This is a genomic window from Acinetobacter sp. A1-4-2, from assembly GCF_040233925.1.
Taxonomy (GTDB): Bacteria; Pseudomonadota; Gammaproteobacteria; order Pseudomonadales; family Moraxellaceae; genus Acinetobacter.
Map to the genome: position 1 here is coordinate 2,360,265 of NZ_CP157981.1, position 115,343 is coordinate 2,475,607.

Annotated in this window: 103 protein-coding genes, 2 tRNA genes, 3 rRNA genes and 1 pseudogene (2 of these 109 cut by a window edge); 46 read left to right on the top strand and 63 right to left on the bottom strand. The window is 42.8% G+C overall.

Translation table 11 applies throughout. From position 1 onward, the window contains the following. The 3 genes from minD to ABJ384_RS11485 form a co-directional block, all read left to right on the top strand. Positions 1-669 carry the 3' portion of a septum site-determining protein MinD gene (gene minD, locus ABJ384_RS11475; protein WP_086196430.1) on the top strand. The gene continues 144 nt to the left of window position 1, outside the view, so only the last 669 of its 813 coding nucleotides appear in the window; its start codon lies off the left edge, out of view; the stop codon is at positions 667-669. 3 nt (positions 670-672) lie between these two features. After that, positions 673-945, top strand: a complete 273-nt coding sequence (gene minE, locus ABJ384_RS11480) for a cell division topological specificity factor MinE (RefSeq protein WP_086196431.1) — start codon at positions 673-675, stop codon at positions 943-945. A gap of 242 nt (positions 946-1,187) precedes the next feature. Further along, positions 1,188-1,475, top strand: a complete 288-nt coding sequence (locus ABJ384_RS11485) for a PA4642 family protein (protein WP_086196432.1) — start codon at positions 1,188-1,190, stop codon at positions 1,473-1,475. A gap of 79 nt (positions 1,476-1,554) precedes the next feature. On the opposite strand, the gene ABJ384_RS11490 is transcribed toward ABJ384_RS11485, so the two are convergent. Further along, a complete protein-coding gene (locus ABJ384_RS11490) occupies positions 1,555-2,457 on the bottom strand; it encodes an AEC family transporter (RefSeq protein WP_349927438.1) in 903 nt (300 codons plus the stop codon). A 153-nt stretch (positions 2,458-2,610) separates the two neighbouring features. Then, positions 2,611-5,700 carry a DNA translocase FtsK 4TM domain-containing protein gene (locus ABJ384_RS11495; protein WP_349929746.1) on the bottom strand — a complete coding sequence of 1,030 codons (3,090 nt, stop codon included), beginning with the start codon at positions 5,698-5,700 and terminating at the stop codon, positions 2,611-2,613. Between the two features lie 285 nt (positions 5,701-5,985). Between ABJ384_RS11495 and trxB the strand changes: the two genes are divergently transcribed. From trxB to ABJ384_RS11510, 3 genes are all read left to right on the top strand, one after another. Beyond that, positions 5,986-6,942, top strand: a complete 957-nt coding sequence (gene trxB / locus ABJ384_RS11500; RefSeq protein ID WP_180081831.1) for a thioredoxin-disulfide reductase — start codon at positions 5,986-5,988, stop codon at positions 6,940-6,942. Between the two features lie 114 nt (positions 6,943-7,056). Continuing rightward, positions 7,057-7,788 carry a leucyl/phenylalanyl-tRNA--protein transferase gene (gene aat / locus ABJ384_RS11505; RefSeq protein ID WP_166171128.1) on the top strand — a complete coding sequence of 244 codons (732 nt, stop codon included), beginning with the start codon at positions 7,057-7,059 and terminating at the stop codon, positions 7,786-7,788. Positions 7,789-7,807: 19 nt separating this feature from the next. Then, a complete protein-coding gene (locus tag ABJ384_RS11510) occupies positions 7,808-8,623 on the top strand; it encodes an arginyltransferase (protein WP_166171126.1) in 816 nt (271 codons plus the stop codon). Positions 8,624-8,634: 11 nt separating this feature from the next. Here ABJ384_RS11510 and rimI read toward each other — a convergent pair whose 3' ends face one another. The 7 genes from rimI to ABJ384_RS11545 all read right to left on the bottom strand — a co-directional run bounded on the left by rimI (position 8,635) and on the right by ABJ384_RS11545 (position 16,655). Next, on the bottom strand, positions 8,635-9,093 hold the full coding sequence (gene rimI / locus ABJ384_RS11515) for a ribosomal protein S18-alanine N-acetyltransferase (RefSeq protein WP_349927441.1): 459 nt from the start codon (positions 9,091-9,093) through the stop codon (positions 8,635-8,637). Between the two features lie 102 nt (positions 9,094-9,195). Next, positions 9,196-10,077, bottom strand: coding sequence for a metal-dependent hydrolase (locus ABJ384_RS11520; protein ID WP_349927443.1), 882 nt, complete (start codon positions 10,075-10,077; stop codon positions 9,196-9,198). A gap of 396 nt (positions 10,078-10,473) precedes the next feature. Then, positions 10,474-11,664, bottom strand: a complete 1,191-nt coding sequence (tuf, locus tag ABJ384_RS11525) for an elongation factor Tu (protein WP_200223815.1) — start codon at positions 11,662-11,664, stop codon at positions 10,474-10,476. A 96-nt stretch (positions 11,665-11,760) separates the two neighbouring features. Next, complete coding sequence (gene fusA / locus ABJ384_RS11530) at positions 11,761-13,896, bottom strand: elongation factor G (RefSeq protein ID WP_086197644.1); 2,136 nt, start codon at positions 13,894-13,896, stop codon at positions 11,761-11,763. A 132-nt stretch (positions 13,897-14,028) separates the two neighbouring features. Next, positions 14,029-14,499: a 30S ribosomal protein S7 gene (rpsG, locus tag ABJ384_RS11535; RefSeq protein ID WP_004648014.1), complete on the bottom strand. Its 471-nt coding sequence runs from the start codon at positions 14,497-14,499 to the stop codon at positions 14,029-14,031. A gap of 178 nt (positions 14,500-14,677) precedes the next feature. Then, positions 14,678-15,052: a 30S ribosomal protein S12 gene (gene rpsL, locus ABJ384_RS11540; protein ID WP_004648013.1), complete on the bottom strand. Its 375-nt coding sequence runs from the start codon at positions 15,050-15,052 to the stop codon at positions 14,678-14,680. Between the two features lie 178 nt (positions 15,053-15,230). Next, positions 15,231-16,655 carry an EcsC family protein gene (locus ABJ384_RS11545; RefSeq protein ID WP_349927447.1) on the bottom strand — a complete coding sequence of 475 codons (1,425 nt, stop codon included), beginning with the start codon at positions 16,653-16,655 and terminating at the stop codon, positions 15,231-15,233. 282 nt (positions 16,656-16,937) lie between these two features. On the opposite strand from ABJ384_RS11545, the gene ABJ384_RS11550 reads away from it, so the two are divergent. Beyond that, complete coding sequence (locus ABJ384_RS11550) at positions 16,938-18,167, top strand: beta-ketoacyl synthase N-terminal-like domain-containing protein (RefSeq protein ID WP_166170798.1); 1,230 nt, start codon at positions 16,938-16,940, stop codon at positions 18,165-18,167. A 71-nt stretch (positions 18,168-18,238) separates the two neighbouring features. Continuing rightward, the gene (gene hemJ / locus ABJ384_RS11555; RefSeq protein WP_180043014.1) at positions 18,239-18,691 is read left to right on the top strand and encodes a protoporphyrinogen oxidase HemJ; all 453 of its coding nucleotides are present in this window, start codon (positions 18,239-18,241) and stop codon (positions 18,689-18,691) included. A 366-nt stretch (positions 18,692-19,057) separates the two neighbouring features. Here the strand turns inward: hemJ and ABJ384_RS11560 are convergent, their stop codons facing one another. The 4 genes from ABJ384_RS11560 to ABJ384_RS11575 form a co-directional block, all read right to left on the bottom strand. Continuing rightward, complete coding sequence (locus tag ABJ384_RS11560; protein WP_349927450.1) at positions 19,058-20,518, bottom strand: amino acid permease; 1,461 nt, start codon at positions 20,516-20,518, stop codon at positions 19,058-19,060. A gap of 139 nt (positions 20,519-20,657) precedes the next feature. After that, a complete protein-coding gene (locus ABJ384_RS11565) occupies positions 20,658-21,017 on the bottom strand; it encodes a RidA family protein (protein ID WP_213033059.1) in 360 nt (119 codons plus the stop codon). 51 nt (positions 21,018-21,068) lie between these two features. Next, complete coding sequence (gene alr, locus ABJ384_RS11570; protein WP_349927452.1) at positions 21,069-22,166, bottom strand: alanine racemase; 1,098 nt, start codon at positions 22,164-22,166, stop codon at positions 21,069-21,071. A 36-nt stretch (positions 22,167-22,202) separates the two neighbouring features. Further along, the gene (locus tag ABJ384_RS11575; RefSeq protein WP_349927454.1) at positions 22,203-23,462 is read right to left on the bottom strand and encodes a D-amino acid dehydrogenase; all 1,260 of its coding nucleotides are present in this window, start codon (positions 23,460-23,462) and stop codon (positions 22,203-22,205) included. Positions 23,463-23,599: 137 nt separating this feature from the next. Here ABJ384_RS11575 and ABJ384_RS11580 point away from each other — a divergent pair, with 137 nt between their 5' ends. After that, entirely contained in the window at positions 23,600-24,064 is a 465-nt protein-coding gene (locus ABJ384_RS11580; RefSeq protein ID WP_086197651.1) for an Lrp/AsnC ligand binding domain-containing protein, read from the top strand. Between the two features lie 60 nt (positions 24,065-24,124). Here ABJ384_RS11580 and ABJ384_RS11585 read toward each other — a convergent pair whose 3' ends face one another. Next, the gene (locus ABJ384_RS11585) at positions 24,125-24,769 is read right to left on the bottom strand and encodes an HAD-IA family hydrolase (protein WP_349927456.1); all 645 of its coding nucleotides are present in this window, start codon (positions 24,767-24,769) and stop codon (positions 24,125-24,127) included. Between the two features lie 101 nt (positions 24,770-24,870). Between ABJ384_RS11585 and ABJ384_RS11590 the strand changes: the two genes are divergently transcribed. Beyond that, complete coding sequence (locus ABJ384_RS11590; RefSeq protein ID WP_349927458.1) at positions 24,871-25,638, top strand: hydroxymethylpyrimidine/phosphomethylpyrimidine kinase; 768 nt, start codon at positions 24,871-24,873, stop codon at positions 25,636-25,638. Positions 25,639-25,787: 149 nt separating this feature from the next. Here ABJ384_RS11590 and ABJ384_RS11595 read toward each other — a convergent pair whose 3' ends face one another. The 19 genes from ABJ384_RS11595 to acnD form a co-directional block, all read right to left on the bottom strand. After that, positions 25,788-26,123, bottom strand: a complete 336-nt coding sequence (locus tag ABJ384_RS11595) for a YegP family protein (RefSeq protein WP_166170813.1) — start codon at positions 26,121-26,123, stop codon at positions 25,788-25,790. Positions 26,124-26,419: 296 nt separating this feature from the next. After that, entirely contained in the window at positions 26,420-26,779 is a 360-nt protein-coding gene (locus tag ABJ384_RS11600; RefSeq protein WP_349927461.1) for a 5-carboxymethyl-2-hydroxymuconate Delta-isomerase, read from the bottom strand. Between the two features lie 190 nt (positions 26,780-26,969). Further along, positions 26,970-27,311 carry a zinc ribbon domain-containing protein YjdM gene (locus ABJ384_RS11605; protein ID WP_200223803.1) on the bottom strand — a complete coding sequence of 114 codons (342 nt, stop codon included), beginning with the start codon at positions 27,309-27,311 and terminating at the stop codon, positions 26,970-26,972. Positions 27,312-27,406: 95 nt separating this feature from the next. Continuing rightward, entirely contained in the window at positions 27,407-27,754 is a 348-nt protein-coding gene (locus ABJ384_RS11610) for a DUF488 domain-containing protein (RefSeq protein WP_349927462.1), read from the bottom strand. Between the two features lie 9 nt (positions 27,755-27,763). Beyond that, positions 27,764-28,216 carry an SRPBCC family protein gene (locus ABJ384_RS11615; protein ID WP_349927464.1) on the bottom strand — a complete coding sequence of 151 codons (453 nt, stop codon included), beginning with the start codon at positions 28,214-28,216 and terminating at the stop codon, positions 27,764-27,766. A gap of 216 nt (positions 28,217-28,432) precedes the next feature. Beyond that, positions 28,433-29,533: a catalase family protein gene (locus tag ABJ384_RS11620; protein WP_349927466.1), complete on the bottom strand. Its 1,101-nt coding sequence runs from the start codon at positions 29,531-29,533 to the stop codon at positions 28,433-28,435. A 417-nt stretch (positions 29,534-29,950) separates the two neighbouring features. Beyond that, positions 29,951-30,331, bottom strand: coding sequence for a ribonuclease E inhibitor RraB (locus tag ABJ384_RS11625; protein ID WP_086197659.1), 381 nt, complete (start codon positions 30,329-30,331; stop codon positions 29,951-29,953). A gap of 156 nt (positions 30,332-30,487) precedes the next feature. After that, positions 30,488-31,357 (bottom strand): DUF4041 domain-containing protein, encoded by an 870-nt coding sequence (locus tag ABJ384_RS11630; RefSeq protein WP_349927468.1) that lies wholly within the window; start codon positions 31,355-31,357, stop codon positions 30,488-30,490. A 336-nt stretch (positions 31,358-31,693) separates the two neighbouring features. Further along, positions 31,694-32,359: an RluA family pseudouridine synthase gene (locus ABJ384_RS11635; RefSeq protein ID WP_349927470.1), complete on the bottom strand. Its 666-nt coding sequence runs from the start codon at positions 32,357-32,359 to the stop codon at positions 31,694-31,696. Positions 32,360-32,446: 87 nt separating this feature from the next. Continuing rightward, positions 32,447-32,899 (bottom strand): hypothetical protein, encoded by a 453-nt coding sequence (locus tag ABJ384_RS11640; protein ID WP_349927472.1) that lies wholly within the window; start codon positions 32,897-32,899, stop codon positions 32,447-32,449. Positions 32,900-33,386: 487 nt separating this feature from the next. After that, positions 33,387-34,100 (bottom strand): SIMPL domain-containing protein, encoded by a 714-nt coding sequence (locus ABJ384_RS11645; RefSeq protein WP_349927475.1) that lies wholly within the window; start codon positions 34,098-34,100, stop codon positions 33,387-33,389. 117 nt (positions 34,101-34,217) lie between these two features. Continuing rightward, positions 34,218-34,466 (bottom strand): DUF6868 family protein, encoded by a 249-nt coding sequence (locus tag ABJ384_RS11650; RefSeq protein ID WP_349927477.1) that lies wholly within the window; start codon positions 34,464-34,466, stop codon positions 34,218-34,220. A gap of 537 nt (positions 34,467-35,003) precedes the next feature. After that, on the bottom strand, positions 35,004-35,705 hold the full coding sequence (locus ABJ384_RS11655; protein ID WP_349927479.1) for a DUF1003 domain-containing protein: 702 nt from the start codon (positions 35,703-35,705) through the stop codon (positions 35,004-35,006). Between the two features lie 277 nt (positions 35,706-35,982). After that, a complete protein-coding gene (locus tag ABJ384_RS11660) occupies positions 35,983-36,204 on the bottom strand; it encodes a hypothetical protein (protein WP_349927481.1) in 222 nt (73 codons plus the stop codon). Positions 36,205-36,456: 252 nt separating this feature from the next. Continuing rightward, a complete protein-coding gene (locus ABJ384_RS11665) occupies positions 36,457-36,663 on the bottom strand; it encodes a hypothetical protein (RefSeq protein WP_086197666.1) in 207 nt (68 codons plus the stop codon). Positions 36,664-37,121: 458 nt separating this feature from the next. Next, the gene (locus ABJ384_RS11670) at positions 37,122-37,721 is read right to left on the bottom strand and encodes a hypothetical protein (protein WP_349927483.1); all 600 of its coding nucleotides are present in this window, start codon (positions 37,719-37,721) and stop codon (positions 37,122-37,124) included. A 150-nt stretch (positions 37,722-37,871) separates the two neighbouring features. Continuing rightward, positions 37,872-38,015 (bottom strand): hypothetical protein, encoded by a 144-nt coding sequence (locus tag ABJ384_RS11675; protein ID WP_086197667.1) that lies wholly within the window; start codon positions 38,013-38,015, stop codon positions 37,872-37,874. Positions 38,016-38,332: 317 nt separating this feature from the next. Next, positions 38,333-39,832 (bottom strand): hypothetical protein, encoded by a 1,500-nt coding sequence (locus tag ABJ384_RS11680; protein WP_349927486.1) that lies wholly within the window; start codon positions 39,830-39,832, stop codon positions 38,333-38,335. Positions 39,833-40,060: 228 nt separating this feature from the next. Beyond that, on the bottom strand, positions 40,061-42,679 hold the full coding sequence (gene acnD, locus ABJ384_RS11685) for a Fe/S-dependent 2-methylisocitrate dehydratase AcnD (RefSeq protein ID WP_349927487.1): 2,619 nt from the start codon (positions 42,677-42,679) through the stop codon (positions 40,061-40,063). A 728-nt stretch (positions 42,680-43,407) separates the two neighbouring features. Here acnD and ABJ384_RS11690 point away from each other — a divergent pair. Further along, a complete protein-coding gene (locus ABJ384_RS11690) occupies positions 43,408-44,133 on the top strand; it encodes a folate-binding Fe/S cluster repair protein (protein WP_349927489.1) in 726 nt (241 codons plus the stop codon). A 109-nt stretch (positions 44,134-44,242) separates the two neighbouring features. On the opposite strand, the gene ABJ384_RS11695 is transcribed toward ABJ384_RS11690, so the two are convergent. Beyond that, positions 44,243-44,488, bottom strand: coding sequence for a hypothetical protein (locus tag ABJ384_RS11695; RefSeq protein ID WP_086197672.1), 246 nt, complete (start codon positions 44,486-44,488; stop codon positions 44,243-44,245). Between the two features lie 354 nt (positions 44,489-44,842). Here ABJ384_RS11695 and ABJ384_RS11700 point away from each other — a divergent pair, with 354 nt between their 5' ends. Beyond that, positions 44,843-45,655 (top strand): tetratricopeptide repeat protein, encoded by an 813-nt coding sequence (locus tag ABJ384_RS11700; RefSeq protein WP_349927491.1) that lies wholly within the window; start codon positions 44,843-44,845, stop codon positions 45,653-45,655. Positions 45,656-45,741: 86 nt separating this feature from the next. Here ABJ384_RS11700 and ABJ384_RS11705 read toward each other — a convergent pair whose 3' ends face one another. The 3 genes from ABJ384_RS11705 to ABJ384_RS11715 all read right to left on the bottom strand — a co-directional run bounded on the left by ABJ384_RS11705 (position 45,742) and on the right by ABJ384_RS11715 (position 49,999). After that, positions 45,742-46,668, bottom strand: coding sequence for an AEC family transporter (locus ABJ384_RS11705; protein ID WP_349927493.1), 927 nt, complete (start codon positions 46,666-46,668; stop codon positions 45,742-45,744). A gap of 102 nt (positions 46,669-46,770) precedes the next feature. Then, positions 46,771-47,880, bottom strand: coding sequence for an NADH:flavin oxidoreductase/NADH oxidase (locus ABJ384_RS11710; protein WP_349927495.1), 1,110 nt, complete (start codon positions 47,878-47,880; stop codon positions 46,771-46,773). A 13-nt stretch (positions 47,881-47,893) separates the two neighbouring features. Continuing rightward, a complete protein-coding gene (locus ABJ384_RS11715; RefSeq protein ID WP_349927497.1) occupies positions 47,894-49,999 on the bottom strand; it encodes a TonB-dependent receptor in 2,106 nt (701 codons plus the stop codon). Between the two features lie 275 nt (positions 50,000-50,274). Between ABJ384_RS11715 and mutM the strand changes: the two genes are divergently transcribed. Together mutM and ABJ384_RS11725 are read left to right on the top strand one after the other, a co-directional pair. Next, complete coding sequence (gene mutM, locus ABJ384_RS11720) at positions 50,275-51,129, top strand: bifunctional DNA-formamidopyrimidine glycosylase/DNA-(apurinic or apyrimidinic site) lyase (RefSeq protein WP_349927499.1); 855 nt, start codon at positions 50,275-50,277, stop codon at positions 51,127-51,129. Next, the gene (locus tag ABJ384_RS11725; RefSeq protein WP_349927501.1) at positions 51,126-51,407 is read left to right on the top strand and encodes a peptidylprolyl isomerase; all 282 of its coding nucleotides are present in this window, start codon (positions 51,126-51,128) and stop codon (positions 51,405-51,407) included. The genes mutM and ABJ384_RS11725 overlap by 4 nt, the downstream gene beginning before the upstream one ends. 144 nt (positions 51,408-51,551) lie before the next feature. Here ABJ384_RS11725 and mscL read toward each other — a convergent pair whose 3' ends face one another. Continuing rightward, positions 51,552-51,992, bottom strand: a complete 441-nt coding sequence (mscL, locus tag ABJ384_RS11730) for a large conductance mechanosensitive channel protein MscL (RefSeq protein ID WP_349927503.1) — start codon at positions 51,990-51,992, stop codon at positions 51,552-51,554. Between the two features lie 169 nt (positions 51,993-52,161). Next, positions 52,162-53,997, bottom strand: coding sequence for a translational GTPase TypA (typA, locus tag ABJ384_RS11735; RefSeq protein WP_166170857.1), 1,836 nt, complete (start codon positions 53,995-53,997; stop codon positions 52,162-52,164). Positions 53,998-54,170: 173 nt separating this feature from the next. Between typA and ABJ384_RS11740 the strand changes: the two genes are divergently transcribed. From ABJ384_RS11740 to ABJ384_RS11750, 3 genes are all read left to right on the top strand, one after another. Further along, entirely contained in the window at positions 54,171-55,541 is a 1,371-nt protein-coding gene (locus ABJ384_RS11740) for a uracil-xanthine permease family protein (RefSeq protein WP_349927506.1), read from the top strand. Positions 55,542-55,606: 65 nt separating this feature from the next. Next, positions 55,607-56,632 carry a class I SAM-dependent methyltransferase gene (locus ABJ384_RS11745; protein WP_349927508.1) on the top strand — a complete coding sequence of 342 codons (1,026 nt, stop codon included), beginning with the start codon at positions 55,607-55,609 and terminating at the stop codon, positions 56,630-56,632. Between the two features lie 9 nt (positions 56,633-56,641). Next, positions 56,642-58,102 (top strand): amino acid permease, encoded by a 1,461-nt coding sequence (locus ABJ384_RS11750; RefSeq protein WP_349927509.1) that lies wholly within the window; start codon positions 56,642-56,644, stop codon positions 58,100-58,102. Between the two features lie 54 nt (positions 58,103-58,156). Here the strand turns inward: ABJ384_RS11750 and ABJ384_RS11755 are convergent, their stop codons facing one another. Both ABJ384_RS11755 and omp38 read right to left on the bottom strand, forming a co-directional pair. After that, positions 58,157-58,915: an alpha/beta hydrolase gene (locus ABJ384_RS11755; protein WP_349927511.1), complete on the bottom strand. Its 759-nt coding sequence runs from the start codon at positions 58,913-58,915 to the stop codon at positions 58,157-58,159. 214 nt (positions 58,916-59,129) lie between these two features. Beyond that, positions 59,130-60,212, bottom strand: coding sequence for an outer membrane protein Omp38 (omp38, locus tag ABJ384_RS11760; RefSeq protein WP_180081697.1), 1,083 nt, complete (start codon positions 60,210-60,212; stop codon positions 59,130-59,132). Between the two features lie 375 nt (positions 60,213-60,587). On the opposite strand from omp38, the gene ABJ384_RS11765 reads away from it, so the two are divergent. The 3 genes from ABJ384_RS11765 (at position 60,588) to ABJ384_RS11775 (ending at position 63,045) form a co-directional block, all read left to right on the top strand. Continuing rightward, positions 60,588-61,109 (top strand): GspH/FimT family pseudopilin, encoded by a 522-nt coding sequence (locus ABJ384_RS11765; RefSeq protein WP_349927513.1) that lies wholly within the window; start codon positions 60,588-60,590, stop codon positions 61,107-61,109. Positions 61,110-61,225: 116 nt separating this feature from the next. Beyond that, positions 61,226-62,401 (top strand): thiolase family protein, encoded by a 1,176-nt coding sequence (locus ABJ384_RS11770; RefSeq protein ID WP_349927515.1) that lies wholly within the window; start codon positions 61,226-61,228, stop codon positions 62,399-62,401. Between the two features lie 194 nt (positions 62,402-62,595). Then, positions 62,596-63,045, top strand: coding sequence for a VOC family protein (locus tag ABJ384_RS11775; RefSeq protein ID WP_349927517.1), 450 nt, complete (start codon positions 62,596-62,598; stop codon positions 63,043-63,045). Between the two features lie 72 nt (positions 63,046-63,117). On the opposite strand, the gene ABJ384_RS11780 is transcribed toward ABJ384_RS11775, so the two are convergent. From ABJ384_RS11780 to ABJ384_RS11800, 5 genes and pseudogenes are all read right to left on the bottom strand, one after another. Then, positions 63,118-63,603 (bottom strand): DUF934 domain-containing protein, encoded by a 486-nt coding sequence (locus tag ABJ384_RS11780; protein ID WP_349927519.1) that lies wholly within the window; start codon positions 63,601-63,603, stop codon positions 63,118-63,120. Beyond that, the gene (locus ABJ384_RS11785) at positions 63,596-65,239 is read right to left on the bottom strand and encodes a nitrite/sulfite reductase (RefSeq protein WP_349927521.1); all 1,644 of its coding nucleotides are present in this window, start codon (positions 65,237-65,239) and stop codon (positions 63,596-63,598) included. Before ABJ384_RS11785 ends, ABJ384_RS11780 begins: the two co-directional genes overlap by 8 nt. A gap of 254 nt (positions 65,240-65,493) precedes the next feature. Further along, positions 65,494-67,895, bottom strand: a pseudogene (locus tag ABJ384_RS11790) (glucose/quinate/shikimate family membrane-bound PQQ-dependent dehydrogenase). 163 nt (positions 67,896-68,058) lie between these two features. Next, positions 68,059-69,306 carry a carbohydrate porin gene (locus ABJ384_RS11795; protein WP_349929747.1) on the bottom strand — a complete coding sequence of 416 codons (1,248 nt, stop codon included), beginning with the start codon at positions 69,304-69,306 and terminating at the stop codon, positions 68,059-68,061. A gap of 154 nt (positions 69,307-69,460) precedes the next feature. Next, on the bottom strand, positions 69,461-70,579 hold the full coding sequence (locus ABJ384_RS11800) for a CaiB/BaiF CoA-transferase family protein (RefSeq protein WP_349927523.1): 1,119 nt from the start codon (positions 70,577-70,579) through the stop codon (positions 69,461-69,463). 217 nt (positions 70,580-70,796) lie between these two features. Here ABJ384_RS11800 and ABJ384_RS11805 point away from each other — a divergent pair, with 217 nt between their 5' ends. The 4 genes from ABJ384_RS11805 to ABJ384_RS11820 all read left to right on the top strand — a co-directional run bounded on the left by ABJ384_RS11805 (position 70,797) and on the right by ABJ384_RS11820 (position 75,765). After that, positions 70,797-71,807 carry an AraC family transcriptional regulator gene (locus ABJ384_RS11805; RefSeq protein ID WP_086195699.1) on the top strand — a complete coding sequence of 337 codons (1,011 nt, stop codon included), beginning with the start codon at positions 70,797-70,799 and terminating at the stop codon, positions 71,805-71,807. A 166-nt stretch (positions 71,808-71,973) separates the two neighbouring features. Continuing rightward, positions 71,974-73,179, top strand: coding sequence for an acetyl-CoA C-acetyltransferase (locus ABJ384_RS11810; RefSeq protein ID WP_349927525.1), 1,206 nt, complete (start codon positions 71,974-71,976; stop codon positions 73,177-73,179). Positions 73,180-73,190: 11 nt separating this feature from the next. Beyond that, positions 73,191-75,323 carry a 3-hydroxyacyl-CoA dehydrogenase NAD-binding domain-containing protein gene (locus tag ABJ384_RS11815; RefSeq protein WP_349927527.1) on the top strand — a complete coding sequence of 711 codons (2,133 nt, stop codon included), beginning with the start codon at positions 73,191-73,193 and terminating at the stop codon, positions 75,321-75,323. A 172-nt stretch (positions 75,324-75,495) separates the two neighbouring features. After that, positions 75,496-75,765: a DUF4199 domain-containing protein gene (locus ABJ384_RS11820; RefSeq protein WP_086195702.1), complete on the top strand. Its 270-nt coding sequence runs from the start codon at positions 75,496-75,498 to the stop codon at positions 75,763-75,765. Between the two features lie 66 nt (positions 75,766-75,831). On the opposite strand, the gene ABJ384_RS11825 is transcribed toward ABJ384_RS11820, so the two are convergent. Beyond that, entirely contained in the window at positions 75,832-76,257 is a 426-nt protein-coding gene (locus ABJ384_RS11825) for a GNAT family N-acetyltransferase (protein WP_086195703.1), read from the bottom strand. Between the two features lie 57 nt (positions 76,258-76,314). Beyond that, positions 76,315-77,538, bottom strand: a complete 1,224-nt coding sequence (locus tag ABJ384_RS11830) for an SAM-dependent methyltransferase (protein ID WP_086195704.1) — start codon at positions 77,536-77,538, stop codon at positions 76,315-76,317. A 102-nt stretch (positions 77,539-77,640) separates the two neighbouring features. On the opposite strand from ABJ384_RS11830, the gene ABJ384_RS11835 reads away from it, so the two are divergent. Both ABJ384_RS11835 and ABJ384_RS11840 read left to right on the top strand, forming a co-directional pair. Next, positions 77,641-78,282 (top strand): hemolysin III family protein, encoded by a 642-nt coding sequence (locus ABJ384_RS11835; RefSeq protein ID WP_086195705.1) that lies wholly within the window; start codon positions 77,641-77,643, stop codon positions 78,280-78,282. A 144-nt stretch (positions 78,283-78,426) separates the two neighbouring features. After that, positions 78,427-79,743, top strand: a complete 1,317-nt coding sequence (locus tag ABJ384_RS11840) for an MFS transporter (RefSeq protein WP_086195706.1) — start codon at positions 78,427-78,429, stop codon at positions 79,741-79,743. A gap of 53 nt (positions 79,744-79,796) precedes the next feature. Here ABJ384_RS11840 and ABJ384_RS11845 read toward each other — a convergent pair whose 3' ends face one another. Next, on the bottom strand, positions 79,797-80,141 hold the full coding sequence (locus tag ABJ384_RS11845) for a hypothetical protein (protein ID WP_200223752.1): 345 nt from the start codon (positions 80,139-80,141) through the stop codon (positions 79,797-79,799). Positions 80,142-80,228: 87 nt separating this feature from the next. Beyond that, positions 80,229-81,239, bottom strand: coding sequence for a metallophosphoesterase (locus ABJ384_RS11850; RefSeq protein WP_349927531.1), 1,011 nt, complete (start codon positions 81,237-81,239; stop codon positions 80,229-80,231). Positions 81,240-81,350: 111 nt separating this feature from the next. Between ABJ384_RS11850 and ABJ384_RS11855 the strand changes: the two genes are divergently transcribed. Beyond that, positions 81,351-82,985 carry a phospholipase D family protein gene (locus ABJ384_RS11855; RefSeq protein WP_180044088.1) on the top strand — a complete coding sequence of 545 codons (1,635 nt, stop codon included), beginning with the start codon at positions 81,351-81,353 and terminating at the stop codon, positions 82,983-82,985. Positions 82,986-83,001: 16 nt separating this feature from the next. On the opposite strand, the gene ABJ384_RS11860 is transcribed toward ABJ384_RS11855, so the two are convergent. Beyond that, entirely contained in the window at positions 83,002-83,826 is an 825-nt protein-coding gene (locus tag ABJ384_RS11860) for a lysophospholipid acyltransferase family protein (RefSeq protein ID WP_200223748.1), read from the bottom strand. A gap of 357 nt (positions 83,827-84,183) precedes the next feature. Between ABJ384_RS11860 and hflX the strand changes: the two genes are divergently transcribed. From hflX to ABJ384_RS11895, 7 genes are all read left to right on the top strand, one after another. Further along, positions 84,184-85,515, top strand: coding sequence for a ribosome rescue GTPase HflX (hflX, locus tag ABJ384_RS11865; protein WP_349927534.1), 1,332 nt, complete (start codon positions 84,184-84,186; stop codon positions 85,513-85,515). A gap of 43 nt (positions 85,516-85,558) precedes the next feature. Then, positions 85,559-85,930, top strand: coding sequence for a hypothetical protein (locus ABJ384_RS11870; protein WP_349927537.1), 372 nt, complete (start codon positions 85,559-85,561; stop codon positions 85,928-85,930). A 9-nt stretch (positions 85,931-85,939) separates the two neighbouring features. Further along, entirely contained in the window at positions 85,940-86,614 is a 675-nt protein-coding gene (locus tag ABJ384_RS11875) for an LrgB family protein (protein ID WP_166170899.1), read from the top strand. Positions 86,615-86,706: 92 nt separating this feature from the next. Then, positions 86,707-87,153, top strand: coding sequence for a DUF2147 domain-containing protein (locus ABJ384_RS11880; RefSeq protein WP_086195714.1), 447 nt, complete (start codon positions 86,707-86,709; stop codon positions 87,151-87,153). Between the two features lie 161 nt (positions 87,154-87,314). Next, on the top strand, positions 87,315-87,761 hold the full coding sequence (locus ABJ384_RS11885) for a DUF2147 domain-containing protein (RefSeq protein WP_349927539.1): 447 nt from the start codon (positions 87,315-87,317) through the stop codon (positions 87,759-87,761). A 312-nt stretch (positions 87,762-88,073) separates the two neighbouring features. Continuing rightward, positions 88,074-88,523, top strand: coding sequence for a DUF2147 domain-containing protein (locus tag ABJ384_RS11890; protein WP_349927541.1), 450 nt, complete (start codon positions 88,074-88,076; stop codon positions 88,521-88,523). A gap of 158 nt (positions 88,524-88,681) precedes the next feature. Beyond that, positions 88,682-89,131 (top strand): DUF2147 domain-containing protein, encoded by a 450-nt coding sequence (locus tag ABJ384_RS11895; protein WP_349927543.1) that lies wholly within the window; start codon positions 88,682-88,684, stop codon positions 89,129-89,131. 48 nt (positions 89,132-89,179) lie between these two features. Here ABJ384_RS11895 and ABJ384_RS11900 read toward each other — a convergent pair whose 3' ends face one another. The 3 genes from ABJ384_RS11900 to pdxA are packed head-to-tail and all read right to left on the bottom strand — an operon-like array spanning position 89,180 to position 91,852. Then, the gene (locus ABJ384_RS11900; RefSeq protein ID WP_349927545.1) at positions 89,180-90,040 is read right to left on the bottom strand and encodes a symmetrical bis(5'-nucleosyl)-tetraphosphatase; all 861 of its coding nucleotides are present in this window, start codon (positions 90,038-90,040) and stop codon (positions 89,180-89,182) included. After that, positions 90,041-90,853, bottom strand: a complete 813-nt coding sequence (gene rsmA / locus ABJ384_RS11905) for a 16S rRNA (adenine(1518)-N(6)/adenine(1519)-N(6))-dimethyltransferase RsmA (protein ID WP_086195719.1) — start codon at positions 90,851-90,853, stop codon at positions 90,041-90,043. It abuts the gene before it with no gap. Positions 90,854-90,883: 30 nt separating this feature from the next. After that, positions 90,884-91,852: a 4-hydroxythreonine-4-phosphate dehydrogenase PdxA gene (pdxA, locus tag ABJ384_RS11910; RefSeq protein ID WP_349927547.1), complete on the bottom strand. Its 969-nt coding sequence runs from the start codon at positions 91,850-91,852 to the stop codon at positions 90,884-90,886. 489 nt (positions 91,853-92,341) lie between these two features. Between pdxA and rplM the strand changes: the two genes are divergently transcribed. The 5 genes from rplM to ABJ384_RS11935 all read left to right on the top strand — a co-directional run bounded on the left by rplM (position 92,342) and on the right by ABJ384_RS11935 (position 95,263). Continuing rightward, the gene (gene rplM / locus ABJ384_RS11915; protein WP_004811299.1) at positions 92,342-92,770 is read left to right on the top strand and encodes a 50S ribosomal protein L13; all 429 of its coding nucleotides are present in this window, start codon (positions 92,342-92,344) and stop codon (positions 92,768-92,770) included. Between the two features lie 12 nt (positions 92,771-92,782). Then, complete coding sequence (gene rpsI / locus ABJ384_RS11920) at positions 92,783-93,169, top strand: 30S ribosomal protein S9 (protein ID WP_068974925.1); 387 nt, start codon at positions 92,783-92,785, stop codon at positions 93,167-93,169. Positions 93,170-93,501: 332 nt separating this feature from the next. Further along, positions 93,502-94,152 carry a glutathione S-transferase N-terminal domain-containing protein gene (locus ABJ384_RS11925; protein ID WP_349927550.1) on the top strand — a complete coding sequence of 217 codons (651 nt, stop codon included), beginning with the start codon at positions 93,502-93,504 and terminating at the stop codon, positions 94,150-94,152. 12 nt (positions 94,153-94,164) lie between these two features. Next, on the top strand, positions 94,165-94,596 hold the full coding sequence (locus ABJ384_RS11930; RefSeq protein ID WP_349927551.1) for a ClpXP protease specificity-enhancing factor: 432 nt from the start codon (positions 94,165-94,167) through the stop codon (positions 94,594-94,596). Between the two features lie 19 nt (positions 94,597-94,615). Then, complete coding sequence (locus ABJ384_RS11935; protein WP_349927553.1) at positions 94,616-95,263, top strand: hypothetical protein; 648 nt, start codon at positions 94,616-94,618, stop codon at positions 95,261-95,263. A gap of 109 nt (positions 95,264-95,372) precedes the next feature. Here the strand turns inward: ABJ384_RS11935 and rrf are convergent. The 5 genes from rrf to ABJ384_RS11960 all read right to left on the bottom strand — a co-directional run bounded on the left by rrf (position 95,373) and on the right by ABJ384_RS11960 (position 100,756). Beyond that, positions 95,373-95,487: ribosomal RNA gene (rrf, locus tag ABJ384_RS11940) — 5S ribosomal RNA — on the bottom strand. Between the two features lie 177 nt (positions 95,488-95,664). After that, positions 95,665-98,557: ribosomal RNA gene (locus tag ABJ384_RS11945) — 23S ribosomal RNA — on the bottom strand. A gap of 399 nt (positions 98,558-98,956) precedes the next feature. After that, positions 98,957-99,032 (bottom strand) — tRNA-Ala (locus tag ABJ384_RS11950). A gap of 48 nt (positions 99,033-99,080) precedes the next feature. Further along, positions 99,081-99,157: transfer RNA gene (locus ABJ384_RS11955), tRNA-Ile, on the bottom strand. 61 nt (positions 99,158-99,218) lie between these two features. After that, positions 99,219-100,756 (bottom strand): 16S ribosomal RNA (locus ABJ384_RS11960). The 16S, 23S and 5S rRNA genes sit together here with 2 tRNA genes alongside, the layout of an rRNA operon. Positions 100,757-101,295: 539 nt before the next feature. Between ABJ384_RS11960 and ABJ384_RS11965 the strand changes: the two genes are divergently transcribed. The 4 genes from ABJ384_RS11965 to ABJ384_RS11980 all read left to right on the top strand — a co-directional run bounded on the left by ABJ384_RS11965 (position 101,296) and on the right by ABJ384_RS11980 (position 104,818). Next, positions 101,296-102,255, top strand: coding sequence for a VacJ family lipoprotein (locus ABJ384_RS11965; protein WP_349927554.1), 960 nt, complete (start codon positions 101,296-101,298; stop codon positions 102,253-102,255). 113 nt (positions 102,256-102,368) lie between these two features. Then, entirely contained in the window at positions 102,369-103,337 is a 969-nt protein-coding gene (gene gigA, locus ABJ384_RS11970; protein ID WP_349927555.1) for an RsbU family protein phosphatase GigA, read from the top strand. A 113-nt stretch (positions 103,338-103,450) separates the two neighbouring features. Further along, complete coding sequence (gene gigB, locus ABJ384_RS11975) at positions 103,451-103,969, top strand: anti-anti-sigma factor GigB (protein ID WP_180176181.1); 519 nt, start codon at positions 103,451-103,453, stop codon at positions 103,967-103,969. A 24-nt stretch (positions 103,970-103,993) separates the two neighbouring features. Continuing rightward, a complete protein-coding gene (locus ABJ384_RS11980; RefSeq protein WP_349927557.1) occupies positions 103,994-104,818 on the top strand; it encodes a carbon-nitrogen hydrolase family protein in 825 nt (274 codons plus the stop codon). A gap of 128 nt (positions 104,819-104,946) precedes the next feature. Here the strand turns inward: ABJ384_RS11980 and gspE are convergent, their stop codons facing one another. Continuing rightward, positions 104,947-106,434 carry a type II secretion system ATPase GspE gene (gspE, locus tag ABJ384_RS11985; protein WP_300046304.1) on the bottom strand — a complete coding sequence of 496 codons (1,488 nt, stop codon included), beginning with the start codon at positions 106,432-106,434 and terminating at the stop codon, positions 104,947-104,949. Between the two features lie 93 nt (positions 106,435-106,527). Between gspE and ABJ384_RS11990 the strand changes: the two genes are divergently transcribed. Beyond that, on the top strand, positions 106,528-107,358 hold the full coding sequence (locus ABJ384_RS11990) for a hypothetical protein (RefSeq protein WP_086197453.1): 831 nt from the start codon (positions 106,528-106,530) through the stop codon (positions 107,356-107,358). Between the two features lie 9 nt (positions 107,359-107,367). After that, entirely contained in the window at positions 107,368-108,294 is a 927-nt protein-coding gene (locus tag ABJ384_RS11995) for a mechanosensitive ion channel family protein (RefSeq protein ID WP_180080922.1), read from the top strand. Between the two features lie 408 nt (positions 108,295-108,702). Here the strand turns inward: ABJ384_RS11995 and ABJ384_RS12000 are convergent, their stop codons facing one another. Then, positions 108,703-111,408, bottom strand: a complete 2,706-nt coding sequence (locus ABJ384_RS12000; protein WP_349927560.1) for a DUF2339 domain-containing protein — start codon at positions 111,406-111,408, stop codon at positions 108,703-108,705. A gap of 163 nt (positions 111,409-111,571) precedes the next feature. Between ABJ384_RS12000 and polA the strand changes: the two genes are divergently transcribed. Continuing rightward, entirely contained in the window at positions 111,572-114,337 is a 2,766-nt protein-coding gene (gene polA / locus ABJ384_RS12005) for a DNA polymerase I (RefSeq protein ID WP_349927562.1), read from the top strand. Positions 114,338-114,652: 315 nt separating this feature from the next. On the opposite strand, the gene ABJ384_RS12010 is transcribed toward polA, so the two are convergent. Beyond that, positions 114,653-115,222 carry a YggT family protein gene (locus ABJ384_RS12010; protein ID WP_086197458.1) on the bottom strand — a complete coding sequence of 190 codons (570 nt, stop codon included), beginning with the start codon at positions 115,220-115,222 and terminating at the stop codon, positions 114,653-114,655. Between the two features lie 27 nt (positions 115,223-115,249). Next, positions 115,250-115,343 carry the end of a pyrroline-5-carboxylate reductase gene (gene proC / locus ABJ384_RS12015; protein ID WP_180174721.1) on the bottom strand. Its footprint extends 737 nt past the window's final position, so 94 of the gene's 831 nt are visible here — the last part of the coding sequence; the start codon falls outside the window, past its right edge — the gene reads right to left on this strand; it ends in the stop codon at positions 115,250-115,252.

Here is a 115,343-nt window from a genome sequence, read left to right on the forward strand (position 1 = left end):
ATTATGGGTTGTGAACGTCGCGTTGTTTATGATTTTGTGAATGTATTGAATAACGAAGCGCGTCTTCAACAAGCACTTATTCGTGACAAAGATATTGAAAATTTATATATTTTGCCTGCATCACAGACCCGTGACAAAGATGCCTTGACCGATGAAGGTGTTGCACGCGTTATGGATGAACTTTCTCAAGAATTTGATTACATTATTTGTGATTCGCCTGCAGGGATTGAACGTGGTGCCATCATGGCCATGTATCATGCAGATGAAGCGATCATTGTGACTAACCCGGAAATTTCTTCTGTACGTGACTCTGACCGCATTATTGGTATGCTGGACAGCAAAACCAAAAAGGTAGAACAGAACGAAGGTCGCATCCGTAAGCATCTTTGTATTACACGTTTCAACCCTGAACGTGCCGATAAACAAGAAATGTTAACCATTGACGATATTTCTAAAGATATCTTACGTGTCCCTACACTAGGTGTGATTCCTGAATGTAAGAGCGTACTGCAAGCGTCTAATGAAGGTAAACCGGTTATTCTGTTTACTGAAGAAGCTGCAGGTCAGGCTTATGATGACCTTGTAGCGCGCTTTTTGGGTGAAGAACGTCCTTACCGTCATATTGAAGTCAAACCTAAAGGCTGGTTAGCAAGACTATTTGGAGCGTAAGAAATGGCAGGATTCTGGAGTAAACTTTTTAGTAGTGAGGATAAACCATCAAGTGCACAGACTGCTAAAGATCGCTTAAAAGTCATTGTCGCCTCTGAACAAGGTCTAGGCAAACGCTTAAGTCAGGAAAAGATTGACCTCATGAAGAAAGAAATCATGCAGGTGGTCAACCGCTATGTCCGTGGTGTAGATGAACAACACATTCAAATGTCGGTTCGTTCTGAAGCCAATATTGAAATGTTAGAAATGAATATCAATTTGCCTGAAGAGCGATAATCTGATTTTTGATTAGTCAAGCAAATTGAATCAAGGCAAAATATGAGCCTGAACAAAGCACTGCTTTGTTCAGGCGCAAGATGAGAAGCTTTGCTTCGAAGTTACCTGAACGATTTAGGTACTGCTTTAGTCAGCCGCAAGACGAGAAGCTGTGCTTCAAGTTGGCAGGGTCGAGCAAAACCGCTTTGTCTAGCCTCATATTTTGCCTTTTTTATTTTAATCAGTATACCAAGGAGATTGCGATGGCATTATCTCAGCCAGCAACGTTCAATGAAGAATGGTCAGATGAGCGTGTATTTGCCTACTTAACCCAGCTACCTCCTGCAGGCGTTAATGCTGATTTTCATGTGCTTTATCATGCATTCAAGCACATGCGTCCAAATGATTATGAGCGTTTACTGACTCAATTCGTTGCCGATGGCCGTGATGTCAATGCCACCAATCCTGAAGGTCAACGCATTCATGATGTGATTGCACAGTACCCGCGTCAAAGCGAAGGCTTTCTGGAAGTGCTTGCCAAGTTTGCTTAAGTAAAACATAAAAAGCCTGGCTGTTTGCATAGAACAGCCAGGCTTTTTTATCAAAATAATTTTCTTTTAAACCTTTATTTTAAGGCAGCAATAGCATCAATGCCGGAAAAGTCACCGCAAAACAGAGTGTCTGCAAACTAATTACAACCGCCATTAATCGATGATCACCCTGATATACCCGGGTCAGAATATAAGAAGCTGAAGCTGTCGGCAAACTAAAGAATACCACTAAAATCATGCGTTCTAAATGACTTAAATCAAAAGCCTGACATACTGCAAATGCCAAAATAGGCATGATGAGCAAACGCCCAAACACATTCATCAATAAACGATAGATATTGGTTTTAAACTGATCAAATTGCAATGCTGCACCAACTGACAGCAAACCTAAAGGCAAGCTCATTGCAGCAAGTAATTTCACAAGTTGCCCTATCCCATCAATTAAGGGCAGATTCAGCAGATTGAAACCAACGCCAACAATACAGCCGAGAATTAATGGATTTTTACTAATCGAAATAATTGTTTTTCCCAGGGTGTGCCAGTTTAAGCTCGATAATGCCAGTACCGACAAGATATTGACCAAAGGAATCGCGATAGCGATCAGCATGGCAAACATTTGCATGCCTTTCGGCCCAAATAAAGATGCCATGAGCGACAGGCCGATATAAGTATTAAAACGTACCTGGCTTTGCATATACACGCCGAAACGCTGTACCGGAATGTTATAGATTTTTTTAACCAGAAAAAGAGCCATAGCTGCCAGCAAAATTACCAGAATCAAGATTCCCAGCATGCTCGATACAGTAGCCATCTCCAGCTCGACATGAGATAAATTCAAAAAGAGCAAGCTAGGAAACAAGATAAAATAATTGAGCTTTTCCGAGTTTCCCCAAAATTCATCTGTGACAAAACGCGTCTGTTTAAGTAGATATCCCATTGCAATCAAAATGATCAATGGAAATAGCGCCATGACTATATTCATGCTCTACCTATATCCTTAATGAAGTATTTCAGTTTTTTCCTGAGCTGAACGATACTTTTGTTTTTCATGAATATTCACTTAATTTACCTTATATCGTCCAATTGTGCTCAAGAAAAAGGCCTGCATTTGCAGGCCTTTTATTGATATCTACACTTAAATTAAAATATCACGTTTACCGTTGGCACCCATACCGCTAACAATGCCATTTTCTTCCATCTGGTCAATGATACGTGCAGCACGGTTATAACCTAGGCTAAACTTGCGCTGTAGCGAAGACGTGGATGCCTTACGGGTTTCCAGCACAAAAGATACACATTGATCATAAAGCGCATCACGGTCGGAACCACCTTCTCCGCCATCTTCAAAACCACGGCTACTTGGCTCTTCATCAAATGGCGTTAAGATTTCATCGACATAGTTTGGTGCGCCACGTTCACGCCATGCATCACAAATGCGGTTCACCTCATCATCGGCAATAAAGGCACCGTGCACACGTTCCGGTTCAATCTTGCCTGGGCCAAGGAACAACATATCACCATGACCTAACAAGTCTTCTGCACCACCGGCATCCAGGATGGTACGCGAGTCAATTTTCGAGTTCACACGCAATGCTACACGGGTTGGAATATTGGCTTTAATCAAACCGGTGATCACATCCACTGATGGACGCTGTGTCGCAAGTAACAGGTGAATACCGGCAGCACGAGATTTCTGCGCCAAACGGGTAATCATTTCTTCGGCTTTTTTACCCACCTGCATGATCATATCGGCGAATTCATCCGCCACAATGACAATCGATGGCAATGGAGTCAGACGCGGTGCACGTTCGCCAACAACCGATTCGCTGGCTTTCCAAGTCGGGTCAAACAGTTCTTCACCATTTGCAATCGCTTCTTCAAGCTTACGGTTATAGTCGCTCAGCTTACGGATTTTCAGGAAAGACATCAGCTTATAGCGACGTTCCATTTCATTGACACACCAGTTCAAGGCGCTGACCGCATCTTTCATGTCGGTCACGACTGGCGTGAGCAAATGAGGAATATCGTTATAGTTGGCCAGTTCCAGCTGTTTTGGGTCAATCAGGATCAGACGTAGCTGATCAGGGGTGTACTTCAGCAACATCGATAGAATCATCGAGTTCACCGCAACCGATTTACCAGAACCTGTTGTACCGGCAACCAGCATATGCGGTGCCTTACCCAGTTCGGTAATCACGGGATTACCCGAAATATCTTTACCCATGGCCATGGAAAGAATGCCATCCGGATCATTGAATTTTGGAATCTGTACCAGCTCAATCAAGCGAACCATTTCACGGCTACTGTTCGGTACTTCAATCCCGATATAAGGTTTACCCGGAATGACCTCGACTACACGTACCGATGCCATCGACATCGAACGCGCCAAGTCACGTGAAATATTGGTCACTTTAGAGGCTTTTACCCCCGGTGCCAAATCCAGCTCAAAACGTGTCACCACAGGGCCAGGCTGTGCTTCTATCACTTTGGCTTTCACATTAAACTCTTGCAGTTTAATTTCAAGTAACTCGGATAATCGTGCCAATTGCTCGGCAGTGAAATTCACCTTCTTGTTAGGGTCAACCTCATCCAGCAGCTCCAGACCGGGCAACGGCGGCAAATCACGACGTTTTTGCGCCACCTGCATGGCACGGGACATCGGACGACCCATGGCATCGGTTAAAGGGGCATCCAGATCAAAATCATCTTCATCCAATTCAAGCTCGTCGACAGGTTTTCCAGCCGTTTCCTGCCAAACTTCACGGAAGGCATCTTTATTGGCAGCAATCAAGGCCTTTTCATCTTCAGAAATGGTGGATTGCGGCTGCAATTGAGTATTGATTTCTGCACGCACAAAGGCTGAGGATTGAGCATAACTACTCGTAGTACGTGCCACAGGCGCTGCTGGCTCCAAGTGATCCACCGGTAAATTATCTATTGGTAAATCATCTACCAGCAAATCATCCAGCTCATCAAACTCGTCATCCAATACGCTATTTTTAGGCGCACTATGATTCAGCGATGGCGATACCGTCATACTTGCAGATGCTGTCAGAATTTTTTCTTCAGGGATAATTGCTGCTGGTTCTGAGTTCACAGGATTAAATGGCGTATGTACATCTGTTGCCGTTTTTCCACCCGGCACAGCTGCAAGCAATTCATCAAAAATTTCGTCATCATCCCAATCCAGATTTTGCTTCGAGGTCTGCGGAGTCGTTGCTGCAGGTTGCTCATCAACAAATGCCTGAAAATGGTCATGTGGTGTATGGGGTCCAGATTCTTCAGCCGCTTTTAACAAGGCATCAATATCTTGGTTATGATTTTGATTTTCATCTGCATGTAATGCACGCCACACTTCACCTGTCGCCACGACACGTTGTGTATTCTGTTCCAGACGATGGGCTTTTTCTAAAATTTGTTCAAATTCCGCCTCATCTTCCTCATCCACCAGTTGTTGCTGCGCAGACTGCTCTTTTTCAACCATGTCATCGAACAGGCGCTCTGCAGCCGGATCACGAACGACTGGTGACAACTCTACTTCCTTATGTTCGGCTACTACTGCTACTTTTTCTGTGGCTGTTTTTTGTTTATTATTTACCAATGATTTTTTGACTTCAGGATTTGTCCGGTCAAATGCAGATTCAGCTTCAGGCACATTTTTATAAAATAAGTCTTGTAAATAAGCAGGTGTCGCCTTAAGCGTAACCCAGGTTTTGTTCCACTTCACCCCAAATGCAAAGGTGAATAAAACCAGCCAAAACAGCAGCAGAAAAGTGGTTGCACCATAAATAGTTAAAATCTGGGTAAGACTTTGCCCCAACTCATAGCCAATGATACCGCCCGACGAATTATCCAGCGTATCTGCAGGCACTTGCCAATACAGATACAACAGACTTGCTGTCGCCAGTAAAATAAAGAACTGTGCAGCATAGCGAAAAGGTTTATTCAAAAAGCTATACGGCCACCAGACCTGAACTGCCTCAACGAAGAGAAAAATTGGAATGAGCAAACTTGCCCAGCCTAAAAAACCGAACAGTAAATCTGCAATCCACGCCCCGGCAACTCCGCTGGCATTCGATACATGCTGGGTATCACTGGAAATGTGCATCCAGCCGGGATCAAAAGGCGTATAGGTCACTGTTGCAAGGAATAAATAAATTCCAAATGAAACTAAAAATAATGTCTTTATTAAGCGCTGTGCATAAACACTCGACACCGCAGTCATATACTGTCCTGTAACCAATTTTTCATTCATGTTTTTTGTAAGAAACTAAGACAAAATAGTTTCACAATAAACGCGTATTATGCACCTGTTCCACAAAAAAAGATGCAATATTATGTAGTGGCTGCTGCTTAGAAATATACCAGATTGAGTATCTAGCACAGCACTGTTGTTCTATATAGCTCAAATCGATTTGCATGATCAATAATATCGACTTTAATCGCACACCACTGTTATACAGTTTCACGTATAATTCCACAAATTTCTAAATAAAAAAGGATGCAGCTGATGAGCGCACGTCACTCAAGACTGATTATTTTAGGTTCGGGTCCTGCTGGCTATAGCGCAGCGGTCTATGCAGCACGTGCAAACTTGAAGCCAACCCTGATTGCAGGCTTGCAACTGGGTGGACAACTCACCACAACCACTGAAGTAGATAACTGGCCGGGCGATCCTGAAGGCCTGACCGGTCCTGCGCTAATGGAACGCATGCAGGCACATGCGGAACGTTTTGGCACCGACATTGTCTATGACCATATCAATGAAGTTGATTTAAGCGTTCGCCCATTTGTGCTTAAAGGTGATATGGAAGAATTCACCTGTGATGCGTTAATCATTGCAACCGGTGCGACAGCGCAGTATTTAGGTCTTGAGTCTGAAGCTGCATTTATGGGTCAAGGGGTAAGTGCATGTGCAACCTGTGATGGTTTCTTCTATAAAAACCAGAAAGTGATGGTGGTCGGTGGTGGTAACACTGCTGTAGAAGAAGCACTTTATCTTTCTAATATTGCTTCGCATGTGACTCTGGTTCATCGCCGTGATTTCTTGCGCTCTGAAAAAATCCTTCAAGATCATATTTTTGCTAAAGAAAAAGAAGGCAAAATCAGTATTATCTGGAATCATCAGGTCGAAGAAGTTCTGGGCGATGCAAAATCTGGCGTAACTTCTGTTCGTTTAAAATCAACCCAAGACGACTCAACACAAGACGTTGAAGTGACCGGGATGTTTGTTGCCATCGGTCACAAACCAAACAGTGCAATGTTCGAAGGTCAGCTGAACTTGCGTGACGGTTATATCCAGGTCCAAAGTGGTACGGCGGGTAATGCAACTGCGACTTCTGTTGCGGGTGTCTTCGCTGCTGGCGACATTGCTGATAGCGTTTACCGCCAGGCCATTACTTCAGCAGGTTCAGGCTGTATGGCTGCGTTAGATGCCGAGAAATATCTAGATGCTTTGGCTGACTGATTTAAATAAATCAATTCAACTCAAAAAAACCGTCCTCTTTGGACGGTTTTTTTTTGTATGATAAAAATCATAAATGTTTATTGCCAGTTACTCTTCTCGTTCAGGCTGAATCCCATGCATCCATTAGCTCCCTCAGAATTCATTTTTCCCGACCCCATCGAGGCTGATCCCGATGGCCAGGGACTAATCTGCATCGGTGCTGACCTCTCCCCTTCTACACTTTTTGAAGCCTACACCCATGGCTTATTCCCCTGGTTTTCTGAAGGTGAACCGATCTGCTGGTGGAGTCCGGAACCACGTTGCATTATCCGTCCGCAGGATTATCATCCAAGTAAGTCATTAATTCGAAACATGAAAAAGTTTGATTATCAAATCACGGTCAATCAGGCTTTTGAACGGGTTATCCGCTCTTGTGCCCTGCCGCGCAGCTATGCCGATGACACCTGGATTTCGGAAGATATTATTGAGGGATATTGTCAGCTATTTGAAGCCGGCTATGGCTACAGTATTGAGGTATGGGATGAAGGCAAAGTCGTTGGTGGATTGTATGGCGTGACCATTGGACACGGCTGTTTTGGTGAGTCGATGTTTAGCACGCAAACCGATGTCTCAAAAATGGCTTTTTATACTTTAATGCTGATTGGACAGGAAAATAATTTGCCCTGGATTGACTGTCAATTGGTCAATGATCATCTACTCAGCCTGGGAGCCTGTACACTTTCTCGCCAAGCATATCTTAATTCGTTACAAGATGTTGTAAAACAGTCCGCTATCGATTGGAAAAAATATCAAGAGGGTGTATTTTCAAGTAAAACAATAGCGCAAAAAGCGCGTTTAATGGAATGAAAATAAAAGAGGGATTGCCATGAATTCATATCACCCAAAGTCCCTACTTAACGATTTACAGTATTACATTACGCCACCGCATAACTGTAGTTATCTGGAACAAAAATCGGCACGGATGGTCTTTTTAGATCCTGCCCATCGTATTGACGTGGTCAGCCTGTCTGAACTTTCACGTCTGGGATTTCGTCGTAGTGGCGATTTTGTCTATCGTCCTGAATGCCATCTCTGCCGTCAATGTTTATCTTGCCGCGTACCTGTCTCCGAATTTGAAATGAACAATACGCAAAAGAAGGCATGGAAACGTAATCAGGATCTGACGGTCAAAATTACCCGCACAGCCGATGCTTCCAACATTCATTATCAGCTCTATGAACGCTACATCAATGAACGTCATGCCGATGGTGATATGTTCCCACCAAGTCTGGACCAATTCGAAAAATTTTTAGTACATAGCTGTACGGACAGTTTCTTTATCGAATTCTGGAAAGATGACAAACTGCTGGCTGTTTCTAGCTGCGATCCGCTAGATGATGGAATTTCTGCGGTCTATACCTTCTTTGATCCTGATGAAAGTCGCCGTTCACTAGGGGTTTTTGCCGTACTCAAACAGATTGAACATGTCAGAGCTTTAAGTTTGCCTTATGTCTATCTCGGTTATTGGGTTCCGCATTCCGATAAAATGAACTATAAATCGCAATATGTACCTTTGGAACTGTTGATTGATGGGCAATGGCGACGCTTAAACCGCTTGCTGAACCCTGAAGAAATTCAGCAATTGGGCAACTCCCTGATGACGACATTACCTTCAGGCTGGAACAACCCCATCATCAAGTAATGTCACCATTCCTATTTAAACAAACTTGCAAAATCATCTGTGCATGCTTTCACCATAATGATGGCATGCTCTTTTGATCCATCCGGATTTGGATAATAATTTTTACGTAAATCGATTTGATGAAAATCTGCTTTTTCATACAACTTGATTGCAGGGGTGTTAGACTCCCGTACTTCCAGAAAAATTTGTACGGGATTATTTTTCAGCATAGCAAGCGATGCATCCAGTAGCTTAAAACCTAGACCTTTGCCCTGCTGAGATGGATCAATCGCCATCAACAGCAAATTCGCTTCATCCAATACGGGTTGTAAAATACAAAATCCAACCACCTGACCATTTTGTTCAATCACTGTGCTCTGATAACTACTGACAGCTTCTTCAAACTGTTTAACGCTCCAGGGATGGCTTTGGACCAATCTTTCAATCTTTGCTACAGTCGATACATCCGCAGCTTGCATCAAACGAATCATCTTCGTTCATCTTATCTAGAATTAACCCTCGCATTATAAAAACTTTGTGATAAAAATCGAGTAAAAAAAAGAGCGATCATTATCGCTCTCTCATTTTTCAGCTTAAAAGGCTAATTTAGCCTTCCATTTTTCCAGTAAACTATGGGTATCGACATCATTCGGATGGAAACCTGGCTTGAAATACAACAACATTTCCTTGCCCATACCGGTAATCACGCCTTTAGATGGACTATAGGCATAGCTATAAATCTCCTGCAGTGAATCAAGGTTAAACTGTTGATCCTGTTTTAAAAGACGTGCAAGGAAATAACTTTGTACGATAAATAAAGTGGCCATTGCAATCACCAATGAAGAAGTGCGCAGAGCATATGACTTCAATCCCTTACCAAAGACTTCTTCGAATACATCATATGCCACTGCTTTATGTTCATTTTCTTCAATTGCATGCCACATCCACATGGTTTTCATGGTTTCATCGGTCATGAGTTCCTGGATATGGGCATTGCTTAAAAGCTGCGATGCTATGGTCGCAGTAAAATGCTCAAGTGCCGTGGTTGCAGTCAAATCCACCATTTCCTGAGTAATACCCACAGGTTTAGCTATTTTCGCCATCAATTTACGTGTGGTCTGAATCACTTTATCAGTATAGCGATCTAAGGTCTCCACATCATGCCCATATCTTTGTGCTGATGCATTAAAAGCCACATGTTCCTGGGTATGCATAGCTTCCTGGCCAATAAAAGCAGAGATTTCCTTTTGTAACTCTAGATTATCTTTTAAGGCAGGATGATGACGTACGGCACGAACACTGTCGATAAAAAAATTTTCGCCTGCAGGAAATAACGCTGATAGCGCTGTCATAAAGTGTGTCAACCCGGCTGAACCATTCATCCAGTATTCCGGTACGTGTTCAAAATCAAAGTTCATGCGGCGTACAGGAAAACTCGCACCGGCACGATTGCTCATATTGACCTTTGCATTCATGATGCTTTACTCCTATCTAGCAACGATATAACTAGATTCACTTTTGTTTTTCTTGATTGTTATATTACGTGTTTAAAAACTTGCTATAAGTGCAGATAGGGTCAGGAAAATATCAGTTTAGGACATGAGGAAAAATAAAGCACTGCTTTATTTTGACGCAAGAGAAAAGTACAATAAGTCAAATTATTTTTTTCGACGCAAGGAAATAAAGCCCTGCTTTATTCCGATGTAAGGAAATAAAGCCCTGCTTTATTCCGATGTAAGGAATAGAACAATAAATTATCACTTCTTTGGTGCCACAGAAAATCACCCGACTTAAAATTACATTTTAAGTATAGAAGATAAAAACCATAAAAAAAGCGTCCCTTTGGGACGCTTTTTTTACACAATCAATACTTATGCAGTTACTTTAGCAACAACACCAGCACCAACTGTACGACCACCTTCACGGATCGCAAAACGTAGACCTGGGTCCATTGCGATTGGGTGGATCAATTCTACTGACATTTCTACGTTGTCACCAGGCATAACCATTTCAACGCCTTCTTTCAAAGAAATCGCGCCAGTTACGTCAGTTGTACGGAAGTAGAACTGTGGACGGTAACCGTTAAGGAATGGAGTGTGACGACCACCTTCTTCTTTAGAAAGTACGTATACTTCTGCATCGAATTTAGTGTGCGGCTTGATTGTACCTGGTTTAGCAAGTACTTGACCACGTTGAACGTCTTCACGTTTAGTACCACGTAGAAGAACACCACAGTTCTCGCCTGCACGACCTTCGTCAAGCAATTTACGGAACATTTCTACGCCAGTTACAGTTGTCTTAACTGTATCTTTGATACCTACGATTTCAACTTCTTCGCCTACTTTCACGATACCTGATTCAACACGGCCAGTTACTACTGTACCACGACCAGAAATAGAGAATACGTCTTCGATTGGCATCAAGAATGCTTTGTCGATTGCACGTTCTGGTTCTGGGATATAAGTGTCAAGCGCTTCAACAAGAGCAAGAACTGAAGATTCGCCGTATTGACCAGCGTCACCGTTAAGTGCAGCCAAAGCTGAACCACGGATAACAGGAGTGTCATCACCAGGGAAGTCATAAGTAGAAAGAAGTTCACGAACTTCCATTTCAACCAGTTCAAGCAACTCTTCGTCGTCTACAAGGTCACATTTGTTCAGGAACACAAGGATGTAAGGTACACCTACTTGGCGAGACAAAAGGATGTGTTCACGAGTTTGTGGCATAGGACCGTCAGTTGCAGCACACACAAGGATCGCACCGTCCATCTGAGCAGCACCAGTGATCATGTTTTTAACATAATCGGCGTGTCCTGGGCAGTCTACGTGAGCGTAGTGACGAACCGGAGAATCGTATTCTACGTGTGAAGTATTAATGGTAATACCACGTGCTTTTTCTTCTGGTGCAGAGTCAATTGCTGCGTAATCTTTCGCTTCACCGCCGTAAGTTTTTGCACAAATAGTTGCAATCGCAGCAGTTAAAGTAGTTTTACCATGGTCGACGTGACCAATTGTGCCCACGTTTACGTGTGGTTTGTTACGTTCGAACTTAGCCTTAGCCATGAGATCTTCCTTATTAAAATACTTATGGAGGGTTAACTCCATAAGTGATTTTGGTTTTTAACTATGAATTAGTTTGGGCTTATAGTAATCGAAAGATTACTCGTCGTCACCTTTTTTACCACCAGATTGGAACTTGCTGATGATGCCTTCAGCCACGTTACGTGGAGTTTCAGCATATTTAGCGAATTCCATAGAGTATGTCGCACGACCTTGAGACATAGAACGCATTTGAGTCGCGTAACCAAACATCTCAGCCAATGGAACTTCAGCACGGATTGCTTTAGTACCACCAGGTAAATCGTCCATACCTTGAACCATACCACGACGACGGTTTAAGTCACCCATGATATCGCCCATGTAGTCTTCTGGAGTTTCTACTTCAACTTTCATGATAGGCTCAAGCAAGATAGGATCTGCTTTCATGAAACCGTCACGGAATGCGTAAGAACCAGCCATTTTGAACGATAATTCGTCAGAATCGACATCGTGGTAAGAACCATCAAATAGTGTCGCTTTAATACCCACAACAGGGTAACCAGCCAATACACCATTCTTCATACGTTCTTGGATACCTTTATCCACAGCACCGAAGAATTCTTTAGGAACTACACCACCAACAACTTCTTCAGCGAACTCGTAGTCTTTACCAGCATCAGCATCCATTGGTTCTAAACGTACGTATACGTGACCAAATTTACCTTTACCACCAGTTTGACGAACGAATTTACCTTCTTGTTCAACTGTCTTTTTGATCGTTTCACGGTAAGAAACCATTGGTTTACCAATGTTTGCTTCAACACCGAATTCACGCTTCATACGGTCAACAATGATGTCAAGGTGAAGTTCACCCATACCAGCAATAATGGTTTGACCTGATTCTTCGTCAGTACGAACGCGGAATGATGGATCTTCCTTAGCCAAACGACCTAAAGCAATTGACATTTTTTCTTGGTCAGCTTTAGTTTTTGGTTCAACAGCCAATGCAATTACTGGCTCTGGGAATTCCATACGTTCAAGTGTGATGACATTTTTCTCATCACAAAGTGTATCACCAGTTGTAACGTCTTTAAGACCTACACACGCAGCGATATCACCCGCACGGATTTCTTCAACGTCTTGACGATCGTTCGCGTGCATTTGCACGATACGGCCGATACGTTCACGTTTAGATTTAACCGGGTTATAAACAGAGTCACCTTGTTTAAGAACACCAGAATAAACACGTACGAATGTCAAGTTACCTACGAATTTGTCGTTCATGATTTTGAACGCAAGCGCAGAGAACGGAGCTTCGTCAGATGCTTCACGAATTGCTTTAGTTTCAGCTTTATCGTCAAGTACACCTTCGATTGCTTTAACTTCAGTCGGTGATGGCAAGAATTCAATTACTGCGTCCAACATACGTTGAACACCTTTGTTTTTGAACGCTGTACCACAAAGCATTGGTTGAATTTGACAAGCCAAAGTCTGAACACGTAGACCAGCAACGATATCTTCTTTAGAAAGATCGCCTTCTTCTAGGTATTTGTCCATTAGCTCTTCAGAAGCTTCAGCAGCAGCTTCAACCATATTGGTACGCCATTCTTCAGCAGAAGCTTGAAGTTCAGCCGGGATATCACCGTATTCGAACTTCATACCTTGTGAAGCTTCATCCCAGATGATCGCTTTCATTTCGATCAAGTCGATCACGCCTTGGAAGTTTTCTTCAGCGCCAACAGGGATAACTACAGGTACAGGAGATGCACCTAAACGTGTCTTCATTTGTTCAACAACACGGAAGAAGTTTGCACCTGTACGGTCCATCTTGTTCACGAATGCTAAACGAGGAACTTGGTATTTGTTCGCTTGACGCCATACAGTTTCAGACTGAGGTTGTACACCACCTACAGCACAGTAAACCATACATGCACCATCAAGAACACGCATAGAACGCTCAACTTCGATTGTGAAGTCAACGTGTCCCGGAGTATCAATTACGTTGATACGGTGTTCTGGGAACTGTTTACTCATACCTGACCAGAATGTAGTCGTAGCAGCAGAAGTGATGGTAATACCACGTTCTTGCTCTTGTTCCATCCAGTCCATTGTTGCTGCACCATCATGTACTTCACCAATTTTGTGAGATACACCTGTGTAGAACAAAATACGTTCTGTAGTCGTGGTTTTACCAGCATCGATGTGAGCTGAGATACCAATGTTACGGTAACGAGAAATTGGGGTTTGACGAGCCATGATTTCTTGCATTCCTAAATTTTGTTGTTTAAAACAGGACGCTTTAAGCTGCCAAGCAGCTTAAAGCGATTCGATGACAACATGGTGAAAACCAAAATTGCCACCCTCCTGAATAGGGGCTGTTTTATCCGCTTAGAAACGGTAGTGAGAGAAGGCTTTGTTGGCTTCAGCCATACGGTGCACATCTTCACGTTTTTTAATCGCTGAACCCTTACCTTCAGCTGCATCAAGCAACTCGCCAGCAAGACGTAAAGCCATTGTTTTTTCAGAACGCTTAGCAGCAGCGTCTACTAACCAGCGCATAGCTAGGGCAGTACGACGGGATGGGCGTACTTCCATAGGCACTTGATAAGTAGCACCACCAACACGGCGTGCTTTTACTTCGACCATAGGGCGAACTTTTTCAAGAGTAGTCTCGAAAAATTCAACTGGGTCTACTTTAGATTTTTCTTGAACGCGATCTAAAGCACCGTAAACGATACTTTCAGCAATAGATTTTTTACCATCTTGCATTACGTGGTTCATGAATTTAGCGATTGTTTGGCTGCCGAACTTAGGATCCGGAAGGATTTCACGGGCAGCGACTACGCGACGTCTTGGCATTTTAATACACCTATAAATATGACACTTCAGGTTTATCCAGCATGAGTACAAAGTGTCATGTACATTCGCTGGCCTTACTACACGTCGCTTGAATTTCACAAAATTAAATGCAGAAATCAGACAAGCGAGACGATAAAGGATTGCGGTTCTACGTTCTTAAAAAGCTAATCTAAACAGATTATTTCTTAGGACGTTTAGTACCGTATTTAGAACGAGACTGGTTACGATCTTTAACACCAGCGCAGTCTAAAGAACCACGAACGGTATGGTAACGTACACCTGGTAAGTCTTTAACACGACCACCACGGATAAGCACAACACTGTGCTCTTGTAGGTTATGGCCTTCACCACCGATATAGCTTGATACTTCAAAACCAGAAGTTAAGCGAACACGGCAAACTTTACGCATTGCTGAGTTAGGTTTTTTAGGTGTAGTTGTGTAAACACGTGTACAAACACCACGACGTTGTGGACAAGCCTTCAACGCAGGAACTTTTGATTTTTCAATCAAAGTCGTACGACCCTTACGGATCAACTGATTTGTTGTTGCCATTTGGCAATTCTCCCGTTAATAAAAAGCCTCAAAAAAATACCACTTTTTGAGGGCACACAATTGTAAGCGAAGATAGAAAAATGGTCAATATTCGAGACCATGTCAAATATTGACCACTTACCTGTATATTGGTCAGTAGACGCTTTTTTAAAGACGTAATTCCAGACTTTTATGCACTCTATTTTGTAACTTTTTTCTTGGCGGGCTTAGGGGCTTCATTTTGTTCAGATTGGGAAGCAGCAAGTTGCGTGCCTGCATCAGCTCCTTCAACATCTGCCTGCGTATATTCATCTATTTCCGGTTCATCTACCGTGATAGCCGGTTTTTGCGGTTCAACCTGAGCATGCGGTTCAACCATGTGTTCAGCCAAATACTCTAATCCTTGTTCCACGCGCTCACTTTTACGCTCATCATCCGCGATGGCATCATCTGATTTCTTCTTAATAGTTACTTTGGCAATCGTGCTATGCCCTTGCACCGGAATGTCCTGATCAAGTTTAAGCTCGCCGGAATTTGGCTCGTCTTTAGTAAAGGGATTTAACAATCTTGGCGCTGCCTGCGCCAACAGCTCCAGGGATTTTTCATAAGCCGCAATAGGAGACAACTCCACTCCCTGATGCTGCTGCAAATAGCTTCTGGCATGGGAAAATATTTGCTGGGCTTTCTGGTTGACATCTTCCACCAGTTTCCAGCTATAGGCTGCACCTATACCTGCTCCGGCAACAGGCGTTAATTTACTGATCAATGAAAGGTTTGGGAGATGATTTAACCAGTTCCATTTCATGTCGCCATTTTCATTGACCAGCCATTTTTTCAGTGGCTCACTGTCATTGCTGGAACCCAGCATGTTTTGCAATTGTGCAGTGTCATTGGTTTGCAGCATATTGGAAACGATTTTGAGTGCCATCAACACACTCTGCTTTTCAGCAATCTGGCCCAAGTCGATTTGTTTAAACACAAACTGGACAATATCCTGTTCGGTGTTTTTGTTCAATTCAAAGCCATAGGCACGTCCCACCTGATAAATCATGCGCAAGGACATGAGCAGTGATAAAGGCACGTCAATCGCTGAACCAACTACGCCTGTGGCACCGGTAACAGCCCCCTGTATAGAAGCCAGCCATTTGTTTTGTTCTGCCAACGCCTGACTCAGCCGTTTGGAACGGTCGACATCCTGAGTCAGTTCCTGTAAATCTTTTGCTCCAGCCTGATCCAGTACAGTATCTACAGAACTGAGATTTGAAGTAAACTGATTTAAATGGTCAAAAAAATAGTCCGAAACCTTGTCTGAAAAGTCCGGCACAACAAAACTGGCCACACGATTCACTTTGCTGTACTGGCGACCCAGCAATTGTCTGGAGATATTGGGTAAATACTCACGCATCATTTGTTGAGGATTATCATATTTTCTGGGTTCAAATACGCTTTGAGAACGGGCACTTCCCTCAATGACATGACCATTGGCCAAGGCCCCGGAAGCCTTGCCAGCACGCTCGGCAGCCGCGTGATTCAGTGCACTCATTCCTGTTGCACTGATCTTTTTAGCCACTCCCAAAGCATTGGAGAGGAATCCACCTGAATGTTTATTATTGGTATCTGCCATTCTTTTACCCTCATCTTCTATTCTTACAATTATTGATAAATACTAGGTGTAGTCTAAGTTTATCTCAACACGAATGTGTATCTTTTAGTTAATTATGCCGCCTAAACATTACAGATACATACTGTCGAAATAGGCATAATATTTGCCATAAGAATTCAAAACCCTTTCTGCTATCATGAATGCGACCGAAAGACATGAGTAATGCGCTGGATTGAGGTTTTTACTTTTCTGCCTGAATCAGCTGCCTTTACTCAAAAATATCACCATATAAGGGATCTTTAAATGAAGCGTGTTGTAATCACTGGTATGGGTATCAACTCATGCATTGGTAATTCTTTAGAAGATGTCACTCATTCTTTACAAAACGGGATTTCTGGAACACGTTTTAACCCGACTTATGCAGAATTAAACTTTAAGAGCCATGTCAGTGCAGCCGCTGAACAAGATTTTGACCATATTGACCGTAAATTGAAACGCTTTATGGGCGTGTGTGCCATGTATGCCTACAACTCGGCAGTTGCTGCGGTAGAACATGCAGGTTTAAGCGTTGAAGATTTGGCGGGCAACCCACGTTATGGGATTACCGGTGGTTCAGGTGGTGGTTCAACTGCATCTGTCATTGAAATGAACGAATTACTGCAAACCAAGGGTGCGCGTAAAGTAGGTCCTTTCTTTGTTCCTCGTAACATGACCAACACCATTACCGCAAACGTAGGTGTGGCATTCAAATTACAAGGTGTGGCACATACCATTACCAGCGCATGTGCTACTTCTGCAGATGCCATCGGTTATGCCTACAACCTGATTCAACTCGGCAAACAGGATTTAATGCTTGCTGGTGGTGGTGAAGAAGATCACTGGTCTCAAAGCTTGCTGTTTGATGCGATGGGTGCACTTTGCTCTAAATACAATGACACGCCTGAAACAGCGTCTCGCCCATATTCGGCTGACCGTGACGGTTTCGTGATTGCCGGTGGTGGTGGTTTTGTGGTGCTTGAATCACTGGAACATGCGCAAGCGCGTGGTGCAAATATCCTGGCTGAAGTAGTTGGCTATGCTGCAAACAGCGATGGTGCAGACATGGTTGCTCCAAGCGGTGAAGGCGCAACACGCTGTATCCTGATGGCCCTTGAAGAAGCGAAACAGCATGGTGTTGACAAGATTGACTATGTGAATACCCATGGTACTTCAACTCCAGCTGGTGACGTGACTGAACTGAAAGCTATGGAACGTGCATTCGGTGAAGGTCAAGTACCGCCTATCAGCTCAACCAAGTCTATGACCGGTCACAGCCTGGGTGCTGCGGGCGTGCATGAAGCCATTTATTCGGTCTTGATGATGCAAAATGACTTTATTGCGCCAAACATCAACGTGACTGAACTGGATGAAGGTGCAAAACCGTTTGATATCGTACTTGAAAAACGTGACGCAAAATTGAATACTGTGATGAGTAACAGTTTCGGTTTTGGCGGTGTAAATGCTTGTCTCGTTTTCAAAAAATGGGAAGGCTAAGCTAAGAAGTGTTGATCATTCAGCAGTGGATGATCAACTTCTGCCACACTGCCCTTTAAAAGGGTGAATGGATGGATGCTCCTTCTGATGCTTTCTTGTGGGTAAAAGCATTACATATTATTGCTGTGGTTTGCTGGTTCGCTGCATTGTTCTACCTGCCACGTCTATACGTTTACCATGCCATGAGTGATGATGCAGTGAGTCATCAGCGTTTTGAAGTCATGGAACGTAAGCTATACCGTGGCATCATGTGGCCCTCAATGGTTGCAACACTCATCACCGCACACTTTCTGGTGGATTGGGGTGATGCAACGCGTCATTATCACGATGCACTGTGGTTTTACCTGAAGGTCGGATTGGTCGGATTATTGGTAATTTACCACTTTGTTTGTGGTTATTACCGTAAAAAACTGATTGGCAATGCGCATTACAAATCACACAAGTTCTGGCGCTTCTTTAATGAAATGCCAACGCTGATTTTATTTGCCGTGGTAATTTTAGTGGTGGTGAAACCCATCTTCTAAGCATCAAAAAAGCCCTCAATCTAGGTAATGCCAGTCAGTTAAGAAATTGACTGGCATTTTCTTTTTTAAATTCATGACTGTAGTTGATATGTGGAAAAGTCATCCGCAACTGTTTGAGGCCGGACTACATTAAAAAATGATTGTTTCTGCGACAAATTTTCTAGTTGATAGTGGCTGACGAGTTTTGCGGATGACAAATGCCTTTGGTTACTTTGGGCGAAACCAAAGTAACCAATGAGCTGCAAGGATTTGATTTAAAACGGTAAGACTCCGCCATGAATTACTAAAAAATTAAGGAGTTTATTTCTAAACTCCTTAACTGATCAGCATTACTAAATCGAGGGCTTTTTTACATCTGAGAGAAACTTAGTTCAACATTTCCTGATGATGTTTCATCAGCATGTCCTGATGACGTTTACGCATCCGCGGTTTATACAGGAGCTGATAGGTCACGGCTAAAATAATCAGCCAAATCGGACTGATCATCAGGGCACGCAAAGTATCGGCTTCCAGACTTAAAATAATCAAAGTAAAGAATAAAAATACCAGTACCACATAGGACATCCAGATTCCACCCGGCATTTTAAAGGTTGACTGGGCATGCAGTTCTGGACGCAATTTACGGTAACGGATGTAGCACACCATGATGATGCTCCAGATACTGATAAACAAAATCACGCACAGCGAACTTGCTAAAGTAAAGGCTTCAACCGTATTCGGTACAAAGTATTGTAATGCTGCACCCGCCATAATAAAGGCACAAGAGAACAATAAACCTTTGGCAGGCACAGCACGCTTAGACAATTGCGCCAGATTTTGCGGAGCCTGCCCTTCCCGCGCCAAACCAAACAGCATACGTGATGTTGAAAATACACCACTGTTCATGGAGGACATGACCGACGATAGCACCACCAGGTTCATGATAATCGCTGCTGCACCAATGCCGGCATGCATAAACAGCGACACAAAGGGACTCTGATCCGCAGGAATCTGGTTCCACGGGGTCACTGACATCACAATGAATAACGACAACACATAGAACAAAATAATCCGGGTCGGAATGGCATTCACCGCTTTTGGCAAGTTCTTTTCAGGGTCTTGGGTTTCTGCCGCCATGGTCCCAATCAGTTCCACACCAACAAAAGCAAATAAGGCAATCTGGAAACCGGCCAGGAATCCGCTGCCACCTTGAGGGAACATGCCGCCATGCGACCAGACATTACTAAAGCTGGCAAGCGAACCGCCCGGCGAATGAAAATGGTTAAACACCATAAATCCGCCAATACCAATCAGTCCCAAAATGGCCAAAATCTTGATGAGGGCAAACCAGAATTCAATTTCACCAAACAGACGTACGGCGAGCATATTAATACCGAGCACCAGTAACACGCAGGCCACACTAATCATGGCCTGTCCGGATGGGGTAAAGGCCATCCCTTCAGGCAGCCAAAAGCTGAGATAGTTGATAATAGCAGCCAAGTCTGCGATGCCAACCAGCACCCAGCCCAGCCAGTATGACCAGCCGATATAGTAGCCTGCACCCGGACCAATCAGGTCATGCGCCATATCGATAAAGGATTTGTAATGCAGGTTGGAAAGTAAAATTTCGCCCAATGCACGCATCAGGAAAAAGAACATGGTACCAATGATCGTATAGATCAATAAAATTGAAGGGCCAGCCAGGGAGATAGTTTTGCCTGAGCCCATAAACAGGCCTGTCCCAATCGCGCCACCAATGGCAATGAGTTGCAGGTGACGGTTGGACAGTTTTCGTTGTAGTTCATGCGATGATGCCTTGGCATCGTCTGCTCGTGGTGTAGTGGTCATAACTGAACATCCTTTTAACATACGATTGCGTGTAAACCATGTGCTTTACATTGCCGGTCATCCCAACCAGCGACATTTACACGCCAGGCAGCACATCGGTCTCAACCGCTTTGCTGCCATACGGGGGAGATTTTTGACATTAAGGCTGTGCCGCCGTTACCGCAATTTCAATCAACCAGTCCGGATTGACTAGATCCGCCTGAATGGTGGCACGTGAAGGTGGAGTACAACCTTTCATCCAGTCAATCCAAATGGCATTGACGATTGAAAAGTCAGCGAGATTTTTAATATAAAGCTGTGCAGACAGCAGTCGGGATTTATCGGTTCCGGCCAAAGCCAGCAATTCATCAATAGTGGCTAAAATTTCATGGGTCTGACCGGCGACACCATTACTGGTGTTTTTAGGTACTTGCCCGGAAAGATAAACCACCTGATTAAACACCGTCACGGCGCTCATGACAGCATTACTATTGAACTTTTCTATATCGCTATGAGACATCTACATTTCCTTGTATCAATAAATTGAATGAATGATCTGATTTTTTAAAATTTAATCTTGAATAAAATTGACGCGTGCAGTGACAGCACACATCAGCTCATAGCCAATGGTGCCTGAACCTTCCGCCACTTCATCAATACTGAGCACAGTGCCGTGTTTCGATGTACCCCACAGCACCACTTCACTACCGACTTGGGCACTTGGGAGATGAGATAAATCGACCGCCAACATATCCATGCTGACACGTCCGATTAAATGGCTGCGTTGACCATCGACTAAAATGGGCGTACCTGTTGCGGTAATACGTTGATAACCATCGGCATAGCCACAGGCTACGATGCCAACACGCATTTCCTTTTCAGCAACAAATCGGGAGCCATAACCTACGCTATCCCCCGCTTTAAGCTGTTGAACGGCAATGATCTCACTACGCAGACTCATCGCAGGCTGCAAATTCCAGTCTTGAATAGAATGGCTTGGATAATCTGGAGAACTGCCGTAAAGCATGATGCCACTACGAATCACATCCGACTGCAATTGCTGATGGCGTAAGATGGCTGCACTGTTGCTGACTGAACGCGCACCCGGTAAATCATGGTTGATTGCCTCAAACAACTGGCATTGATGCTCAATGCCGTCACGTCCTAAACGCTCACCGTCAGCATCGGAGAAATGCATCATGTGAGTGATGCTTTGAACATTATTCATTTGAGATAATTGTTGCCAGATGTCGCGGTAATGAACAGCCGCAAAACCCAGACGGTTCATGCCACTGTTCATTTTTAAATAAACATCAAACCGGGCTGGTCTGGGGAATCGGGCTAACCATTCAATCTGATATTGGCTATGAATGGTGAAACTCAAATTCAGCTCATCACAGTCAAATAGGTCTTGCTCGGAAAAGATGCCTTCAAGCAATAAGACAGGACCTTTCCAGCCCAGAGCACGAATGCGTTTCGCCTCTGCCAAATCGAGCAGTGCAAAACCATCGGCAGATTTGAAAGCTTGATAGACACGCTCAATACCATGACCATAGGCATTGGCTTTGACCACCGCATAGACTTGGCTATTCAGCATTTTGGTACGGGCAACATTTAAATTGTGCTGCAGTGACTGGCTATGAATCACTGCAGTAATAGGACGTGGCATGTTGTTCTTCCTTGAATCAATATGACCTAAAACAGATTAGGCTGCTGAAGGGTAACGTTGAATCGATAGACCTTCGGTACTGATGTCCGGTTGATGATTCATGACCAGGTCACTGATCAACTTGCCTGAACCGCAGGCCATGGTCCATCCCAGCGTGCCGTGACCGGTATTGAGGAACAGGTTTTTAAAACGTGTTGCTCCAATAATCGGGGTAGAGTCCGGTGTCATTGGACGTAAACCGGTCCAGAATGTCGCTTCTGCAAGGTTTCCACCTGGGAATAAATCTTTGGTGACCATTTCCAGAGTCGCACGACGATCCTGATTCAAGCCATGGTTAAAACCACTCAGTTCAGCCATGCCACCGACACGGATACGCTGATCAAAACGGGTAATCGCAATCTTGTAAGTCTCATCCAGCACCGTAGACTGCGGGGCAAATGCAGGGTCGATAATTGGAATGGTGAGTGAATAGCCTTTCACCGGATAAACCGGCAGGTTCAGATGCAATGGTTTGAGGAAGTCACGTGAATAACTGCCAAAAGCCAGGACATAACGGTCTGCTGTTAGCACTTGACCATCGACTACCACACCCTTGATGTCATCGCCTTCAACCACCAGTTTTTCAACATTTTGGTTAAACTTAAACTCTACACCCAGCTCTTTGGCCAAGTTTGCAAGCGCATTGGTAAAGAGGTAGCAGTCACCAGTTTCATCATTTGGCAGATGCAGGCCACCGACCAGTTTATCTTTAGCAAATTCCAAAGCGGGTTCTACTTTGGCCAGATCATCTTTGAGCAAAAGTTCATGCTCCACACCACATTCTTTTAACACCTGAATGTCACGTTGAACCATATCTAGTTGCGCTTCATTACGAAAAACTTGCAAAGTGCCTTTAGAACGGTTTTCATAATGAATGCCGGTCTCTTTACGCAGTTCTCTGAGGCAGTCACGGCTATACTCTGCCACCCGGGTCATGCGCTCTTTATTAATCGCATAACTGTGTGGATTACAGTTCTTGAGCATCTGTGCCATCCACTGTAATTGCCACATGCTGCCATCCATATTAATGGCGAGCGGTGCATGATGCTGGAACATCCATTTCACCGCTTTAAAAGGAATACCGGGCGCTGCCCATGGCGTCGAATAACCTGGTGAAACCTGACCTGCATTGGCAAAACTGGTTTCTTCAGCAGGACCTGACTGACGGTCCAAAACAGTAACGGTTGCTCCCTGTTGTGCGAGGTAATACGCACTTGCAACCCCGATTACACCACTACCCAAGACAATTACACGCATTGCTTATCCCTAACGCATACTAGTTTATTTCACTAGTATATTTTTTGATTGATAGTTTTTTTCACTGTTTTAAGCACTATAATCTAGGTAATTTAATAGTTTCGTCGCGAAAAAATTCTAAAAAAAGGAAAATCATAATGCGTAAATTGGATCGTATAGATCAACAGATTCTGGATATTTTGCAGCGCGATGGACGGATTGCCATCAGCGAATTGGCATCTCGGGTCAATCTGTCTACTACCCCCTGTTCGGAACGGGTCAAACGCCTGGAACGCGATGGCATCATCATGGGCTATTATGCACGGCTGAATCCGCAACTGGTCGATCGCAACTTGCTGGTATTTTTAGAAATCAAACTATCCGCCAAATCAGGCGATGTGTTTGATCAGGTTGCACGCGATTTGGTGGAAATTCCTGAAGTTTTGGAATGTCATCTGATTTCGGGTGAGTTTGATTATCTGGTCAAAGCACGTTTAAAAGAAATGAGTGCCTATCGACGTCTACTTGGCGACTTACTCAAAAAACTTCCCTCCTCCGCTTCCTCACACAGTTACATTGTCATGGAAGAAGTGAAGGAAAGTTTTTATCTGGACCTACGTTAACAGTCCCAAAAGCTTGATTCAGGGGAGATACTCAGGGAAGTAATTGCTTGTATTGAGTGATCAAAAAAATTGAAGCAGATCGGAAAATTTGGCTATCCGTGCTTTAGGTTTTGCCTGAGTAAGCTCTGCATCAGAACCATAACCATAGTCCACTGCGATGGTGTCTATACTATTGCTGCGAGCACCAAAAATATCATGCTCACGGTCACCCACCATCACGCATTCAGCTGGATCTAACTTTTCCTTTTCCAGGATATAAGCAATCAACTCGCCCTTGTTGGTACGCTCACCGTTCAGCTCACTGCCGTACGCATAGTTAAAATATTGCAGCAGATCAAAATGTTCTAAAATCTGCTTGGCATAGATTTGAGGTTTGGCCGTAGCCAAATACAAATGGAAACCCTTTTGCTGCAAGGTTTGCAAAGTTGCAGCGACATCTTCAAAAACATGATTTTCATACAAGCCGGTCACAGCAAAACGTTCCCGATAGCCCATCAAGGCCTGTTCAGCCAAAACATCATCCACTGCAACATTTAAAATTTTCGCCAAAGATGCCTGCAAAGGTGGACCAATAATCCAGTCGATATTGACTTCATCGGCAATCGGATGACCTACTTTGGCCAGACCATAACGCGCTGAAGTGGTAATCCCCACTTTGGGATCAGTTAATGTTCCGTCTAAATCAATCAAAATATTCTTAATCACCAACCAACCCTTCAACCTAAATTTTTACTTCACAAATACTATCGAGACTTGGCTCAAAGTTGCCTATACTAACGCAAATTTTGTGATTTAAGGACATCATTGTGCGCCCTACTGTACTTTGCTTTTCTGGTTTAGATCCATCGGGTGGCGCTGGCTTGCAGGCAGATATTGAAGCGATTGGCCAAAGTGGCGCACATGCAGCAATTGCCTGTACTGCCCTGACCATTCAAAACTCGCAGCAGGTGTTTGGTTTTGAAGCAACCTCCAAAGAATTATTGCTGGCTCAAGCCCATGCAGTGGTCGGTGATTTACCGATTAAATGTGTTAAATCGGGTATGTTAGGCACCACAGACAATATTGCAGCTTTGGCTGAATTTTTACGTGAACATCCTGAATATCTGTATGTGCTCGATCCGGTACTGGTAGCCAATAGTGGCGGTTCACTGGGTGATCAAGCCACACTGGTGAAAGCCTTTGTCGAGCTGATTCCGCTGGCTACCGTTCTGACCCCGAATACGGTAGAGCTTCGTGCCTTAACCGGTGTGGAAGATATTGACCAGGCAACGGAAAAACTTTTTGCCATGGGCGCTAAAGCGATTTTGGTCAAAGGCGGACATGAAGATACCCCGGATTATATCCGCAATACCTTATATATTGATGGCAAGCTGGTGTCTGAAACCCGATGTCCTCGCCTTGAAGGTCAATATCACGGTTCAGGCTGTTCGCTGGCCAGCTTTATTGCCGGCCGTTTAGCGCAAGGTGACGATTTAAAACAGGCTGTCAACCATGCTGAAACCTGGCTGTTTGGTGTACTGAAAAAGGCGGAATCTCCAGTACCAAATGGGCAGCGCATTCCTAAGCGTTTTTAAATCAATATTTCGGATTAAACTGATCATCAGCTGAGTACACTGGCTTGAAGATCAGTACATCTCCTGATTTTTTTACCTTCTATTTAGATGCTGTCAGAAAAAAATAAAGCATGTATCAATACATGCTTTAATCTGAGCATTGATTTGATTTATGCAATCAGGTCTTTAATGGTGGTACTTGAACCGTTATTTTTTACCGACTCAATCCCTTTCTCGCGTGCCTGCTCACTTGCATACAGTTGGCTGGTGCCAATAATTTGATAATTGGCTGCCTTTAAATTGAAATAAGGCTTACCGTTTTTCGCTTCCAGACGTTCATAGCGGCTATCCTCAGGGCTATTTTTTTGTACGGACTCAATGCCATTCTGTGCCGAAGCTTTGCTCTTGTATAATTCGCTGGTCAGAATCACTTCCCCATTGCCAGCTTTCAAAACAAAGCGATATTGTCCATCGCTGGCCTGACTGACTTCATACCATCCTGCCATATAAAATACTCCCCTTGTTATTGTAAAAGTTATAAAAGAATCGAATTTATATGATTAAAAATACGCTATTTATATGAAATAAAAATGACTTTTTATTTCAAAAAAGCACATTTTATGATCATGATTTAAATCTGGATTGTATGATTTATCGCCTTAAAAGGACACCTGGTCATTCTTATCAAAGCCCAGTTTTCTCCAAGTACAGTTTCTATCGCAGCACAATAACAGGCCGCCAAGAGAATAAATCGACCATCTATTCTCTTCCTAACTGTTGATATTGAATAAGTAGCCAAGCCTTAAACAATTTTTTTAGCGTAAGTGGCTTTCTGCATTTCCAATATTTCCACACAAATCTGTACACTGACTTGGCTTTGAGCTGGTATGTGCTGTTCAAGTGTGTGCAGAATCACTTGAGCAATTTGCTGTTGTAACTCCAGACTACGTCCAGCCAATAAAGAAACTTTCGCATGGACATAGGCTTGTGAAACATCTCCCAAGCCAATGACATAATCGTGCTGGCAAATGGCACGGCTTTTTAGCTCATTTGCGGCAGTCACATAAGCTCCCTCAACCAGTGCCTGATTTAAAGCAAGCAAGAGGGATTTTGGTTCAAAATTTTCTACATTGTCTGAATATTCAAGATGTATATGTGGCATAACAAAATTTTTTAAGATGAAGGACAGTAGTTATAGCATGAAGGAAGTAATCATCAGATAGATTATGTCTATGTTGAATCAAGCATAGCAATTATAAAAAACCAATTTCAAAATCGTGCAAATGAGTACCAGCTCATAAAAAAGCTCCAGCATGTCGCCAGAGCTTTTTTTGGATTTTTAATGTAGTGAATTAAGCTTTTTTCACAAATTCAGATTTTAATTTCATGGCACCAAAACCATCCACTTTACAGTCCAGATCATGACCATCACTTGAGTCAGGTAATAAACGAATATTCTTCGCCTTGGTTCCGACTTTAATCACCGATGAAGAACCTTTAATTTTCAGATCTTTAATCAGGGTAACAGTATCGCCATCAGCAAGCACATTGCCATTTGCATCTTTAATAATTGTAGCCTGTTCAGTACTGCTTTCACCCTCTTTCCACTCATGAGCGCATTCTGGGCAAATCAGCAAATCGCCATCTTGATAAACATATTCTGAATTACATTTGGGGCAATTTGGCAAAGACATAAAAAACCTCAAAAATCTTATTATAACATTTTATCAACCAATCTTTTGCTAAAACCTTATTTATCTTATGGAATAAAACCACTCATCAGATGCTTTCAGTTTTCCTCTAAAACCTGTTTGAGTACAATCACATGGTTATATCTTTCACTTTTTGCTGCGGTGATGAGACTAATTTTTTCCTGTTTAGCGATTTCTCTAATTTGCTGCAACAACTCTGCTTGTGAACGCAGTTCAGCCCTGTAACGTTGCTGAAATTCGTCCCAATGTTCGGGGTCATGCGCATACCATTTTCGTAGCTCAGTCGATGGCGTGATTTCTTTAGCCCACAAATCAATTTTGGTATCTTCTTTTTTAATGCCTCTAGGCCACAGCCGGTCAACCAGAATACGTTTGCCATCTGAAGGTAAAACTTCCGCATAGGCACGTTTAATTTGAATTTGCATTGTAAAACACTATTGATCTGGAATTTCAGGAGTAACCAGTAAAGTGAGCAGTTGCAAAGATTCCTGCCATCCCAAATAACAGGCTTCCACTGGAATAACATCAGGAATACCCGATTGGGTAATATGCACTTCTGTTCCCACCGACACTGCTTTGAATTGAATGACCACTTCAATGTTTCCGGGAAAATTGGGATCATCGAACTGGTCAGTATAGCGTAACAATTGATTGGGAATGATTTCATGATAGGTGCCAGCAAAGGAATGGCTGGAACCAGTAGAAAAATTGCTAAACGACATTTTATAGCTTCCACCCACTTTTGCATCCAGATGATGAACCTTCGCGGTAAAACCATGCGGTGCCATCCATTTAACCAGAGCATCCGGATCAATAAAGGCCTTAAACACCCGTTCTGGGGGTGAGCTCAATACCCGATGCAATTTAACCGTATTGCTTTTACTCATTTTACGACCTCATCTTATTGTTGTTTTTAAATGCTGATCTAAGATGAAAACTATTGCTGTTACTCTATGATCTATGTGGGACTTTAATACAATATTAAGCAGGATTTTCACTTCCTTGTTAATCAGCAATTAAAATATCCCTAAACAGTATAGGTCTAAAACAGCTGTATTCAGGCAGGTATTTTTAGTCTGAGTGTAAAATCCGGCTGTGAATATTTAATCTGGCATGTCATCAATATCATTGGGTTCTGTGCGGGGCTGGATGTTCATACAGTGCCGAAAACAGGATGAACGTTCATAAGCCTGCATACGTACACGCATGATGGAACCCAGAGGCTGATGTTGTTTTACCCCATGCCATGGGCTGAAAGACAGCACGTCATCCGAATAAACCCGACGTGCCGGACTGAAGGTATTTTGCCGCGGAAAATGTAAAGTTCCAATGACCTGATGCGGTGACTCATCCTCATCCCATAAGACCGATGCATCTTCGACAGGCATACGCTCCAGATGAGTACAGAGCTGGGCGCGAATCACATATTCAGCCGTATTACGCTTGAAAAAATCCTGTACCAGATCACGTATGCCAGAATCATCCTGAATATACATCTGTAAACCGGTCAACTGCTTCACCGATTCAGATTCAGGTGCCACACTCATTTTGGCAATATAGTTGCCATAACGAAGAGCAGCCATACTGTGATAGGTTTCTCCTAGCACATGATGTTGACTGCGTGCCAGACCTTTTATCATCGTAGATGCAGGCAAGCCAGCGCGATTGAGCAGATGATCCATTCCGCGCATGACACTGCGCAGGCTACGCATGACCAGTTCAGACGTTTTTTCCCCTTCAATGATGAAAGGCAGCATTTGCATATATTTACGTACCGTCCCAAAAGCCAGTACCGGAACATTGACCATCAGGAAATCCTGATTTTTTCCATCGCTTGAATCTTCTGGCAATAAGCGTTCGCCCGGTACATTTAAAACTTTAAGGGCAAAACCATGAGGTGCGGGTGTTTTATCACTACGCAAATCCCCCGGAGCGGCAGACAGACGCACAATGACATCATAATAACCCGGATGCGCAAAAATTCCCTGTGCCAAGTGATTGGGCAGGTTTTCAGGAATGGTCAAAATGCCTTTTAAAAAACCATGAGATTTCGCATGTGCATCGCGTACCGCATGACGATGCTTGTCAAAAACCTGAGTATGGGTTTGCGCCATATACTCTACGATGTGCTGAATGTCTGCTTCTTCATTTTCCTGTTTTTGCTCTACTTCTGGACCATAGGCCACATAGTGATTGACTGCCATGCTATGCTCCTTTTCTTCTGGGAATAGAGATAAACTTTTTTGCAATTTATGTATTAATCTAGCAAGGAGTTTTCTTTACAAAGGAAGTGCTTGGTAAATACATTGCAGGTATTTGGTAAACAACGCAGAGAGATGACATTCAAATAGCTGAGTTAAAAATCGCCACACAACCATATTAAAATCAAATATTTAAATTAAAAATTCAGAAGAATTAAAACAGATAGAAACTTAAAAATAATGAGAAACCCACTTTTAGTCATGCAGCGCTGAGTTTCAGCTCATTTCTGATGCTTTTAATAAAATTTTGCCATTAAAAAAGCCCTAAGCATCTAAATGCTTAAGGCGTGTTTTAACAGGTTCAATCCGATTGGCTTAACTTGGATCATCCCCAACCTGTTAATTTTTTAGGAATATGGATTAACTTTTGACTTCATTTTCCCATTCTTCATCTTCATAGACATAGGCCATGCAGCCCCAGCCATCATATTCGCCATCATATTGCGTCGCAATTTTAGTGAACCATTCTTCCAGATCGACGATGTCTGAATATTCAGGTTCCATATACACATAAATGGTAATAATCCACTCGACCGTATCGGCTTCTTCATCTTCAAACAGGCTAATTTTTTGCTCTTCTTTAAGCAGATAAAGTGCACATTTTTGTGCCTGTTCTTCAGACTGAAAAGCAATGGAAAATTCAATTTCATGCGCTTCGGTCAGGTCATCGCCATCTTCGGCCATTTGCCAAAGTACATTACCATTTTCATCATCGGGGAATTGTTCAAAATCGCGTGTCATGGAGCGTTTCCTTATTGTAATTAGGTACCAGCTATATCATGCCATATAGATTAGCTCAAGTTTGTTTCAGTTTATCTATTTAACTATATTAGCTTAACTACAGCACTTGTGCTGATGAACAATCTCTCTTTCTACCATTTTTACAGATCGCTGGTATTAGCCTTCCACCCTCTGCTGTTGCAATTCACTTGGCTCAGTCTGTTGCTGTGCCTTGAAGGCTAAAACCAGGGCTGTAAGTTTAAATTCTTCCAGACGTAACTTTAAAAATGATTCATGAATTCGGGTATGACCGAATGCTACTCCATAATGATTGATCAGGATAAAGTCATCTTGCAGCGCCTGAATAAACAGGTCCACAGTGTCATGGTCTAATTGAGATAAATACAGATCAGCTTTACTGTTAAAGACATGAGTAACCAGAGCGATGGCAGAAAGTTGGCGATTTTCTTCGACATACTCACATTGCCCCCCTGTGTTTGCTGCAATGGCATTTTTTATTTTACGGCGGACTTCTTTTAACTGCTGCGCGGCATGAATGTCACCATAGCCATCAATCAATTGATCCAGAAAGGTTTGTACAGGATATACCTCTTGAATACCATAACCCTGAATCTTGTTTTCCAGAGCTTTAGAAATTGCCTCCAAGTTTTCTTGTTCTAAGACCTGATTATAAAAAGCACCTAATCGTTCTCTGGCTTGGGCTTCCAGCTTAAGCTGGCTGTTTTTTTCCAGTTTTTCCAGATAATGTCGAGTATTTTCAATCTCTGCCTTCATTTTTTCCAGCAGAAACTCTGCTTCAGTTTTAGTGACTTCAACAAAGCTCTCGGCCTGGTTTTTTCGCTCCGCAATGTAATGTTCAATATCTACAATGTCCTGATACTGGCTCAGCTTTTCAACCCTGTTTTTTAAATTTCCAATCTCTATACGACAGGTATTTAATTGATGGTGCAGCGCATCATTTTGCTGTTCATGCTCTGCCAGATTATTTCGCGTGCGATCCAGATTCACCTGTAAAGATTCAAGCATGATCTGTTTTTTTCTTATTTGCATGATTGCCCGATAAAGCAATCCCAACAAAATGAGGGTAGTCAGGATATATAGATAAATCATTGTGGTCAGGATATATAGATAAACGATTATTATCTCAAAATTATTATTTCAAAGAAATGTTACGCATTATTATTCGTTTGTTTTTCCATTACCAGAAAAGGGATATCGTGTCTGAATGATCGCACTTTTTATTATTCTAAGATTTTCATCAGCATAAATCAGTGAGCTAAGCAGACGATAGCCCTCATATCATATATGTAACTTATGATTAAAATTCTAGAATGTTAAACAGATAAAAATTTAAGACACTGATTAAAAAGGCACTTGAGCTTTAATTTCAACATCTGCTCCGCTTAAAGGCTGTTTAAAAGCCAGATAGCTGGCATGTAAGGCCATTCGTTGTAATGGACTCTGGTAGGGTTCTGGATGATAGAGCTTGTCGCCGGTAATCGGATGTCCGATATATTGCATATGCACCCGAAGTTGATGGGAACGTCCGGTAATCGGAGTCAGTAATACCCGGCTAATGTCTTCCGCTGCAGAATATTCCAAGGCCTGATACAGCGTTCTGGCAGGTTTTCCCAATTCAAAATGCACAATTTGACGCGGCCGGTTTTCCCAGTCAGTAATTAATGGCACTTCGACACTGCCCTCGGCTTCGAGCTTGCCTTGAACCAGCGCAATATAGTTTTTTTTGACCGTACGTGCCTGAAACATTTTACTGACCGCCACTTCTGCTTCACGGTGTTTGGCAAACATCAAAATGCCGGAAGTTGCCATATCTAGACGGTGGGTAATTTTAGCATTGGGATAGCGTTCCAATACCCGAAAATAGGCACTGTCATGATGTTCAGGTAAGCGTCCCGGAACGGACAACAGCCCTGCCGGCTTTTCAATCACCACCAGGTCTTCATCTTCATAGACAATGGCAAGCGGTTCCTGAGACGGCATATACACGAAGTTGTCGTTGATGGGCATAGCATTACAGCATGTGGGAGAATGGGCGCAAAATAACAAGGTCCGATCCGACTGTCAACGTCTGTGAAATACAGAGTCAATCTGGAATTATTTATTGTTTGCACCCAATTTTCCAAACGCAGGTTTAAGCTGATGAGAAAGGTCATCTTCAATCAATTGCAGTACCTGATGATCTACTTCATATTGCCTGATCGTGATTTTAAACTGACCTTGAAACCATTGACTCAAATGTAGTGCATACGTGCTCTTTTGGCCTTGACCCAAATGTTGTTTCAACCGATTTTTAAGTCCTGTGGTAGATGAACCTACATACATCACTGTGCAAGGCGCATTTAATCTTGCACAGGCATGAGTTCCCTGCGCTTTAAAGATACGAAAATGATTAAATGTTTCATTCATATCACCCTCTACTTGTTCAATGATATAAATCGCTTTAGATATCGGAGGTAAATCATCTACAGTTGAAAATATAAATTCCTGAACAGGTATAGCCGTTTTAGCAGCATGACAATGTTGAATAAGTGTATCGAGATAACGCATATAATTTATTATAGGTAAATGATTTATTAAATATTTTATCAATAAAGAAAAAGAAGAGAGATTTTTATCTTATATTTTTGCCGGAGAATTTTTGAGGGTGTTAGGGAAAACATCTGTGGTTTACTTCAACCATTATAACTTTGTAAGTTATAACCCTATGCCTATAAATTGATAATCTATAGCGTCCTAAGCCGAATCGAGACCTTTTGGGTAAGTACTGCACTCACGTTGTACGCAACTGGCAGCAAGCTACTCTTTTCGATCCCTTATCACACCCTTGAAACATATATTAGCCAAACACGGCCGGGATGAATTCCCTCAATTTTTTCATTTTTTATTAATTTTGGTAATTTTTTCCTAAAAATAATAATTTAAAAGAATTTTTTATCTTCCGAATTAAAATACAGGTTTTTTATTGCAGAAAAATTGGGATTACTGGAATTTATCCGCACATCAAACCGCATTTTTTCATCACTTTTTACCCCATTTAATCAGCCAGATAATAGTCTACCGTCGATACCACACGGACTTTCTTTAAATAGGGAGTATTACTGTCACGATCTTCAATGCTAAACAGTCCCTGATTGGCCGCCTTGATTTTACCTAAACGGCTTTTGGAATCTGCGGCAAATTTTTCTGCCACACTGCGGGCGTTCTGTGTCGCCTGCTCAATCATGGCCGGCTTGATATCATTTAACTTGGTAAATAAATATTCGGTTCGTTGACCTGAATCATCGCCACCAAAGGCAATACCCTTTTTACCCAAAGCCACCAGACGGCTTTGTGCTGCCCGCACTGCATCTATTCGGTGAGTATAGATGGTAATAGTTTGATGGGCGGTATAACGTAGCGCGACATTGGCATCACCGCCATATTGCTGGGCATATTTATCGGTCGTAACCGGAGCCGCAGTGGTAATTTCCTGATCGCTAAAACCTTCGGCCTTTAAAAATGCCTGAATTTGCTGGGTTTGTGTTTCCATGGTGTCATAAAGCTGGGTCAGGTCCTGACTGGCCGAGCTAAAACGGATTGGCCATACTGCGACATCAGCTTTCACCTCACGCTCAGATAGACCTTTGACTGAGACTATACGTTCATACTGCTTAATTTTGACTGCACTACTGCCGAGAATCCATCCCGCAATAATCATCCCCAGACAAATGAAAATACCTAAAATCAGTGCAGGTTTGAATTGATTCATGCTGCCGAATTCCTCTTTTGCTTGTTTTTGATTGTAGCGGTCCTGTTTTTATAAACTGCGAAACTGCTGTTTAAAGATAATCTATTCGCCTATAAGCCTTTTAAAGTTGAATCCGGGTTAGGAATTTATCAGATATAAGGCCAGAAATGGCACCAGATTAAGCAGTAAAATACCAATTTTATATATAACCATGCCGCCATAATGAATGGCATCAAAAGTGTGATCTGAAAGCTGGAACCATTTGCCATGCAGCTGTTTCATCCAGTTACGGGCAAAAATAAACAGCAAAAACCAGATCATTAATATGATGTAATTAATGAGTAATGAACAAAGTAGAAAATGACTCCAAAAATCATCATTTAGCATTTTTATGGCCTGACCGGATGCTCGCTGATATTTTATAAATTAGCAGATTTTATCAACAAAAATGAACCACTGATTTGTATCCGGTTTTTTGAATTCAAATTTGATTTCTTCTATTTTTATGTGTTTGAGAATTTTTTAGGGGGTCAGGGAAAACATACTGTTTTACTTCAACTATTACCACTTTGTAAGTGATAACCTGATGCCTATAAATTGGTAATTTATAGCGTCCTAAGCCGAATCAAGACCTTGTGGGTAAGTACTACACTCACGTTGTACGCAACTGGCAGCAATCTACTCTTTTCGATCCCTTCACACCCTTGAGATATAGAATAGCCAAAGATATGCGGGATTAATTTCCTAAGATTTTGCATTTTTTATTCTTTTTGGAATATTTTCCCGCTTTATCTATATTTGTAAAAAAATTTCCCTAATTGATACAAAATTCTGCTTTTTATTACGCCAAACCAACATGAATCGGAATATTTTCTCCATCTCTATAAATCGCAACATTGAAGATTAGCATCAGGTTATAAATGGCTATTTCTTCTTGGTCATTTCCGACAGCAAATCCAGTTGAATTTCCTGAATTTTAGCCAGACGATCCCACTGATGCATTAAAAGATGATCGAGTTTTTCATGTAAATGCCGAATCTCCAGTTCAGCTTTTAAGTTGACCTGATAATCATTTTGCGAACGCAAACGGTCTTTGGCTTCCTGCCGGTTTTGGCTCATCATGATTACTGGTGCCTGAATGGCGGCCAAACAGGACAGCATTAAATTTAATAAAATGAAGGGATATGGATCTGCAGGATGTTTCACCATTACCACGGTATTGATCAAGATCCACAGCGCCAAGAAAATGGCAAAGCAGATCAAAAAGGTCCAGCTACCACCGAAACTTGCAATTTTATCAGCCAGTTTTTCTCCAAAAGTCCAATTCTGATCGAGCTTGTTCTCTACATTTTTGCTGATCAGCTCATGCTGTTGCATACTGTTCAACACTTCATATTCCAGATCAGTGACTTCACCTTGTTCAGATTTTAAAATGGACTGTACATACTGCATACGGTATTTGGTTAAATCGGCTTGGCAGATAAAGTCGCTAGGTGACCACTGTGGAAAGTCGTGTGAAATTTCCTCTGTAATGACTTTGCGAATTGTTCCGATCGGGATAAGATTTTTTTTAGGAAAGCTTTTTTTGCAGACCATGCATGTTTGACATTCTGTTCTTCCGTTCATACCCCATACCTTCTGTTTCATCTATACTTCAATATGCCATGATGTTGATCATTTCCAGACTTAAATAAACACTTGTTTCTGGTCATATTTTGCCAGGACAAGCGTGGTTTTAACTTTATCCATTCCATATTTTTAGGCTAATTTTAAAGCAATAATCCAGCAATTTTAAAGATAAATATGCCAGATACTATAGGCCTATAGCAGTGAGCCATTATGTTGTTTATTCATTTATAAACAACAATTTAAATCAAAGCAAAGTTGTGAATTCCACTGCCCTTTATCGCACATAGAGCTGTTTAAGATTCTGATTGATATAGGTATTTAAGCCATCGCCATATTGCGCCAGCTGTTTCATATTTTCAATATGCTGATAGCCGGCACTGGCATAGCTATAAGTATAAATTTTTGATTTTTTCTTAAATTGAACACGAATAAACTCATTGCCAATTTCATAGCTGGCCACACCAGAGTCGTGGTTCAGATCAAGATAATGTTGCAATTGAGCCGCCCTAAATACCGTGAATATAAAATTTAAGATGAGGGTGTGTTAAGTATTTTTCAAACAATCCACAATAATCAGTCCATAGATGAATGGGAAGCGATTTCTATTCGCCAGTTATTCCTATCTATTTATATTTATTCAAAACCTGATTTATGATTGAAACATTTTAGTGTTCCGCAGCCAAATTAATAAGCCGCCCAATAAAAAAACTCCACCAGTTAGGCAGAGTTTTTCAGTTTCAGATGTAAATTATTCCTTACAGCACTTGCTACAGCCTTCTACTCTTTCTGTTGGCCAGTTCATTCTTGCGCGTTTATAGGCGAGTTCATAATTTGCAAAGTATCCAATCAAAATCTGGTCATCCGATTTTGGCAGGTCTTCGCAGCCCAGTGTCGCATTGTGTATATAGTGTATGCCTTTAGCTGCAGGTTGTTCATCTACAATAAATTTGATCATTGATAGTTCCCCGAATAATTTTTATAAAGTTGAACCACAATAAACCCATATTAAATTTATGGATTTAATTCCATAATATAATTATGTTTTTATTGAGTAAAAATCAAGCGGTTTTACATGAAATATCCGTGACATTCTTTAAGTAAATATTTCTTAAAAATTTTGTATAAACATATATTTTATTTACATCTTAAAAGCAGGTTTTTTCCTGTGATGTTCTTGTCCAAAGCGTACCCAGCATATCAGCATAATAATTAGTATCCTGACACATCAGGGCGCAGGCAAGGCAAAAACAGAATTGACAGCAGAGTCGCCCAAATTCATTCAGCTGTGGAAATCACGGAATTTGCCATTCCGCCTGTAGTCGCGCTTGATACACTACGATAGAATGCCCAGCCAACAAAAGCCCTATGGATGAATAGGGCTTTTGTTAACTCATTGATGATCAATATAAAACACTAAACGATTTGCTCAACTTCAATTATATCTTTATTTGTCCAATCCCTAGGATGAGGCACAACAGCTAAAAAAACGTTTGCCTTTCCATCATCCATTAGTTTTTTAATTGTATCGGTTACCCAACTCTTCATGACGCTTTTATCACTATTGCTCATAATGAAGAGCTTATTTTCAGCTGCTCCTAGCGCAAGCTTATTTATATCTAATAGAAGTGGTCTAGATGTACCTGTTTGAAATTCACTTTCTACAAGCCATTTTGCATTCCTGATAGCTTTAAATTTAGCTTTCTTATGCGCTGATTCGAATTCAATCATCTGTGCGATTACAATATCAAATAAAAATTCGTTTAGACCAAATATTTTGCGATCTTCAAGATTCGCATTGTTGCGATAAAAAGCACAAAATTCTGGATCATTTGTCTTATTGGATTCTTTCGTAAACTGTAATAACTGTGCAGCTAAATGTGCAATCCATTGTTTACTTCGGTCATTATGTTTTTTGCGTTCAATCATTTCAAGCTGACAGCTTTCCTCTGAATTACATTGTTGTTTTGCATTTTTAAAAGCTATTTGTAAAATTCGTTCAAGATCTTTTATCATTCTTACAGACTATGAAATTATTATTGAAAACCAATATACCATTGAAATAATAAAACTTTATTTTTTAAATATTACTATAGATACAAAAAAGCCCTATGGATGAATAGGGCTTTTGTTCAAAACAGAGGATAACTGTTTGATAGGTGCTGCTTAGGCAATTTTGTTGTTAAATTGATTGCCAAGGCATTTGGTACACGGTGGTAGACGATCAGTACCAATTTCTAAGTAGGTGCGGTGTCCGCATTTGACACAAAAATAGAAGCCTGTTCCGGGTTTAGAGCCAGCAGTAACCATTTTTGTTCTCCATAGGTTTTAGAAATGGTGAACAAAGTATAGTCGCTTTTTTAAGTTTGTCCATTGTTCATTTTTAAAAATTATGGTGTCATTTTTGAAAGAAATAACATAAAAAGGAAATTAAGTAGCATTACAATGAATTAATGATGCTGTTTTAGAATTTTAAATTATTGATTTATCAAAACTGTCGTGCATAAAAAATAAAAGCTATAACAATTAATAGTGAAAATTTGGGAAAGACCCAGATGTATAAATCCGAGTCCGGTATTATTACAACAGCATAATTTGCACTTCAAATATTAATCCTAAAAAGTTATTCAATATCTTTTTGCTGTGCGTTTTCGTTTAGCTTCCTGAGCTTGCTTTGTTTCGACATTTTTTAAATGTAAAGCTTGACGAAATACAGGATGAATTTCCCATAACATACCATCATCTACATTCGTTCTACTTTTCAAAAGCGATGGATTTTTTTCAAATGAAATATGGTCATAACTACCATCTTCATTATCTTGCCTAGCTGTGATAAAAGCAATTTGATATAAGAAATGTGCGACTTCTCTATTATTAGGAGTTCCTATCACTCCAAAAATTTTTAGATTTATATGATTTAGAATACGATTATCTATTAATTTTAATAGTTCAGATGTTGTATATCTTTCATTTTGTTTAGAAAATGCTACTATTATTTCTTCAATATTTGGACACTGTGAAACAAATTCAGCAATAGTATCGTCAATTCTTCGCTTACCAAAGTCTTCCAACTCATTATCAATGATAGAAAAAGTAATTTTTTCTGAATTACTAGATAGTGATTTAGCAGATTCTTTACAAAGCTCAACTAACCATCTAGGTCTATACCTAGATAATGTCGCTAAAACAATTGAAGCTGGTCGTGTCCGATTATTCGTCCCCCATTTCATATCCTCTTCAAACACTAAACTAATTAGCTGATTATTTCTTTTATCTAAATCATCAGAGAGCTGATTACTAAAAATATTCCATTGATCAGTTCTTTCTAAATACCCTTGTATCCGTTTTGCTAATAATTTTGTAATATCTTGATGCCCCCATCGGATATCAACCATATACTGTTCAATATGAGATAAAGCTTCAAACTCTCTTTTTATAATTTTCCATACATTAGGGCGAACACTTGTTCTAATTCTAATTTCAGGTAAGGCATTAACAATTTGCCTAATAGCTGTAAAATAAGTAGCTACTTTTAATTTATTTTTTCCTGTATTTTGAAAATTTTGATCAATGTCATCAACTATTAACCAAATCCCCCCACCATCCGTCCAGCGAGATAATATACTTTCAACATCCTTAATCCCTTCTCTTTGATGTTGTGGTATACCATTTATTTTAAGTCTATCTACAATATGTGAAATGAATGATCTTGATTTAAACCCATTCATTTCAGCCTGTTCGACCAAAGCTGTTGAATCATCAGTATATGCGAATCCTATTTTCGCTCCAATTTCATTTGCAATTAATCCTAGAATTTTTTTCTTCCAAGCCCTTGTCCACGTATCAGAATCCTCTGAGTCTAAGTCTGGTGATAAAGCAACACCTGTAGAATTAATTACAATAAGTTTATTATCATTTTCTAATTTCTCTTTAACCATTCTTAAAATTGCTGATTTACCTTCCCCTTTATAAGCTCTTGCTATTTGAATCGTTTCAGAATAATTTAAAAACTCTTCTAATTCAGTTCTTTCCATAGCATAGCTTTTAAAAACTACATCTTTTTCCTGATCTGCAGCATCATTACCGAATAAGTCTTTATCTTTAAAATTAATTTGTACAGTTAACATAGTTAATAATTTTATTAAATTCGTAATTTAAAACTAAATGATTTTTTATCTGAATTCAATCTTGATCTGTATTTGAAGTAAATTCCACAATTATAAAAACCCCACTTCACAGTAGGGTCTTTTTCAAACAATATCAATAACTTTAATCCTCCCCAACCCTCCTTTTTCAAAGGAGGAAGTTCCCCTCTTTCTCAAAGAGGAGCTAGGGGAGATTTTATAGCATATAAACTAAGCAACTTGCCCTTCCAAGAAGTCCTGTGCAAAGCGTTGCAATACACCGCCCGCTTCGTAAACAGAAACTTCTTCTTCGGTATCCAGACGGCAGGTTACAGGCACTTCAACAATCTGGTTTTTACCATCATCAGTTGAACGCTCAATCACTAAAGTCAAGGTCGAACGTGGCGCAATATTACCCACCACGCTATACAGCTCCGTACCATCCAGCTTTAAAGTCTTGCGGTTAGTACCCGGCTTAAACTCAAGCGGTAACACGCCCATACCCACTAAGTTAGTACGGTGAATACGCTCAAACCCTTCTGCCACAATCGCTTCCACACCGGCAAGACGCACACCTTTAGCTGCCCAGTCACGGCTAGAACCCTGACCGTAGTCCGCACCCGCAATAATAATCAACGGCTGCTTACGGTTCATGTAAGTTTCAATCGCTTCCCACATACGCATCACTTCACCTTCCGGCTCCACACGCGCTTTTGAACCCTGCTTGATGGTACCGTCAGCACGAACCACCATTTCATTGAACAGTTTCGGGTTAGCTAAAGTCGCACGCTGTGCAGTCAAGTGGTCACCGCGGTGAGTTGCGTAAGAGTTAAAGTCTTCCTCAGGCACGCCCATTTTGTGCAGATATTCACCCGCAGCAGAATCCATAACAATCGCATTCGATGGCGACAAATGGTCGGTGGTGATGTTATCCGGCAAAATCGCCAGTGGACGCATATTGGCCAATGTACGCGGTGCAGCCAAAGCCCCTTCCCAATACGGCGGACGGCGGATATAGGTACTTTGCGGACGCCAGTCATAGAGTGGACTTGCCGCTTTTTCACGCTCGCCCAAATCAAACATTGGGATATACACTTTCTTAAATTGCTCAGGTTTTACCGCAACTTTTACCAGTGCATCGATTTCTTCATCTGAAGGCCAGATGTCTTTAAGGTAAATCGGGTTACCGTCTTTGTCTGTTCCCAAAGCATCTTTTTCGATATCAAAACGGATGGTACCGGCAATTGCATAAGCAACAACAAGTGGCGGAGATGCCAGGAAAGCCTGTTTCGCATAAGGATGGATACGACCATCGAAGTTACGGTTACCTGAAAGTACCGCAGTAGCGTACAGGTCACGGTCAATAATTTCTTGCTGAATTTTTGGATCTAGCGCACCCGACATGCCGTTACAAGTCGTACATGCATAAGCGACAATACCAAAGCCCAGTTTTTCCAGATCGTGCAGTACGCCTGCTTCTTCAAGGTAAAGTGCAGCGGCTTTAGAACCCGGAGCAAAAGATGATTTTACCCAAGGTTTACGGGTTAGGCCCAACTCATTTGCCTTACGTGCCAATAAACCGGCTGCCACCGTGTTACGCGGGTTAGAGGTATTGGTACAAGAAGTAATTGCCGCGATAATCACCGCACCATCCGGCATTAAGCCTTCTGCTTCTTGCGCACGAGCGGCTTCCAAATTGCCTGCAATGCCTTTTTCTTTCAGGTCAGCAGTTGATACACGTGCATGCGGGTTTGACGGGCCGGCGATGTTACGCGTTACGGTCGATAAGTCGAAACGCAGTACACGTGGATATTCCGCCTGTTTCATGTCTGAAGCCCAAAGACCAATTTCTTTGGCATATTGCTCAACCAGTTTCACCTGGTCTGCTTCACGACCGGTCAGCGTCAAGTAATCAATGGTGTTCTGGTCAATATAGAACATCGCCGCAGTCGCGCCATATTCCGGCGTCATGTTAGAGATGGTCGCGCGATCACCCACTGACATGCTGTCAGCACCTTCACCAAAGAATTCCAGGTACGCACCCACGACGCGTTCTTTACGCAAGAACTCCGTTAACGCCAACACGATATCGGTTGCAGTAATGCCCGGCTTGCGCTGACCCACCAGCTCTACCCCAATAATGTCCGGCAGACGCATCCAAGACGCACGGCCTAGCATCACGTTTTCAGCTTCCAGACCACCCACACCGACAGAAATTACACCCAAGGCATCAGTATGCGGCGTATGCGAGTCTGTACCGACACAGGTATCCGGGAATGCCACACCTTCACGCTTTTGAATCACCGGAGACATTTTTTCCAGGTTAATCTGGTGCATGATGCCGTTGCCCGCAGGAATCACATCGACATTTTCAAATGCGGTTTTGGTCCATTCAATAAAGTGGAAACGGTCTTCATTACGACGGTCTTCAACAGCACGGTTTTTAGCGAAGGCATCTGGGTCAAAACCGCCGTATTCCACAGCCAATGAATGGTCAACGATGAGCTGGGTTGGAACGACTGGGTTGACTTTAGACGGGTCACCGCCCTGATCGGCAATGGCATCACGCAAACCTGCAAGGTCAACCAGTGCGGTTTGCCCCAAGATGTCATGACACACCACACGTGCCGGATACCAAGGGAAATCGTGATCTTGTTTACGTTCAATCAGCTGACGTAAAGACTGTTCCAGAATGGCAGGATCACAACGGCGTACCAGCTGTTCGGCCAGTACTTTCGATGTATAGGGAAGTTTTGCATATGCGCCTGGCTGAATATCTTCTACGGCTTGGCGTACGTCATAATATTCGAGCTGGGTACCTTGCAGTTGTTTGCGGTAGTTGTTGTTCATAGCTTACCTGCCTCTTGAATCATTTTTTCTTTACTACGTAATTGTTGTTGCGAGTTACAATCGGTTCAACGGCATAGTACACCGCCGAAAAGCCATTTCCCAAATCTTTTATATTTCATATACTTAGGTATAAAAACAGGTGTTTTAGAAACATGTTGTTACATAATTTTTGGGATATTTGCTCTAATCGTGCTTTTTTTGGAAAAATAGCGGGAAATACGCCTCATTCTTTAGTATTAGATGTGCCTAAGCGAATAACAAACAATCTTGTTTTGTAATATTTATCCCAATCATTTAAGTGAATGTAAAGCTTATATTTTTTATATTGCATTCGCTCTTGTCAGGCATTAAAACCTAAAAATAGCGTTAAGCTAAAAATCTGAGGATCTAGCACTGCTTTCGATGCTTATCTTTTAAACATGCTTATTGGACAATACCTATTTTTTCATCATTACATCATTCTAAACCCTTCAAATATGAGGTCAGAAAAGATATTCAGCTTACAAAAAAATTGATCAAGGGTAAAAAATTTTAGTCGCCATTTTTGCATTAGAGCAGCGATTTTAACGCTGATGATTTTGTCGCTTAACCGCATTCATTTAAATAAAACTGCATATTTCCGAATTTCAGTAAAGCTATAGCAATATGGGCTTTTTGTTTGCCTATCTGCCCTGCATGCTGCAAAATATCTGCATTAATGATTTGTGAAATATATCCAGAGGCTAGTCATGTCAACGTCTACTGCTTTTACACTATTCACTTTAAAGGGTGTAGATGCACAAAAATTCCTTCAGGGCCAAGTGACTTTAAATGCTGAGGCATTAGCCGAAAACCTGACTCGCTATACCGCGATCTGTAGTTTAAAAGGACGAATCCAGTTTGGCTTATGGCTAAAAAAAATTAGTCCGGAAAGTTTTGAAATTGTGGTCACTAACGATCAGGCCGAAGAATTTGCCAACCATATTAAAAAGTTTGGCGCTTTTTCGAAAATGAAACTGGAACAAGTCGGCCAAGTTTTCCCTACGCTCAATGGCGATAGCACCGATTTTTCTAGCACTGAAACCGATATCACTGCTTGGCAGCTTCAAGCGATTGAAGCCGGTCAGGCCTGGATTGAAGCGACAACGGCACAAGAATTCCAGCCGCAAGAACTACGTTTGCATCAGCGTGAAGGCGTACATTACGACAAAGGCTGTTATTTGGGTCAGGAAATTATTGCACGCCTCTGGTTCAAGGCCAAACCGAAACACTGGCTGCATTTGGTGCAAAGTAGCGGTGATGCTCCTGCTGCTGCAACCCAGTTAAACAATGATGTTGAAGTGGTCAACAGCATTGCTGTGGATGGCGGTTATAAAGCCCTGGTCGTGGCAAAACCTGCTGCGCTTGAAGAGCTGGGATTACAAGTTCTAGATTTGCCTGAAGCCTTAAATGGTGATGTAGCACGTCCACAGTAAATATTGAAACTTTAGATATTTAAGCTTTAGATATATGCTGCACTGAGCCTCCATCTTTGGAGGCTTTTTTATGCATTTGAAGGGATACTAAACCGATCACATTTCCGGATTAAAAACCATGAAACAGCTTGTTCATGTCTTTGCAGACATATTCTTTAAATGAATAATCACGCGCATGCTTGGCATCAAATTTTGCTTCAAGCTCACCTTTTTTAAAAATATAGACACGGTCATCTTTACTGACTAAATATTCAGCCCCCAGTTTCATCAGCAAAGCATCCATTTTTTCTTCTTCAGGAATATTGCTGTCCAAATTGACCCGATCATAGGCGCGTTTAATGGCTTTAATGAACATTTATCTACTCACACATTAATTCAGCCGCGATTTAAACAAAGATTGGCTGAAAAACAAAGTGCCGTTTCGCTGCTGCATATTTTTCTCTGATCCTTGTGCTTGATGGTTTTAAATTTTAAGCACAAAACAATTCATCTACAAAGCCCTCACCCTACTTAAGCTTGCTTTAAGATTTTCTACCCAAAATCGAGCCAGTAGCAATTATGTAAATATCTATGAAATATTATGGTAATGCACCCCTCATGTATTTACATTCACATAAATAAACTTATGATGTTAAAGGAAGGGTTCCATATTCATTTTTAAGTACATAAATGGAATTAAGATTATGTTTATAAAAGGTTTTTAAAAAATATGAAAAGAATTATACTTGCCAGCCTGATCGCTTTGTCTTCAAGTTTCGCGATGGCTGAAATGACAACCACTTCTGTTGATCCTGCATTTGCCAAAGTAGAAACACTGGTCAAAGCCAACGATATGAAAGGCGCTTATCAGGAGCTGGATAAACTAGCAAAAACAGGAAATGCACAGGCACTTTATAATTTGGCTTACCTGACTCAAACTGGTCAGGGCACCACCAAAGATGAGAAAAAAGCCATCCAGCTGTATCAAGAATCTGCAAATAAAGGCTATCCGGTCGCCAACTATGTCCTAGGTAAAAACTACATGACCGGTACTTTAGGTCTGCCCCAAGACACTAAAAAGGCCAAACAGTATTTAGAAAAGGCCGCCAAGCAAGGTTTTGATGATGCCAGCGTAGATTTGGCCGTATTACTGTTTTCTGAAGGTACAGCAGCATCAGATAAACTGGCTTTGCAGAAATTAGATCCGCTGATCAAAAAAGGCAATTATCAAGCCATTCATGCCAAAGCGTTATATGATATCAGTCAGGGTTTTAAAAACAAAAACGAAGCACCGATTAAGCAAGGCTTAAAGAGCATTCAGTATCTGGCACAAAAAGGCTATATTCCCGCTTTAATGGCTGTAGGTAACATGTTTGCCAACGGTAAAATCGTTCCACAAAACCTGCCTGAAGCGAAAAAGATTTTTGAGGCTTTAGCCAAAGAAAATATCCCGCAAGCCAAACAATCTTTAGCTGTGGTGGATAAAATGATTGCCGAACAGGCCAAAAACCCACCTAAAGCTGCTGCTGAAAAGAAAAGCTAATCACTACAGAGATGATTAAAAGCCTCAATTCCGGGGGCTTTTTTTATAGCTGTTATTTTGTTGCTATTCATGCTGACCGTAAAATTTTAAGCCCACCAGACACTAATTAACACACTCACCACAATGAATCCTAAAATGGTACTCATCAATAAAGGAGTTAAAGTTTTTTCATTTAAACCATACGCTTGACCTAACATGGCAAAAATGGTCGGCATCGGCAAAGCGGCAATAAGCGTTCCAGCATAGACCATTTCCTGACTCACATCGGTTAAATAATTCAAACCCAGAAACATCAGCAAAGGCATAATCAGGTTACTGGAAATTACCAGATAAAAGCTTTGCAGATTCACATATTTCAGCGTCAATCCCACAATCCCGCCACCAATCGAGAACAAGGCTAAAGGCGATGCAGTTTGTCCAAGCAGGGCCAAGACCTGATCCAGCTGTTTAGGAATATGAAGCTGGAAGATCGCGCAGGCTATCCCCAGCATGACGCCCATGAACAAGGGATTTTTCAATAAAGTAACCACCGTGCTCTGGAGGATTTGGGCAAAACTGGCCTTTTGTGAATTTCCCAGTTCCGCCAGAATCAGTACTGCCGGAATGAGCAGCACACTTTCAATGATTACCACCAAAGAGGTATAGGTCATCGCCTTTTGTCCCAGTAGCAAGGACAATACCGCCGTACCAATAAGCCCGGTATTCGACATGGCCGCACCCAGCGACAAAACTGAAGACCGTGAACGGTTATTTTTAAAGTAATGTGAAACAATAAAAAATGCCGCAGCATATAAAATAAAAGTCACGCCGCTATAGACAAGAAAGTATTCGGGATACCAGATTTCATGCAAATCTTTTGCGGCCAAGGATTGGAAAAATAAAGCAGGTAGCGCAATTTTAATGACAAAGGCCCCAACAGCATTGACTTGCTCTTTTGTTAAAAGCTGAAACTTTACCGAAAAATAACCTAAAGCTAATAAAAAAAAGATCGGCACGATGACCGTAAAGACCATATGGAATTTGTCCTTTCAATAAATAAAACTACTTGCCCAGACTCCGACTCTAAAGAGTCGGAGTCTTAAAACATTCAAGCGAAATATCGGGATAACGTATTATTAAAAAGAGCTAAACAACACTTTTAATCCATGCGGCTGACAGCGCAAATATTGCGGTGCAATTTGAATATTTTCACCCAACTCTGCGGCAGCATGCCATGGCCAGCGCGGGTCATACAGCATAGCACGAGCTAAAGCAATTGCGTCAGCTTGCTGATAATGCAAAATTCCTTCGGCCTGCATGGCTTCAGTAATTAAACCCACAGCAATCACGGGAATACTGACCACCTGCTTAACAGCATGAGCAAACGGAACCTGATAATTGGCTTCCAGATGGATATTCTGATCGATATGCAAGCCGCCACTCGACACATGAATATATACGGCTCCCAATTGCTCTAAAGCCTTGGACAGACCAACTGAAGATTCGATATCCCAACTGTCCTGCCCCTCCATCCAGTCTGTTGCAGAAATACGCACGCCTATAGGGTAGCCTTCTGGTACCGCATTTTTCATGGCCTGAAAAACTTGCAGCGTTAAGCGAATGCGGTTCTCGAAACTGCCGCCATATTCGTCCTGACGCTGATTCGATAATGGTGACATAAATTGATGCAGCAAATAACCATGTGCTGCGTGCACTTCAATCAAGTCAAAACCGGCATCCACGGCACGCTTGGCAGCATCAGCAAAGTCTTGAATCACTTGCTGGATTTCATCTTTACTCAGCGCATGCGGTGCATGATCGGCTGGATTAAAAGGAATGTCACTGGCAGAAACTGTTTGCCAGCCATGAGTCTCTGCCGGCTTAAATTGACCTCTTCCATTCCAAGGTTTATCGGTTGAGGCTTTACGCCCTGCGTGTGCCAATTGCACAGCAAACGGCATAGGCGAAAGTGTCTTTATTTTTGTCAGTAATGCCTTAATCTGATCACGCTGTGTATCATTCCACAGTCCCAAATCGGCATAACTGATCCGCCCTTCCGCTTGCACTGCGGTGGCTTCAACAATACATAAACCGGCACCGGACAAGGCATAATTGGCCCATTGCTGCTCATGCCAATAGGTCACTTCTCCTTGTTCAGTTGCCGAATACTGACACATTGGAGCAATTACGATTTTATTGCTCAGTTTTAACGAACCAAATTGAATTGGTTGAAATAATAACGCCACACTTAGCCCCCTGTTAGAATACCTTGCTCACACTTAATCCCGCACTCCAGTTCAAACCGTCCGCGGGTTCAAAGAAGCGTCCATTACCCTCATTGACAATCACTGAACCGACATAGTCTTTATCAAACAGATTATCGACTCGCGCAAAAGTCCGGACTTTCCAGTCGGCCTGTTTCCAGACATAACCGGCATTGGCCGAAACGATGCTATAACTTGGTGCGGCATCGCTATTTGTATCATCTACATAGACCTGATCCATATAGAGGACATCAACACCCATATTAAAACCGGTTTCCGGCTGCCAGCCTAAAGAGGCAAAAGCCTGATTTTTAGCGATACCCGGAATCTTGTTGCCTTTCTGCACAGTACTGTCCGGAATCACTGCATCAAATGTAGCATCAATATAGCTGTAGCTGGCCTGAGCAGTTAAATCACGCCATAGATTTTTGTTCCAGGACAGTTCTATCCCTTCACGCAGCGTTTTATCCGCATTCTTATAGGTCGCACGGCCATCCACTGTTCCTGCAGAAACAATATCGTTTTGTGTTTTGCTTTGGAAGACTGCAGCCGTGAAATTGCCCCACATATTTTGTGCTTTCACACCCAGTTCATGATTATTACTGCTGGCGGGCTTTAAATTAAAGTTTATACCATCGTTTGCAGAATAGGCCATTTCGGTAAAAGTCGGGGTTTCGAAACCTTTGGCATAACTGGCATAAACATTGAACCAGTCATTCATTTTCCAGCTTAAAGCCACTGAAGGTAGCACCTGGTTATAGTCGGTCTTGCCGCTATCGTCGCCATTGCCTGTGACAATATAATGATCGTTGGACTGGTAATGTACATTGCTATAACGCAGTCCTGTGTTCAAGGTCCAATTGGGTAAAAAATCCCACGCGGCTTGAAGATAGGGATCTAAATTCCATAAAAAATTCTGTTCATCACGGCGTAGCTTCCCTTTTACGCCAAATTGCCCATTGGCATCAAAGTTTTCATAACCCTGGCGGTCTTCATCCATATAATCAAAGGCCAGACCCGCGGTCAGACGCATATTGGGTAAAAGATTCTTTCCAGTCCAGCGAATATCAGTGCCGTAATAATCACGGCTGAAATCAATCACACCGCCGGCATGGCGTGGGTTTATTTGCAGTGCCGAAGGAATCGACTGATACTGGGTCACTTCACGATGTCCCAAATAAGCCATAGCATACAGTTCATGCTGGTCATTGATCGGTTTAGACCAGGTCAGACCAGTCTGGGTTTGATTAATTTCCTTACGCACGTCATAGATATTGTTCGCATCATTGACCTGTTTGGGATTGGCTTGCCACTGCTGGCGGGTCAAACCTTGCGGATCATCGGCATTTATATCAACCTGATTCATAATCCAGTTCAGTTTAGAGCCGTCATCCAGATCCCAGGTCAGTTTGGCATTACTCAGTACTTTATGTGCAGCACTGTGGTCACGGTAGCCATCAGTATCAAAATAAGAGGAACTGAGCACATAACTCGGCTCACCGGCCCGATCTGCACCCCCTTGCAATACCACATTGGCACGGCTTTTATGCTGACTGCCAGCTGAATAGCCCAACTCGATGGAATCTTTGCCTGCTCCCTGTTTGGTCGTGATCAAAATTGTACCGCCAGAGGAATTACCATAAAGCGTAGAAAATGGCCCACCCAGTACTTCAATATGGTCTAGACTGCTTAAATCAATATTTGAGGTCTGGCCTTGTCCATCCGGCATGCTCGCAGGAATACCATCGACATATAAACGGATACCACGCACACCAAAAGTTGAACGTGCACCAAAGCCACGCATGGAAATTTGTAAATCCTGAGCATAATTTTCACGGTTATTCAGCTGTAAGCCAGGTACACCTTTTAAAGTTTCAGAAAGATTTACACTGAGATTATTCGTATGCTTATTTTGTTCGATTCGATATACTGAAGCAGGTGTTTGCAGCCAGTCAGTATCGCTACGTGTCGCTTCTATTTTAATGACAGGAAGCAAAACCGGGTCCGTAGAATCAGGGGCAGCATAAAGATGCTGGCAGAGGCATGCTGTCAGGTAAAGCAAAGTCTTAGGGAAGAGAATCTCGTAATATTTACCTGGCATGGCTTGCTCTATATCTTATTAAAATACTGCTTAAAAGCTTAAACGAACTACCTGCATAGCGTTTAAGTTTATTTGTAGTATCAGGGTTAATGACGCATTCAAATTAAGATTGAGGCGAAGCATTAAGCAATCGGCGAATTAAAATGACTGCTAGAATCAGTCGATTACATCGATTAACGAATTGCAACAAGCATATAGATTTTTTGAGATTCCCTTGCAATCTCCTCTTAGCAGTCCAATATTAAGCACAAAGTTTTCTTGATACATTTGATCCCATGCCTGAATTACCTGAAGTTGAAACCACCAAAACCAGTCTCTTGCCACTGTTGGATCAAACCGTCTTAAAGGTAGAGGTCCGTCAGCCGAGCTTACGTTGGCCCATTCCTGAAAATATACAAAAGTTGGTGGGTCAAAAATTGCTGAAACTCACCCGCCGTTCCAAATATATTTTGGCAGAGTTTGAACAAGACAGTATGCTGTGGCATTTGGGCATGTCGGGCAGTTTCAGATTATGTGCAGCAACAGATGAACTGCGCAAACACGATCATCTGATCATTCAATTTGAAGATATTGAACTGCGTTATCATGACCCGCGCCGTTTCGGCTGTATTTTATGGCTTGATCAAGACTCGCAAAGCAAGCTGATTGATACTTTAGGGCCTGAACCTTTGAGTGAAGCATTTAATGCTGAATATCTGTTTGAAAAATTTAAAAAGAAAAATGTAGCAGCGAAAGTGGCGATTATGGATAACCACATGGTGGTGGGAGTGGGCAATATTTATGCCACGGAAAGTTTATTTAATGTAGGGATTCATCCTGCTCAACCGGCTTCTAGCCTGAGTTTTCAGCAAATTGAACAGTTAGTTATAGAAATTAAACGTATTTTAAAACAGGCCATTGATCTCGGCGGCTCGACCTTGCGTGACTATACCAATGCCATGGGAGAAAATGGTTATTTCCAGCAAACCCTGCTGGCTTATGGTCGTGCCGGTGAAATGTGCGTGAATTGTGAAACCCCTTTGGAAAATTTAAAACTCGGACAGCGTGCATCGGTCTTTTGTCCAGAGTGTCAGCCCCTAAAAAAAGTTAAAATAGCCCACCAGAAAGCCATTAAAGGAAGCCAAGCATGAAATCTGCCATCGTTCGACATATCCTGGTCAAGGATAAAGTGCTTGCTGAACAGCTAAAAAAGAAAATTCAGGATGGGGCTGATTTTGCCAAAATTGCCAAACAGCATTCCACCTGTCCATCGGGCAAAAAAGGTGGCGAACTTGGCGAGATCAAAAAAGGTCAGCTGGTTGGCCCAATTGATAAAGCCGTATTTACTTTGCCTGAACGTGAATTACATGGCCCGATTAAGAGTCAGTTTGGCTGGCATTTACTGGAAATCAAGTTTCGGATGGATTAGTAATCTTTGTTGCTCCTTCCTCCTTTTAGGAGGAAGGCTGGGATGGAGGTAAACCTCTCCCTAGCCCTCTCCTAAAAGGAGAGGGAATAAATAAGGAATAAAAAAAGGTACATTCAGCACCGTTTTTTTATTTCAGAAAAGAAATTACATTTGTGGACGTTTTTTCAATTCATCACGGATTTCACGCAGTAACTGAATATCTTCCGGTGTTGGGGCAGGTGCTGCCGGCACTTCCTCTTTTGTACGGCGCATACGGTTTAACATTTTTACCATCAGGAACACTACCCAAGCCAAAATGATAAAGTTAATTAAAATCGTGAGGAAATTACCATAGGTCAGCACGTTAATTCCGGCTTTGGTCAATGCATCCAAAGATTGCAGATTCTCCGGATTATCCCCGAGGACGATAAATTTCTGGGTAAAATCAACGCCTCCACCCGTAATCAGGGTAATGATGGGCATGATGATATCTTTCACCAATGAGTCGACAATTTTACCGAATGCCCCGCCAATGATAACCCCGATAGCCAAATCCATCATGTTGCCCTTGATGGCAAACTCTTTAAATTCTTGAACAATACTCATACTTGACTCCTTAGACCATTTTCAGTGTTTTTATAGGGTGATAATTAATCTGTTGTTAGGGGTACTTTAGCAATTTTCGCTCACAGAGCAGTTTCATTTTGTAACTTATGCTCACAAAAAAAACCGCTAACCTTAGTTAGCGGTTTTTTATATCTGCTAAACAGAAAAATTATTTACCGCGGTTACGCTTACGTTCGTTTTCAGTCAAGTAACGTTTACGGATACGAATTGATTTCGGTGTTACTTCAACCAACTCGTCATCTTCGATGAATTCAAGCGCCTGTTCAAGCGTGTATTCAATATTAGGTACAAGTGTTAAGGCATCATCAGTACCTGATGCACGTACGTTAGTGAGCTGTTTCGCTTTAGTCGGGTTAACCACCATGTCGTCTGAACGAGAGTTAATACCCACGATCATTCCTTCATAAACTTCCAACTGTGGTTTAGCAAATAGACGGCCACGGTCTTGTAGTGTGAACAATGCATAGCCCAGGCAAGTACCTTGAACCATAGAAATCAACACACCGTTTTGACGTTTAGCAACAGTACCTTGTTTCATTGGACCGTAGTGCGAGAAGCTTGATGTCATGATCCCTGTACCAGAAGTCATGGTCAAGAATTCAGAACGGAAACCGATCAAGCCACGTGAAGGAACAGTTGCTTCAATACGGATACGGCCTTTACCGTCAACTTCCATATTGGTCATCTCGCCTTTACGGTGACCCATTTGTTCCATTACAGCACCTTGATGCTGTTCTTCAACGTCAAAAGTTACGTTTTCGTAAGGCTCTTGCATTTGGCCGTCGATTTCTTTCAAGATTACTTGCGGACGAGATACGCCCATCTCGAAGCCTTCACGACGCATGTTTTCGATCAAAACTGAAAGGTGAAGTTCACCACGGCCAGACACTTTAAAACGGTCTGGACTGTCAGTATCTTCAACGCGAAGTGCTACGTTATGGATCAATTCGCGATCTAGACGTTCACGGATGTTACGTGAAGTCACGAATTTACCTTCTTTACCCGCAAACGGTGAGTTGTTGACCTGGAACGTCATCGATACGGTAGGCTCATCTACAGACAATGGCGGTAAAGCTTCAACAGCTTTCGGATCACAGATTGTGTCAGAAATGTTGAGTGCATCAATACCCGTTACACAAACGATATCGCCTGCAGAAGCTTCTTCAACGTCAACACGATCTAGACCATGGTAACCCATGATTTTTAAGATACGGCCGTTACGCGTCTTACCATCTTTATCAATCACAGTCACTTGCGTATTTAATTTCACTGAACCGCGCTGGATACGACCAACACCGATCACACCAACGAAGCTGTTATAGTCAAGTGAAGAAATCTGCATTTGGAATGGACCATCAACATCAACTGCTGGTGGCTCAACGATGTCAACGATTGTTTGGAACAACGGTGTCATATCTTCAGCAAGTTCTTCTGGAGAAGGACCAGCAACACCACGAAGACCTGAAGCATAAACGATCGGGAAGTCTAACTGTTCGTCAGTACCACCAAGATTATCAAACAGATCAAAAACTTGATCGATCACCCAGTCACAACGTGCACTTGGCTTGTCGACTTTGTTGATAATCACGATTGGTTTCAAACCACGTGCAAAGGCTTTTTGTGTTACGAAGCGTGTTTGTGGCATTGGACCTTCTTGTGCATCCACAAGTAGCAATACACAGTCTACCATCGACAATACACGTTCTACTTCACCACCGAAGTCGGCGTGCCCCGGGGTGTCCACGATGTTAATGCGGTATTCAGTATTAGTACGTTCATCTAACCATTTGATTGCAGTGTTTTTTGCAAGAATGGTAATACCACGTTCACTTTCAATAGCGCCTGAATCCATGACACGCTCAATCTCGCCCGCTCGTTCACCGAGTGCACCTGATTGTTGTAAAAGTTTGTCTACAAGAGTTGTTTTACCGTGGTCAACGTGCGCAATAATGGCAATGTTGCGGAGAGTTTTAATATCTGACATGTAAATTCGATACGTATTAAATTTGAGGGCAAATTATACAGAAAAAACTAAACTTTTAGTAGTGACAGTTTATTGACAGTTACAAGTTTTTTTGACTTTTCGTCCTTTTTTTGGTTTGTAAACTCCTGTAACTCGATTAGAATAACGCCAAATTGCTGTTGTACCTTTCTTACATGTCTGATTTACAAAACTCTCCCAAACAACAAGATCGTCTTGATTTGGTCTACGGATTAAACGATCGCCCCAAACCATTTATCGCTTTTCTCGCTGCCCTGCAACATTTACTTGCGATTATTGTCCCGATTGTCACCCCTGGTCTTTTGATCTGTCTTGCTTTAGGCGTTTCAAAAGAAGACACCAACATGATTCTTTCCATGTCTTTGGTCATCTCCGGGATTGCAACTTTTTTACAATGTAAAAAAGTTGGCCCTTTGGGCGCGGGTCTTTTAATTGTACAAGGCACCAGTTTTAACTTTATTGGTCCGATTATCGGCATTGGTTCAGCCATGGTCGCGGCAGGCACCCCTGTTGAAGCAGTGATGGCTTCTATTTTTGGTGTAGTAATTGCCGGCTCATTTATTGAAATGGGTGTATCACGTATTTTACCTTGGGTAAAACAACTGATCACTCCCCTGGTTACAGGTATTGTGGTCCTGCTGATTGGTTTGACCTTAATTAAGGAAGGTTTAATCAGTATGGGGGGCGGTTATCAGGCCATGGGCGATAAAACCTTTGCCAATGCAGATAACCTGATTATGTCCTGTACGGTACTGGCGATTATTATTGTCCTGAACCGTGTCCGTATTACCTGGATCAAAAGCTCCGCCATTCTGATTGCCCTGATTATTGGTTATGCTCTTGCCGGCTTTATGGGCCATCTTGATTTTTCAGGCATGAAAAATGCGCCAATGGTTCAGATTCCAACACCGATGCATTTTGGTTTAAGCTTCTCTTGGAGCTTGTTTATTCCAATGGCCTTTATTTATCTGGTCACATCTTTAGAAGCGATTGGTGACATTACCGCAACTTCAAAGATTTCCAATCAGCCAGTCGATGGCCCAGTATGGATGGAGCGTATTAAAGGCGGTGTGCTGGTGAATGGTGCCAACTCTTTGCTCGCCGGCTTATTCAATACTTTCCCAAGTTCGGTATTTGCACAAAATAATGGCGTCATTCAGCTTACTGGTGTTGCAAGCCGTTATGTCGGTATTTGGATTGCAGCATTACTGGTGATTTTGGGCTTGCTGCCTGCGGTTGCTGGCGTGATTCAAGCAGTTCCTCAAGCCGTACTTGGCGGTGCGGTCATGGTGATGTTTGGTGCTGTGGCGGCTTCTGGTATTAATATCCTGTCAGGAATTCATCTTGACCGTCGTGCCCTGTTAATTATTGCCATTTCACTGGCCTTGGGCCTAGGGGTTGCACAAGTCCCACAAATTTTGGAACATCTTCCTGAATTATTCCGTAACATCTTCAGTTCCGGTGTGGCCACTGGTGGTATTGCAGCATTGCTTTTAAATATTATTCTTCCTGAATCGAAGCAATAATTTCATTTCAGCATCAACTCTGCCCAGCATTGTCTGGGCAGAGTTTTTCAATGGCGAGATAAAAAATGGATCCAAGAAGTGAAGTTGTCATTCGGCAGCATGAATACCTTTCTGGACGTGTGCTTTTAGTCAATGCACCGACTGATGATTTACTTTCCAATCTAGAGAAAGACATCAGCCCTTGTTTGTGGACATGGAATTATAATGAATTTCAATATTTTCAGTCACAACAGGCCGCTGTACATTTTGGCGTAGAGCTTCCTGAAGGCAGTTTTGACCAGGCCATTATCTTTGTACCGAAGTCCAAAGAACTGTTAAATTATGTCCTGCATAATGTCGTCAGCCGTCTAGGTTTAGGGGCTTCCATCTTCCTGGTAGGTGAGAAAAAAGGCGGCGTTGAACGCGCAGCCAAACAGCTACAGCCTTATGGTAAAGCCTTTAAACTGGACAGTGCACGTCATTGCCAGCTCTGGCAACTCAAGATTGAATCGACGGTTAAAGAAAAGACTTTGGCAGATTGGGCACAACAATATACTGTTAGCACACCAAAAGGTGATCTCACTATTTGTGCCCTACCCGGCGTATTCAGCCAAAATCGTTTAGATGTCGGCACAGCAGTATTCTTACCGTTTTTATCACAGGTCACTTCAGGTAAAATTGCCGACTTTGGCTGTGGTGCCGGTATTATCAGTGCTTATCTGGCCAAACTGAATCCTAAAAACCGCATTTTTGCGCTGGATGTTGATGCTTTTGCATTGGCCTCTACCCGCATGACTTTTGAAAAAAATGACCTTTCTCCCGAACAGCTGGAAATTACTGCTGTGACGGGTATTGAAGATGCGCCTCTTTTCTTGCATGCCATCGTCAGCAATCCGCCTTTCCATCAAGGTATTCAGACCAATTATGATGCCAGTGAAAGCTTGTGCAAAACTTCACGCCGTCATTTGAAATCGGGTGGTGAACTCTGGATTGTGGCAAACCGCTTTTTAAATTATCCATTACTCATTGAACAAAGCTTTGGCAAATGTACAACCAAAGCCGATCAACAAGGCTTTAAAGTGCTGTTCACTAGCACCGAAAAGAAATCTTAAGGAACAACGATGAGCGAAACTCAATCTGCACATTTACAGCGTAAGCTGGGTGCACGTCATTTGAATATGATCGCCATTGGTGGTTCTATCGGCACAGGCTTATTCCTGGCTTCTGGTGCAACCATTGCCAATGCCGGTCCAGGCGGTGCTTTATTGGCTTACTGCCTGATTGGAATCATGATTTATTTCCTGATGACCAGTCTGGGCGAGCTTGCGACCCATAACCCGACCTCAGGTGCTTTCTTTACCTACGGTACAAAATATGTAGAAGGTGGTTTTGGCTTTGCTTTGGGCTGGAACTATTGGTACAACTGGGCCATTACGGTTGCTTTTGAACTGGTTGCTGTCCAGTTTATTATGAAATTCTGGTTTCCTGATATTCCCGGATTCTACTGGAGTGCTATTTTTCTGAGCGTGATTTTTGCCATTAACTCACTCTCTGTAAAAGGCTTTGGTGAAAGTGAGTTTTTGTTCTCCCTGGTTAAAGTCATTGCAATCGTTGTCTTTATTATTATTGGTATTGCCATGATTGCTAAAATCATGCTGACACCGAATATGGTGACCTTTGCTAACTGGACCAAAGGTGATGCACCTTTTGTTGGTGGTTTGCAGGCCATGATTGGTGTCGCCATGATTGCCGGATTCTCCTTCCAAGGCACAGAGATGGTGGGTGTGGCTGCGGGTGAATCGAAAGATCCTAAAAAGACCATTCCAGTAGCCATCAAGCAAATTTTCTGGCGTATTTTATTGTTCTATGTGGTGTGTATTTTCATCATTGGTACTTTGGTGGCCTATGATGATCCACGCCTGTTACAAGCGGCAGCAAGTGAAAATATTACCCTTTCACCTTTTACCTTATTGTATGAAAAAGTCGGTTTTGCTTTCGCCGCAGGTTTAATGAATGCGGTGATTCTAACTGCGATCCTGTCCGCAGGTAACTCAGGCATGTATTCATCTACCCGTATGCTGTTTGACATGGCACGCAAAGGCAGTGCACCAAAAATCTTTGGCAAACTGGATTCGCGTGGTGTACCCATGAATGCACTGTATGCCACCACAGCAATTGCCGCACTTTGCTTTCTCACCACTTTTATTGGGGAACAACAAGTATTTAACTGGTTGCTAAATATGTCGGGAATGTGCGGATTCATTGTATGGCTGGGTATTGCCATTTCACACTACCGTTTCCGTAAAGGTTATTTGGCACAAGGTTATAAACTGGAAGATTTAGCGTATAAAGCCAAGTTTTTCCCATTTGCCCCTTGGTTTGCCTTTATTCTTTGTACGATTGTCGTACTTGGACAGAACTATCAAGCCTTTATTACGGGTGATTGGCTCAGTATATTGTCCACCTATATCAGTATTCCATTATTTCTAGCAATCTGGCTGGGTTATAAATGGAAAAACAAAACCAAGTTGGTTTCTTATCAAGATATGGATGTTAAACCGATGAATCCTGATCAGGACTAAATCGGGTATTCAAATAAAAAAACAGCCTAAAGGCTGTTTTTTATTTAACTTATATCAATGATGTGCCAGAAATTCCTTCAAGGCAAAACTAACTTCATTTTTATGAGTGGTACACAACCCGTGCGGTGCTCCCTTAATTTGCTCTTCCACACCCTGTTTTAAAAGTTTGACGGTCTGCTGACTGCAAATTCCTGGCGGAACAATGTCATCTGCTGTTCCATAAAGCACCAAGGTTGGTACTGTAATCTGGGTTAAATCGTCACGTAAATCGGTTTCTGAAAATGCGTGGATACAATCATAATGCGCCTTGATTGAACCCTGCATTGCAATACGCCAGAAATTTTGTATTATCCCTTCCGAAGTTTTATTTAACAGCTTGTCATATCCATAAAATGCTTTAGCAAAATCCAGATAAAAATCGGCCCGGTTAGCGAGTAAATTTGCACGCATCTCATCAAACACGTCCGAATCTACACCGTCTGGATAATCATCTCGTTTAATCATGAGTGGAGTTACGGCTGCAATAAGTGCAAGTTTAGTGACTTTATGCTGACCATATTTTGCCGTATAATGGGTCACGACTGCCCCACCGGTAGAATGTCCGACTAAAGCGAACTCGGTTAATCCAAGATACTCAATGAGTTGATGCATATCTTGTGCATATTGATCAATGTTATGTCCAGCCCAAGGCTGACTCGAGCGTCCATGACCACGTCGATCAAATGCAATCACCCGATAGCCATGTTCTGCAAGAAATAACATCTGGTCTTCAAAAGCATCACTGGAAAGAGGCCATCCATGAGAAAAGACCACAACCGGCCCCTCCCCCCAGTCCTTATAATAAATCGAGGTTCCATCTGTTATCGTTAACATCTGTACCATTTTTTCACCCTCTTTTTATTGTCTATATGGGTGTTTATTAGAACAAGATCAAAATGAAACTGTGTATTAAACAAGTTATGCTTATGTAGCACACACAAAAAAAAGCAGCCTTACGGCTGCTTTTTTAACTCAGTTCAATAATAAATTATTGAGCTTGAGCAGGTTCCGCAACAACAGTACGGCTACCAGAAATAGTCGCGAATACACGACGGTTCATAGCACGGCCTTCTTTAGTGTTGTTGTCAGCAATCGGTTGATCCCAAGCGAAACCTTGAGTAGACAAACGAGCTGGATCTACATTGTATTCATTTACAAGTGAAGATTTAACAGAGTTAGCACGAGCTAAAGATAAACGTTCGTTCAATGCACGTGGACCAGTGTTGTCTGTGTGACCTTCGATGCGAGCAGTAGCGTTTGGATATTCAACTAATTTCTCAGCAACTTTAGCGATTTCTGGTTTGTATTGGTCTTTGATGTTTGATTTGTTGGTATCAAAGAACACACGAAGTTCCATGTTAAGATCTTCAGTCAACTCTTGTGGAGCTGGTTGAACTGGAGCTACAGGCTCAACTGGAGCAACTTCTACTACAGGAGCAGCAGGCTTCAAGTGACCGCCAAGAACTACGTTAAGACCCGCTAAAGCTGTGTAGTCCCAGAATTTATTGTCAAAGTTATAAGTACTACGCGCTTCTGTACGTAGAGATAAAGCATCGTTTAAGCGCCAGAAAGCACCAAGACCTGCATTACCAATTGTGCTTTCTTCTTCCCAACCAGCAGCTTCGCCTTGACCTTCATATTTAACATGACCAGCACCTAACAATACATAAGGCTTAATTTTGCTGTCATAGTTTTTAGTGATCAAATCAGAAGTTGCATAGAAGTTACCAGCAATTTGCTGTTTTTTGTACTCAGCTACTTTAGTACCTTCAACAACATCACTTTGACGAGTAGCTTCGATATCACCTTTAACTTGAGAGTATTCAGCTTCAAAGCCTAACCATGGAGTTAGTTCAACACCAAGCGCAGCACCAACGAATAAATCGTCTTGAAGCTCAACCACATTAGAAGCATCGTCACCATCAGCATCAGAAAATAGTTTACCGTTGTTGTTGTGCTGAGTTTCGTTAAAATTATAACCAACCAATAATGGGGTAATAGTTACGCCAGCATTCGCTGCAGCTAAAGGTGCAGCAACTAGCATAGCTAGTGCGATACGACTCATTTTCATGGATTTATCCTCCAGAGATAACAATTGTTGTTCAAGCTCAAGCCTAGAATTTGGCTATTCTGAGATAGGCTTTTTTATACCCCAGTCTTATTCTTAAGCTATTCACTTTGAATCATACAAACACTTTATTTTTTTTCCAAGTGCTTGATAATTTTAATCAAGTAAATTATTGACAAAATTACTTACAATTTCCGTTGTAATTCGGTAATTTTTTACTCAATTTATTGTCATGAATAGCTTATTGTCACTTGCAAATTATTTTAACAGCTTTCTTATAAAGTTGAGAAATAAATATTACCTGCAAAAAAACAATTAAAAAACAAAACATTAATAACATACATAATTAAAAAAAAATATATTACAGGATTATTTTCAATGCTTTTTGAACAAAAAAATGGCTTCACATTAGTTGAACTCATCGTTACTTTGGCTATTTTTGCAATTCTGGCAACAATCGCTTTACCTTATTTTCAAGACATGAAAGCCAAACAGGAAGTCAACGCCACCACTAATAAACTGATTTCAACGATTCATTTAGCTAAATCTCAAGCTACGCTCTATCATACCAATGTAGTGTTATGTCCAAGTCAAAATAAAGTGAATTGTCAAACAAGCCAATGGACTGCCGGTTTACTGGTTTTTCTCGACAGCAATAAAAATAGACAAATTGATACAGGTGAAAAAATTATCTATACAGAATCTACCGATTTAAAATATGGGCACTTAGACTGGAGAGGAACTTTGAGTGTTCCCAGTTTAACTTTTCAAGCTGAAAATGGCCTGCCTATAGGTTCAAATGGCAGTTTTTATTATTGTTCAATGGTTTCTGATCATCACCGGAAGCTGGTTCTGAGTGCGATGGGACATATACGGATAGAAAACCTATCGAGCTGCTAAAAAACTTATCAGTCTAAAGACATCCTACAATCTTTGTTTATTCCGGCTCATTTTTCAATATACTGCTTAAGCTTGGAAAGTAATTCCCTAAAAAAATCAATCTCGGAGAAAGAACAATGACAGACATCGTAATCGTAAATGGGGCACGTACTGCAATGGGCGGCTTCCAAGGTAGCTTGGCCGGTGTAACAGCCCCAGAACTTGGAGCAGCATGTATCAAAGAAGCGATTGCACGTGCTGGATTACAAGCAACCGATGTCGAAGAAGTCATTATGGGCTGCGTGTTGCCTGCCGGCTTAAAGCAAGGACCAGCCCGTCAGGCAATGCGTAAAGCCGGGCTACCCGATTCAACTGGTGCAGTCACCATCAATAAGCTGTGTGGTTCAGGCATGAAAGCAGTGATGCAAGCGGCTGACATGATAAAAGCCGGTTCTGCTGAAATTGTGGTTGCAGGTGGCATGGAGTCTATGACTAATGCTCCTTATGTATTGCCTAAAGCGCGTGGTGGTTTGCGCATGGGTCATGCTGAAATTAAAGACCATATGTTCTTAGATGGTCTTGAAGATGCAGAAACAGGTCGCTTAATGGGTTCATTTGCACAAGACATGGCAAATACCCGTGGCTACACGCGTGAACAAATGGATGACTTTGCGATTCGCTCTTTAGAACGTGCACAAAAAGCCGTGAATGAAGGTTACTTTGCCGATGAAATCGTGCCTGTAACCGTATCGAGCCGCAAAGGCGATGTAGTGGTTGATAAAGATGAACAACCGTTCAATGCCAATATTGCAAAAATTCCAACACTTCGCCCTGCCTTTGCTAAAGACGGCACCATTACCGCAGCCAATGCCAGCTCAATTTCGGACGGTGCATCTGCACTAGTTTTAACTTCAAGTGATAATGCTGCAGCAAAAGGTTTAAAACCTCTGGCTAAAATTGTGGCCTATGCTTCAAATTCACAGCACCCTTCAGAATTTACCATTGCTCCAGTAGGTGCCATTCAGAAAGTTTTAAATAAAACAGGTTGGGATGCACAAGACGTCGATCTGTGGGAAATTAACGAAGCTTTTGCCATGGTGACCATGTGTCCTATGGATGACTTCAAACTTGATCCGGCTAAAGTCAATATCAACGGTGGTGCATGTGCACTCGGTCATCCTGTCGGTTCAACAGGTTCACGTATCATTTTGACTCTAATCCATGCACTTAAACGTACCGGTGGTAAAAAAGGGATTGCTACACTATGCATTGGTGGTGGTGAAGCGACTGCTGTAGCGATTGAATTGCTTTAATTTTTGAAGTCTGCCTTTGTTAAAGAGAAAGTCAGATTATCCCCCTCTCTTTAACTATCTTTTCTCCTTGAGGAAGATAAAAAATCCCTCTGTTGAGGGATTTTTTATGTTTACACTTTTTTATATTTTCATCATCTAGATTTAAGCTTAAGCCCGCTAGATTAGAACCATCAAAACAACAACAAAGGCTTTTCATGCAACTTAATCATTATCTTAATTTCCAAGGTCAGGCTGAAGCAGCCTTTAACTTTTATAAATCTGTTTTTGGTGGCGAGTTTTCCAATCTGACCCGTTATGGTGAATTGCCAGCGCAAGAAGGTATCACGCTATCTGAAGCAGATAAAAATCTTATTCTGCATGTATCCTTACCTATTAATGCATTTACAGAATTGATGGGATCTGACATCAATGATCAATTCTGTGCGCAGACCAATAGCATTTTCACGCCAGGTAATAATCACTATATTTCAATTAATCTGAATGCCCATGAGCAGGCAGAAGCAAAACGCTTATTTGATGCTTTATCTGTGAATGGACAAATAGAAATGCCTTTAGAAAAGACATTTTGGGGTGCACTCTATGGGGCATTTACCGATCAGTTCGGGATTAAATGGATGGTCAATTGCCAATTAGAAGCCATGTAATCACGGTTTTTTATTTAAACATGCATAAAAAAGCCGGAATCAATCCGGCTTTTTAACATTTGCTTAAAACAATCAAGCACCTGTTTGATAATGTGCTTTTGGCACTGCAGTAGAAGCTTGATAAGGATTGGTGAAATCACCCAAACCTGCAGCAGCTTCAGCAATATCTTTACCTTCTTTAATCACGAAAGTATCAAAACCTGAACGCTTCATATAGTTCAACACGTCTTTAAATACGTCACCAGTAGCCCGTAATTCGCCTGCAAAACCTTGACGACGTAACAATGCAGCGAATGAATAGCCACGACCATCGTTAAAGCCTGAAAATTCGATAAAGATTGCATCTAACTGGTCAAGCGGAAACTCATGCGTTTCAGGAGATGCCTCTACAGTGATGTAAAGTGCTTTTTTACCTGAAACATGGGCAATCTGGTCTAACTGTTCAACCGTTAAAACCACGTCACCCTGTGGTAATACGCCATCTTCACCAATTAACTGGTAAGTATTGTCTGCAATCGTGCCATCTTTAGAGAGCACTTGTAGTGCGGTATTAAGCATATGCACGCTCCTTAAATGGTTGAATGCCGACACGGCGGTAAGTATCAATAAACTCTTCACACTCAGTACGCAGGTCAAGATAGGTATTTAGAATTTCTTCAACTACATCTGGAATACGGTCTGCTGCAAATGATGGCCCAAGGATGTCACCAATTGAAGCATCATGGTCAGCATTACCACCAAGCGTGATTTGGTAGAATTCTGCACCTTTTTTGTCTACACCCAAAATACCGATATTACCGACATGGTGGTGACCGCAGGCATTCATACAACCTGAAATGTTGAGATCCAATTTACCTAGGTTGTAAATAGTATCCAGATCATCAAAACGGCGTGAAATCGCTTCAGAAATTGGAATGGATTTCGCATTCGCCAATGAACAGAAATCACCGCCCGGGCAGCAGATGATGTCAGTAATGAAACCAATATGCGCACGAGCCAGATTGTGCTGATCAAGGATCTGCCATAATTCAAACAGGTCTTTTTGCGGTACATCGACCAAAGCAATGTTTTGTTCGTGGGTGGTACGGAACTCGCCGAAGGTGTACTTGTCTGCAAGATCTGCAATCAGGTTCATCTCTTCAACAGTCATATCACCAGGAGCAATACCGGCACGTTTCAGAGAAATCGTGACGATACGATAACCTTTTACTTTATGTGCATTGGTGTTGATGTTGAACCACTGTTTGAACTTCGGATGCGCAGCAAACTGTTCAGTGAAATCTTCATCTGCATAAGCTTGATAATCAAATGGCGTGAAGTTCTCATCCATTTTTGCCAAGGTGTCTGCATCGATTTTTAGAGTCTTGATGGTATGCGCAAATTCAGCTTCCACTTTTTCTGCAAATACGGCAGGCGTTAACGCTTTTACTAAAATCTTGATACGGGCTTTATATTTGTTGTCACGGCGACCGTGCAAGTTATACACACGCAGCACAGCTTCCAAATACGCAATCAAATCTTCACGTGGCAGGAAGTCACGGATAAAGCTGCCAATCACCGGGGTACGGCCCAAGCCACCACCCACTTTGATTTTATAGCCCATCTCACCTGCTTCATTACGCACGATGTATACACCAATGTCGTGGAATGACGTTGCCGCGCGGTCAGTTTCTTCTAATGCAGAAACCGCAATTTTGAACTTACGTGGCAAGAAGGCAAATTCCGGGTGGAAAGTTGACCACTGACGGATCAATTCACAGGTCGGACGTGGATCTGCAATTTCACCGGCAACCACCCCGGCATACTGGTCAGTCGTGGTATTACGGATACAGTTACCAGAAGTCTGGATGGCATGCATTTGTACAGATGCCAGTTCTTGCAGCATGTCCGGTACATTTTCTAGTGCAGGCCAGTTAAACTGAATGTTTTGACGTGTTGATACGTGTGCATAACCACGGTCATAGTCTTGAGCCAATTGCGCAATTTTACGCAATTGTTTTGAATTCATCAGACCGTAAGGCACTGCAACACGCAACATTGGCGCATAACGTTGTACATAAAGGCCGTTTTGCAGACGAAGCGGACGATATTCATCTTCCGTCAATTTACCGGCTAAATAACGTTCCGTTTGGTCACGGAATTGTGCAACACGTTCATTGACCAGTTGCTGGTCAAAATCAGTATATAAATACATGGCGTACAGCTAGTAGTTTCTATTATAACGGCGGACAGCATAACGAGATTTGATCTATCAACAAAATGCGTTTTTTACATATTTCATAGCGATTTTATTGATAAGTGTGTCTAAGCTGCACGGATATAAAGCCTTTCAGCCTTTTTTTATTCATTTTCAACGATATTGCTTATTTTATTTATTCTTTAGCATTTATTTTCATAAAAAAGCCCAACGAATCGGACTTTTCAAATTTAACCGAATAAATAGGTAGCTTATTTTTTATCGGGTAAGGCATAAGCCACGATAGAGTCGCCCATTTTGGTGCCAAATGAACCATGACCACCAGCCATAATGACTACATATTGTTTACCATTGGCTTCATATGTCATTGGCGTTGCCTGACCACCTGCTGGTAGACGGCCTTTCCAGAGTTCATCACCATTGGTCACATTAATGGCACGGATATAGTTATCCTGTGTCGCAGCAACAAACATGAGATTACCTGCAGTCGAGATTGGACCGCCCAGCATTGGCACCCCCATTTTAAATGGCGGTAATGGAATACCTGGCATACTGTCACGAATGGTACCGATCCGGCGTTTCCAGGCCACTTCATGGGTATTTAAATCGACACCCGCCACATAGCCCCAGGCCGGCTGTTTACATGGCAGTCCGAAGGGTGAAAGAAAGGCACTGATTTCTACCCCATAAGGCACACCGTACATGGGCTGAACACCTTGTTCAGTCCCCGCGCCTTTGGCTGTTTGCTTACGGTTCGGATCTTCAGGGATCAGTCTGGACACAAATGGCAAGCCAATCGGGTTCATTACTGCAATTTGACGGTCGGGGTTGACCGACATACCGCCCCATTCAAACACACCCAGGTTACCCGGGAACACTAGCGTGCCATTTTCAGAAGGTGGGGTATAAATGCCATCATAGTTTAATTTCTTGAACGCTACACGGCACATTAACTGGTCAAACATGGTGGCACCCCACATCTGCTTGTCGGTTAATTTTTCTTTAGGCGCCAGGTCAAAATCAGAGAATGGTTGAGTTGGTGAATAACGTTCGCCTTTGGTTTGTGTGCCGCGTTTTACCGTTTGCGGCACCGGCCTCTCTGTAATCGGAACGATTACCTTACCCGTACGACGGTCCAGCACAAAAGCATTCCCTGTTTTCGTCAACACATAGATTGCAGGAACAAGATTGCCAGATTTATCTTTAATGTCCGCTAAAGTCGGCTGCGCTGGTACATCCATATCCCATAAGTCATGATGGGTGGTTTGGAAATTCCAGACCAGCTTACCGGTAGATGCATTTAAAGCCAGCATGGAGTTGGCATAACGCTCATCCAGCTCGGTACGGTGCCCGCCATAAATATCTGGCGTACCGACACCGGTGGGTACATAGACGATATCCAGTTTCGCGTCATAGGCCAAAGGTGCCCAGGCATTGGGGGAGTTATGAACAAATTTCTGGCCTGGCGCAGGAATGGCATTTGGATCTTCAGCACCGGTATCGAATACCCAAAGCAGTTCACCGGTATTGACGTCATAACCGCGGATCACACCCGATGGCTCTTCAGTCGAATAGTTATCGGTGGTTGAACCGCCAATAATAATGGTTGTACCTGTAACCACTGGCGGAGAGGTCGGGATATAACCGCCCGGGTATGGGAATGGCATGTCTTTTTGCAGATCGACTTCGCCATTTTTACCAAAGTCAGTACACGCCTTGCCCGTGTCGGCATTGATCGCGACAAGACGGACATCATTCACCGGCAAAATCACTTTCTTAGGGCAATCGGCTGAAGCTGTTTTCTTGGCAGCAAGACTGGCTTCGAAGCCTGCCGTGTTATTGGCATCATAATAAGACACACCACGGCAAGTTAAATGTTGATAGGTATTATCAGCACGTAATTTAGGATCATAAGTCCATTTGGCTTGACCTGTTGCCGGATCAAGTGCTGTCAATTTCTGGTGAGTGGTACAAATGTAAATATTGTCACCCACTTTAATCGGCGTGACCTGATTGGTGGTTTCACCCGAGTCATTTTCAGTTTTGAATTCACCAGTGTGATATTCCCAGGCCACTTGCAAATCTTTTACGTTTTCAGAATTAATTTGCTTTAACGGAGAATAGCGTAAACCAGACTGTGTCCGGCCATAAGCCGACCAGTCCCCATCGCCCCCCCCGGAATGGGCTGCGATGTTGCAGGCTGTTTAGTGCTTAACTCGCCACGAATTTCCTGTGGATCATTAAATACCGAGTAAATCATCACGGCAATGGTGATTACCAATGTGCCTGCAAGAACCCGTTTTGCCCCTTTGGGATGTTCAAATCCGCGAGTCACGGCAGGAATAAACAATAAAAGACCAAATAGTCCTAAAATGTCCAGACGAGGTGCCAGCGCAAAGAAGTCAGAACCCACTTCCCAAAGCCCCCACACCACAGTCCCTAATAGCAGCGCCGCGTAAATCAGCAGTGCCGAGCTTTTTAATTTGTGTAATAAAACTGCAGTTGCAATGAAGAATAGACCTGCGATGATGTAGTACCAAGACCCACCAAGCACTGCAAGATATATTCCTCCAATCAGCAGCACTAAACCGAAAATGATGGCCACAACAGCCAAAATCGTTTTTAGCCCTGAACCTGAAGATGGAGTACTCATATTGACCACCTATTTTTAGAATTCTTTTAAAGCTCATACCTAAAGTTAAATATGAGCACCTTTTTAATTTTTAGATTTTAAATATCTGGATTAAACCGATCTGCAAAAGAAAGTTGTGCTCCAAGCATCGAATGATAAAACCCAAGTACTTATCATCTAGAAACTAGAACGCTGTTTGTAGCTTAATACCGCCAACCCAGGCATTCTCACCATTTTTATATGCACCAACCTGCTGGATATATTGAATATTTGGACGGATAGTGAGCCAGTTTGTTGCATGAATACCATAGTAAATTTCCGTATCGTATTCTTTGCTCTCTAGGCCGCGGGCATCCACACTATTATTGCGAATGTTCGCATCATTGACATCGTCATTGATCTTGATGCGGGCTATACCGATCGCAATCTCGTCCTGAGGACGAAAGTCTATTAAACCTTTATAAACCAGACCCATATTTTGCATGTCACTGACTTTGTTTGTGTCACGATCATGTACAGTTAAGTTTACAAAAGCACTCAGACCGCGAGATGAATCACCGTTATGTGCTGTCAGTTGCTGTTTGGCCACGACCCAGACACCTTGTTTGTGCTCAGTTTGAGATGCATCTTTAATTACTGCAGTATCGGCACTGCTGTAGTAATAACCGGCACGGTATTCACCCGGAAGTTTTGCCGCGCCGATTTTCGGTGTCCAGACCACTTCAGCAGGAATAATCGCACCATGAGAACCATCGGTACTTAAATTGAAGCCTTTGCCTCGTTCAAGGTTTTCAGAGTTATATTCATAGGCACCGACCTGGGCATAATAGACGTCAGGAGTGAAGTTATATTTCGCTCGGGCAGCCCATTGACTCACTGGCCAGTTGTACCACTGATCACCGACCCAGTTCCCGACTTGCGAGCCACACAGCGCCAGGTTCTGGAAATCGCAGTCAAAGCTGTTGAAATCTTCACCTTCACCAAAACGGCCCACTTTGAAATCCAGTTTTTGTTCTAGGAATTTTTTCTTGATCCAGAAGTCTGTTAAACGCCAGGTTTGCCCACGGCCCCAGACTTCCTGCACCGAACTGAGATGACCATTTAAGGCAGCTGAACTATTCGACAGACTACGGCCATTACGTTCGGTCACGGTTATTTGCGCTTCAGTGTCTTGCCAGCCTAGAATTTTGTTTAAATCGAAGTGGGCACCGATTGCAAACTGATCTGCGTATTCAGTGCCATGACTGGAATAATGATCTGAGTCCAGTAGAGTCGCAACTTCGCCGGTATAACCCAGACTGAAGTCATAACCTTTTTGCTGTAATGCTATACGTTGACCGTTCCAGTCGCCGAACATCCACTGGCTTTGTGAATCAAATGCATTGCCTGCATTTGCTGTGTTTAATACAGCGTTGAGAGAGATCAGGCCCACACCGACACCGAACGTGCTCCATAACTTCTTCACAGCCGCTCACCTTTATATTATTTTTTCTAATATTGATGCTACTCCTGTTTTTTATTTAACATTGGGCGCGAATTGTGAATACATTGTTTTTCAATGTTAATGTTTTTAATCTATGTGAAAACTACCAGTTTCCGGCGCCTAAATGCAGCCCGATATATAAATATTCTGCCTTAGAGCGGGAAAATTTAATCGGACAGGCCAACTGGGTTTCCGTCTGCTTACTGTCCGGAGCCAGTGGCACTGCAACTGCCCATTTTCGTTCATGAGCCAAGCTAGAATCCAAGGCTTCATCCAGAGTTAAAACAGGCTCTACACACACATCTTGATCGGCAAAGATCACTTGCCACTCTTGCCAGGTTTTAGACTTTATTTTTTCCTGAAGCGCCCGCTTGACGACTTGCTGATCTACCGGGTCAAACGAAGCACCTTTTTCACCAAGGATGGGAAGATCCAAAATGTGTGCCAAGCCCGACATAAACTGTGGCTCCAAACTTCCAATCGATAAATAACGGCCATCCTGAGTCTGGTAATAGTCATAAAAACTGCCACCATTTAAATACGACTGTTCGGGAAATTGTTTGGTATTTCCTGCCAATGTGGCAGCCGCTGCCATATTATTTAAAGTGGCTACACAATCGGTCATCGAAATATCAATATATTGTCCCAAACCGCTGCGCTCACGTTCCACCACGGCAGCCAAAATCCCAATGACCGCATGTAAGGAGCCTCCTGCAACATCGGCGACCTGTATCCCCAATGCCGGTGGTCCACCTTCTTGCCGGCCACTATGTCCAGCAATTCCAGCCAAGGCCAAATAATTTATATCGTGTCCGGCCTTATCTTTATAACTTCCGGTCTGTCCATAGCCAGTAATGGAGCAATAAATCAGTCGTGGGTTCAATGCTGCAAGCGTGGCGTAGTCCAGGCCCAAGCGCTGCATCACCCCTGGCCGAAACTGCTCGACCACAATATCGTATTCAGTAATCTTCTGTTTAATCAGTTCAATGTTGTGCGGATCTTTTAAATCCAGAGCAACCGACTGTTTATTACGGTTTAAATAACTGTGCGCCGTTGCCTGTCCATGGGCATAAGGCGGCAATAACCGAATCAGGTCTGGCCGTGTAGGTGATTCAATGTGGATCACTTCTGCACCGAGGTCTGCCAGATACAAAGTGGCAAATGGACCCGGGAGTAAAGTTGAAAAATCAAGTACTTTTAATCCTTTTAAAGCCGTAGTCATGTCCGTTTTTTCTCTTTTTATGTTGATTTTATATGCATATTAGAAATATAAAACTCATAAAACAATGTCATGTTCAGCCATTTACCTTGATCATTTCGGCAATTTAAGATGTAAATAGGGTGCAATAACTATTGTAAATTGCCACCCAAACAATTTTTAGCGTCATTTAGGTCAACTGCAAGTGAATATAAAAGAGAAAGAGACTGAAGGATTTAATATGAGTCGCGATACGATTAGTATCCACTTCGTCAATGCGGCTTTAACCGGCGTAAAACGTCTGGGCATGGATGTCGAAACTTTATTGTCACATGTCGGCATTGAAGCGGAATTATTACGTCAACCTAAAGCCCGTATTTCTCCGGAACAATATACCCGATTTATTCAAATGCTCTGGATGGTGACCCAGGACGAACATGTCGGCTTTGATATACAGCCACGTCGTCTGGGCACTTTTGCCATTATGTGTCAGTTGATTATTCATGCGAAAACGCTAGGAGATGCCTTAGAGCTTTCTTCCCAGTTTTATAAACTGTTTGGCGATGAATGGTCTGTGACTCTGGAACGTGACAAACACGAAGCGCGCCTGGTTCCGCTTATTCCTAAAAGCATGGATCCCGATCATTTCATTACCGAAAGCATGCTGATGATCTGGCACGGTCTGGCCTCTTGGCTCATCGAACGCCGTCTGCCACTCGAACGCGTTCATTTTGGCTACCCACGTCCTGCACATGCCGATGAATATGATGCCCTGTTCTTCGCACCGGTGATGCAATTCGATGCGCCACGTACCGAAATTACCTTTGCCGCAGACTATCTGGATCTTCCGCTGCGTCAAAATGAAGAAACGCTGGAAGAATTCCTCAAAGCTGCACCTGCACAGTTGCTGGTTAAATTCAAAAACACCAACTCGCTGACTTCTCGTATCCGTGAAGTGTTAAAGAGCCAGATTGGTGAAGAAATGCCAACACTCAACGATGTCGCTTCGATGTTGTATCTTTCTCCTCAAACTTTGCGTCGCCGTCTGGCTGCGGAAGGCAAAAGCTATCAGGGCGTGAAAGATGCCTTGCGCCGTGATGCCGCCATTCATCTGCTGCTAAATCCAGGTTTGACCCTCGAAGATGTCGCACAGCAGGTCGGTTTTAGTGAAACCAGTACCTTCCACCGTGCCTTTAAAAAATGGACCGGCGTAACACCAGGGTTATATCGCCAGTTGCACGGTTATCACTGATCACAACCGATCTTTTCAATTTCTCTCTATGCCCAAGTTTCGACTTGGGCTTTTTTATTGACCAAAAACATCATCTGACCTGATCCGTTCTCGTCATTGCACTTCGAAAATTAATCATTACACTCAAAAAAGTATAAAAATTTTAAAATCATAAAAGGGAAATGCCATGAGCGAGGCTTATATCATTGATGCCATTCGCACACCACGCGGAAAAGGAAAAAAGGATGGTTCACTGTATGAAGTGAAACCGATTACCCTACTCACCACATTGCTGAATGAATTAAAAGACCGTCATCAACTTGATACTTCAAAGGTTGATGATATTGTCCTAGGCTGTGTCACGCCGATTGGCGACCAGGGTGCTGATATTGCCAAAACTGCAGCCATTGCTGCAGGTTGGGATAATGATGTAGCGGGTGTGCAAATCAACCGTTTCTGTGCATCTGGACTTGAAGCCGTGAATATGGCGGCCATGAAAATCCGTTCAGACTGGGAAGATATAGTGGTTGCTGGTGGCGTTGAATCTATGTCGCGCGTACCAATGGGTTCAGATGGCGGCCCTTGGGCACTGGACCCTGAAACCAATATGGCCTGCGACTTTATTCCGCAAGGCATTGGTGCCGACCTGATTGCCACCATTGATGGATACAGCCGTACCGATGTAGATACTTTTGCAGAGCAGTCACAAAATAAAGCTGCTACTGCACAAGCCCATGGCTATTTCGACAAATCAGTTGTGCCGGTAAAAGATAAAGCCGGTGTAGTGATTTTGGATAAAGACGAATTCATCAAGCCAACCACTACAGCCGAAAGCTTAGGCAAACTCAACCCAAGTTTCGCCATGATGGGACAGATGGGTTTTGATGCCATTGCCCTGCAAAAATATCCAGAAGTAGGTGCTGTGAACCATGTACATCACGCAGGTAATTCATCAGGCATCGTCGATGGTGCAGCGGTGGTTTTGGTGGCTTCTGAAAAGGCAGTACGAGAACAAGGCTTAAAACCACGAGCCAAAGTGCTATCGACTGCACTTGTAGGTACCGACCCGACCATCATGTTGACCGGCCCTGCTCCAGCTGCACGTAAGGCCTTGGAAAAAGCAGGTTTGACGATTGATGATATAGACCTGTTCGAAGTGAATGAAGCCTTTGCTGCCGTGGTGATGCGTTTCATTAATGAACTCAATGTTGATCCGGCCAAAGTCAATGTCAACGGCGGGGCAATTGCTCTGGGACATCCACTGGGTGCAACAGGCGCAATGATTTTGGGCACACTTTTGGATGAATTAGAGCGTCAAGGCAAGAAACGTGGCCTTGCAACCCTGTGCGTTGGTGGAGGTATGGGCATCGCAACGATTATTGAATTGGTATAAGGAGAACAAAAATGAGCGCAATTCAATTTGAAAAAAATGCCGACAATATCGTCATATTAACCTTAGATTCTCCCAACCAGTCTGCCAATACCATGAATGCAGATTTCCGCACTGCCTTAACAACAACTGTAGAAAAGCTAAAAGCCGATGACCATATCGCAGGCATCATTTTCCGTTCCGCAAAAAAGACCTTCTTTGCCGGTGGTGACCTGGATGAGCTGATTCAGGCCACACCTGAACATGCCACAGAATTCTTCAACATGATTGAAGAGATGAAAGCCCAGCTGCGTTATATCGAAACCCGCGGTATTCCTGTCGTTGCAGCCTTAAATGGCACAGCACTGGGTGGCGGTTGGGAACTGGCATTGTGCTGTCATCATCGTATTGCCCTGAATGATGCCAAAGCTAAATTCGGCCTGCCTGAAGTGACGCTTGGTTTATTGCCAGGTGGTGGCGGCATTGTGCGCATGGTCCGTCTACTAGGTCTGCAAAATGCATTTCCTTTGCTCATGGAAGGCAAGCAATTTGGTGTAGAAAAAGCCAAATCTTTAGGGCTGATTCACGACACAACCGATTCTGAACAGGAGCTTTTAGACAAAGCCATCGTCTGGGTCAAAGCCCATCCGCAGTCTGCACAACCTTTCGATGTGAAGGGATATAAAATTCCAGGTAGTACGCCATCTTCTCCTGCTGTGGCACAAATGCTGGCGATTGCGCCTGCCATGCTGCGTGACAAAACCAAAGGCTGCTACCCTGCACCTGAAGCGATTATGGCGGCTGCGGTAGAAGGTGCTCAGGTTGGTGTCGATACTGCGCTAACCATTGAATCGCGTTACTTTACTTACCTCGCCACCGGTCAAATTTCCAAAAACATGATCGGCACCTTCTGGCATGGTTTAAATGCGATTAAATCTGGTGCCAGCCGTCCAAAAGACATAGCCAAATGGAAAGCGTCTAAAGTCGGCATTTTAGGTGCCGGCATGATGGGTGCAGGCATTGCTTATGCCACTGCATCTAAAGGTATTCAGGTTGTTTTAAAAGATGTATCAATAGAGGCGGCTGAAAAGGGCAAAGCCTACAGCCAGAAACGGCTGGATCAAAAAGTGGCTCAAGGCCGTTTAAGCGCTGAGAAAAGAGATCAGGTTTTAGCACTGATTCAGACAACGGCAGATAATGCAGCCTTGCAAGGTTGTAACCTGATCATTGAAGCGGTATTTGAAAGCCCAGAACTGAAAGCCAAAGTGACGCAAGAGGCTGAAAGCTATCTGCTAGATGGCGGTGTGATGGCCTCCAATACCTCGACCCTACCGATTACAGAACTCGCTCAAGCTTCTAAAAATGATCAGAACTTTATTGGCCTGCATTTCTTTAGCCCGGTCGATAAAATGCAGCTGGTTGAAATCATCAAAGGTCAAAATACGTCCAATGAGACCTTAGCCAAAGCTTATGATTTTGTGCAGCAAATTGGCAAAACCCCGATTGTGGTGAATGACAGCCGCGGTTTCTTTACCAGTCGCGTGTTTGGCACTTTTGTTCAGGAAGGTCTGCACCTGCTGGCCGAAGGTGTACATCCAGCCCGTATTGAAATGGCTGCGCTGAAAGCTGGTATGCCTGTGGGTCCATTGGCCATTCAGGATGAAGTCTCGCTTACCCTTTCAGAGCATGTCGCGACTGAAACACGTAAAGCCCTGCAAGCCGAAGGCAAAGACCTGCCACGCTCAACTGCGGATGACGTGATTCACAGCATGATTCACGAGTTCGGCCGTAAAGGCAAAGCTACTGGTACAGGCTTCTATGACTATCCGGAAGGTGCTAAAAAGCAGCTTTGGGAGGGCCTGAAAAAATGGCAGAAAGATACGGACATTTCTGAACAGGAAATGATTGACCGTTTTCTGTTTGTGCAATCTCTGGATACTTTACGCTGTCTGGAAGAAGGTGTGCTGGAATCGACAGTCGATGGCAATGTCGGCTCGATTTTCGGAATTGGTTTTGCCCCGTGGACCGGTGGTGCTTTCCAATTTTTAAATCAATACGGTTTAGAAAAAGCCCTGCTGCGTGCCAATACCCTTGAAGCTAAATATGGCGTACGTTTTAAGACACCGCAATTGCTCAAAGACAAGATTGCCCAAGGCGAAAAAATTTAAATCTTATTGTTCAAAAATATTGTAAAAGAAGAGAAGCGAGACGCTTCTCTTCTTTTACGCTTGAGCATGCTGACTTTTTAATCCACAGAATCTCATCTGCTTTTGCAGGGCTTTTATGTTATAAAGTTACATAAGTTTTAAATTTTTTATTTATCCAGTGGGTAGTCCTCTTATGACAAATAACTCTTCTCCTGAAAAATCATCTTGGGGTTGGAAAGCCGTCATTATTGTGTGTATTTTAGGTGCATTATTTATGGGCATCTTTTATCTTGCCGTGAGCAACGAACCAGACTATATGCCAAGTCAAAAGCGCAATCAGACGCATACTACACACCAGCAGCAATCTTCGGCTTCCGAACCTACTGCGGCTGAGATGAATATGACAGAACAAGAACATGCCAATATGGCAGAGCACGATGCCTCTGCTGCCCATGGTCACTGATTATAGAAAATAAAAAAGCGGGATGAGGTATCCCGCTTTTTTACACCTACTTTAATGGCTATTGAATTACTGCAATTTTAAATACATATCAATATGCGCAATGCCGCAATCCGGATATTGCTCTCCTTCCACAGTAAAGCCCAGTCCTGCATAAAACTGCACGGCATGTACTTGAGAAGAGAGTTTCAAAAATTTGCGCTGCTCATGTTTAGCCTGCTGAATAATCTCCAGCATCAACAGCTTGCCAATGCCCTGTCTACGATAAGCCTTTAAAACCGCAACCCGGCCAATGCTGTGATTTGGCAGCAGGCGCGCTGTCGCAATAGGCTTTGCCTGATCATAAACCACAAAATGTAATGAGATGGCATCTTGCGCATCCCATTCATCGGCAGCAGCAATGTTTTGTTCCTGAATAAAAACCTGCTCACGAATCAGTTTTGCATCATGTTGCAATTTATTCCAACTGCCTGTGCATATTATAAATGAGGGCATCAACCATCATCTTCCTAAAAATAAAAACATCTTTAAAACTGCTTTATTCATTTTGAATTAACACTTACAGCCTATATCCTGCTGATCCCACTGATCATTCAGCAACAACTCCAGCGAATGTTTTTGAATGCCATACATCTGTTTTAAGGCCTGAATCTGCGCCAAAACCTGCTGATCCGGTTCACTATAATCTTTACGTTTGGTGGCCAGAATCATCTTGTTTTTACTGGTGTGTTCCAGCGCCACAAATTCAAACACTTTGGTTTCATAGCCATAGGCTTTGAGCAGCAAAGCACGAATGGTATCAGTCAGCATTTCCGCCTGCTGTCCGGCATGAATGCCAAATTGCAACATCGGTTTCAGCACTTCAGGGCTTTTCAGCTGTGGACGCAATTCTTTATGACAACACGGCGCACACATGATCATTTGCGCATTTAAGCGAATCCCGGTATGAATGGCAAAATCGGTTGCCACATCGCAGGCATGCAGCGCAATCATCACATCCAGATGTTCAGGCTGATAGGTACGCACATCACCCTGAAAAAAATCCAGTTGCTGAAAATTGGAACGCTGCGCAATATCCTGACAAAACTCCACCATTTTCGGATTGAGCTCCACGCCTGTAACAAAAGGCATCTGCCCATGTTTAGCCAGATAGTCGTATAAAGCAAAAGTCAGATAGCCTTTGCCTGAACCAAAATCAACCACACGCAATGCATGATCGTGTTGGTTAATCTGATCCAGAGCACCCGAGAAAATTTCGACAAATTTATTAATCTGTTTCCATTTACGTGCCATGCTCGGAATAATCTGTGCTTTATGGTCGGTAATGCCCAGCGGCTGTAGAAAATAGCTGTCCTGATCGACATAGCGATGCTTGGTACGGTCATGGCCTTGCTGGGTCTCTGCAGGATTCACTATCGTAATCGCCTTTTTACTGCTGCTCAGCATGGCTTTCTTCTTGTTTTTTTTCAGTTGCAGTTCTTCACTCGCGGTAAACAGATTGGCCTGCTTCGATTGCGCCAACAATGACTGCACCAAGGGCACGGCTTCAGCCAAAGGGTAATTTTTAGTGACATCTTGAGTCTTATAACGATACAGACAACTGAGCACAGGCTGGTTTTGCAGTGAAATGACTCTTAAGATCATTTTCTCCAGATGTTCCAGCTCACCTTTATACTGGCTAATAATCATTCGATCAAAACTATGTGTTTCAATGGCTTGCTGAAAAGCATCTAAGAATTTTTGTTCCTGAATAAAAGGAGAAGCCGCTTGAGACATACATATCACTCGAATAAATTAGGTCATCAGTTTAAAACTTCTTACTTTAAAGGTAAAATTGCATTACTATACAAGTGTATTTTTAATTATAGAAAATAAATAATGACGACTTCTCAACTGCAGGCTTATGATCCACATGAAGAAAAAATTAATGCGATCAGTCATGCACTTGGCGCATTATTAGCGCTTATTGCCAGTATTTTTATGCTGATCAAAGGCAGTGATTTACCGCTCGGGCAATTTGTCAGCTTGTGTGTGTACGCACTCAGTATGATTTTACTTTTTTCTGCCTCCAGCCTGTATCATTTTGCCGAATCACCGCAACGGCGTGGCTGGTACAAAAAACTGGACCATACTGCCATTTATTATCTGATTGCAGGAACCTATACCCCTTTCCTGTCCATCGCCCTGCCTACGGCTAAAGCGCATTATTTATTAATTGCCCTTTGGCTGATTGCGCTGATTGGCACATTATTCAAATTGGTTTTCATTCATCGTTTCCAGAAAATTTCACTCATCGCCTATTTGGTCATGGGATGGCTGGCCTTACTGGTCATGGATGACATGCAACGCTATTTAAGTGCCGAGGCGTTAACCTATTTGATCGTTGGCGGACTTGCATACACTGTGGGTGCATTGTTTTATGCGCTAAAAAAGGTAAGATACACCCACGCTATCTGGCATATTTTTGTATTGATCGGTGCAGGATCACATTTTCTGTCTATCTATCTTTACGTGATTTAATCCTCTCATTCTTCATTTCAGTGACCCTGAGCGAGTTGAGTAGAGAAGATTCTTCGTTGTTTTTTTAAGAAATTACGCCTTTTTTAAAAAGATTACGCTTTTAAAACTAAGCTTTTTTTATTTTTAGTAAGTGTAAGGTCATCCATGGCGTCATCAGATTCTATTGCTGCTTCAGCAGAAGTTGCAACCAATTCAAAATTCCGCGTTCTTACTGCGAGCCTTGTCGGTACAACAATCGAGTTCTTCGATTTTTATATTTATGCAACAGCGGCAGTCATTATTTTTCCCCATCTGTTCTTTCCGGCAAGTACGGACCCAACCACAGCAACCATTCAGTCTTTGGCCACCTTTGCGATTGCCTTTATTGCACGTCCGATTGGCGCTGCCCTGTTTGGACATTTGGGTGACCGGATTGGCCGTAAGGCAACCCTGGTCGCAGCCTTACTGACGATGGGTATTTCGACCGTCTGTATTGGCTTACTGCCCACTTATGCACAAGTGGGTCTTGCTGCACCCTTATTGCTTGCGCTTTGCCGTTTAGGTCAAGGACTGGGCTTGGGAGGTGAATGGAGTGGTGCTGTTCTTCTGGCCACTGAAAATGCGCCTGAAGGTAAACGTGCCTGGTACGGTATGTTCCCTCAACTTGGAGCCCCAATCGGCTTTATCCTGGCGACAGGTTCTTTCATCACCCTTGGTGCATTCATGTCGGAACAGGAATTTATGCAATGGGGCTGGCGTATTCCATTTATTTCAAGTGCTTTACTGGTGATTGTGGGTTTATGGATTCGCCTGAAACTGCATGAAACGCCTGCCTTCCAAAAAGTATTGGATAAACAGAAAGAAGTAAATATTCCATTTAAAGAAGTGTTGACCAAACACTGGGGCATGCTGATTCTGGGTACTATCGCTGCCATCTGTACCTTTGTGGTGTTCTACTTAACCACAGTGTTCGCCTTAAACTGGGGAACCACCAAACTCGGTTACACACGTTCCGAATTTCTGCAACTGCAACTGGTTGCCACTTTATGCTTTGCGGCATTCATTCCACTTTCTGCCGTTTTTGCGGAAAAATTTGGTCGCAAAGCCACTTCAATTGGCGTATGTATTGTTTCAGCATTGTTTGGCCTGGTGTTCTCAAGCATGCTTGAATCTGGCAGCACTGTTGTCGTGTTCTTATTCTTATGTATTGGTCTGGCGATCATGGGCTTAACCTATGGCCCGATTGGTACGGTACTGTCTGAAATTTTCCCGACTTCAGTACGTTATACCGGTTCAGCATTAACCTTTAATCTCGCCGGTATTTTTGGCGCATCTTTTGCACCTTTAATTGCAACCAAGCTTGCAACGACTTATGGTTTATATGCTGTAGGTTATTATTTAACTGCTGCTTCTATCCTTTCACTGCTTGCCTTCCTGGCCATTCGTGAAACCAAACATGATGATGTAAACAACCAGGTTTAATGTCATCTAGACATAAAAAAACCAGCGTGATCATGCTGGTTTTTTTATGTTTCTCAGATCTGTTCATCACTGAGCATTTCTTGATATAGCTCTTCAAACACCGCTCGATCGCCACCGGCATTGTAATAACTCGGAACAATGTAAGTCACCAGCTGGCGATATCGCTCTGTGCCATATAAATGATCCAGCAAAGCTTCCACATTATTTTCATCAATACCGAATCGCGTCATCAGTTGCTGAAACTTTTGATAAAATGTGCGTGCAAATTCTTGCGTGTTCACTACATCCGCCTCTGCTTGCTGAAAATACGTTTCTAAGGCAATTAATCCCGCTTCAAGCTGTGCCGATTGAGGTTCTGTTAAAGCAAAAAACTGACCAACCTCTTCTAAAAAAGACATGCTCTTCTCCTATTTTGTTCTCATTGTTATAAAACAATCTTGTTTTACGGTATGTCAAAAATTGTTCCTAGAACCGATCTTCAAGATTTAAACCAATTCAATAATATCAATGGTCGGCGGTACGCGAAAACGAAAGGGCACACCGACCATTCCTGTGCCTACAGTCACAAAGACATCTGCATTTTCATGCTGGTACAAACCCTTTTTATGTCCCAAGATGGAAACTTTTTTCATGATGTAGTTGGTCAGCCAAGGCAGTTCCACCTGCCCACCATGAGTATGCCCCGACAGCATCAGAGGACGGGTTGGCAATTGCGGCACCATATCCACCGTATCCGGGTTATGCGACAAAATCACCCAGGGTTTGTCTTGCGGCAAATCCGGCATGTAGCGCATATCGGTTTTTCCGGCCCATAAATCCCCTACGCCCAGCAACCGAAATTCATCGAATTCAATCATCTGACCTTCAATATCAATCACGTTATTGACTTTTAACGCATGCCGCAACAGGTTTAGAATCGGCGGTCCGGGATATTGTTCATCATGATTGCCATTCACCGAATACACCGGCGCATTAATGTCTTGCAAAATGGCCAGTTCATCGGCCAGTTTGTTTTCAGGTTCATAGGTCCAGTCCCCTGCCACCACCACTAGATCAGGATTCTGCCGATTAATTTTATCGACAATAATTTTCAGTTGGCGTTCGTGCCCGGAAAACAGACCAATATGCAAATCGGCAATCAAGGCAATTTTGACGGGGCTTTGCAGATTTTGCTCCGGATGGAGCTGATATTGCAGGGTTTTAACCATGACATGCTGAGGTTCGATAAAACGGGCATAAATCAGCACGCAGCTCAGCAAGAAAATAAACACGGCTTGGTGAATCGAGTAATAACCACTCCAACCGGCAAACAGGCTAAAGAAAAATAATGGGAAAAGTAAATAAGATAAATAAAAGGCCAATAAATGTACAAAGGCCTTAAAGGGATGAATAGTTTCTGTCCGTGTCTGGCTTAACCAAGCCTGTGCGATACCCCACACCGCAAGCAGAGCGAAACAAATATAAAAATAAAAAGCAACTGCGTGCGAATCCCACATATTATCGTCTCTAATCATTACGATGATATTACATCATTCATCTATTCTGATATTTATCTTTTCACAGCTCACAATTATACTCAAACCAATTTTTGGTATTGTTTACACCCTATGACGCGATCTTCTCATCAGCTCACACACTTAAACAGTGGTCAATCCCCTAGCACAGCTAGCTATAAAACCACCGTATTATTAAGTTGTAGTCTGCTGCTCGGAATTCCGGCATGTTCCACCCTTCCCAAACAAATACCACAGCCTGTTGAATATTCATTTGATACCAAAACCGAACAGACTTCACTGGCTAAAATCATTGTGCCCTTAAGGGAACAAAACCCGAACCTGACCGGTTATCATGTGCTGTACGACCCGCTTGAGGCATTGGCAGCACGTATCCATTTAATTGATAAAGCAGAAAAAACTTTAGATTTACAATACTACATTTGGGACAACGATAAAATTGGCGCGCTGGCCCTGCACTCCATCATTCAGGCAGCGGACCGAGGTGTAAAGGTCCGTTTATTGATGGATGACAATAATGCCAAAAAGATGGAAGGCATTTATCTAGCCCTCGATCAGCATCAGAATATTGATGTGCGCCTGTATAATCCTTACCGTTTTAGACATTATCGTGCCATGGACATGGTACTGGACTTAAAACGGATTAACCGTCGCATGCATAACAAAAGCTTTATTGCCGACAACCAGATTGCATTGATTGGCGGTCGCAATATGAGTAACCAGTATTATAACGTTAGCGACAATTATCAGTTTTCCGATGTCGATGTGATGCTGGTCGGCGCTGCATCGGATGAAATTATTCATTCCTTCGATGAATACTGGAATGACGATTATGCTTTTCCGGTCAAGCAAATTGTCAATCCCCGACATTATTCCTTGCGTTTTGACAGCCTGAAAAAACAGCTTGAGGAACACTCCCAAAACATTACCGTACAGAATTATCTCGATTTAGCCACCCGATCGCATGCTTTTGAAAACTGGCTGAATAACAGTATTCAATTTGACTGGGTCAAGGCAGAAGTCGTCAGTGATTCACCCAGTAAAATCCGGGCAAAAGCCAAAAAAGAACAACATCTGAATTTTCAGCTGATTAACCGTTTAGAAAAACCCGAACACAGCGTCGATATTATTTCAGCCTATTTTGTCCCGGAAAAAAAAGGCGAGAAAATGCTGAGTGATCTGGCGCAAAATAATATTAATGTCCGGGTACTGACCAATTCCTTTAAAGCCAATGACGTGGCTTTGGTTCATGCTTTCTATGGCAAATATCGCAAGGATTTACTTCAGAATAATGTCCAGCTTTACGAGTTTCTGTCTGTTCCGGAAAGCGAAAACCTGAATGCCCATACCCAGGAAATTGCAGAAAAAGCCAAAGTCAGCATCAAAGGTTTAAGCCGTTCCAGCCTGCATGCCAAACTGATGGCTATTGATGAAAAACAGGTGTTTATTGGTTCTTTTAATCTTGACCCACGTTCCGCCTATTTGAATACCGAAATTGGAGTATTGCTGGACAGCCCAAACCTGGCCAAAGCGGTCCACTCCACCATGGATCAGAACCTGTCTAAATATGCCTACAAACTGGTGTTAGATGCCAACAATAAAATCAACTGGCAAATTAAAGGTCATGATGGCAGCATTAAAACTTACCAGAAAGAACCCAAGATGAAATGGTGGCAAAAGGCCGGTGTCAAAATGATTTCATGGTTACCAGTTGAAGGTTTTATGTAAGCTGCAATGGTATTCACTAGTCATGCAAAGACTCAGGCGGCTTTTTCAGTGCTTTCTGCTGTAACTGTGCTAAACCGGCAATCATCTGGGTATGTACGGCTTCTGTTAAACTTTCAACATCATGTCCTTCCACGGCGATTGCCGGTAAAGCCATGAGATGAACCATCACCTTTGGCATTTCCAAAACGTTTTTAACATGGTCCGCAAAACTAATATCACCGATGAACGGTGCCACTGTATCCAGCTCTCCCTCTTGATTCACATAACAAATCAGACAAATTTGCACCGGACGATTTGCGTCAATGGCGGCACCTAAAATACGGCCATAGATTTTTTTAATTTTGCTGCCATCCGAAGTGGTGGCTTCTGGAAAAAATAATACCGGGATATCACGTTTTAGAAATGTGGTAATTTGCTCTTTAATTTTAATCGAATCACCCGAGCCACGTTTAATAAATAATGTGCCACCGCCCTTGGCCAGTTTGCCAAATAAAGGCCATTTTTCAATTTCAGCTTTGGCCAAAAAGAATACCCGGGCACTTGAACCCAACACTGCAATATCCAACCACGAAACATGGTTACTCACCCACAGCGCCGGCTCACGTGGAATTACTCCATGTACTTGAATCTCAAGGTTAAATACCTTGCATAACTCGCGGCAAAAATGCTGTACATAACGCGTATTACATGGGTTGTTCGGATCTTTATATAAGCGATGACGGAAAACCAGATAAAACCCTTGAATAATTGCCGCTAAAACAGCCAATAACTTTTTGTTATATAAAAAAAATTTAGACAAGCCATTTAACGATGAACTTTCAGTTACGGAGGATTGAGTCATAGATGGATCACTAATTATTAGCTGCAGCGTTTAATCATTTATTTGCTGCCATTCTATACTGTTCATTTTGAACTTGCATTGATCATAAAAACCTAAATCAGCCAATAAAGCCAGTAAATCATTTATTTTTATCACCAATAAAGAGCTTGAATCATACGCTGGAAATTAAAAACAAGACTCAGATACATCTCCGTGATTTTCTGCTTTTAATGACTGCTTTCTAGAGATCCCTGCTCATAAAAACACGCCCTGGACTGAATATCTTGTTACGATGCTTTGTTAAGTTTTTGCTATTTTTCCCTTTGCCTGTTCATTTTCAACTAAAATAAAATTTTAATGCAGTAGAGATCATCTTTAGTGGAATATTTTGAGCAACATCAGGGTGGTGAACGAACAATCTTAGTGAGTGTATCGGTACAGCTATTAGATGACCTTGATGCAGAAGAATTTCGTTTACTGGCAAAATCTGCAGGCGCTGAAATTTTAAACCATATTAACGCTCAACGTATTAAACCCGATCCCAAACTGTTTATCGGCTCTGGCAAGGCAGAAGAAATTGCCGCTCTGGTACAGGAGCTTGAAGCTAATCTGGTCATTTTCGATCATTCGCTAACACCCGCTCAAGCCCGTAATTTAGAAAAAATCATGCTCTGCCGTGTGGTGGACCGTACCGAACTGATTTTAGATATTTTTGCGCAACGTGCCCGGACCTATGAAGGTAAATTGCAGGTTGAGTTGGCACAGTTACAGCACCTCTCCTCACGTTTAGTGCGCAGCCGCAGTAATCTTGACAGTCAAAAAGGCGGGATTGGCTTACGTGGTCCAGGTGAAACCCTGCTGGAAACAGACCGTCGTTTACTGCGTATCCGCATGGGGCAACTCAAAACCAAACTAGATAAAGTCCGCCAGACCCGCATGCAAGGTCGTGTTGCACGACAAAAGGCCGCTGTGCCAACCGTTTCTTTAGTCGGTTATACCAATGCCGGCAAATCAACCCTGTTTAATATTTTGGCCAACAGCGATGTTTACGCGGCAAATCAGCTGTTTGCAACATTAGACCCTACACTGCGCCGCCTGGAATGGGATGGTATTGGACGTTTGGTGCTGGCAGATACCGTGGGTTTCGTGCGTAATCTCTCGCATTCCTTGGTCGAGTCCTTTAAGGCAACGTTGGAAGAAACGCTGGAAGCCACCTTACTGCTGCATGTGATTGATTCCAGCAGCCCGGATATGCTGGAACAGATTGAAGCTGTAGAATCGGTACTCAAGGAAATTGGTGCTAATGTCCCGGTACTTCGTGTCTATAACAAAATTGATGTCAGCGGTGAAGATGCCAAAATTGTCTATGCCAAACCGCACATGCCCGATCGGGTGTATGTATCCGCACACTCAGGCCAGGGTTTAGACCTGCTGCGTCAAGCGGTACAAGAATGTTTGATGGGCCAAATTCAAAGCTTTGAGCTGATGTTAAAGCCTGCCTATGGCAAATTGCGCACCCAACTCTATGCATTGAATGTCATTCAATCTGAAAATTATGATGATGTCGGTAATCTTCATTTACAGGTGATTATGGCACCGCAAAAGCTGGAACAGCTGATTAAACAGGCACATTTGCCTATAGATGAAATTCTGGGGCACAAGGCTGCACAATTTAAACGGCCGCTTGAGGAATTTGAAATAAAAAGATAAATCGGTTAAAACGTGACAAGTGTAATTATAATTGTTGGTAAAAATGGACTGGATAAAAACAATCGACTGGCCAGCCTGGATTGGCACCGTGGCATTAATCATCTGCTTCCGTGAAGGGGCCGTATGGTTAACCACACAATTTCATCATCCTGAACTGGGTAATCTGGTGGGCTTGATCAGCCTGTTGGTGACTTTATTTATCTGGAGAAGTTTCAAGAAATTACCCAGCCGCTTGGTGGATACCAATAACAAAATCATGAAAGAAAGTGCCTTTGCCTTTTTGCCAATTAGCGCAGGGTCCTTGATTATGCTGACTCAAATGGGCAAGGAAATGCCGGCTTTTTTACTGGTGATGTTTGTCAGCACTCTGATTCCTTTGTGGGTCTATGCAAAAATGTCAAAGCGCTGGTTATAGGGAAATTATATGTTCACAGTACTCTCGGGTTTTTTTATCACCCTGATCGCCTATCTGGTCGCAAAACCGATCAATAAACGCCTGCCGCAAATTCCGGTCATTGTGATTGGCATGTTTTTGATTATTGGACTGTTGTTGTCATTCGGGATTCGTTATGAATCTTATATGGCACAGGTCAATCCGCTTTTTAATCGTCTCTTGGGCTATGTCACCGTTGCATTGGCCATTCCTCTCGCGGCCATGCGTTATGATGATCTGCCGCTGAAAGCCATGCTCGGAATTCTGGTGTTTGCCAGTATCAGTGCAGTCGCACTACCGATGGGACTTGCCTATTTACTGCATATGACCGATTCCAGCATTATGGCTTTTGCTACACGCGCCGTGACCACACCGATCGCCATTAATATTGCCACCCTGCTCCATGCACCTATGAGTATGGTCATACTTATTGTGATTTTATCCGGCGTGATTGGAGCAGCCTTTTCTCCCTTGATCCTGCGCCATATCAATGATGAACGTGCTTCAGGCCTGGCATTAGGTTTGGCTGCGCATGCCATTGGAACAGCACAGGCATGGCAAAGAGGCAGTGTGGCAGGACGCTATGCTGCATTTGGCATGGCAGTGAATGCTGTATTTACTGCCATATGGCTGCCTACTTTTATACTTTATTTACAAAAAATGTGACCAAACAGTCATTTGCATTGATAATGATTGTTGCTTGTCAAAAATACTCCTAGTATCAGGAGTACTGTCAGTGGAATGAAGGAACATTCAAAATGGTCAAGATGAAACTTACTATTGCATTAATCTGCTCAACTTTAGCGAGTTTTGCCCTAGCTCAAGACCTTACAGGAACGTGGAAAAATATTGATGATAAAACCGGTTCATCAAAAGCTATCCTTGAAATTCGCCAGGAAAATAATGGCACTTATACCGCACAAGTAGTCAAAGTCACTCCGCGTCCTGGCTATACTCCCAAAGAAATTTGCGTCAAATGCCCGGCACCTTATACCAATCAGCCCATTCTAGGCATGGATGTCTTGAAAGGTTTAAAACATATAGAAGGACCCAACTATGCAAATGGTAAAATTATCGATCCGCTATCTGGTCATATCTACAGTATGAAAGCGAAATTAAGTCCAAATGGTAAACGCTTAACCCTGCGTGGTTATGTTGGGGTTTCAGCGTTAGGCCGTAGTCAGACCTGGATTAGAAATGACTAAATATGACAAAAAGTCACACTATGTGGCTTTTTTCTTCACTGATATTTAAATAATTCACATTATATTTCATTTTTATGAAGCAGTGGGTTGACTAATTTTTAAACGATAACTATATCTTTATATAAATTAAAAAAATATTTTCCACACTCCTAGGAGTTAATATGAAGAAAAATCTATTATTTGCTGCTTTTGCCAGTTTAGTTTGTAGTGGGAACGTATTGGCAAATGATCTTAGCGGAACATGGAAAACCATTGACGATAAAACAGGCTCATCAAAAGCCATTCTGGAAATGCGCCAAGAAAGCAATGGAACTTATACGGCAAAAATTGTAAAAGTCACTCCTCGTCCAGGTTATACCCCGAAAGAGACCTGTGTAAATTGTCCAGCACCTTATACCGACAAACCTATCTTAGGATTAGATGTTTTAACGGGATTAAAATCTATCGGTGATAATCAGTTTGTAAATGCCAAAGTTCTTGATCCACTGAACGGTAAAATCTATAGCGGCAAAGCAAAATTAAGTCCGAATGGTAAACGTCTCACTCTACGCGGTTATATTGGTGTGTCCGCACTCGGTCGTAGTCAGACCTGGATTAAACAAGATTAAATGATACACATGGTCGTGTACTAGACTCTTTAACAGGAAAAATAATAACTTGAAAGGATGAATTACACCGAATGCTAGACGTTTTATATTATGTGGATATGTAGGAATTATGGCTCTGGGTCGAACTCAAATCTGGATTAGAAACCACTAAATATGACAAAAAGCTGTACTATCTGGCTTTATTATTAACTTATTTTTAAATAATTCACATTATTCTTCATTTTCATGAACCATGATATTGACTATTTTATAAACGATCCTAATATAGTTTTTAAATTAAAAAAATTATTCACCACAACCGCAGGAATATATATGAAAAAAAATATCTTACTTGCTGCTCTTGCCATTTTAGTTTTTAGTGGGAATGTATTGGCACAAGATCTATCAGGTACTTGGCAACAAATTGATGATAAAACCGGTTCACCCAAAGCAATTATCGAAATCAGTAAAGATACAAACGATATTTATACCGGTAAGATCGTCAAAGTAACCCCTCGTCCAGGTTATATACCGCAAAAGACATGCAACAAATGCCCTGCACCCTATACCAATCAGCCTATTTTAGGTATGGATGTACTCACCGGATTAAAGCATGTGGAAGGTACAAATAACTATGAAAAAGGCCGGGTCATCGATCCTTTAGCAGGTAAAATTTATGATGCCAAAGTTCGACTGAATGCGAGCGGAAAACGTCTCACTTTACGTGGCTACATCGGTATTTCAGCATTGGGTCGCAGTCAGACCTGGTTACGGGTCGATTAATTCAAATCCCTGTTTTTAATTAAAAAGCCACAATATTGTGGCTTTTTATCCAAATCAGCTTAAAACTGTTTGCTTGACTCTAGAGTATATTGACTAATTACTTTATCTATCTAATATATCCGTTAATTAGAAAATGAAAGATTAAGTGAGAGTCTTATATGCAAAAGAATCTATTGCTGGCTGCTTTTGCTGCTGCACTTTTCAGTGGAAATGTTTTCGCAGAAGACATTTCTGGAACATGGCAACAAATTGATGATAAGACCGGTGCTGCGAAAGCGATTATTAAAATTAATAAAGAAAACAATAATACATTTACCGGGAAAATTATTAAAGTTACTCCTCGCCCAGGTTATACCCCACGAGAGACATGTAATAATTGCCCAGCACCATATAGCAATCAGCCTATTTTAGGTATGGAAATTCTGAAGGGCTTAAAACATGTATCTGGAACCAATAACTACGAAAAAGGCCGTGTTATAGATCCTCTAGCGGGTAAAGTTTATGACGCCAAAATCAGACTGAATGCAACAGGCAAGCGTTTAACCTTAAGAGCCTATATGGGTATTTCTACCTTGGGACGCAGCCAGACCTGGATCAGACTTGACTAAGAAGTTTAAATATAAAAAAGCCACATGATGTGGCTTTTTTATTATGGCTTAGCTTGAGGATGACATCATCGGATTATCGACTTTAAACAATTGTTGATCTTCTAATCGATAAGCAATCAGTTGATTGCCCCAAACACACCCCCCATCCACATTCTGAATCTGAGGCGTAATGGTTTTCCCTTGTAATCCAGCCCAGTGTCCAAAGATAATTTGATGGGTTTTAGCCGCTTTGGACTCAAAGTCAAACCATGGCTGAAAGCCTTCAGGCATAGGATCATCCAGAGAATCTTTAAAACTGAATTCCATTCGCCCTTCTGCATTAGTTAAACGCATACGGGTCAAGTAGTTAGTAATGCAACGTAAACGGGCATGACCCTGCAAATCATCCGACCAACAATTTGGCTCTTTGCCATACATGTTAGCCAAAAAAGCATCGACCACGTCAAAGTCATCATGACCAATTACTACCTCAACTTCCTTAGCTAAAACCGCTGTTTGTTCTACTGTCCAATTCAGCGGGATCCCTGCATGGGTCAAAACCGTATGTTCATTCGGAAATAAACATAAAGGCTGTTTACGCAGCCATTCGATCAAGTCATCACTTTCCAAAGCATGAATGACATCATCAATATGGTCTTTGGGATTAATCTCTTTAGTCCCACGTGCCACAGCCAATAAATTAAGGTCATGATTACCTAAAACCGTTGCAGCAACACCCTTGTCGACCAGCTTTTTGATAAAGCGCAAAGCCCCAATCGAATTTTCACCACGTGCAACCAAGTCACCCGCAAACCAAAGAAAATCTTGATCTGCATCAAACTGAATCGTTTTAAGTAATATTTTCAAAGCTTCAAAACAGCCCTGAATATCACCAATCACATAATTGTATCGAATATTCGAAGCTGCCATTTAATCCACCATTTGATCTGCTAATGCTACAAATTGAGCCAGCGTTAAAGTCTCGGGGCGCGCCATCGGATCGACACCTGCTTTCTCAAATCCCTCTTCAACCAGCATACCTTTTAAACTATTGCGTAAAGTTTTACGACGCTGGGTAAAGACATGGGACACCAGACGGGCCAAGGCTTTTTCATTCTTGGCCACAATCGGTTTAACAGCATAAGGCTCCAGACGAAAGACGGCAGAAGTGACTTTTGGTGGTGGATTAAATGATCCCGGTGGAACTTCAAACAGGAAAGTCGGTTTGCAGTAATACTGGATCATCACCGACAAACGACCATATTCTTTGGTATTAGGTGAGGCGGTAATACGGTCAACCACTTCCTTTTGCAACATGAAGTGCATGTCTTTAACTTTGTCACCAAATTCCAGGAGATGGAACAGAAGTGGTGTTGAAATGTTGTATGGCAGGTTACCAACCACACGTAGCGGACGGCCTTCTTGAAACAACTCAGTAAAGTCATATTTCAAGGCATCCGTTTCAACAATGGTTAAACGCTCAGGATGCGGCACACGGCCTGGTAAACCTGCCGCCAAGTCACGGTCAAGTTCAACTACAGTTAAGGCATCACATTCACCAATTAAAGGTGAAGTTAATGCTGCAAGACCGGGACCAATTTCAACAATGTTATCGCCAGAACGAGGATTCACTGAACGGACAATTTTGGCAATGACACGTTGGTCATGTAAGAAGTTTTGCCCAAAACGCTTACGCGTGTGATGCCCTTCATCTTTGGGGTTTAAGGCATTAATCTGATACATAAACATTTCCAACGTGTAATAAAGACAAGATCACTGACGCGCAAGTTCGAGCGCCAAATCCACAGCCACATGCAAGCTCGAGCTTTTTGCCAGACCTGTACCTGCAAGGGAGAGTGCTGTGCCATGATCGACAGAAGTTCGGATAAACGGTAAGCCCAAAGTAATATTGATGGCTTCACCAAAGCCCTGTGATTTTAACACAGGTAAGCCCTGATCGTGATACATCGCCAATACGGCATCGGCATCTTTTAAATTGTCTGGGGTAAATAGCGTATCGGCAGGCAAACTCAGGCTCATATTGATCCCTTGCGCACGATAAGTTTCCAGCACAGGATTAATCACCTCAATTTCTTCCATCCCCAAATAACCATCTTCCCCAGCATGCGGATTTAAACCACACACCAGAATATGCGGATGATCAATCCTGAATTTGGTTTTTAAATCGTGGATTAAGATATCAATCACCTGATGCAGGCGCTCAGGCGTAATTGCATCAGGCACATCACGTAAAGCCAGATGCGTAGTCACCAGTGCCACCCTTAAAGTCTTGGTGGCCAGCATCATCACCACCCGATCGACACCCGCAAATTCCTGATAATACTCAGTATGACCACTAAAATGGATACCCGCTTCATTGATAATGGATTTCTGTACGGGCGCGGTGGCTACACCGACACTTTTGCCTGTCATAGCGTAATCTGCAGAACGACGTAATTGTTCCAGCACATATGCTGCATTTTGGGCATTCAGTTGCCCCAAAACCACTTTTGTATTTAAGGGCACATGTTCGACATAAAGCTGCCCTTGAGCTGCAGATTCTAATTGTCCTTGATATTCAATTAGTTCAATCTCTTTTTTTAATAATTCGGCACGTTGCTTTAATAAATGAATGTCGGCTAGTACCACAATCGGATGTTCATCAACACGATCTGCCAAACTTAAACAAATATCTGGACCAATACCAGCAGGTTCACCACTCGTAACATATAAAGGAAGCATAATTTATCCAAGAAACTCAATATTCAACATTATAACGCGAATGCTAAACAAGAAAGCTGAAGCTAAGCAAAACCACATATAGATCAACTAGTTTAATCAACAAAACAACTGGTAATTAGCAATACATCGATATTTTTAATATTTCAATAAAAACAAAATTTTAAATTTTCATCATCGCTTATCCCAAATACCCAAATACCCAAATACTGAATGGTACAAGTCCTCAAGTCGATAAAATCGTATCTATTGCTTTTAAGCAGAACATGCAAACTTCACAGTTGCAGAACTAAAAGCCAATATTTTTATCTTCATTTAGCGCCCCCCATTTTAGATTCCCCAACACTTCCATTTTCATCCTTGTTCTTTTAAAATATAGCGCTTGAAATTTTATATTTTCATTGTGGTTCTACTGACTTTCAGGTAGAATTCGGTCTCCTTTTGTTTGGACAGATTCCACCGTCCAAACCAACTATAATAGGTAGTGGTTTAATGAAAACTCTCAGCGCTAAGCCAGCTGAAGTTCAACACGACTGGTACGTTGTTGATGCTTCTGGCAAAACTTTAGGTCGTCTTGCGACTGAAATCGCTCGTCGTTTACGCGGTAAGCATAAAACTTCTTATACTCCTCACGTTGACACTGGCGATTACATCGTTGTGATCAATGCTGAACAAGTTCAAGTGACTGGTAAAAAATCACTTGATAAGAAATATTATCGCCATACTGGTTTCCCTGGTGGTATTCGTGAAACTAATTTCGAGAAATTAGTTGCTCACAAACCAGAAGAAATTTTCCAACGCGCTGTAAAAGGCATGTTGCCAAAAGGTCCTCTTGGTTATGCAATGATCAAAAAAATGAAAGTGTACGCTGGTACTGAGCATCCACATACTGCTCAACAGCCACAAGTTTTGGACATCTAAGGGATACAGCACATGGCTACTAACTATGGTACAGGTCGCCGTAAGACCGCAACTGCACGTGTTTTCCTATCAGCTGGTACTGGTAAACTCGTAATCAACAACCGTACTCTTGAACAGTACTTCGGTCGCGAAACTGCTCGTATGGTTGTTCGTCAACCTTTAGAGCTTCTAGAAGCTACTGAAAAATATGACCTTTACATCACTGTTGCTGGTGGTGGTATTGGTGGTCAAGCTGGCGCTATCCGTCACGGTATTACTCGTGCATTGATCGCTGCTGACGAAACTTTAAAACCTGCTCTTCGTCAAGCTGGTTTCGTTACTCGTGATGCTCGTGAAGTTGAACGTAAGAAACTTGGTTTACGTAAAGCTCGTAAACGTCCTCAATTCTCTAAACGTTAATTCGTTTACCGAATCGGACAAAAAACCCTGGATTATCCAGGGTTTTTTTATGGGACTTAAATTTTAATCCGGATAAATATTTCATCTTACTGTTCATGCACATCCTTACCCCACACGCCTTCATGACACCAGAAAGATTTGGTGAGATAATAATTCGCAAGACCAATCAAAATAAACAGTAAGATTATCGCCAGTTTGATCAGCATCTTGTTTTCCTCCAGTTATTTTTTCTTATCATCTTTTTATCTTAACCCCAATTGCACTTTTATGCTTCGTGCTTTTTAGCTTGAATTTTAGTATCCTATTCCATTCATTTATCATTGTTTCGGATTATGTCAATCGAAAATGCACATCTACAAGGAATCACGCTTTACAGTCATGCGGATGACTTTCGCTCACACTGGATACGCTATGTACTTGCAGAGAAGCAAATCAAATATAATCTAATTATTGTAGACGAAGATGATGAAGACCTCGCTAGTCTAAATCCTTATAACCAGCTCCCGATGATGATTGAGAATGAGCTTAAGCTCTTCAATAGTGGCATCATTTCCGAATATCTGGATGACCGCTACCGTCAAAGCAAACTCTATGCTGATGCTCCAATGCCACGAGCAGAACAACGTCAATATATCTGGCGTTTTGAACAGGACTGGTTAAAACTGGCGGATATCATGCTGTGTCATCCTGATACGCTGAATGAGAAAGAGAAAGCGAAGGCTCAAAAGAAACTCAGAGATACGCTTATTTCACTTACTCCATTATTTCAGCATTTTCCCTTTTTCATGTCTGAAAACTTTACAATTCTAGATTGTATGCTGGCACCCATTTTTATACGGTTAAAGGCCATGGGCATCGAATTACCTAAACAGCATTGCCGTCCCATTCACTTATATTGTCAACGAATTTTTAGTCGGCCTGCATTTGTCAAATCTTTAACGATGCAGGAAAAAAACCGCTACAGCGAATTTTTAGTAAATTAATCGAGCAAAATCATGTCTGATCAAGAATTGAATCTCACCCCTACCCGACCTTATTTAGCACGCGCTATCTATGAATGGATTTGTGACAATAACCTGACCCCATATTTATTGGTTGATGCGACTCAGCCCAACACCATGGTACCGGAACAATTCATTCAAGATGGCCAGATCGTTTTAAATATCGTTCCTCATGCAGTGCATAAACTACATATGAGCAATTATGCAATCACCTTCTCTGCGCGTTTTGGTGGCGTTTCACGTGACATCTATGTACCCTTAAATGCAGTATTGGGGATTTATGCACGCGAGAATGGACAAGGTTTGTTCTTTGATCCAAATGAATATGAAGGTATCCAAATTACTGAAGATACTTTAAAATCAACTACAACATCAGAAGAAACTAAACAACCTAAGAAAAAACCAAGCCTACGGTTATTAGATTAAAATAATATGGAGCAAGTGAATGGCTTTTGATTTAGTACAATATTTTGCTGAGCAGATTAACAATCAAAAGCCTCAGCTTCTCGAACACTATTCTAGAGAAGATCGAAAAACATATCTGTTAGAAATTAATGCACTGGTATTAGGTAAACTCATTTCACTTTGGCGAACTGACGATAAAAAAGTTTATCAGGAGATTTCTTCAGCCGATGATCTTTTTATTCAAGAGGTTGCACGACATCTTACAACATCTTCAAAAAATCAGTCTACCCTGCCTAAAAATGAATTAGAACCAACAGTAACTGAAATATTAAAATTACAACTGACAGAATTAAAACAGCTTAATGATATTGGAAACCTGAATATCAGAGGATTACGTGAACTGATCCTAGGACAGATTGAACACCTATCTGGCCAGGCTTCTGATTGGGTTTGGTCAACAAATGATCTAACAGAATTAAAAGGCTCTAAACCAATTGAGCAAGAAGAGATATCATTAGACTCAACAATGAAGGAGTTTAGTCAAATGGTTCACCAGAATATCCAGCAGCATGATGTTGAAGAAGTTTCAGTTGTAAGCCCCCCAACCTGGGCAAAGATTGTTGAGCCTGTTGTTGCGATCGCAATTCTTTGGGTACTGACCTCTGCAGCATGTAATATTTTTGCTTAAAATTTGCAAAAATTCCGATCTTAAAACCAGCAAATGCTGGTTTTTTTTATTACTTATATTTCCCAGCAAAAAAAAAGCCCCTGCACTTGGCAGGGGCTTTTGAATAATGAGCTGGCGATGACTTACTCTCACATGGGTAATCCCACACTACCATCAGCGCTAAGAGGTTTCACTTCTGAGTTCGGGAAGGGATCAGGTGGTTCACTCTTGCTATGGTCGCCAGCACAACTGTTTATGACTTTGCGTTTGGTCTTATTTAGATGCCAATGCTTGGTCAAATAGAATTCATTAACAGGTATATCTGAGCTGTCGTATTTTGTTCTTTAGCGTTCACTAAATCAAGCTGTTTTGCTGAATATCGAATTAATTGATGCTTTATACAACAACTGTTTGGGTGTTGTATAGTCAAGCCTCACGAGCAATTAGTATTGGTCAGCTTCACATATCACTATGCTTCCACATCCAACCTATCAACGTCGTAGTCTTCAACGGCTCTTTAGGAGACATAAAGTCTCGGGGAAATCTTATCTTGAGGTAGGCTTCCCGCTTAGATGCTTTCAGCGGTTATCCCTTCCGAACATAGCTACCCGGCGATGCGACTGGCGTCACAACCGGTACACCAGAGGTTCGTCCACTCTGGTCCTCTCGTACTAGGAGCAGATCCTCTCAAATTTCCAACGCCCACGGTAGATAGGGACCGAACTGTCTCACGACGTTCTAAACCCAGCTCGCGTACCTCTTTAAATGGCGAACAGCCATACCCTTGGGACCTGCTTCAGCCCCAGGATGAGATGAGCCGACATCGAGGTGCCAAACACCGCCGTCGATATGAACTCTTGGGCGGTATCAGCCTGTTATCCCCAGAGTACCTTTTATCCGTTGAGCGATGGCCCTTCCATACAGAACCACCGGATCACTAAGACCTACTTTCGTACCTGCTCGACTTGTGGGTCTCGCAGTTAAGCGCGCTTTTGCCTTTATACTCTACGCGTGATTTCCGACCACGCTGAGCGCACCTTCGTACTCCTCCGTTACTCTTTAGGAGGAGACCGCCCCAGTCAAACTACCCACCAGACATGGTCCTCGTCCCGGATAACGGGACAGAGTTAGAACCTCAATATTACCAGGGTGGTATTTCAAGATTGGCTCCACTAGGACTAGCGTCCCAGCTTCAAAGCCTCCCACCTATCCTACACAAGTAAGATCAAAGTTCAATGTCAAGCTGCAGTAAAGGTTCACGGGGTCTTTCCGTCTAGCCGCGGGTACACCGCATCTTCACGGCGATTTCGATTTCACTGAGCCTCTGCTGGAGACAGCGCCCCCATCATTATGCCATTCGTGCAGGTCGGAACTTACCCGACAAGGAATTTCGCTACCTTAGGACCGTTATAGTTACGGCCGCCGTTTACTGGGGCTTCGATCAAGAGCTTCGCTTACGCTAACCCCATCAATTAACCTTCCAGCACCGGGCAGGCATCACACCCTATACGTCCACTTTCGTGTTTGCAGAGTGCTATGTTTTTAATAAACAGTTGCAGGGGCCTGGTTTCTGTGGCTGCTCTCAGCTCAGGAAGCAAGTTCCATCACCAAAAGCAGCGTACCTTCTCCCGAAGTTACGGTACCATTTTGCCTAGTTCCTTCAGCAGAGTTCTCTCAAGCGCTTTGGTCTACTCGACCTGACCACCTGTGTCGGTTTCGGGTACGATTCCAGTGTAACTGAAGCTTAGAGACTTTTCCTGGAAGTATGGTATCAGCCACTTCACTGTACAAGTACAGCTTGCTATCAGATCTCAGCATAGAGCACCCCGGATTTGCCTAAGATGCATGCCTACTTCCTTCCACCTGGACAACCAACGCCAGGCTGACTTAACCTTCTCCGTCCTCTCATCGCATTACACTGAAGTATTGGAATATTAACCAATTTCCCATCGACTACGCCTTTCGGCCTCGCCTTAGGGGTCGACTCACCCAGCCCCGATTAACGTTGGACTGGAACCCTTGGTCTTTCAGCGAGCGGGTTTTTCACCCGCTTTGTCGTTACTCACGTCAGCATTCGCACTTCTGATACCTCCAGCAGACTTCTCAATCCACCTTCATCGGCTTACAGAACGCTCCCCTACCACGTATACAAAGTATACATCCGCAGCTTCGGCACATAGTTTTAGCCCCGTTACATCTTCCGCGCAGGCCGACTCGACTAGTGAGCTATTACGCTTTCTTTAAAGGGTGGCTGCTTCTAAGCCAACCTCCTAGCTGTCTATGCCTTCCCACATCGTTTCCCACTTAACTATGATTTTGGGGCCTTAGCTGGCGGTCTGGATTGTTTTCCTCTTGACTACGGACGTTAGCACCCGCAGTCTGTCTCCCGGATAGTACTCATTGGTATTCGGAGTTTGCATCGGTTTGGTAAGTCGGGATGACCCCCTAGCCGAAACAGTGCTCTACCCCCAATGGTATTCGTCCGAGGCGCTACCTAAATAGCTTTCGGGGAGAACCAGCTATCACCGAGTTTGATTAGCCTTTCACCCCTATCCACAAGTCATCCCCTGGCTTTTCAACGACAGTGGGTTCGGTCCTCCAGTCAGTGTTACCTAACCTTCAACCTGCTCATGGATAGATCACCCGGTTTCGGGTCTATACCCAGCAACTAAACGCCCTATTAAGACTCGATTTCTCTACGGCTCCCCTATTCGGTTAACCTCGCTACTGAATATAAGTCGCTGACCCATTATACAAAAGGTACGCAGTCACCGAACAAGTCGGCTCCCACTGCTTGTATGCATGCGGTTTCAGGATCTATTTCACTCCCCTCACAGGGGTTCTTTTCGCCTTTCCCTCACGGTACTGGTTCACTATCGGTCAGTCAGGAGTATTTAGCCTTGGAGGATGGTCCCCCCATATTCAGACAAGGTTTCACGTGCCTCGCCCTACTCGACATCATCATATAAGCCCTTTCGTGTACAGGACTATCACCTACTATGGTTGCACTTCCCAGAGCATTCCACTAAAGCTTATATGACTTAATGGGCTTTTCCCCGTTCGCTCGCCGCTACTGAGGGAATCTCAATTGATTTCTTTTCCTAAGGGTACTGAGATGTTTCACTTCCCCTCGTTCGCCTCGTAACACTATGTATTCATGTTACGATACCTACCTTATGGTAAGTGGGTTTCCCCATTCAGAAATCTCCGGATCACAGGATATTTGCCGCCTCCCCGGAGCTTATCGCAGGCTATTACGTCTTTCATCGCCTCTGACTGCCAAGGCATCCACCACATGCACTTAATTACTTGACTATACAACCCCAAACAGTCGTTCATCCCTACAAGTAGGATGAGCAACAGATTATGATGATCTCTCATCACTCTCTTACAGTTGGCGTTTGTGCACTTAAACACTGTACAGCTTCAATTAGATTCATATACCAAAACGCTTGATTCAGTTTAATCGCTAGTAACTCATTTCTTAATCTTCATCAATCAGTCATAAATGACTGCTAATGTCGATTTCAAAACGAGTATGAACAATTTATTTCAACTCAAATATATTCTGTTAATGATTTTTCTCGTCTTCGTCAGATCGAGAAACTGTGATAAATCACAGAGGTTAATAACAATGCCGCGCATTATACGCCGCTTTCTTACTAAGCTCTATAAGCTATCTAACCGTTTGCTTATTATGCATCCGAAGATACATGGTGGAGACTAGGAGAGTCGAACTCCTGACCTCCTGCGTGCAAAGCAGGCGCTCTACCAACTAAGCTAAGTCCCCAGCTTATCAATAAGTCAATGTTTCTGATTTTCCGTACTTCGTCAGTAGTGGTGGGTCTGACAAGACTTGAACTTGTGACCCCACGCTTATCAAGCGTGTGCTCTAACCAACTGAGCTACAGACCCTCAGATACATCGTCATGAAGAACAACTTGTTGTGGATTCTTACCGATCGTCAATCTTTCGTTAAGGAGGTGATCCAGCCGCAGGTTCCCCTACGGCTACCTTGTTACGACTTCACCCCAGTCATCGGCCACACCGTGGTAAGCGTCCTCCTTACGGTTAGACTACCTACTTCTGGTGCAACAAACTCCCATGGTGTGACGGGCGGTGTGTACAAGGCCCGGGAACGTATTCACCGCGGCATTCTGATCCGCGATTACTAGCGATTCCGACTTCATGGAGTCGAGTTGCAGACTCCAATCCGGACTACGATCGGCTTTTTGAGATTAGCATCCTATCGCTAGGTAGCAACCCTTTGTACCGACCATTGTAGCACGTGTGTAGCCCTGGTCGTAAGGGCCATGATGACTTGACGTCGTCCCCGCCTTCCTCCAGTTTGTCACTGGCAGTATCCTTAAAGTTCCCGGCTTAACCCGCTGGCAAATAAGGAAAAGGGTTGCGCTCGTTGCGGGACTTAACCCAACATCTCACGACACGAGCTGACGACAGCCATGCAGCACCTGTATGTAAGTTCCCGAAGGCACCAATCCATCTCTGGAAAGTTCTTACTATGTCAAGACCAGGTAAGGTTCTTCGCGTTGCATCGAATTAAACCACATGCTCCACCGCTTGTGCGGGCCCCCGTCAATTCATTTGAGTTTTAGTCTTGCGACCGTACTCCCCAGGCGGTCTACTTATCGCGTTAGCTGCGCCACTAAAGCCTCAAAGGCCCCAACGGCTAGTAGACATCGTTTACGGCATGGACTACCAGGGTATCTAATCCTGTTTGCTCCCCATGCTTTCGTACCTCAGCGTCAGTATTAGGCCAGATGGCTGCCTTCGCCATCGGTATTCCTCCAGATCTCTACGCATTTCACCGCTACACCTGGAATTCTACCATCCTCTCCCATACTCTAGCTTCCCAGTATCGAATGCAATTCCTAAGTTAAGCTCAGGGATTTCACATCCGACTTAAAAAGCCGCCTACGCACGCTTTACGCCCAGTAAATCCGATTAACGCTCGCACCCTCTGTATTACCGCGGCTGCTGGCACAGAGTTAGCCGGTGCTTATTCTGCGAGTAACGTCCACTATCCCTAGGTATTAACTAGAGTAGCCTCCTCCTCGCTTAAAGTGCTTTACAACCAAAAGGCCTTCTTCACACACGCGGCATGGCTGGATCAGGGTTCCCCCCATTGTCCAATATTCCCCACTGCTGCCTCCCGTAGGAGTCTGGGCCGTGTCTCAGTCCCAGTGTGGCGGATCATCCTCTCAGACCCGCTACAGATCGTCGCCTTGGTAGGCCTTTACCCCACCAACTAGCTAATCCGACTTAGGCTCATCTATTAGCGCAAGGTCCGAAGATCCCCTGCTTTCCCCCGTAGGGCGTATGCGGTATTAGCATTCCTTTCGAAATGTTGTCCCCCACTAATAGGCAGATTCCTAAGCATTACTCACCCGTCCGCCGCTAGGTTGTATAGCAAGCTATACTTCCCCGCTCGACTTGCATGTGTTAAGCCTGCCGCCAGCGTTCAATCTGAGCCATGATCAAACTCTTCAGTTTAAAATCAGTAGTAGCTTAAAGGCTACCAATCTTGGCTCATCAATTTTCTGACAAATATTTCTCAAATAAACTTCGAGTAATTTCTACCATTCAATCAATGAAAATAATTTCGATCAATCAACCAGTAAAAATCCACACAAGTTGTTCTTCATAATCTCTTAATGATCTTCTTACTGGTTCGTCACCAGCAAGCTAGGTCGGCTATATTACACTAGATATTCTCAGTGTCAATCAGTAATTCAAATTATTTTAAACTTTCTTTCCAAAACCTAACTCAATCAATTTTAACTAAGTTGCTGTTTTATCAGAAGTTTTAATCTTCATCACCGCCGATGGATGTGCATTCTACAGCATTTTAATGCGCTTGCAACTCCTTTTTTTAACTCTAAACGCCATCAGGACATTTTTTAGTCATTTTAGTATTTTTTCCTACATATTTTGATCAAATTTGTTTTAATACGCCTGTTCAAAGACCTGTTAATATATTCAATTACGTATTTTGCTTTAAGTACTGGCTTAATAGAACTCTAGGATTTTTTATGCATCACTTTCATTATATTTGGGCTAGCTTTTTATCTTTAGGGTTAATTTCTCCTGTATTTGCGCAGGATTTAGTTGCTCCTTCTGAAGCACAGAATACTTCAGAGCTAGAATCTGCTACAGCACAAACTCAATCTGCTCAACATACCAACTCCAGACTTGAAGTATTGAAAGAATTAAAAAACATTAAAGCCAAAGATTTGAAAGTGGATGCAAGTGCAACTCAACCTGAAAACCAGAAAGATCCATTACAACCCTTAAATAGACAGATCTTTGCTTTTAATGAGGTAGTAGATCGTAAGGTTGCCCGCCCTCTCGCGATTCAATATAAGGAAAAAGTTCCTAATGAAGTACGTGGCTCTTATCGCCAGTTTCGTAAAAATTTAGGGGAACCATGGAATGCAGTAAACCAGTTGATTCAAGGTCGTCCACTTCGTGCCGCGGAATCTTTAGGCCGCTTTACCATTAACACTCTAACCACCCTAGGCTTTGCCGACCCTGCTCGTCGTATCGGCTTATATGTCGAAGAAGAAAATTTTGGCACTACGCTAGGTTATTACGGTATTTCTTCTGGTCCTTATCTAGTTCTGCCTGTGTTTGGCCCTAGCACTTTCCGTGATACTTTAGGTCTGATTGTCGATGGTCAAGCCCGTCCCCAAAAGTATATTTTAGAAGATCATGATGGAGTGTACTGGGGTGAGCAAATGTTAGGCGGTATTGATGCACGTTCCCAGCTTTTAGACATTGAAGATGTTTTACAAGGTGACAAATATGCGGCAATCCGTGATATTTATTTACAGCGTAAAAGTTTTTCCATTGCTGAAAAGAGAGGTCTAGAACCTGAAACCATGTTCATTGAAGATGATCAGGACAGCAATGAAGATCAAGATCAACAAAGTAATCCTGATTCATCCGATGATGAAATCCAAGAAGATGACGTAGACACCACAACCAAATAAGTCGTATCTATTTAATAGCAATATGATCAGTACAGCATCTTCCTTTGCTGATCATTAGATTGTTATAGTACAACTCTAAGATGTTATCAATTTAAGGGTCATACAATTTCTTTATGTATTTCATTCAACCGACTCGCAATATTCCTTATTTAGATCAGGTACTCAGTGCACTTCCCGGTGTGCAAATGATTCACATAGATGATATTAATTTATATGATCCAACCATTTTAACGATTGCTGATGTACAAGACTATCTGACTCACCAATGGTCACTCCCGACCATCGTCCTGGCTTTTGAAAATGAAGGGACGGCATTGGCTCAGGCATGGGAATTGGGGGCTTTAGCCGGCTGGATCTGGAACAAGCTACCACGTGATCCTCAAGATTTCTTACTAAAAATTGATGCTAAATACAAACGTAATCAGGATAGTCGTGACCTCCCTTCAGCAGCAGAATTACAGAAACGCTTACTTCCAAACCCCATAGAATTGATGAACTATAAAGTTGAAACCCTTTTTCAACCGTCTGCCTATCTGTCTGGCGACTGGTACGATTACTGGAAAATAAGCGATAAAGAAATCATGTTTTATCTGGCCGATGTGTCCGGACATGGGGTTACCAGCAGTCTACTCACCTCCTGGATGGCCGCTTTTCATGGCCGTTCTAAAACCCCGCGCGAGTTGATTAAAAAACTTAATGGTATGCTGGTGCAGGAAAATATTGAAAAGCACATTACCATGATTGCCGGCGTTCTCAATTTAGAAACCCATCAATTACGCTGGTCCAGTGCCGGACATTATCCTCCTGCGATTATCTTTGAACCGAACCAAGCACCTAAAATTTTAAATACCAGCAGTTTTCCTCTGGGACTCACTGAAGACCTGGAAGTGGAAGAGTTTGAATGTGTGCTAAATCGCCATGCCCGGTTTATTATTTGTTCAGATGGTGCACTTGAACCGTTTGATGGCGGACTGAATGAACAATTTGAAAAATTAGTCTTTCATTTGCAAAATCAATCATTCCAAGCTCCTGAACATGTGGCAGATGACATTGCCATCTTAAGTTTACGTCGAATGAATTAATCATATTATCAATATGTTAACTTTCAACTAAGCGATATACGACTCTAGGCTACTTGAGTCTACAGTGGCCCTATGTGATAATTTTAATATCCTTCTCTGCAAATGGCATTTATATGTCAACAGGTCATGTTGAATATGCAAGCTTGAATGGAACGCATATTTTTAAGCTTATTGGCGAAGTGCGTGCTCAATCTTGTATTAGTCTAGACAAACTTCTTAGTAAAATTGAACAGCAATCAAATGTCGTTGGGGCAATCGTAGATTTAACCCAAACTACATTTATTGACAGCACTGTTTTAGGTGTACTGGCCAAGCTGGGTTTAAAGCTGAAACAAGTCCATCAAATTCAGGCAGTCATGTTATCCACCAATCCGGATATTACTACCTTGGCCAATAGCATGGGCTTGGGACAGGTCTTCGTGATTTTAAATTACTGCGGCGATCCGAAAGTATGTACTCGCGAGCTAATCGAAGAGCACATTACCCATAACGCAATGTTAACCACTGTTCTAGATGCACATAAAACATTGATGAAGTTAAATGAAAGTAACCAAAACATGTTTGAACCTTTGGTGAAACAATTACAAAAAGAACAAGACACCTTAGAACAAGTGTCGCAGCAAAACGCATAAAAATGATGATTTAGAGCTTACACCATGACTTTACTCTCTGTTGCACAAATGAATTCCCAGGATGATATTGAAGCCAATTTCATCGTGATCGAGTCATTGATACAACAAAGTAAAGCCGATGGTGCAGAGCTGATTGTTTTCCCGGAAAACTTCGTCTGTTTTGTCGGTGGAAAACAACGCGAGACCGCAGCACAGTTTGAAAGCCTTCAGCAACGTCTGGAACAACTGGCACATCAATATCAAATCTGGATTGTAGCAGGAACACTTCCCTGCCCATTCCGCCCAGATGGTTCCATCATGAGTGATGGCCGTGTACGTACCGTCAGTTTATGTATTAGTCCTGAAGGGACTGAAGCACGTTATGACAAGATTCACCTGTTTGATGTACAAGTGGGTGATGTTGTGGGTGGCTATCAGGAATCTCGATTCTTTGAACCGGGTACGGATGTAATAATTGCCAAAACCCCGTTTGGTAATATTGGCTTAATGGTGTGTTATGACTTGCGTTTTCCGGAACTGGCTTTAACCTTACGCAGTCAAGGTGCAAACATACTTACCGCACCATCAGCCTTTACCTACACTACCGGCCAAATGCACTGGCAATTACTGCTACAAGCCCGTGCGATGGACAGCCAATGCCAGGTTTTAGGTGCAGCGCAACAAGGCTGGCATGGTGAAAAACGCCAAACTTGGGGGCATGCAGGCGCTGCCAATTCACGCGGGCAGTTGTTGGCAATAATAGAAAATGAAGGCACTCAACTAATTACCGTACCGTTTGATTTAACTGAACAAATCAAAATCCGTGAGTCAATGCCTTTGATGCAGCACCGTCGTTTGCTGCAATTCTAAACTTAGATTTTTTAATACCCATAAAAAAGTTGATCACCCAATATGATCAACTTTTTTGCTTTTAAGCACCGTGCCGCAAAGCTTTACAGATAGTTTTTACTATTACAGATGATCAGTCATGATCCCACTTATTCGGCAGCTTCATTGGTCACACGCAGTACTTCCTCCAAAGTGGTTTTTCCTGCCAGTACTTTACGCAAACCATCATCGCGGATTGAACCGGACTGTTTACGCGCATAACTTTCCAGCTCATATTCCGCAGCATTGCCATGAATCAAACGGCGCATCGGTTCATCTACAGGGACAATTTCATAAATCGCTGTACGTCCCATAAAACCGCTATGTGAACAGTGATCACAACCTTTCGGTTTCGGTAACTTCAGTTCAGCTCCGACATCCAGATGCCTGAAAATTTCGGTTTCAAAAGCATCCGCGTCATGCCATGTGGCACAGCGTGGACATAAAGTACGCACCAAGCGCTGGGCAATTACCCCAATTAGGGAGCTGGCTAGCAAGAACGGTTCGATGCCCATATCTTTTAAACGGGTGACTGCACCAATTGCGGTATTGGTATGTAGTGTAGATAAAACCAAGTGACCGGTAAGAGATGCCTGAACGGCAATTTCAGCAGTTTCCAGATCACGGATTTCCCCGACCATCACCACATCCGGGTCTTGTCGCAGCATGGCTTTTAAAGCACGGGCAAAGGTCATGTCTACTTTACTGTTGACCTGGGTTTGTCCGATACCTTCCAGTTGATATTCAATTGGATCTTCAGCAGTCAGAATATTTTTTGAGCCATCATTCAGGTCAGATAAGGCTGCATATAAGGTTGTGGTTTTACCCGAACCGGTTGGTCCAGTCACCAAGATAATACCGTGCGGACGATGTACCAGATGGGTTAAACGTTCATAATCCGGTTGCATCAGGCCCAGATGGGTCATATTCAGACGTCCGGCCTGCTTGTCCAGTAAACGCATGACCACACGTTCACCGTGCGACGAAGGCAAGGTCGAAACCCGCACATCCACCTCACGTCCGGCAAGGCGTAAGGAAATACGGCCATCTTGCGGAATACGCTTTTCAGCAATATCCAGTTTGGCCATAACCTTGATTCGTGATACCAACAACGGTGCCAGTTCACGGCGTGGCTGCACAATTTCACGCAACTGTCCATCGACACGTAAGCGTACCGACAGTTTTTTCTCAAAGGATTCAATATGAATATCGGAAGCCCCCACGCGGATGGCTTCAGACAGCAAAGCATTGATCAGCCGGACAATCGGTGCATCATCTTCCTGATCCATTAAATCTTCAGCTTCTGGCACCGAATCTGCCAAACTGAGTAAATCGGGATGATCTTCCAGACCAGCTGCTACCTGTTGCGATTCTCCGGTATCACCAGCAAAGCTTGAACTGAGTAACTGATGAAATTCCTGCTCAGAACACAACTGGTGCTGTGCAGCATGGCCTAAATATCGACGTGCTTCCTGTATCGCTAGCAAGGGCGTATTTTCACGGCGTACAATAAAAGCCTGATTGCCCTCGTAGCGCAGCAATACGCCATGACGCTTGGCAAAACTATATGGTATTTGTAATTGTTTAAGTACTTGCATCAAAGTTTATAATGATGAATAAATTGATTTGAGTGTACTCTAAGCATAAGACAGCGTGAAGTCTGTTTTTAATGATTAAGCTATAAAGGAAATATGCCGTTGTCTAAAAACGATGAACTGATAGATGCAGAGCAGCCCAATTTAATCAAGTGGTGGGGCGAACAAAGCTTTGAATTGAATCAGCCTAAGGCCTGGCAGTTTGGTTCACTGTTATTTCGTCTGACTCGTGGTCTGCAAGAATGGCGCATGGAATATCATCGTCCACAGGTGCAGTACGACTATGAACAGAAGTGGCATGCGATTGAAGATCCGAATTTTGCTTTTCCGCAACCGCTGAAAGTTGAACGTTATATGTTCAAGTCCACTCACAATAAATTACAGCTGATGCCGCGTCTGGCCGATCGTTCCGTCGTGATTAAACCGGTCGATCCGATTTATATTCCGGCAGGACAGCGCGGTACGCTGTATATCAGCACCCCGTTATGGATTGCAGGCTTTGTCGAAAGTCAAAAAGACCCGCTGTTTGATATTCCGGTGATTCTGCCCAAAGATACCTGGTTCGGCCCCAATCATCGTATCGGTGAAATTTGTTATGCTACCGCGGTTGATGGCCGTACTGAACTGCATCAGCTCAAGCCACGTGCCTTTCGCGCGGTTACACCGATTGAATTTCATAATACCAGCCATCAACAGTTACGCTTTGACCGGATGAACGTACCTGTTTCTGCACTTCCCCTGTTCTATAGTGAAAGTACCGGCCGCTTATGGACTTCACAGATTAAAGTCTTGCATGAAGGGTTGGATAAACCACCACGAATTCGAATTGAAAACCGTACCCCTCCTCATGCGGGTGAAGTAATGTATGTCCATCCACCACGTGAACAGGCAAGTGCTTTATTCAACATGTTTGATTCATTTTTCTAGGGCGGCAATATGGCAGATTCGAATATCCCAAAAGAAATTACCAGCAGCCTCAAAAGTATTTTTACCAATATCAATACCGAACGCCTGACTGAAATTATCGTTGCAGTGGTACTGTGTCTTATTGGTTTTTTAATTGCACGTTTTGTCTCCAACACCTTTATCCGCACTGTTGGCTCACGCTTTAATGCTCATCAAAGTCTGGTTTGGCGCCGTGGTATTTTTTATTTCATCTTCCTGATTTTTGTGATGGCCAGCCTGAAAGAAGCCGGTTTTAAACTGAGCGTGTTTTTAGGTGCGGCTGGTATCTTAACCGTGGCGCTGGGTTTTGCTTCACAGACCTCCGCATCCAACCTCATCAGTGGTTTATTCCTGATTGGGGAAGGCTCTTTTGAGATTGGGGATACGGTACAAATGACCCTGATTCGCGGACATACCATTGAAGGTGAAGTGATTTCGATTGACCTGCTTTCGGTAAAACTGCTGACTCAGGACAATGTCTATGTGCGCGTACCGAACGAACAGCTGATTCGTGCTCCCGTCTATAACCTGTCCAAATTCCCGATTCGGCGGATTCCAATTACTTTAGCGATTAATTTCCATGAGGACATCATTAAAGTTCGGGAAGTATTATTGGATGTAGCCAATAAATACCCGCTCGTGTTAGCCGATCCAAAACCTGCAGTGACTGTAACTGCCTTCCGTGAATCATCGATTGAACTGTTATTTGCCGTCTGGTGTAACCGTGAAAACTTTTTAAAAGTGCGTGACGAAATGCAGGAACGTATCCGCAACGGTTTTGTCGCCAATCAGATTGAAATTCCAGTACCGAAAATGGGCTTTGTTGATCGCCCTACAGCTGTTCAGCCTTTAAATGAGGAAGATATTGATCAGTATGCGAATGCCAAAGAAGTGAAACGTGAGGCGGGGTTAAAATAATTCTCTTAATCATTTAATCCTCCCCATCCCTCCTTTTAAAAAGGAGGGATGGGGAGGATTAAATTGTAGACTTCATTCATAAATCATTTTTCAATGACTACAAGTTGTTTGTCATACCAAAATAAAAAAATAGATTTTCGCAGGTATTTAATTTATGAGTGTGGCATGGATGCCACACGTTACCCATCACAACAAGGACGTTGTGTATGGGTAACAAAGGCTTTTGCTTACTTTTGGCCTTTCAAAAGTAAGACTTCGCCTACACAAATGCATTTCAACTTTATTTAAAAATTGTGGCAGTGAAAACTTCTAACTTAAATAAGATAATTTTAAACATTCGTATAAGCAAAGAATCACGGGATATAACTGCTATTTGATTTGAGAAAAGATCCTTTACCTAAAAGAAATTTAGGGGAATTTTTTAACCAAAGAACCCTCTGGAATCGGTGCAATATAGGCAATCAGCAACATCACAAAACCAGCCCCCAGAAATGAAATCACCCGGGTTAAAGTGCCGATGTGGGATAAGTCAAACAGCACCAGTTTCAAGGTCACAATTACCAGAATACTGCCGCCTAAAATCCAGACTGAGCGTAACTGTTTACGGCTGGCCAGACTCATGGTCATAAAGGCTAAACTGACCCACAGCAAAGTCAGGCTCAGTTGAACGGTCGCATTTCCCCATAAGGCCAGTTCATTAAACGGCGTGCCCAAATAAACATGCAACGCGCGCAGCACAATATAACTGCTGAGCCAGAGCAAGCTTAGCACCATCAGCACGGCAACAATGCCTTTATCCAGCCCCGATTTGAGCTGCAAGGACAGCATCCAGATAAAGCAGGCCAGCATGGCAATACTGACCAGATCAAAAGGATTGATGATCGGCAGGATATAGCCCTGAAACGCTTGCTGGGTAAACAGTTGCGAACAAACAATCCAGGTTGCCATCAGCACCAAACTGCTGCGGGCTTGCCAGAACATTTTCCAGTCCGGATTATCCAGCTGCCAATAACACCAGGCGCAGAAAAGCAAAGGCAGGATTACGACACTGATATAAGGCATACTGGGAAGCAGGATTAAACTGGTCATCGCCAGACTGGTCAAGGTGCCAAAACTGACCCACTCTTTTTCAGTTCGCACACCCAACATCGGGCGCAGCCACAATGCCGTCAACATCAATCCGGAAAGTGCAAAACCCAGACGGTCAAACATGGTCGGCCAAATAATGATGCCCTGCTGACTTTGATCAATCACAATAATCAGGGCAAAAACAAAGACAGGAATGAGGCCGAGCCATTTCGGAAATAGCCAGGTCCAGGTGGCTTTGCAACGCAGCATCAACTCATTCATCAGCAGATAGAAGCCACTGACAATCAACAGACTCATCACCTGCTGTTGAGGGCCGTCAATTTCATCCAGCAACAATACAATCAACATGGTCGTGGCTGACAGCATCTGCAAACAGTGGAAGGCTATCGTGGAACTGCTCAGTTGCTGTCTAAAGGATTCCCTGCTATTCGCCACCACAACCACGGCAAAATAGCTCAGGCATAAGCCCCAATACATTTCACGTGGAAATTCATTCAGCTCCACCAGATAATACAAACTGGATAAACCGGCAACAATCATCAGTCCCATGGCAAGATAGCGACTGATCTCTGACTGGCGATACAAGGCATAACTAAAAATGATCAGCCCTTCCACAGCCCAGCCGATCACACTCCACTGTTTATGCAACAGAATTGGAGGAATCAGGGTCAGAAAAATCAGCATTAAACTGAAATAACTTTGTGAAATCAGTTGCACTGCCTGATGGCGTTTTGACAGTTGATACAAGCCTGCATAAACTGCAGCAAAGGCTAGACTTGCTCCAGCCTGCCAGCGCGTTTCTTCAAAATGCATCAAATAAATAAAAATATAACCGACCAGAGGCGCACCAAAAATCAGGGCAATATCCAAAGCAGGTTTCAGTTTGAACTGTGCCAGATCTTCTTTGGCCAGCAGCTGGCTAAAACGAAAACTCAGCCAGACAAAAATTGCCGTATGCACCGCAACCAATAAGGTTAAAGCATTTCGTTCAGATTCCTCTCCACGATAAAAAACATAACCACCGCCCACAATCACTGTCATTAAAAATGCGATTTGATTCAGCATTTTCCAGGGGCGTAAGGTACTTAAGATCGCAACGGCCAGATTGATCACCACATAATAAGCAATCAGTTCAATCGCGGTCGTGTTGCGAACCGGCAGGGTAAACGGTGCAATATAGGCAATGATCATCGCCATCAACGCCAGTTCAATGGATTGCTGTTTTAAGCTGAGAATCAGGGTTAGGCCCATGATGAGAGCAAAACACAGTCCAGCGATGGCGAGCGTCGGAATCACCGCATTGTAATAGGCAAAGAACAGGGTCAAAAATAAGGCCGCTAAACCCAATCCTTCCAGGGCTAGGGAAAAACTGCGGTTTTTACTCTGCATCCAGTAACCGAGTCCGGTCACTGCCCCACTGACGCCTGCAACAATCACCAGTTTCATCACCAAACTGAGTTGCCAATGTTCGGTGGCAAAACGTAGCAACAAGATGATGCCAATGACCAGCACCAAGATGGCCACTTTTAAAACTGGATTACCTTGAAAAATCCACTGCTTTAACTGTTCAATCAATTCCGATGACGATGATGCAGGCTGAGAGTCAAGAAATTGAGATGGTGGATTTTCAACAACCGGAGAAGCCAGCGTTTGAGTGTGCTGCAATTGCGTTTGAATCTGGTTCAATAAACCTTCTAAACGGCGTAACCATCTTAAAAAGAAAAAAATCCACGCCGTGATACCCAGCCCGACGGCAAACTCCCAATCCAGAATACCGCCGACAATGGCAACAATTGAACACAGATATAAAGGAACTTTAGAGCTTTCCTGAAATGAAATATTTGTTTCTACAGCAATTTGTGCTGCCGGGGACTGGATTGCATCGACATATTGTATCAGGCTCATGACAAAGGCTAAACCACATAAATAGGTGAAGATGCGTACATCCAAAAACCAGGACCCCACGCCGACAATAATCAGTACCATCAGCCAAATCATCCGGATTTCGCCCTGTCCTTTCCTCATTTTTTCTTTATCTCAATCCTGATTAACTTGATCATACAACAGCTGTGACCTTGATTTTTAAGCATTCATCAGATATTCGGTAACACGCATCTTGAATGATGTGTCTATGTTCATGGGCAAAATCACGTACAATAAGGCCGATATTTGAATTAGGAATCTTTCAATGCCACCATTTGTTTTGGTCGATGGCTCATATTTTTTATTTCGTGCATATCATGCACTGCCACCACTAACCACTTCGACTGGTTTACAGACCAACGCAATTCGTGGTGCCATTTCTGCGATTCAAAAGTTGATGCGTCGTATTCAGCCGACACATATGGCTGTGATTTTTGATACCCCTGAACCGACGTTCCGTCATCAGCTTTCACCGATTTATAAAGGTGACCGCCCAAGCATGCCGGATGAACTGTCTCAGCAGATTCCCTATCTTCACAACCTGATCCGCGCTTTGGGCATTCCTTTACACACCCTTCCCGGCGCTGAAGCAGATGACGTGATTGGTACTTTGGCTAAACGTGCCGAAGCCAAAGGTTATCAGGTGCTGATTTCAACCGGCGACAAAGACATGGCGCAGCTGGTCACCGACAAAGTGACTTTGGAAGACAGCTTTAAAGACAAGCCGATGGATGTAAACGCTGTCTTTGAAAAGTTCGGTGTATGGCCGAATCAGATTATCGACTATTTAACCTTGATGGGTGATGCTTCCGATGGCATCCGTGGCGTACCCGGCGTCGGTGCAAAAACTGCTGCCAAACTGTTGACCGAATACGGTTCTATTGGCGGCATTCTGGAAAATGTCGATAAAATTAAAGGTAAAGTCGGTCAAAGCATTAAGGATAATGTTGAAGGCATTACCCTAGATCATCAATTAGCCAGTATCGTTTGCGACCTGGATATGGGTCTTTGTTATGAAGACCTGAAACTCGGTGATCCGAATGTGGAAGAACTGCGTCGACTCTATACCGAACTTGAGTTCCGTAACCAGTTACAATCCCTTGATCATCCGAATAATCCAAACAACTCCGTCTATAAACAGGCGGCCAAGAGTATTGAAACCACAATTGATACCACAGCTGTCATCAATACTGAAGATGAGGCAGAGCTGACCAGTATCGATGATCAACTGGGTAAAGCTACTTATCACACCATTTTGACTCAAGCCGACTGGAACCAGCTGTTCCAGCGTTTAAGCAGCGCCAAACGTTTTGCTTTTGATACCGAAACCACCAGTCTGGATTACCGTATTGCAGAAATGGTCGGCTTTTCACTGGCTTTTGATGCCAACGATGCCTATTACATTCCGCTAACCCACGACTATGAAGGGGCACCGGAACAGCTCAACCGTGAAACCATCCTGGCGAAAATCAAACCGATTTTAGAAAATCCCGCGGTTGAAAAAATTGGCCATCATTTAAAATATGATGCCCACATCCTGCAAAATCACGGCATTGAACTGCAAGGCTGGTATTTCGATACCATGCTGGCATCCTATGTTTTAAATTCTGTGGCGACCCGTCATGGCATGGATGATGTTGCTCGTGTGTACTTGAGTCATTTGACCACCACCTTTGAACAAATTGCAGGCAAAGGCGTTAAACAGAAGACCTTTAACCAGATCGACATTGAAACAGCGGCGCATTATGCGGCGGAAGATGCACATGTCACCTATCGCCTGTATGAAGTCCTGTCGAAAAAGTTGCAGGCCATTCCTGAGCTGAACAATATTTTACACAATATTGAAATGCCGGTGGCGCGTGTGCTGACCATTATGGAAGAAAACGGCATTGAACTGGATCTGAAATTTTTAGATCAGTTGAGTGTCGATTTTTCCAATACTATCCAGAATCTGGAAAACCAGATTATCGAATTGGCCGGTCAGCCGTTTAATGTCAGCTCGCCGAAACAGGTCGGTGAAATCCTGTTTGACAAACTGGGACTGAAAGGTGGCAAAAAAACCTCGACCGGTCAATACAGTACCAGTGAAAGCATTCTGGAAAAAATCGACCACCCGATTACTGATTTAATTTTGCAGTATCGCGGTCTTTCCAAACTGAAAAGCACCTATACCGATGGCTTGCAAAAACAGGCCAACAATGACAGCAGGCGTGTGCATACCAGCTACCATCAGGCTTTAACGGCAACAGGTCGTTTGTCATCGACTGATCCAAACCTGCAAAACATTCCGGTACGTGAAGAAATTGGCCGTCAAATCCGTAAGGCCTTTATTGCACCTGAAGGTAGGGTTTTACTGGCTGCCGATTATTCACAGATTGAACTGCGTTTAATGGCGCATCTTTCCCAGGATGAAGCTTTGGTTGATGCTTTTAAGCATGGTCAGGATGTACACCGCCGTACTGCTGCCGAAGTTCTGGGTATTGCACTGGAAGATGTCACCAATGACCAGCGTCGTCAGGCCAAAGCCGTTAACTTCGGTCTGTTATATGGCATGTCCGAATTTGGTCTGATTCGTCAATTGGGCTTTACCCGTGAAGAATCGCAAAACTATATCAAGCAATATTTCCATCGTTATCCGGGCATTTATGAGTACATGCAACGTACGCGTCAGGTGGCTTTGGAACAAGGCTTTGTGGAAACCATTCTAGGTCGCCGTTTATATACACCGGATATTGATGCCCGTAACATGATGGTACGTAAAGGTGCCGAACGTGCGGCCATCAATGCCCCGCTACAAGGAAGCGCTGCTGACATCATTAAAATAGCCATGATTGAAGTGGATAAAATGTTGCCTAAAGATCAAGCTAAAATGCTGTTACAGGTACACGATGAATTGGTGTTTGAAGTCGATGCCGACATTGCCGATACACTGGCTCCGAAACTGGCTGAAGTGATGCAATCAGTGGTGAAACTTTCAGTTCCATTGATTGTGGAAGTGGGCAAAGGCATGAATTGGGATGAGGCACACTAATCTTATATTAAGATCCTTCTCGCTTTTAAAGCTCCTTCTCCCTTTGGGAGAAGGCTAGGATGAGGGTTTTCCAAATAAACCTAGAATTAAATCTGTTTATAAGACAAGTGGAATTTAAAGACAAATAATTGATTATCTATCTGATAATTTACCCTCTCCTCGCCTCTCTTGCGCTTTACTTGAAAGCAGTGCTTTCAAGTTTGCTCAGTGAGAGGAACTCTCGACGGTACAATCTACATAGAAAACATTTCAACAGCCCATAAAAAAGGACTCTAACGAGTCCTTTTTTATTATCCAGATTTTACTACCTGAATGTTATAGTCCAGTCAGAAGTACAATCGCCACTTCATTCATAATAATTTCGGCAATATACAATGCCAAGAAGGCAACAATTGGCGAGAGGTCAATCATACCCATATTCGGCAAAATACGACGGAACGGAGCAAGTAATGGTTCTGCCAGCTCTTGAATGACTTCAATATACGGTGAGCGAGATTGAGTAAACATCACCACCCAGCTTAAAATAATCGTTGCAAAAATCAGGTAGCGACAGAAGCGGATCAGATCCTGAATCATGGTGACAAAGGTCAAAATCACCAGATGTACCGGACTGTTCGGCATAGCACCTGAAAGGTACATTACCCCAAAAATCTTGAGTAAATATAAAAGTACCACCAAAGCCAAGGCTGCCGAATTGACACGACCTTTTGCCAAGGTGGGAAAAATACGCCCAAACAGATCGACGATTTTTGTCGCTTTCACAGTAGACATGACGACAGGATTATAAGCATTCACAGCTGCAAGCTGCATCAGAAAACGAAAGAATACGAGCAAAATCGCTACGTTAATAATAATGCCAAAAATCAGCGCAGAATTTGCACCCATACTGGAACTTTCCTAAATAAAAACGAGTTATTTGCTACTTTCACTTAGCTCTTGAGCAAGTTCTTGACTGCGCTTTTGCGCGGCAGCCAAAGCGGCCTGAATATTTTGAGAAATGTGCGCA

What these genes read in the sequence shown, in the direction of transcription:
- minE (WP_086196431.1), top strand. Translation starts at nt 673, where the DNA reads ATGGCAGGATTCTGGAGTAAACTTTTTAGTAGTGAGGATAAACCATCA.
- ABJ384_RS11485 (WP_086196432.1), top strand. Translation starts at nt 1,188, where the DNA reads ATGGCATTATCTCAGCCAGCAACGTTCAATGAAGAATGGTCAGATGAG.
- ABJ384_RS11490 (WP_349927438.1), bottom strand. Translation starts at nt 2,457, where the DNA reads ATGAATATAGTCATGGCGCTATTTCCATTGATCATTTTGATTGCAATG.
- ABJ384_RS11495 (WP_349929746.1), bottom strand. Translation starts at nt 5,700, where the DNA reads ATGACTGCGGTGTCGAGTGTTTATGCACAGCGCTTAATAAAGACATTA.
- trxB (WP_180081831.1), top strand. Translation starts at nt 5,986, where the DNA reads ATGAGCGCACGTCACTCAAGACTGATTATTTTAGGTTCGGGTCCTGCT.
- aat (WP_166171128.1), top strand. Translation starts at nt 7,057, where the DNA reads ATGCATCCATTAGCTCCCTCAGAATTCATTTTTCCCGACCCCATCGAG.
- ABJ384_RS11510 (WP_166171126.1), top strand. Translation starts at nt 7,808, where the DNA reads ATGAATTCATATCACCCAAAGTCCCTACTTAACGATTTACAGTATTAC.
- rimI (WP_349927441.1), bottom strand. Translation starts at nt 9,093, where the DNA reads ATGATTCGTTTGATGCAAGCTGCGGATGTATCGACTGTAGCAAAGATT.
- ABJ384_RS11520 (WP_349927443.1), bottom strand. Translation starts at nt 10,077, where the DNA reads ATGAATGCAAAGGTCAATATGAGCAATCGTGCCGGTGCGAGTTTTCCT.
- tuf (WP_200223815.1), bottom strand. Translation starts at nt 11,664, where the DNA reads ATGGCTAAGGCTAAGTTCGAACGTAACAAACCACACGTAAACGTGGGC.
- fusA (WP_086197644.1), bottom strand. Translation starts at nt 13,896, where the DNA reads ATGGCTCGTCAAACCCCAATTTCTCGTTACCGTAACATTGGTATCTCA.
- rpsG (WP_004648014.1), bottom strand. Translation starts at nt 14,499, where the DNA reads ATGCCAAGACGTCGCGTAGTCGCTGCCCGTGAAATCCTTCCGGATCCT.
- rpsL (WP_004648013.1), bottom strand. Translation starts at nt 15,052, where the DNA reads ATGGCAACAACAAATCAGTTGATCCGTAAGGGTCGTACGACTTTGATT.
- ABJ384_RS11545 (WP_349927447.1), bottom strand. Translation starts at nt 16,655, where the DNA reads ATGGCAGATACCAATAATAAACATTCAGGTGGATTCCTCTCCAATGCT.
- ABJ384_RS11550 (WP_166170798.1), top strand. Translation starts at nt 16,938, where the DNA reads ATGAAGCGTGTTGTAATCACTGGTATGGGTATCAACTCATGCATTGGT.
- hemJ (WP_180043014.1), top strand. Translation starts at nt 18,239, where the DNA reads ATGGATGCTCCTTCTGATGCTTTCTTGTGGGTAAAAGCATTACATATT.
- ABJ384_RS11560 (WP_349927450.1), bottom strand. Translation starts at nt 20,518, where the DNA reads ATGACCACTACACCACGAGCAGACGATGCCAAGGCATCATCGCATGAA.
- ABJ384_RS11565 (WP_213033059.1), bottom strand. Translation starts at nt 21,017, where the DNA reads ATGTCTCATAGCGATATAGAAAAGTTCAATAGTAATGCTGTCATGAGC.
- alr (WP_349927452.1), bottom strand. Translation starts at nt 22,166, where the DNA reads ATGCCACGTCCTATTACTGCAGTGATTCATAGCCAGTCACTGCAGCAC.
- ABJ384_RS11575 (WP_349927454.1), bottom strand. Translation starts at nt 23,462, where the DNA reads ATGCGTGTAATTGTCTTGGGTAGTGGTGTAATCGGGGTTGCAAGTGCG.
- ABJ384_RS11580 (WP_086197651.1), top strand. Translation starts at nt 23,600, where the DNA reads ATGCGTAAATTGGATCGTATAGATCAACAGATTCTGGATATTTTGCAG.
- ABJ384_RS11595 (WP_166170813.1), bottom strand. Translation starts at nt 26,123, where the DNA reads ATGGCAGGATGGTATGAAGTCAGTCAGGCCAGCGATGGACAATATCGC.
- ABJ384_RS11600 (WP_349927461.1), bottom strand. Translation starts at nt 26,779, where the DNA reads ATGCCACATATACATCTTGAATATTCAGACAATGTAGAAAATTTTGAA.
- ABJ384_RS11605 (WP_200223803.1), bottom strand. Translation starts at nt 27,311, where the DNA reads ATGTCTTTGCCAAATTGCCCCAAATGTAATTCAGAATATGTTTATCAA.
- ABJ384_RS11610 (WP_349927462.1), bottom strand. Translation starts at nt 27,754, where the DNA reads ATGCAAATTCAAATTAAACGTGCCTATGCGGAAGTTTTACCTTCAGAT.
- ABJ384_RS11615 (WP_349927464.1), bottom strand. Translation starts at nt 28,216, where the DNA reads ATGAGTAAAAGCAATACGGTTAAATTGCATCGGGTATTGAGCTCACCC.
- ABJ384_RS11620 (WP_349927466.1), bottom strand. Translation starts at nt 29,533, where the DNA reads ATGGCAGTCAATCACTATGTGGCCTATGGTCCAGAAGTAGAGCAAAAA.
- ABJ384_RS11625 (WP_086197659.1), bottom strand. Translation starts at nt 30,331, where the DNA reads ATGACACGCGATTTTGAACAATTCCCCGATGATGAAAATGGTAATGTA.
- ABJ384_RS11630 (WP_349927468.1), bottom strand. Translation starts at nt 31,357, where the DNA reads ATGCTTGAATCTTTACAGGTGAATCTGGATCGCACGCGAAATAATCTG.
- ABJ384_RS11635 (WP_349927470.1), bottom strand. Translation starts at nt 32,359, where the DNA reads ATGCCCATCAACGACAACTTCGTGTATATGCCGTCTCAGGAACCGCTT.
- ABJ384_RS11640 (WP_349927472.1), bottom strand. Translation starts at nt 32,899, where the DNA reads ATGCGTTATCTCGATACACTTATTCAACATTGTCATGCTGCTAAAACG.
- ABJ384_RS11645 (WP_349927475.1), bottom strand. Translation starts at nt 34,100, where the DNA reads ATGAATCAATTCAAACCTGCACTGATTTTAGGTATTTTCATTTGTCTG.
- ABJ384_RS11650 (WP_349927477.1), bottom strand. Translation starts at nt 34,466, where the DNA reads ATGCTAAATGATGATTTTTGGAGTCATTTTCTACTTTGTTCATTACTC.
- ABJ384_RS11655 (WP_349927479.1), bottom strand. Translation starts at nt 35,705, where the DNA reads ATGAACGGAAGAACAGAATGTCAAACATGCATGGTCTGCAAAAAAAGC.
- ABJ384_RS11665 (WP_086197666.1), bottom strand. Translation starts at nt 36,663, where the DNA reads ATGATCAAATTTATTGTAGATGAACAACCTGCAGCTAAAGGCATACAC.
- ABJ384_RS11670 (WP_349927483.1), bottom strand. Translation starts at nt 37,721, where the DNA reads ATGATAAAAGATCTTGAACGAATTTTACAAATAGCTTTTAAAAATGCA.
- ABJ384_RS11675 (WP_086197667.1), bottom strand. Translation starts at nt 38,015, where the DNA reads ATGGTTACTGCTGGCTCTAAACCCGGAACAGGCTTCTATTTTTGTGTC.
- ABJ384_RS11680 (WP_349927486.1), bottom strand. Translation starts at nt 39,832, where the DNA reads ATGTTAACTGTACAAATTAATTTTAAAGATAAAGACTTATTCGGTAAT.
- acnD (WP_349927487.1), bottom strand. Translation starts at nt 42,679, where the DNA reads ATGAACAACAACTACCGCAAACAACTGCAAGGTACCCAGCTCGAATAT.
- ABJ384_RS11690 (WP_349927489.1), top strand. Translation starts at nt 43,408, where the DNA reads ATGTCAACGTCTACTGCTTTTACACTATTCACTTTAAAGGGTGTAGAT.
- ABJ384_RS11695 (WP_086197672.1), bottom strand. Translation starts at nt 44,488, where the DNA reads ATGTTCATTAAAGCCATTAAACGCGCCTATGATCGGGTCAATTTGGAC.
- ABJ384_RS11700 (WP_349927491.1), top strand. Translation starts at nt 44,843, where the DNA reads ATGAAAAGAATTATACTTGCCAGCCTGATCGCTTTGTCTTCAAGTTTC.
- ABJ384_RS11705 (WP_349927493.1), bottom strand. Translation starts at nt 46,668, where the DNA reads ATGGTCTTTACGGTCATCGTGCCGATCTTTTTTTTATTAGCTTTAGGT.
- ABJ384_RS11715 (WP_349927497.1), bottom strand. Translation starts at nt 49,999, where the DNA reads ATGCCAGGTAAATATTACGAGATTCTCTTCCCTAAGACTTTGCTTTAC.
- mutM (WP_349927499.1), top strand. Translation starts at nt 50,275, where the DNA reads ATGCCTGAATTACCTGAAGTTGAAACCACCAAAACCAGTCTCTTGCCA.
- ABJ384_RS11725 (WP_349927501.1), top strand. Translation starts at nt 51,126, where the DNA reads ATGAAATCTGCCATCGTTCGACATATCCTGGTCAAGGATAAAGTGCTT.
- mscL (WP_349927503.1), bottom strand. Translation starts at nt 51,992, where the DNA reads ATGAGTATTGTTCAAGAATTTAAAGAGTTTGCCATCAAGGGCAACATG.
- typA (WP_166170857.1), bottom strand. Translation starts at nt 53,997, where the DNA reads ATGTCAGATATTAAAACTCTCCGCAACATTGCCATTATTGCGCACGTT.
- ABJ384_RS11740 (WP_349927506.1), top strand. Translation starts at nt 54,171, where the DNA reads ATGTCTGATTTACAAAACTCTCCCAAACAACAAGATCGTCTTGATTTG.
- ABJ384_RS11745 (WP_349927508.1), top strand. Translation starts at nt 55,607, where the DNA reads ATGGATCCAAGAAGTGAAGTTGTCATTCGGCAGCATGAATACCTTTCT.
- ABJ384_RS11750 (WP_349927509.1), top strand. Translation starts at nt 56,642, where the DNA reads ATGAGCGAAACTCAATCTGCACATTTACAGCGTAAGCTGGGTGCACGT.
- omp38 (WP_180081697.1), bottom strand. Translation starts at nt 60,212, where the DNA reads ATGAAAATGAGTCGTATCGCACTAGCTATGCTAGTTGCTGCACCTTTA.
- ABJ384_RS11765 (WP_349927513.1), top strand. Translation starts at nt 60,588, where the DNA reads ATGCTTTTTGAACAAAAAAATGGCTTCACATTAGTTGAACTCATCGTT.
- ABJ384_RS11770 (WP_349927515.1), top strand. Translation starts at nt 61,226, where the DNA reads ATGACAGACATCGTAATCGTAAATGGGGCACGTACTGCAATGGGCGGC.
- ABJ384_RS11775 (WP_349927517.1), top strand. Translation starts at nt 62,596, where the DNA reads ATGCAACTTAATCATTATCTTAATTTCCAAGGTCAGGCTGAAGCAGCC.
- ABJ384_RS11780 (WP_349927519.1), bottom strand. Translation starts at nt 63,603, where the DNA reads ATGCTTAATACCGCACTACAAGTGCTCTCTAAAGATGGCACGATTGCA.
- ABJ384_RS11785 (WP_349927521.1), bottom strand. Translation starts at nt 65,239, where the DNA reads ATGTATTTATATACTGATTTTGACCAGCAACTGGTCAATGAACGTGTT.
- ABJ384_RS11800 (WP_349927523.1), bottom strand. Translation starts at nt 70,579, where the DNA reads ATGACTACGGCTTTAAAAGGATTAAAAGTACTTGATTTTTCAACTTTA.
- ABJ384_RS11805 (WP_086195699.1), top strand. Translation starts at nt 70,797, where the DNA reads ATGAGTCGCGATACGATTAGTATCCACTTCGTCAATGCGGCTTTAACC.
- ABJ384_RS11810 (WP_349927525.1), top strand. Translation starts at nt 71,974, where the DNA reads ATGAGCGAGGCTTATATCATTGATGCCATTCGCACACCACGCGGAAAA.
- ABJ384_RS11815 (WP_349927527.1), top strand. Translation starts at nt 73,191, where the DNA reads ATGAGCGCAATTCAATTTGAAAAAAATGCCGACAATATCGTCATATTA.
- ABJ384_RS11820 (WP_086195702.1), top strand. Translation starts at nt 75,496, where the DNA reads ATGACAAATAACTCTTCTCCTGAAAAATCATCTTGGGGTTGGAAAGCC.
- ABJ384_RS11825 (WP_086195703.1), bottom strand. Translation starts at nt 76,257, where the DNA reads ATGCCCTCATTTATAATATGCACAGGCAGTTGGAATAAATTGCAACAT.
- ABJ384_RS11830 (WP_086195704.1), bottom strand. Translation starts at nt 77,538, where the DNA reads ATGTCTCAAGCGGCTTCTCCTTTTATTCAGGAACAAAAATTCTTAGAT.
- ABJ384_RS11835 (WP_086195705.1), top strand. Translation starts at nt 77,641, where the DNA reads ATGACGACTTCTCAACTGCAGGCTTATGATCCACATGAAGAAAAAATT.
- ABJ384_RS11840 (WP_086195706.1), top strand. Translation starts at nt 78,427, where the DNA reads ATGGCGTCATCAGATTCTATTGCTGCTTCAGCAGAAGTTGCAACCAAT.
- ABJ384_RS11845 (WP_200223752.1), bottom strand. Translation starts at nt 80,141, where the DNA reads ATGTCTTTTTTAGAAGAGGTTGGTCAGTTTTTTGCTTTAACAGAACCT.
- ABJ384_RS11850 (WP_349927531.1), bottom strand. Translation starts at nt 81,239, where the DNA reads ATGTGGGATTCGCACGCAGTTGCTTTTTATTTTTATATTTGTTTCGCT.
- ABJ384_RS11855 (WP_180044088.1), top strand. Translation starts at nt 81,351, where the DNA reads ATGACGCGATCTTCTCATCAGCTCACACACTTAAACAGTGGTCAATCC.
- ABJ384_RS11860 (WP_200223748.1), bottom strand. Translation starts at nt 83,826, where the DNA reads ATGACTCAATCCTCCGTAACTGAAAGTTCATCGTTAAATGGCTTGTCT.
- ABJ384_RS11870 (WP_349927537.1), top strand. Translation starts at nt 85,559, where the DNA reads ATGGACTGGATAAAAACAATCGACTGGCCAGCCTGGATTGGCACCGTG.
- ABJ384_RS11875 (WP_166170899.1), top strand. Translation starts at nt 85,940, where the DNA reads ATGTTCACAGTACTCTCGGGTTTTTTTATCACCCTGATCGCCTATCTG.
- ABJ384_RS11880 (WP_086195714.1), top strand. Translation starts at nt 86,707, where the DNA reads ATGGTCAAGATGAAACTTACTATTGCATTAATCTGCTCAACTTTAGCG.
- ABJ384_RS11885 (WP_349927539.1), top strand. Translation starts at nt 87,315, where the DNA reads ATGAAGAAAAATCTATTATTTGCTGCTTTTGCCAGTTTAGTTTGTAGT.
- ABJ384_RS11890 (WP_349927541.1), top strand. Translation starts at nt 88,074, where the DNA reads ATGAAAAAAAATATCTTACTTGCTGCTCTTGCCATTTTAGTTTTTAGT.
- ABJ384_RS11895 (WP_349927543.1), top strand. Translation starts at nt 88,682, where the DNA reads ATGCAAAAGAATCTATTGCTGGCTGCTTTTGCTGCTGCACTTTTCAGT.
- ABJ384_RS11900 (WP_349927545.1), bottom strand. Translation starts at nt 90,040, where the DNA reads ATGGCAGCTTCGAATATTCGATACAATTATGTGATTGGTGATATTCAG.
- rsmA (WP_086195719.1), bottom strand. Translation starts at nt 90,853, where the DNA reads ATGTATCAGATTAATGCCTTAAACCCCAAAGATGAAGGGCATCACACG.
- pdxA (WP_349927547.1), bottom strand. Translation starts at nt 91,852, where the DNA reads ATGCTTCCTTTATATGTTACGAGTGGTGAACCTGCTGGTATTGGTCCA.
- rplM (WP_004811299.1), top strand. Translation starts at nt 92,342, where the DNA reads ATGAAAACTCTCAGCGCTAAGCCAGCTGAAGTTCAACACGACTGGTAC.
- rpsI (WP_068974925.1), top strand. Translation starts at nt 92,783, where the DNA reads ATGGCTACTAACTATGGTACAGGTCGCCGTAAGACCGCAACTGCACGT.
- ABJ384_RS11925 (WP_349927550.1), top strand. Translation starts at nt 93,502, where the DNA reads ATGTCAATCGAAAATGCACATCTACAAGGAATCACGCTTTACAGTCAT.
- ABJ384_RS11930 (WP_349927551.1), top strand. Translation starts at nt 94,165, where the DNA reads ATGTCTGATCAAGAATTGAATCTCACCCCTACCCGACCTTATTTAGCA.
- ABJ384_RS11935 (WP_349927553.1), top strand. Translation starts at nt 94,616, where the DNA reads ATGGCTTTTGATTTAGTACAATATTTTGCTGAGCAGATTAACAATCAA.
- ABJ384_RS11965 (WP_349927554.1), top strand. Translation starts at nt 101,296, where the DNA reads ATGCATCACTTTCATTATATTTGGGCTAGCTTTTTATCTTTAGGGTTA.
- gigA (WP_349927555.1), top strand. Translation starts at nt 102,369, where the DNA reads ATGTATTTCATTCAACCGACTCGCAATATTCCTTATTTAGATCAGGTA.
- gigB (WP_180176181.1), top strand. Translation starts at nt 103,451, where the DNA reads ATGTCAACAGGTCATGTTGAATATGCAAGCTTGAATGGAACGCATATT.
- ABJ384_RS11980 (WP_349927557.1), top strand. Translation starts at nt 103,994, where the DNA reads ATGACTTTACTCTCTGTTGCACAAATGAATTCCCAGGATGATATTGAA.
- gspE (WP_300046304.1), bottom strand. Translation starts at nt 106,434, where the DNA reads ATGCAAGTACTTAAACAATTACAAATACCATATAGTTTTGCCAAGCGT.
- ABJ384_RS11990 (WP_086197453.1), top strand. Translation starts at nt 106,528, where the DNA reads ATGCCGTTGTCTAAAAACGATGAACTGATAGATGCAGAGCAGCCCAAT.
- ABJ384_RS11995 (WP_180080922.1), top strand. Translation starts at nt 107,368, where the DNA reads ATGGCAGATTCGAATATCCCAAAAGAAATTACCAGCAGCCTCAAAAGT.
- ABJ384_RS12000 (WP_349927560.1), bottom strand. Translation starts at nt 111,408, where the DNA reads ATGAGGAAAGGACAGGGCGAAATCCGGATGATTTGGCTGATGGTACTG.
- polA (WP_349927562.1), top strand. Translation starts at nt 111,572, where the DNA reads ATGCCACCATTTGTTTTGGTCGATGGCTCATATTTTTTATTTCGTGCA.
- ABJ384_RS12010 (WP_086197458.1), bottom strand. Translation starts at nt 115,222, where the DNA reads ATGGGTGCAAATTCTGCGCTGATTTTTGGCATTATTATTAACGTAGCG.